Genomic DNA, 115,343 nt, shown 5'->3' with positions numbered 1-115,343 from the left:
CCTGGTTTCAAGAATGTGTAGTAGACCGCCATATTCGCCTGCGCACCAGAATGCGGCTGAACGTTCGCCCATTTCGCACCGAATAGATCTTTCGCGCGATCAATAGCTAACGTCTCTACTTCGTCAACATACTTACAACCGCCATAATACCGCTTGCCGGGTAAACCTTCCGCGTACTTGTTGGTCATAACATTGCCCATTGCTTCCATAACAGCCGGCGAGACAAAGTTCTCGGAAGCGATGAGCTCAAGACCAGTATTCTGGCGACTACGCTCGCGCTCTATAATGGACGCGACTGCGGGGTCGCTCTCTTGCAAGAAGTTCTTCAAATGTGAGTGCATGACTATTCCTACTTATCTAAAGTGCGGCGCTTGCGTTGGAACCATCGCTCGTGCATGTCCATTTGCATATAGAAGCGCACATAATTCTCGGATACATCCAAGCTCTGAGGTTCTCGACGGCCCATCTCAAGTGCAAAATGCAATTTCCCAGCTTGCTGGCTGAGCGGCAATGACGTACCAAGAGCAATTGCTGTCTCAGTAACGTCATTCTGAGAGCTTTCTAATTGCCAAGGCTGAAGTCGATGAGCGAGACCGGCGCGGAAATCCCAACGGTCGAATCCTTCGTCGGTGATACGGGTTCCACCCTTGCGTTCAATGCCCAGCATGATCGATGTTGTCTCGATTCCGCGCAAGGTGCTGGCCGCGTACATAGGACCAAATTCGGCCTTGCTCCAACTCTGCTGACGGACATCTGCAAATAGACTCCACAGACGGTGCCACTGATATCCAACACCGACGCCGTATGCGCCAGGTCGGTCGCCACTCGTTTCTTGAAGGACAGGATTCCCGCCGTGGTTGACCGCACTTTCATAAGCAAAATCTCCGCTTGCCTTTGAACGCCAAAATCCCCCAAGACTCAGCCTCTCGGTCGCTCTGATGTGCACAGAAGCTCCTCCCCAAAACCCACTGAATCGCTGAACGTCTCTGAAAGACGCGTCACGCGCTCCATTGGTTGCCTCCGGGAAATCCAGGTCACTAATGACTTCAAGGTGCTCCGTCAGAAAACCTGCTGTCGCTCCAATGGAAAGCTTCGAAGAAACTACAATCGCATGGTCCCAACGAATATCCACTCCGCTCCCTTGCCACGACATACGACTCTCGTACGGCTCGGAAATCACTTCGCCTCCCGACTCATAGAAGAGAGTGTCAATTCCAAATACACGCACGTCCGATCGCCGGATGGGATCAATGCCTAATGCAGTGCGATACCGTGGGTGAAGCCTGAGATAGAGTCGAAAAGACTGCCAGCCGAACTCGCTGTCCGTATCGCCGTTCGAGCCTTCCGTCGAGTTGTATAAACCTGTGAACATGCCGGCTCGCAGCATGGTTCCTGAGAGTGCCCCCATTTGCGCACTGTTGTCCGAGTGAATCCCAAGACTATCCCAAATAGCCAGACCCGCGCCTCCCAAGCCCACCGATCTTACACCGCCGGTATGCAACGGATCCCCGGTCGGCTGCGCGCCAAAAATTGACCCACCTGCCAACGCTTGTGAACAAGATACAAAGAGGAATACAAGAAAGATCATGGCTCGACCCACCAAATCTCGAGTCGTGGTCGAAGCGAGTCGATTTCGCTGTCGTGAGCATGGAAGTATTGGCGTGACACTACGTCACTTTCCAAAGTCGCCTGCACGGAAAATCCACCATAGGACGTCGGATTCCCCACAACTGATGCGAGTACGTTGGTCAGTTCAAAAGTTATTTGCACGTTGTCGGAGCCGAATGAACTTGAGCTGATGGCGACGAAGTTTTGACGTGCGCTATCCGGATCAGCAAACCAAAGAGTGTCAGTCAGCGACGCATCCTTGTACAGAAAATTCGAGCCACTGTAAAGAAGACTTCCCGGTACGTCAAGATCTGCAAAGAAATGAAGTCGACCTCGCACAACTGTTCGTAGCGGGTTTGAAACAACACTGTCTAACGGAAAATATAACAGCGCGCGACGATAGGCACCCTGGCTGATTCGCAGACGGCCGGGTAGCGGTTCGCTCAAATCTTCTGCGACATAACCGTCGTCAATTGCATACAACGTATCAGCCCACGAGGAAGGAGCAGAGGCTGAGTCAGTGGAGAATTCCCGACCGATGATCTCGAGAAATGTGCGAAATGCTACTGCGCCTTCGGCTGATTGAAACCCGACAATCACGCCGGGATTCGCAGCTTCAAACAGGATTCCGAAATTCATCGAGTCCTCAACGAGCCAGGACTCCCACACGCTATCAGGCAGATACCAATACAGGGAGTCTGCAGCATCAACGCCAGTGGGAACAAGGATCGTGTCTATCACGGGGTAGTTTGAGCGATCTGCAAAAACGCCCTGAACCAGAGAGTCTTCATCCCATGGTTGTGTAACCTGCTTGATCAACATGCGCAAATCGGGTGAACTTCCCCGCCCCGGGTAAATCCGGTCAACTCGCAATCGAATTCGGGCTGTGTCCAATTCAAAACTGTCAGGCAAGACATCCCTTGGCTGAAACCGTAGAGCCGAGACGACTCGAAAGCTCTCCGCTTCGCCGATTTGCAAGGTGCTGCCACGACCCGGCGAAAGGTCTAAGTCCCATTCGGCCGATCTTGTTGCGACAATAGTTGATTGTCCCTCTTGCCCTTCCGGTCGCAACGGAATAGCGCCAGTTCCAACATCTGACTCACGCTGTGCACAACCAAACACACCAAGCAGAAAGAGTGAACAAGCCAAGGCAGCGGTATTACTTAAATGTCTCAATGTCTTTTCTAGTTTTGTGTACCACAACCGGAACAGTACCGTTTAGTCAACGGTTCTCACGTTTCCCGGCCGTAGAGCAAATCGGAGGTTACGTAAGTAGATGATCATTGCCAGCAAATAGCCTGCAATAAACACCGGATCTTTGCGTACAAAAGAGTAAAAGAGTAGCACAAGCGCACCGGCAATAGAAAAGTACCAAAAGGAACGTGGAACGACAGTCCGTCGAGCTCTTTCGGTGGCAATCCATTGAATGATGAACCGTGTGAAAAACAGAACTTGACCGGCCAAACCGAGCAGCGTCCATCCATCCACCTGAACTTGACCAATCATTGGGATCTGCATCGCTTAGGACTTCGTCATAAGCTCAAAAAACTCCGCATTCGAGCGCGTGTCGCGCATTTTGTCCAAAATGAACTTCATCGATTCGAATGAATTCCCGTGATCAAGCACACTTCTCAATGCGTACATCTTCTGAAGCACCATCGGGGTCAACAACTGCTCCTCGCGGCGTGTACCTGAGCGCAAAACGTCTATTGCGGGGAAGACGCGCATCTCCGCGAGGCGACGGTCGAGCACTAATTCCAAGTTGCCCGTGCCCTTGAATTCTTCGAAAATCACTTCGTCGGCACGAGACCCCGTATCAATGAGTGCTGTGGCAAGTATTGTCAAGCTTCCGCCCTCCTCAATGTTACGTGCGGCACCAAAGAACCGCTTTGGCTCATAGAGTGCGCTCGCGTCAATACCTCCGGAGAGCACGCGTCCAGAGTGGGGCATTACTGAATTGTGTGCCCGAGCCAAGCGCGTAATGGAGTCCAATAGAATTACGACATCCTTTCCCAACTCCACCATGCGCTTTGCGCGTTCCAGAACCATGTTGGCGACCTGAACATGACGCTCTGCCTTCTCATCAAATGTTGACGATACCACTTCTCCTTTAACGGAACGCTCCATGTCCGTAACTTCTTCCGGTCGTTCGTCGATAAGCAGGACGAGCAACTCAACCTGCGGATGATTTGCCGTGATTGCATTTGCCATTTTTTGCAGGATGATCGTCTTTCCCGTCCTGGGTGGTGCAACGATCAGACCGCGTTGCCCCATTCCTACCGGGGCAAAAATATCGATCACACGCAAAGTCAAATCCTTGGCATCAAGTTCCATCTTGAACTTGTTGTCAGGATAAATTGGAGTCAAGTCATCGAAGTGAACGATCTCCTTGGTGACATCAGGGTTCGTTCCGTTTACATTATGCACCTTGAGCAGCGCGAAGAATCGCTCACCCTCTTTCGGCGGCCTTACCTGTCCGGTGATCAAATGCCCGGTTCTGAGGCCGAAACGCTTGATCTGTGATGGAGAGACATAGACGTCATCAGGGCTTGGTAGATACGATGCCTGAGCGCTTCGCAAAAATCCGTAGCCATCCGGAAGAATCTCAAGCACGCCACTTGCGGTCAAGACTTCATCTTTTGCAGATTGCCGCGCGAGGATCTTGAAGATAAGCTCGTGCTTTGGTAAACCGGACGTTTCCTGTACCTCAAGTTGTTTGCCCAAGGTGATTAAGTCCGGTACTGTCATTGCTTGCAGGGTTGAAATGTCCATGGCTTCAAACGATTTGAAAGGTGAGAGAATTGAGGGGAATGATTTGCAAACTCTTGACAGTGCAAACACAATGTCAAAAGCCGGGAAGGGACTACGCTAATACCTTACGTTTGCTTAGATCTTCAACGGAGACAGTCTCAATGGTGAGATCTGTTGAATTCAAGAAAAGTGATTCCACGACTTTGAAAAGTGCATCGGTGACATCGCTGCTGTAAATCGTGACGCTACCTTGTTGCTTTTGTGGTTCAGGCAACAGCAGCTTAAGTTCTTCAGCGGTGACTGACGGAGTGTTAACCAAATTGACATGCCTGCCCATTGCATGCTGGATGTGCTCGCGAAAGAACTCGTAGTGGGTACAGCCCAGCACAACGGTATCCACAAGTGCGGCTTTCAAGCGGTCCAAGTAGTGCTCGACGATAAGCCGAGGAATGTCACCTTGAGTCCACCCTTCTTCAACCAAAGGCACAAGCAAGGGACACCCCTGCGAAGTGATTTCAACGTTTGGGACCAACTCTTTAAGCACCGTTGCATACGTATTCCGCTTCACGGTCGCAGTCGTCGCGAGCACACCGATTCGCCTGTTTGTCGTAAGTTTCGCCGCCGCGCTGGCCGTTGGGTGGAGTACGTTGATTACTGGCGCGGAGAATATACTTTCGACATCTTTAAGCGCAACAGCAGAGACTGTGTTACAGGCGATGACGACGGCTTTTGGATCAAAGTCAGCCAGAAACGCCGCGCATTCACAGGCATATCGGCTTATCAACGCCGGACTAAGAGACGCATAAGGAACGCGCGCTCGGTCGGCAAGAAAAACAAAGTTCTCATGAGGCAGAGCTTGACACAGCGCGGCCAGTACTGTCAGACCGCCAAGTCCCGAGTCAAAAACTGCAATGGGTCTGCTATGACCAGTCACACTTTGCGACTCCATCACCTCGACGCTGATTCCATTTCTGTCTTCATTCTCAATACCGAGGCGGCAATCGCCTCTGCAATCAACTGACGTCCGCGCTCCGTCCCAAGCACGAGCATATCTTCCGGATTAGACAAATACCCGCACTCCAGCAGAATCGCCGGCATCGAAGCGCCCATTAAGACATAGAATCCAGCCTGATCAACACCCCGACTTCGCAACTTCGTTTTCACAGACAACTCTTCCAAAAGAACCTCAGACCAGCGTTCACTGTCACGCAGGTACTGGCTTGTCGCCATGCTCAAAAGAATGTGATTCTCTTCAGGTAATTCTTCGTAGCGTTCTACGCCTCGTTCCAATTCAATGACTTGATTTTCTTTAGCTGCAACCTCAATCGCGCGTTCGGTTCTTGCGGGCTTCAAGATGTAGCACTCCGCCCCTCCAATTGTCGGATCCTTGTAGCTATTGCAGTGAATGGATATGAATAAATCTCCAGATTCAGCATTAGCCATTCTCGTTCTCTGCCCGAGTGTCAAGAACTCGTCTGCACGGCGTGTCAAAACAACGGGAACGCCCATCCCGGTCAAAGCGAGCTCTGTGCGACGCGCGATATCAAGAACGATGTCCTTCTCCGTATAGCCCTGCAGCCCCTTGCCGCCCGGATCCTTCCCACCATGGCCCGCGTCCAAGATTACCTTCCCGAACTGCCATGAACGTTGAGTGCCTGACAGGGGTCCAACCTCGATCGGTATGATCACGCCGCTCGCAGAATCGGCAATGCCGAGCAGTCGAATAACTTCTCCCGTCTCGCTCAATTCAATTGTTGTCGGAAACAGTTCGTCCAGATTTGGAAGTGGAATCCAAAGTGATCCATCCCACGATTCCGCAGGTGCTATTAACTGAACAAACGCACCATTCACTTCCGCAAAGCTATTCCTGACTTCCAAAACGGTTTCGCACCCAGCTGAGTTAATCCGCTCTTTGCCACGATGATTAGTTATCTCGAAGCCTGCTGATTTCGCCAGCATTGCAAGAGGAATGAGTCGCGTATCTCCTCTGTTGAGATACGGCAGACGCGAAACCGGCGTTCCCGTCAAATCTGTTAGCAATATATTCGGAGCAGCGACACTTACCGCTCCGTTCACTATGAGCAAAGAGAACAGATATGCGATCATCAAGACAGGCATAGGATTCTTACGCATAAGGTTATCTGAGCAACTTTGCCTTAGTTGAAACTCTGTAACGTGATTCAGGCTCTTCCTGACGGTCCAAGGCCGCTAATACGAGCTACCGACTTAGGTAATTGACGTGCAGACCGATTGAGGTGGCACCAATGGAGTTATTTGAAGCAATCGACCAGCCAACTTTTGCGAAGATGCTCCAGCTGCGCGAACCGACTCCAAGCCATCCAAGCAGCCTTCGGCCGTCACCCGCGATCGTTTGCAAGGGATATGCGCCAACCACACTTGGTTCATAGACGAGAAGCGGCGCGACACCTGTGGGCACCGAATGCAGCGAAACTCTCAATCCGGCACGAATTCTTCCGTCAACTTTTGCCGCTTGAATGTGCTCGTAAGAGCCAGCAGATGGGCGTTCACCAGTTAAGTCTCTTGCTCGCCGATCATCCAGTCGCGCAGACCACTCGAGACCTCGGCGCCACTTTATCAGTAGCCGCACATCTTGATACGTGCGATCTGCAATCGTTTCGGATGAACGCTCTTCACGAATGCCCCGTGCAACTCGCAAGGCTAGGTTCAGTGAACTGTCGACACGGTAAAGCCATGACATGACGGCCCGAGACTCGGACTTCGAAGGTGAAACCGTAGGTGTCGCTGCGGGCGAATTCGAACTCTGAATTTCACCTGTCAGTGTATGCGCAGAGGTCGAATAAGAACTGCGAACTCCGATAACACGCTGATTCGTGGTCGGCTCGCCAAAGCTGACGAAACTCTGGCTGCGCGGTGCAAAGTAGTCGGGATCAGCGTAAACAGTGTAGACCGCGCCTGCAAAATGCCCCGTATACCCAGATAATACCATTTGCCAGGCTGATTTGTTTCCGGAACGTACTGCCTCTCCGGTTCCAGTTACATTTCGCCAAGAGGCAGAGGCAACGGCCGAGAGTTGATCAAGGCGATCACCGATTCCTACCAGCGGGATCGAGTACGCGCTGGACTGCGCAAATGTTCCGATTCGGAGATTCTCAGTGGTAAATTCGAGCGATCCTCCAAGGAGCTGCTCTTCCACGCGATCCCGCTGCAAATAGCCTGTCGAGCTTGCGGGTTGAAAGTTGCCAGTCAAAATGCCGTAGCCGCTAGAGACTTCAGCATTCCAAGGTCTGATACTGCCGAACAGCGTCGCCGAGAGTCTCTGGAATCGCCGACTTGCCGCTAGCCCGTAGAACCAGCTGGACTCCCGGGAAGTCGGGCGGGTAGACAGACCCGATCCAAGCGGAGCGAATGTTGAGCCTGCATAAGAGAATTTTCTGGCAGCACCAAAGCCCGCGCTGGAAACAAGACCAAATCCCCAGTCATGCTGAAATGTCCCGAGTGCAAAAGTGACATTCGTTGGATCGTGGCGGCCGGATATGGATACATGCACTTCATCAAAGGCACGTGGATCGTACTTGCGCCGTACTGCCAGCAGATCGGTACGAAATCGGCTGTCCGCTTGCACTCCGAGGCGCGACCTGACCCAAACATGAGATCCGGTAACGCGCTTTCCGCTATTGGCATCAAACACTGTAGAATTCAGCATCTGAACACGCTGCGATGATTGCGCATTCTCCGTACCGAATACAAAGGCACTGTCCTCGGGCAGATAGCCTTCTTCATCGGCGGACATCAACCCGTCTTCGATGCGCTCCTCTGCAGGTTGGCATAGTGCCACAATTGGCAAAATCAAAACGAATACCCAACTGAACACAATCACTTCAATTCGATATCCAGCCCGATGAAGTGAGTCGCACCCAAAGAGCGATGCCATTGCAGCGCGTAATTCGCATAGAGCAGTCGATGCTTCAGGGTGAGACCCAGAGCATATTGCGCGGGGTCAAACAGCACTCCACAGCGCAGAATGAGTTGCTTGAACGCTGAAACTTGGGCACCTGCACGGATTTCCAACGGAAAACCAGATTCTTGCACGGCATCCAACATCGCCGTCGTTCGAGAGTCAACATCGAAACTTCCCCCGACAGTGATCGACTCGGTCAAGCGATCCTCATAGTCGGACAACTGCGCTCGCGTCAAATTGCGCCAAACAGCACCAATTCGCAAGTCCGAGCGCAAGGTTGTCAACAGTCCGACGTCGACTGTCGCTGCGTCACCAGATGGTAAGCTCTGGATTGCCAGATCGTGCCAACTCGCGGCAAACCCCAAGGAAAGATCTTGACCAACGGCGTAGTTTGCACCACCGCGCACAGTCTGTTCACTGTAAGATGCATCACCCAGCCGGCTTACCATAATCCCGCCCGACCAGCGGGGAGCGCTATACTGAGCACACCCGAACTCGCTGCCGAGTTCTGCTAAACCAAATGGTTCTGACCAGCCAAGTGCAATCGAACTCCGGTGCGACACGGCTGGGTTCAGCCACTGGCAACCAGGCTCAACCGCAGCAATGCCTGCTCCTGCCCGACCAGCAGCTCGTGTGGAGTATGCTGTCCGCTCAAAGGCCGCCATAACGGGGTCAACCAGTTTTGAGCTGCAGAGCGCAAGCCCAAGCAACCCAATCTTGACAATCCGCCCTCCAATCCGTATACTGTCCGGCATGAAGCGGTCCATTCTCCTTTGGATTGCCGTCCTTTTTTCGGCGATCTGCGGCCAAACAGGCCGCGCACAGCTTATTTACCCCGAAGTCATGGTGGATATGCAACGACTGCCCGAAGAGGCGCAGCAGAAATTGCAGGGCATCGACTCAGTCATTGTGCATTTCCTCAAAGATACCCGGCATCCGTGGAACCGTGATGACGGCGGATATGACTTGGACATCCAGGCCAATATCTATTTCACTGAATACAATGCAAACCCGCAAGAAGACAAGTTTAAGGCCAATCTCATCATCACCAACAAGCGAGACGCTCGCTTTGAGGACAAAAGGTGGGAGTTTGGAATGCGGACTCCCTATACTCCCGGTCAAGCGTCATTCGATCCGTTCATGAGCGTGATCGAATTCTATGTTTGGCTGTTGATTGCGAATGAGGAAGACAAATATGAGAAGTTAGGAGGGGATCGCTACTTCGACAAAGCGCGAAGTGTTCAACTTTCCAGCACGTCGTCCATTTACTATTTCGGCTGGGACAAACGCAGCGATCTATTGCGGGAAGTAACCGGTGAAAGTAATAGGAATTACCGAGAATTCGTGTTCTTCTATTATACCGGACTCTACTACGATGAAAGACGGCAGTACGAGGACTCGAAAGCCTACCTGCACTATGCGTTACTCAGACTAGGCGAGGTTCCCATTGACAAACGCAGCAGCATTCTTGACGCTGAGCACGTCGCCCTCGCCACAGCCTTGAAAAACTGCAACTACGACAGAGGGATCGACGTTTTGCGGCGCATGGACCCGACCCATTCCAAGGAATACAACCAAATTTTCGGCGAAACCCAAGCACCTTGAGAATATAGACAAACCTTATTGATTTGTCAAGCCGTTCGGCTTGCTATCTTAAACAGAATCCGGCTCTTCGAGCCGGATTCTTGTGTCACAACACCTGCTTACCCGGCCCTAAAATTTCCTCATGAGTCCGACTACTTTGCCGAGAATCTGGAATCCAGGTGTCCCCGACTCCACGACGATTGGCTTGAAACGGGAATTTGCCGGCTCCAGCAGAATCCGGTCCCCCATCAGCCGATAGTACTTCACCGTTGCCTCATCGCCTATCAAGGCCACGACGATATCACCGGTATCGGCTGTCCTCTGTGGCCGTGCAAAAATGACGTCCCCCTCGCGAATTCCGGCCTCAATCATCGATTCGCCGCGAACCCTTAGTGCGAAAGTATCGTCCGTCGGTGCAATACTGCGATCCGCAGATACTCTGCCTTCAATGTTTTCAGTGGCTGTGATCGGCACACCCGCGGCAATTCGACCCAGTATTGGTACGTCGCGGGTACTTGACCGAGCAGTCTGAACCATTGAACGTTCGGTTAGCTCAATACCTCTCGAAAGCATTGGGCTGCGACCAAGATAGCCTCTTCGCACGAGCGCATCCAAAACATATCTGACCCCATTCGTGGAAGAAACACCGATCTCGCTGCCAATCTCGCGAAGCGTTGGCGGACGGCCTTTCTCATGAATCTCGGTCTGAATGAACTTCAGCGCACGCTGTTGTTTTTCTGTAAGTTGATCTGACATGACTTTTCCTCGTTGATTCCTTGAACAAATATACAAAACATTTGTTCATAAGTCAAGGGGTCAAGCCAACTACTTCTCAATTATCAAAGTCACCGGCCCATCATTGACCAAGTGGACGTCCATTTTAGCCCCAAATTGGCCAGTTTCGGTCCTAACACCTCTGCCTCGAAGCCTCTCTACAAACTTCTCGTATAATGGTATCGCCACATCCGGGCGGGCAGCCTTGATGAAACTCGGCCGTCGCCCCTTCTGCACATCGCCCAGCAGAGTGAATTGGCTTACGACCAAAGCAGCTCCCCCGACGTCCTCAAGGCTCAGATTGAATTTGCCCTCTGAATCAGTGAATATCCTAAGTTCACAAACCTTCTGCACTGCCCAACTCACGTGCTCATCTGTGTCATTCTCGGCAATTCCCAATAGAATGAGTAGACCCTGTTCGATTGCCCCGACCACTTCATTCTCGACCACAACTTTTGCCGAGGTGACACGCTGCAAAACAATTTTCACCAAGCTACTCCAAGAAGGACATGCACTGCGGAATGCGCTCTACGACCAGCGTATCCCGTACCTCTGCCGGGAATACCGAAGGATCGATGCGGAGCACCCAAGACTCCTGGGGACAGATTACGAAGAATGAGGAGCGGGAACTTGAGTAGCGAACACGGCGAGCCTCTGTCCCGCAACGAATGGTCGAGTGCTCATTATTCGACAGATCATAAACTCTCACAATGCCATTGATCGAGTCTGCGGCTGCAATGTAACGTCCGTCAGCAGAAATTGCCAAATCCACAACGCCGCTAACCAAGCTAAGTGAATCGAGTATCTCATAATCATGCGATGAGAACTTGTAGAGCTTTCCAGAGCCGGGGACTGCACAGTAGGCTACGCTACCGTCAGTCGAAAAGCAAACGTCAGTGCATGCTTCGGCAAAAGACAGTCGCGCGGTTTCCTGCAGCCCAAGCATATTGATCACACGCACCGTTCTGTCACCTGTGCACGGTATCCAAGCCTCCTGATCGCTGGGCGGTCTGAATCGCAACGTGCGAGGCGACGGACCAGTATCGGCCGTATCTGCGATAAGTGTTGAGAAAGGCACTCGAAAGTACAACCCATTATTCGTGATAACATGTGCCGAAAGGTAGGCATGATCCAACTTGACGTCTATCGGCGTTCCGGACAGCGCAATACTCTGAAGCTTCTCGAGAGTAGGCACCTGATAGACAGCAATGCCACCTGCCTCATTATCGGTCGTTACCAGTCTGCTGCTTACCGGAAGCAGCTCGCAGGCAGTCGCCCATCCTTGCTGCTTGTCTACCAAGACAAATTCAAGCGTCTCTAAGTCAAAAAAGGCCACCTCGCCACCGACGGCACTAATAACAACGCCATACGGTGGTTCGAGTTGGCCTGATGTATCACAGTCATTGCATTTGTCCCGGCAACCTGAAGCAAGGATGCACGAAATCATGCAAATCGTTAAAAGCCGGCAGCCCAGCAGTGGTCTCCCTACTTTAGCTCAATCAAGTGACCAAGCTTGTCCCGTTTTGCAGCAAGATAACTTCTATTGGAAGCTGTTGGTTCACTCATCGAAGGGACTCTCTCCACAACATCGATCCCGTAGCGCTCCAAGTCCGCCACTTTGTCAGGGTTATTTGTGATTAAGCGAACCTGTTTCACTTTCAGCAGTTTCAGTATCTGTGCACATTGAGCATATCCACGCATGTCGGCGCGATAACCAAGTCTTAGATTTGCTTCGACAGTGTCCAAACCGCTGTCCTGCAATTTGTATGCTTGGAGCTTCGCTGCCAGGCCGATCCCTCTGCCCTCCTGACGCAGATAAACCAGCACACCTGATCCCTCCGCTTCCATCTTGCGCAAAGCGGCCTCGAGCTGCGATCCGCAATCACAGCGGCCGCTGCCAAAAACGTCACCCGTCAGACACTCGGAGTGTGCTCTGACCAAAATCGGTTTGTCAAAGTCCAAAGGCTCTTTTACGAGCGCAAGATGGTCCTCATGTCTGATCTTATCCGAGAAGTGGATCAATGTGAATCGTCCGAACTTTGACGGAAACGGCACGCGCACGCGTTCCTCCATGAAAATCTCAGTCTGTGCGCGATGAGTCGCAATCTGCTCAACTGAAATGATCTTCAGTCCGTAACGATCGGCATACGCTCTTAACGCAGCTCCACGCAGCATCTTACCGTCGTCACCCATTACCTCGCAAAGAGTCCCGGAAGGATACAGTCCTGCAAGTCGTGCCAGATCAACAGAAGCCTCGGTCTGACCTGGTCTCGCAAGAACTCCGCCGGGATGCGCTCGCAACGGGTGAATATGGCCCGGTCGTCCTAAGTCGTGCGGTTTCGTCTGAGCGTTCACCAGTGCGCGAATCGTCGTTGCGCGATCGCTGGCAGAAATTCCCGTCGTCGTACCGTGAAGATAGTCAACTGATTCCGTAAAGGCTGTACCAAGCTTCGCCGTGTTCTCGGTTACCTGCTGGCGGAGACCAAGCTGAGCGCAACGTTCGGCTGTCAAACAGACACAGATCATTCCGCGGCCGTATGCGGCCATGAAGTTGACGGACTCGGGAGTCACAAACTCGCTCGCCTGAACCAGATCACCTTCATTCTCGCGATCCTCGTCGTCGACGACTATTACCATTTTCCCGCTTGCGAAATCACGCAGGCCATCAGCAAGCGAATCCAGAAAATGTGGCATTTGATCTTTGCTATTCATGAGTGAGTCCTTGGAACAAGTCACCCTTCAGCAGTCTTTCCGGAAGCAGACGCTCGATGTATTTGCCAATCAAGTCCACCTCGATGTTCACCCTGCGACCCGCGTAATAGTCCTGGAAATTCGTTACATCCCAGGTATGGGGAATAATTCCGATGACGATAGACTGCTCGTGGATTTCCGCAACGGTGAGGGAGACTCCATCGATGGCTATTGAACCGGTCAAGACGACATATCGGCGCAAATCAGCAGGAATTGTGATCTCTAACAGTCGAGTATCGCCTATCGTCTCTATAGACTTCACCTCGCCTGTCCCGTCGACATGACCTTGCACCAAATGCCCGCCCAACTCTGCACCAAGAGTCAACGGCCTTTCAAGATTCACACGGCTGCCGAGTTCGAGCAGCCCCAGCGACGTCTTCTCCAGTGTGACTTTCATCAAGTCACAGGCAAAATCGCCCTCACCAATATTCGTGGTACAACATCCGTTAATAGAAAGACTTCCGCCAGAAGGATAGTTGTTCAACCATGACGGTCCTGACAACCACATTTTTCGAAAGCCGGGCCGGTCCTCCAACTTGGTCACCGTCCCCATGGCTTCAACGATGCCGGTAAACATCTCGCTCCAAATAAAACCAATAATCGTCTGCTAATACTTTGTGACGGAAAGTCTTGAAGCGCGGCGCATCCTCAAGCGACTCAAGCTCCAACTGTCCAACGCTAGCACGACCGTCGGAACCAATCACCATAGGCGAAACTGCGACAATCATCTCGTCACACAGGCCGGAACCAAGAAGCGCGGCATGAACAGTGCCGCCTCCTTCAACCAATATTGATGAGATTTCTCGACGCGCCAGTTCGCGCATCGCGCTTCTCATATCCACTTTGCCATCAGCAGACTCACGGCAAGTAATCACCTTGACACCTAATTGGTCAAGGAATTTTGCCTTGTCCATATCTGCTCCGGCAGTTGTCAGTATCCAAGTCTTTTCCGGGTCCGGGTGTCGTAAGACGCGGGCGGATTCGGGAATGCGAAGTTTAGAGTCTGCTATCAACCGAATGGGATTGCGACCCTTCACATGCCGGACTGTCAGTTCCGGATCGTCATCTATTACAGTCAATACCCCGACAAGAACAGCATCAAGCCGCGCGCGAATCCGATGCACTTCCTTACGAGATTCGGTACCAGTTATCCATCGTGACTTCCCATTCGAGAGGGCAATCCGACCATCAAGACTCTGCGCGACCTTCAGCAGAAGCCAAGGTCGGCCCTTCTCCATGTAGGTAATGAATGGAGCATTAAGCCTTCGAGCTTCAGCCTCACATATGCCATGTGTGACTTCGATACCGGCTGCCGATAGCTGCATCATCCCTTTGCCGTCGACCAGAGGATTGGGATCCTGCAGTGCCACAACGACGCGCTTTACTCCTGCTTCGATTAGTGCGGCCGTGCAGGGTGCAGTCTTCCCAAAGTGACAACATGGTTCGAGGTTGACGTAGATCGTTGCCCCTTGCGCCCGCTCTCCCTTCAATTTGTTGAGCAACGCAACTTCCGCGTGAACATCGCCAAACTTCCGATGAAAAGCCTTCGCAAGGACTTGACCGTCTTTCACCGCAACGGCTCCGACAAGCGGATTCGGGCTCACTGCACCTGCGCCTTTTTCAGCCTCGCGCAGTGCAAGCTGCATGAATCGACGATCCTCATTACTGGCTTGCAGCTTACTTGACACCGATTTGCCCTATCAATGTCGTTGGTTTGCGGCAGTTCCGGACGGTATCCAAGCAGTCTCCAGAATACGACTGATTAATACTTCCGGACTCCAGCCGTGCGCGCGTGCTGCCTTGGGGACAAGAGAAGTTGCGGTCATCCCCGGCAGGGAATTCAGCTCCAAGCAGATGAACTTCTCGTCATCCACCAAGAAATCAATTCTTGCAAAGCCACGTGCACCGAGAGCATTGAAGACACTTACTGCCGATCGTTGAACAGATTGCGTCAAATCTGCAGAGAGTTCAGCCGGGCAAACATACTCGGTGCGACCGGACGTATATTTGTTCGCGTAATCATAGATTCCGGATTTCGGCATTATCTCTACAAGAGGAAGTGCCCTGCCATCAACTACAGCAGCAGCAATTTCCCTCCCCCTGAAATACGACTCGATTAAAGCACCGTCTCGCTGTTCGCGAATCAAACGAAGTGCATCGGGGAGTTGAGATTCAGAATTGAGCACTGTCAATCCAACCGTGGACCCGCCGCTCTGAGGTTTGACGATTGCGGGGTAGCCTATTTCATCCCGAAGACGGCTGCGAATCATCGTCTCGTCATCAAGCTCGTACGCGGCGACCTCAAAACCATTGGCGACCGCGATTCCAGCTTGCGCCATGAGAGCTTTGGCCGTAGGCTTATGCATGGAGACTGCGCAACTACGTGGTCCAGATCCTGTATAAGCAATGCCCGTCCATTCAAGCAGTGCCTGCAGGGATCCGTCCTCTCCGTATCCGCCGTGCAGGATAGGAAAAACAACGTTTATCCCATGCTCTTCAATTGCATCAAGCAGACCCCTCACGACCCCGGCATCAAACGATTGTGATGTACTCACCCTCGGAGCTTCCATACCAATCGCTTCAGGCGCGATAGGCGTTTCGGAATCGAATGTGGTGCCTGGATGCTCCGGATCATACTTCAATGTGCGATGTCCAAGCGAACTGCACCAGTTTGCCACTGCATCACCAGATGCAAGTGATACGTTTCGCTCTGAAGACGCTCCGCCGCAGAGGACTAAGATGTTCATGTATGTGAATCTTGGGAAAGTCTGCCCGCTACGGCGGCATTCAAACGATTCAGAGTTTCCTCTCTCCCCCACATGCCTATCAATCGTCCCAACTCGGGACCATGTTCACGCCCAGTTAGGGCATGTCGAAGCGTCATCCAAATCCCCTTGCCTTTGAGTCCAAGGCGAGCACCTGCTGCGCTGGCTAACTCTTTAAAGTCAATCATCAGGTGATCAAAATCGTTCCATCGCTCTGCAGGCAAACTCGACAAACCCTCAACAAGTTCCGTAACCAACTTCAGTTGATTTTCCTCCCATACTTCGCCCAAATCCGAAGCCGGAGCAAAAGACTCCACCACACGACGAGCTAAATCGTCAAAGCTCTCAGCTCCGGGCCGCAAATGCTCAACCGCATACCTGACTCGCGCGACCGACTGTTCCTGCAACGCATCAGGCAAAAGCTGCGCCACGGCGTTCCACACGATTTCGTCGTCCAGCTTCGCCAGATACTCTGCATTCATCCAGCGCAGTTTAGCTTGATCAAACACTGCCCCAGCTTTGCTCACCCTTTCCAATCTAAACTCCTGGATCAGCTCATCAATTGTGAAAAACTCTCTGTCGTCTTGAGGATGCCAGCCCAGAAGCGCTACGAAGTTTATCAATGACTCCGCAAGAATCCCCTTTTCGCGATAGGCCTCGACCGCCACGTCTCCCGATCGCTTCGACATTTTCGAGCGATCAGGGTTTAGCAATAGTGGAAGATGAGCAAACTGTGGCAATTCCCAATCAAAGAACTCATAGAGCAACACGTGCTTTGGGGTCGACGGCAACCATTCTTCGCCACGAATCACGTGAGAGATTTTCATTTCATGATCATCTACGACGTTAGCAAGATGATAGGTCGGATATCCGTCACTCTTAAGCAAAACCTGGTCGTCAATCGTCGAGGAGAGAAATACTACCTTTCCTCGGATGATGTCGTCCACTTCAACAGATCGCGCGTCCGGCACAGCCATTCGCCAAACGTGTGCTTCGCCAGCCTCCAACCTTGCACGCGCTTCTTCACGGGTCAAGGATCTGCAATGCCGATCATACATAGGTGGCACGCCCCTCGCCTGTTGATCAGCTCGTACTTGTTCCAGACGTTCTGTCGTGCAAAAACACGGGTAAGCGTGCCCGTTCTGGCGGAGAACTTCGATCGCTCTGTTGTAATGATCGAGTCGTTCCGATTGCACATATGGCGCGTGCGGCCCACCCGCGCGAGGACTTTCATCGAACGAAATTCCCAGCCAATCAAAGATATCGAGAAAGTTTTCAACCGCGCCTTCTACAAGCCGGGTGCGGTCCGTGTCTTCGACCCGAAGCAGAATTTGACCATTGTGCTGCCGCGCAAATAGGTAGTTATAAAGGGCGGTACGCAATCCGCCCACGTGCAAAAAGCCTGTCGGACTCGGTGCGTACCTTGTACGAACTTCCTTAGTCATGTTGTTTCACCAACAACACTGTTGCAACAGCCGCGATTCCTTCCTTCCGTCCAGTAAATCCCATCCCTTCCAGAGTGGTGCCCTTGACAGAAACACGAGTAGTATCGATCCCAAGTGCTGTAGCGATCGCGTCACACATTTCTTCGCGAAAAGGTCCAATTTTCGGTTCCTCACACATGACGCTGACATCGACGTTGCCTACCTCATACCCAAGCTTGATCACTTCACGCATGGCCTCGTGCAGCAGAATGGTCGAACGCACATCCTTAAATCGTGGATCAGAGGGAGGAAAGAGCTTCCCTTTGTCTCCCGCATTTGCTGCACCCAGAAGAGCATCCAACACTGCATGTGATAGTACGTCACCGTCTGAATGAGCTTCCAAGCCGAGGTCAAAAGGGATAGTAACTCCTCCAAGCACGAGCGGCCGCCCCGCAACAAATCGATGTGCGTCGATGCCAATTCCTATGCGGATAGGTGTCAAGTCGGGATACATTTAATGAGGGACGATGCAGGAAGAAATAGGTACCGTGCAACTCACGAAGAAAGTTTCTTCTGCAGCAAGGCTGCGGCACGCGTCAAATCGATAGGGTGGGTAATCTTAAAGTTGTTTGGATCGCCAGAGACAAGCTTGACGGTTCCTAATTGGAAGTGCTCTACCAACGCAACGTCATCCGTGCATTGTACTCCGGAAGACCTTGCCAGACTGTGCGCTTTTCGAAACACGTCGGCCCGAATCCCCTGCGGAGTCTGAATGGCAAATAGTCTTTCGCGCAGCAAGGTGCACTCAACGAAAGACTGGCTATTGACTTGCTTAATCGTATCAACCACTGGAAGCCCCGGAACTGCCGCTTCGGAGGCATGCAACGCATCAATCACGGCTTTGATCGTGGACTTACTTAGGATCGGTCGTGCAGCATCGTGCACCAGTATGAGTTCCACGTCCGAGTCTACAACGTCCAACGCTTTTCCGACAGAGTCTTGCCTACTCGCTCCGCCTTCAACGACCTCAAATCTTGCATGCGGCGAGCTACCATCAAACAGGTCTCGAATAGTAGACGTATCGCTTTTCGATGCCGCTATCACGATCTGCCGCAGGTTGGCGTCTTCTAAAAACGACTTGACGGCCCACCACAGAATTGGTTTGCCTGCAATTGTTACAAGCGCTTTTGACACGGCTGAAACTAACCGCTCTCCGCGTCCAGCAGCGGGAATCAGCAACGCATAGGTCAAAGAATCAACATACAATCGCCATAGCTGTAGAAGCGGTACTTCTCCTTGACGGCATGGCGATAAGCCTTCATAATGAATTCGCGGTCACTAAAGGCGGACACGAGCATAAGAAGCGTCGATCCGGGCAAATGGAAGTTAGTCAAAAGTGTGTCCACGACTTTGAAGTGATAGGGCGGATAAATGAACTTATCTGTCCAACCGCTTGCAGGCTTGATTCCACCGTTGAAATTCGCAACCGTTTCGAGCGTGCGCGTTACTGAAGTGCCGATTGCGATTATCTTGTTGCCACGTTCGATCGCTCCGTTCACCATATCCACAGTGGATTGCATGACTTCGTAGTACTCAGAGTCCATCCTATGGCGTGACAGATCTTCAACTTGAACAGGGCGAAACGTACCGAGTCCGACGTGTAAGATAATCGGAGCGATTTCCACCCCTTTGCGTTTCAGCTTGCTGACCATTTCCTTAGTGAAATGAAGTCCTGCGGTGGGAGCCGCGACTGCACCCGACTCTTGCGCAAAAATCGTCTGATAACGATCCTTGTCATCCGGTGTCGGTTCGCGCCGGATATAGGGTGGAAGTGGAGGCTTACCGTGCTTTTCGACGAGGCTTGCAAAATCCCCCTCGTAGTGAAAACGCACCACCCTTCCACCACTCGTTGTGTTGTCAATTACTTCACAAACAATTTCGTCGCCGATAATAATATTGTTGCCCGTTCGGACCTTGCGAGCGGGTTTCACCAATACTTCCCAAAGTTCGTCCGTCAATTTTCTCAATAGAAAGACTTCGATTTCTGCTTCGGTTTTCTCCTTATACCCGAACAGGCGCGCCGGAAAGACACGAGTTGCGTTCACAACAACAACGTCGCCTTTATTCACATAGTTCGTGATATCTGTGAAGAGCTCGTCCCGAACTTCTTTGGTCTCCCGATCCACCACAAGCATGCGCGACTGGTCACGGCGTTCAAGAGGAGACTGCGCAATCAGCTTCTCTGGCAAATTGTACTTGAAGTCGGACAGGCGCGGAATGGTCTGTACACCCCGGGGTTCATAGACTGCCGATGTTACTGGCATTGCGTTTGTATACTCCTAATGGTGCTTAGCAAAGCTGTTGTCAAAACTATCATAAGAACCGCGTCTGGTCCGCGGTATGACGATGGATCCCAAAGTGCTCAAATGCGCGCATTGTTGCTTGCCGCCCGCGAGCGGTACGTTCCAAGAATCCTTGCCGAATCAAGTATGGTTCGCATAGCTCTTCAAGGGTACCTTCATCCTCTCCGACCGTAACTGCGAGTGTGCCAAGACCAACCGGGCCGCCGCGAAACTTTTCAAGCAATGCGAGCATAAGTCGCTTGTCAAGGTCATCGAGGCCAAAATCATCAATTTCCAAAAGATGCAAAGCTTCCTTCGCAAGGTCAGCAGAGATACTCTTCTCTCCCCTCACCTGTGCGACATCGCGAACTCGTCTTAACAGCCGATTGGCAACTCGCGGAGTTCCTCGCGACCTCGAGGCAACTTCCCACATTCCCTCTTCTGTAGCCGCGACATTCATCAGTCGTGCTGTTCGATGAAGTATCTGAACCAACTCTTCTGGCGAGTAATAGTCCAAGCGCAGCGTAACTCCAAACCTCGAGCGCAAGGGTGACGTCAGCAAGCCTGCACGCGTCGTCGCGCCGACCAATGTGAAGCGACTTAAGTTCAGCTGCAATGTTCGCGCTGCGGCACCCTTGTCAATGAGAATATCCAAACGAAAATCTTCCAGAGCGGGATAGAGATACTCCTCGACCGTAGCGTTCAATCGGTGGATCTCGTCAATGAACAGCACATCGCCCTGCTGAAGGTTTGTGAGCAGACCTGCCAGGTCAGCTGGACGTTCCAAAACAGGCCCCGTCGTCACCCGGATATGAGTGCCCATTTCGCGGGCGATCAAGTGCGCGAGTGTCGTCTTGCCTAGTCCGGGCGGACCGTAGAGCAAGCAATGGTCAAGCGCCTCACCACGTTCTCGCGCGGCTTGCAGAAACACGCTCAATTGTTCCTTGACGCGCTGTTGTCCTACGAACTCGGCGAAACTGACGGGTCTGAGACTCTGCTCAACAACCTGGTCATCTTCCTGCAGTATGGGTTCGATGAGCCTTGGCATCAGCCTTTATGCAACACAAACTTGATCAATGATTCGGCGTCTTCAATATTCCGATTGCGGGCAGATTCAAGGCTCTTATCCACTTCGGCCTGTGTCAAGCCCAACGCGAGGAGAGCTTGTCGTGCTTGTACAACGGCAGTGTTGCCGTTAGATGAGAGACTGCTTGGTGTCCACTCTGTTGATGCTTGCGAGAACTTCTTCCCAAGCTCGAGGACTATGCGATCCGCAATCTTGGCCCCGATCCCCCTCACAGATTTCAATCGGGCAGCGTCGCCTGCAGCAATCGTCTCTCTTACCAACTCTGCCGACATACCAGAAAGCAATGTTAACGCGAGCCTTGGTCCAACCCCGCTGATTGAAATAAGCTCATCGAACACCCAGCGTTCATCGCGCGAGGAAAACCCGAATAACTCAACTTGCTCATCACGTACGAACAACTTCGTCCAGACTTTCGCTTCTTCACCAACAGCAGGCAGCTTGTCGAAGGTGCTCAGAGCAATTCGTGCCGCAAAGGCAACGCCACCGACTTCCAAAACAACCTCTGAAGGTGATTTCGCAACAAGTCGCCCCTTCAAGTACTCCATCATGTGCGCGCTGCAAGTGGTTTGATCTGCCGTGCATTCGCGGCTGCCAGAGCAACTGCGAGTGCATCTGAAATGTCCTCTTCGCCGCGGTCAAACTCAACCCCAAGAATCTGCGCAACCATGTAGCTCACCTGCTGCTTGGAACTGGCGCCGTTTCCGGTAATGGACAGTTTTACTTCACGAGGCGCAATGTCCAAAACTCTTCCTGTTTCCCGTTGTATGGCAAGAACCGCGCAAGCTCGCGCCTGACCGAGTTTCAGAGCGGACAATGCACCTGTGCCGACATACCCCGCCTCGACCGCCCCACTGGTAACCGAATGCTTGCGGCATATCGCGACAATCTCTTCGTACAAGTAGCTCAGGCGCTCGGCCATCACCGTTGATGACTTAGTACGCAGGCACCCGCTATCTACGTAGATGAGTTTGCGTGATTCTCTCTTCACTATCCCCCATCCCGTGCACGTCAATCCAGGATCAACCCCAAGAATGATTTCTACAGGGGGAAACGCGTTCATCAAGCAAGACTTTCGATCAAACTGTCGTCCATCTCGTAGTTTGAGTAGACACTCTGGACGTCATCCAGGTCCTCGAGGAGCTCAATTAGTGTCAAGACGGACTTCGCAGAACCGGCATCTTCCACCTTGATCGTATTGTTCGGAACGTAGGAAAGTTCAGCCGATTCGACTTTCATGCCGGCTGATTCAAGTGACGCTTTCACGTTGTACAGCTCACTCGTCGCGCAGTAAACTTCCCACACATCTCCATCGCCTTTAACGTCTGTCGCACCCGCGTCAAGTGCAACTTCCATCAGCTGCTCCTCGCTTGCCTGATCGCCGTTCAATGTGAGATAGCCAAGCTTCTCAAACATCCAGGATACCGCACCTGCCTCTGCCATCGACCCCCCGCGCTTGTTAAACACTGCGCGAATTTCTCCAACTGTGCGATTGCGGTTATCCGTCGCCGTGTCAATCAGAATTGCCACCCCTGCCGGGCCGTATCCCTCATAGAGGACTTCTTCCATCTGCTGCCCATCCAGCTCGCCAGCACCCTTCTTGATAGCACGTTCGAGATTCGCCGCAGGCATATTCGCTGCTTTGGCCGCGTCAATCGCGGTTCGCAGCCTGGGATTTGAATTTGGGTCCGAGCCCCCCATACGCGAGGAGATCTGAATCTCTCGGATCAGCTTGGTAAAGACTTTGCCGCGAGCGGCGTCAATCTTCTCTTTCTTGCGACGGATAGTCGCCCATTTGCTATGACCGGACATACTCTATTCGTAGGCTGTTGATGAACTATGCTTATGCGGCTCGATTCGAAGCTACCCACTCTTTGATATAGTTGATTGGCTCCGTGGTGGGCGTGCCCGGGCCAAACAGCTTTCCAACCCCAAGTTTCTCCAATTCATCCATGTCGGATTTCGGGATGATTCCGCCTCCGGTCAACAGGACATCGCCAATGCCCTTCTCCTGCATCAGCTGCAGAACCGCCGGAAAAAATGTCATGTGAGCGCCAGAGAGAATTGATAGTGCAACCACATCAACATCCTCTTGCAGAGCCGCCGTGACAATCATCTCTGGAGTTTGTCGGAGGCCTGTGTAGATGACCTCCATACCTGCATCTCGAAGGGCAGCCGCCATCACCTTAGCACCACGATCGTGGCCATCCAATCCCGGCTTTGCTACTAAGACTCTGATTTTTCTATCCATAAGGGTAGTTGGAGAAAGGGAATTAATGGAACAAATGTGCCCTCGCAAATTGCACATTTTCATCCAGCTAAACGTTCAATATACAAAAAAAAGGGCCGGAAATCAACAATTTCCAGCCCTTTCGACGCTATTTCTAACTTACGCGAATTCTGGGCGTTCCTCAGGATTCACCACCGTTATCGAAAGCTCTCCGCGTAGCTCGTCCGCCTCCACTTGGCTGCCCGGCAGCACTTGACCGGATAGAACTGCTTCTGACAAGGGGTTCAATAAGAGGGTCTGGATAGCTCGCTTCATGGGTCGCGCCCCAAAGACTGGATCGTAGCCGCTCGCCAGTATGAGTTCCTTTGCCTTCGCAGTCATTGTCAATTCTATTGATAGCTTTGCAAGACGCCTCGCTACAAACGCGATCTGGATATCGAGGATCCGAGTCAAGTTCTCCCTTGTCAACGGTCCAAACACAAGAATTTCGTCAATGCGGTTCAAGAACTCCGGGCGAATGGAATGTTTCAACAGGTCCAGCACAGCCGATCTGACTTCCTCATACCCGTCTGCGCTCTCGAGCTTTTCCGCTCTCGCACTAATCAAATCTGAGCCGATGTTTGATGTCATAATGACGATAGTGTTCTTGAAGTCGACCGTACGGCCTTTGGAATCGGTCAATCGTCCGTCATCAAGCACTTGCAGCAGAATATTCCAGACATCCGGATGCGCCTTTTCAATCTCATCGAGCAGCAGAACACTATAGGGTCGGCGGCGAATTGCCTCGGTGAGTTGTCCACCTTCGTCGTGCCCTACGTAGCCCGGAGGAGCGCCGATTAATCGTGATACAGTGTGCCGTTCCTGATACTCTGACATATCAATCCGGATCATCGCATGCTCATCGTTGAACAAGAACTCACTTAATGCTCGAGCAAGTTCCGTCTTCCCCACTCCTGTTGGACCCAGAAACATAAAGCTCCCGATCGGCTTGCTCTCTTCTGATAAACCGGCGCGCCCTCTGCGAATCGCTGCCGCGACGGCACTTACGGCAACGTCCTGTCCAACAATCCGTTCGTGAAGCCGCTCTTCGATGTGCAGCAACTTTTCGCGCTCGCCTTCAAGCATGCGCGAAACGGGAATACCAGTCCACTTTGAGACTACTTCCGCAATGTCGTCTTCAGTGACTTCCTCTTTCAATAGTGATTGCGTAGCTTGCAGCTTTGCGAGGTCCGTTTGTGCCCGCTCCATTTTGCGTTCAAGATCTCTGAGCAAACCATACCTAATCTCAGAGACTTTGCCCAGATCGCCGATTCGCTCGGCCTGCTGCTCCTCAAGCTTGGCCTGTTCGATCTGCTCTTTGATTTGACGTATCTGTTGAATGATCTTCTTCTCCTGCTCCCATTGCAGGCGAAGAGCGTGCTCGTCCGCCTTCAGCTTCAAAAGTTCCTCGTCAATTGTCTTCAGCCGTTCTTGCGAGGCGCCGTCTCTCTCCCGCGCAACCGCCACTCTTTCGATTTCGAGCTGGCGAATTCTGCGAACGAGCGTATCAATTTCGTCCGGCATCGAATCGATTTCAAGACGAAGCTTTGATGCGGCTTCGTCAATCAAATCTATCGCTTTGTCCGGCATGAATCGGTCGGTTATGTAGCGGTCAGCGAGTTGCGCAGCGGCAATCAGTGCGCCGTCTGTGATGCGGACGCCGTGATGGACCTCGTACTTCTCTTTTAATCCACGGAGGATAGATATCATGTCCTCGACCGAAGGTTCCAGCACCATTATTGGCTGGAAACGGCGTTCAAGTGCGGGGTCTTTCTCAATGTGCTTTCGATACTCGTCGATTGTCGTGGCGCCGACTGCGTGGAGCTCACCTTTCGCGAGTGCTGGCTTGAGAAGATTTGACGCATCCATTGCACCTTCCGATTTGCCTGCCCCGACCAGCTGGTGCATTTCGTCAATGAATAGTATGATCGCGCCTTCAGCACCAGTAACCTCTTTTAAGACGGCTTTCAAGCGGTCTTCAAATTCACCGCGATACTTCGCTCCAGCAACAAGGCTGCCCAGGTCGAGAGCAACCACTCTCTTGTTCTTGAGGTTTTCAGGCACATCCCCCGCCACGATGCGCTGCGCAAGTCCCTCAGCGATGGCAGTCTTGCCCACTCCGGGTTCCCCGATCAGCACGGGGTTATTCTTCGTCCGTCGTGTCAATACCTGCAAAACACGGCGGATTTCATCGTCCCGTCCGATTACGGGATCAAGCTTGCCACGGCGAGCCAGGTCAGTCAAGTCGCGCCCGTATTTGTCTAACGCGCGGTACTTATCTTCAGGGTTCTGATCCTTGACGCTCTGACCACCGCGCAAGTCCTTCATCGCTTTGAGGACATCGCCATGCGAGATGCGTGACTCTCGCAGAAGTCTCGATGCCGCGTCATCGCCCCTTGTCATTGCCAAGAGCAGATGCTCGACTGAGAGAAACTCGTCTCCGAGATCGCTCATCTCCTTTAGCGCGCTTTCAAACAGACGCGACGTCTCGGGCGCGAGATACGTGGATCCAACAGAACCTGTGACGCGCGGCATTTTGGCAATCTCAATATCCACCAGCCGACGGATATCAGCCGCCTTCAGACCGAGCTTTCCAATAATCTCCGCGACTATGCCTTCATCATCGCGCAGCATCCCCCCAAGCAAATGCAACGGCGTCAGAGCCTGATGACTCTGATCCCGCGCAATCGCCTGTGCGGATTGCAGAGCCTCCTGCGCTTTTATGGTCCATTGATCAATGTTCATAAGGTGTTCTCAAAGCAAAGTTGACTCGTGCGACAGATCTTTGAATTTTTTGTCACACTGGTCATCGTAAGAGTGGCTTCACTTCTCGGGCGGGCCTTGCGGCCCGCCCGACTTCTCAGTTACTTCTTCTTGTCTTCATCAACGACTTCGTAGTCGGCGGATTCGGTACCGGGTTCGGATGAAGTGGAACCGCCCCCTGTCGACCCTGCTGGTTGGCCCTGCCCTGCATCTTGATAGAGCGACGGCGCGATTTGCTGCCAGACGCTGTTCAGATCTTCGGTCGCGCTCTTTATTTCGCTGACACTCGAACCCTTGAGTGCTTCCTTGACTCGGCCAACGGCTGCCTCAAGTCGAGACTTATTATCACCGGTAAGCTTGGCTTCGAGTTCCTTCATCTGACGTTCCGTCTGGAAGACGAGAGCGTCCGCGCCGTTACGGATGTCCACTTCTTCGCGTCGCATTCGATCTTCGTCGGCGTGTGCTTTCGCATCGCTCTTCATGCGCTCGATTTCTTCCTTGGACAAACCGCTCGAGTGCGTGATCTTTATTGACTGCTCCTTGTTCGTTGCCTTATCTTTTGCGGAAACGGAAAGAATACCGTTCGCATCGATATCAAAGGTCACTTCTATCTGCGGCACGCCGCGCGGCGCAGGCGGAATACCATCGAGTGTGAAGCGGCCGATCGTCTTGTTATCCATCGCCATCGGGCGCTCGCCCTGCAGCACATGAATTTCGACCGATGGTTGGCTGTCGGACGCGGTGGAGAAAATCTCCGTGCGGCGCGTGGGGATTGTCGTGTTCGACTCAATCAGCTTGGTCATCACACCGCCCATCGTCTCAATTCCGAGCGAGAGCGGAGTCACATCCAGTAGAAGCACGTCCTTCACGTCTCCCGCGAGAATGCCGCCCTGAATTGCAGCGCCAATGGCCACCACTTCATCCGGATTCACTCCGCGATGCGGATCTTTGCCGAAGAATTCCTTAACCACGTCAATGATGCGCGGCATCCGCGTCGAACCACCCACGAGAATCACCTCGTCAATGTCCGAGGGACTCAATCCTGCGTCGGCCAGCGCCTTTTTGGTCGGACTTATCGTACGCTGAACAAGGTCTTCGGTCAGCTCCTGAAACTTGGCGCGCGTGACAACGATGTCCAGGTGCTTAGGGCCATCCGCTGTCGCGGTAATGAACGGAAGATTGACCTGGGTTTGAGACGAACCGGAAAGCTCGATCTTGGCTTTCTCGGCAGCTTCCTTCAGACGCTGCAGAGCCATCGGATCCTTACGTAGATCAATGCCCTCCTGCTTCTTGAACTCGTCCGCAAGAAAGTCAATTAAGCGCTGATCCCAATCATCGCCGCCCAAGTGAGTGTCGCCATTCGTGGACTTAACCTCGAATACGCCTTCACCAAGCTCGAGAATTGAAATATCGAATGTGCCGCCGCCCAAGTCGTAGACTGCAACTTTTTCATCTTTGTGCGTTTTATCGAGACCGTAGGCAAGCGCCGCTGCCGTTGGCTCATTGATGATCCGCACGACCTCAAGCCCGGCAACATCCCCTGCATCCTTGGTTGCTTGACGCTGCGCGTCGTTAAAGTAAGCAGGCACCGTAATGACTGCCTTGTGTACTTTCTCGCCCAGATAGTCTTCGGCAGTCTGCTTCATCTTCTGCAGGATCATCGCTGAAATCTCTGCAGGCGTATACTCTTTGTCCTCGATCTTGACTCTGGCCAATCCGCTGCCCCCTACAAGCTCATAGGGAACGAGCTTCATCTCGTGTTCAACTTCGTCGCGGCGACGGCCCATGAATCGCTTAATTGAGTATATGGTCTTTTTGGGATTGGTGACAGCCTGCCGCTTTGCTGACGCGCCAACAAGACGCTCGCCCGTCTTGGAAAAAGCCACGACGGAGGGCGTGGTGCGCGCACCCTCGGAATTCGGAATGACCACCGGCTCCCCGCCTTCAATAACAGAAACGCAGGAGTTAGTGGTTCCGAGGTCGATTCCAATAATCTTCGACATGTTTTTATCCTTTAGCTTGATTCAAAGTTCTAGAGTTTATTCAACTTGAATAAGGCAAGGGTCATACCAGATGCGTAAACTATTGATTTATATAAATAAATCGGCAGAGAGCGAAAAGCCTCTGCCACGAATATCTGCCATTTTGTCATGAACTACTTGTCAATTCGGCGCCACATCTGCCAAGCCGGCCGAAGGACGGATTCCCCTGCAATCTCCTGAGTTAATCTAAGAACCAAAGTAATCTTATCCACCGTGGCACCGAGATTTAAGGCACCCTTCAGGTGCGAGAATAGCTGCCGGGGAAATCCTTGAACTGCAAGAACAGCAATTTCCAACATTTCGCGCCACTGAGGTGGTAATCCCGGCCTGGACATCACTAATCCGTAGCCGATCCAAACCGTCCACCTCGACAATTCGGGACTAAGCATCTCCAGGTTTGAACGGAGCTTTTCAACGTTACCCTGATAGACCTTAGCCTGCAATTGCCAACCGCGAGCAAATGTCTCCTCGGTTGGTGCACTGATTAGCTCATCAGAATGGGACGGCAAGCCGCTACCGTACACATCATGTATCATGAACGCGGCTTCCAATGAGGATTGGAAGCCTGCCAGCAGGAAAAGCTGAAGAGCCGCTTCTCGCAGCGCTTCGATGGCGTAGCCTTGGCTCTTGTAGTGAACGACCAGCTGCCTGGCGAGTTGGTCCTGTGGCTTCAGCCAAAGAACGGACAACGCTGCGAGGAGCAACAACTGAGCATCCTCGGGATGGTCCTCCAAAAAAGTCCAAACCGGATGCCCACTCATGCGATTTCGATTTCGGCGGAGACTGCTTTCAGCAGTTCACCTGACTTGATCAAGGAATGTACGGCGTCTATGTCCGCGGCGATAAAGTGGTCCCCACTCCACGTTGATACAACCGAACGGACAACCTGATGGGCGACTCGAGAACCTCTGCCGAATCTTAGTGAGGGTTGCAAGTTCATTCGGCGATCAAGTGCCTGGGCTGAACAAAGAAACTCAATCGCAACGATGCGCTCCACATTTTCCAGGATTTGTGCCGCTTGCCTTGCGCCGTGGGTTCCCATGGAGACAATGTCTTCTTGATTCTCTGACGTGGGAATCGTATCGACACAGGAAGGATGTGCCAGAACCTTGTTCTCGCTTGCCAGCGCGGCAGCAGTGTAGCTCGTGATCATTAAACCGGAGTGTTTGCCTGCATGGTCGTCATCCAGCAGGTAAGGTCCAAGACCACAGTTGAGATTCCGGTCCATCAGGCGATTGATTCGGCGCTCGCACAGATTACCCAACTCTGCCAACAAGGTCTTCAGGTAATCCACGCGTAGACCCACGGGATCCCCGTGAAAGTTGCCACCTGATAACGATTGATTGTCGTCAGCAAAGATTAAGGGGTTATCGGTCACCGAGTTTATCTCGATTTCAAGACCTTGCCTAACGTGCTCCAGCCCGTCTCTAACTGCTCCTGCAATTTGCGGCGCGCAACGGATGCTATAAGCATCCTGAATGCGACTCGCGTCGTCGTCGACACTGGAACTCTCGGCCAACAGACTTCGAACGTTATCCGATACCAACGCGTGACCTGGGTATTTGCGAAGTTCGGCAATTCGTCTGTCAAAGGCTGCTGAAGCTCCGCGAATTGAATCCAAATGCATGGCTAATGCGACGTCCTGAAGTCTTGCCAGACGCTCGGCGCGAAGCAGTGTGAGCAACGCAAGGGAACACATGAACTGCACGCCATTATTCAGCGCAAGCCCTTCTTTGGCCTCCAGCACAAGCCGCTCTATTCCGGCTCTTTGCATCGCCTCGGAACCGGAGTATTGCTCTCCAAGATAGGTAGCGAATCCAGTATCAGTTGACTCTCCGAAGGGAGGCCGGATAAGTACCAGCGCCATGTGCGACAGCGGAGACAAGTCACCGGACGCTCCAAGAGACCCTTGCGATGGCACAACCGGAGTGACTCCGCGATTGAGCATTTTCAGCAGGGTCTCTACAACAACGGATCGCACCCCGGAGTAGCCTTGAGCAAGCGAGTTCGCTCGCAGCAGCATGGCTGCCCGCACAACTTTCTCTTCAAATGGTACTCCTGTGCCGCAGCAATGCGAAACGATCAAGCGGTAAGATACATCGCGAGCTTCATCAATTGAGAAGCGCGTGGATTTAAGACTGCCAAACCCCGTGTTGATCCCATAGACAACTGGAGCGGCACCTCCGTGCCGCTCCAGTCTTGCAATCCACTCTCGGGACTTATCCAGACGCACGCGCGCCGAGTCGTTTAGCGAAACGTGCGCACCCTGAGCCACCCTTTCGACGTCTTCCAGCGTAAGCGAGTGGCCGTCGATCAAGATTTCCAAATTGTTACCTCGTCACGCGCTTCTTGCCGACCATAATCGGCTGCCAACCCTGCTCCGTTCGAATAACGTTTGTCGTAGCGGTAAGTCCCGCAGGTTCCACAACCGAGACATTCTCAACCTGCGGTTGTGAGATGACTCCAACCAATGGAATCTTTCTGGGAATTGCTCCGCCAGTCTGCGGCACTTTCTCATTCAGCAACGCCTGCCGCCGCTGCCTCGCAGTTGCACGTTCCCGGGCACCTACCGGGTCGATTCCATGTGCCTGACGCAGTTTGTCAAGCTTGGCGCTGATCGCCTTTCGTGTTACGCCGAAACGGTCAGCGAGTTCAGCCATCGGAACTTTGCCGTAATTCTCCAGCAGGTACTTCTCTTCGGATGGGGTCCACTTTTTTGCCATGGTCACTGGGTCCTATTTGAAATGTGAAATCTTATCTCATCAGCAGCATACGCCGCGTCTGTATGTAGTCCGGTGTCGTCAATCGATAGAAATAGATGCCGCTCGGTACTGAAACGCCTGAGTTGTTCCTGCCGTTCCAACCAATCCGATGGGTGCCTGCCTCAAAGTAACCCGAGATGAGGTGAGATACGCGTCTGCCAAGCACATCGAATACCTCAAGCGTAACATCGGAACGATGCGGAACCGTAAACTCAATCATCGTTTCCGGATTAAACGGATTCGGGTAATTCTGTCTTAAGCTGAATCCTCCGGGCAACTCAGGTCGATCATGCTCCGACTCAAGAATTGTGGGAGGTGCGGTCGTCAAGCGGATCGCTCGCCCGTCTTCCAAAGGCGCAGAAGTTGGTGGACGAGAGTTCTCGAAGAAATAAGTACCGCCTTGAGACTCGTCCATGTTCTCGTACCCGATCGTGGCACCGGCCGCAGCTGAAGCGTGTAAAGTCAAATCTTGATACATGAAGAGCCACTCCGCGTCACCCGTTGGGGTAGGATAGGTCGCAGGATTCAGCAACTGAACTTGAAAAGTATTCGGCCGCGTTCCAGTGGCCCAATCCGAAATATCACGCCACTCGACAATGAAGCGATCAGCTATGTCATCATAAAAATAACTGACATCGCCTGTGTCTCCGAAGAAATACCACAGATCGTTCCAAAGTATCCCGATCATTCCGGAGACGAAGTCCGGTGCGTAGGGTAGCGGCTGATTGGCATAGCTCACGGATTGTGTGAACCCGGGAACAACCCAACCGTCGGTAGAGATTGAAAGTGACGAGTATGTCTCGCCGAAGTACGCGTAGTTGAAAGGAACCGGAACATTAAACGTCTGCTGACTTTGGGTGAAGTCAAGTTCAGTTCCGGGACCTCCCCGAGAAGGCGATATCTCGACCCAGTCATATACGGCCACGCGGTCATAAATGACATCAGTGTCGTCGTACATGTAGTAAAGTCCGTCAGAACCCAACAATGGATCACCCTGTCCGACTTGGCCGATTACGATCGTGAGTGGGAGGCTGCGTTCGAAGGTATATGTGCTCATTTCTGCCGTCACAACTGCACTCAGATTTGCCTGCACTCCCGAAGGGCTATTCCCCGCTGCCGCGACTCGAAGCGAGTTTTCCGGAAGTTGGTAGCTTTGACCAGGCGAGAGCTGCGGGAGATCCGCCGTTGCGTCCAAAACTTCAAGATACGGGCTACTCGATACCAGATTCAGGGATGAAGCGGGCAACACTTCATTTCCGGAGTTTGTCACTCTGAACGACAGGCCCGCAACTTCATAACGCTCCAAGAGGCCATTCCCTCCGTCCGCAATTGACAATGATCCAACTGAGAGATTGGGCATATGGAGTGTCAGAAAGATATCGTCCGATCGCGGTGCGACTTGATTCGCACTATATGTCAATTCCATTACAATTGTAGATGCGGCGGAAATCTCCGGTGCGACGCTAATACTGTAAGATGGACTCCCGACGCTCGATTCACCGGACCCGACCGTCCCGTAGTCTGATTCGCTCGACAAAACAGTGATCTGCTGCTGCGTAGTTTCCAGCACACCATGAACGAGAAAAGCAGCGTCGGAGCCGATGTTCATCATCGTATCAATGATCGCTATGGTTTCGCCCGGCTGAATCCTTCCGTCACCGTTCCCGGCTGCATCAGAAAAACTCAATCCCCGATGTGTCAAGTATGGTCCGCTCGGCGAAACTTGAACAGGATACTGCCTGGCGAGAACATTCGGAGCGGTCACTGTAGCAGTCACTTCCTCGCCGAAGTCGAAATCAACTGGAACGTACCACTGACCGGGCGTCGAGGGAACTCGTCCGGAGTGTACAACGCCTGTTAACGTGCTGAAGCTAACTGTTAAGCTATCCGACTCAATTGCAGGCCCTTGATTCACTGTCACAGGAACTTGATAGGGGCCGGAGGGAATCGCTGTCGGCATCGTGATCATTGCCCGCACCGGAGTATCGGTAAATAGCTGCAGCGACGGGTCACTTAACACGAGATACTGGCGAAACATCACTTCGCAAATCTCTTCGACAGGACCTTCGCCCAAGAACTCATTGAAAACAGCCCAACTGTACATCTTGCCGGCAGTAAGCGCGGGCATGAGGTTCCTGATATCGTAGTCCAGCATCGCTCTGTACAAGCAAGTATCCAAGCAGTCATTATAGACAGTGTGCGTATTCCAGCAAGGACCTATGAAGCCCGCCGCACCCTGTGGTGTAGTCACTGTTCCGTGCAGCATCCAAACTTCTCCGAAGCACTGGGCCTCGGGCGCATCAAATTTACCAACGCCGCATCCAATCCCCGTGACAATGGGGAGCTTGCCCGCGTTCGATATCTGGGGTACTGACCAGTAGTAGAAACTGATTCCCGCCCAGCCCTGCTGCCAGCCAGAACCACGATAATTTACAAACGACAACCCTTCGGTCAGCCATCCCATCAGAAGTTGAGGACCGGGGTTCTGTTCTCCCCATAACGTATCCACATGGGAGATTCCACTCGAAAGCATTATCTCCCTCGCTCTTTGCTTCGTAAGACGTTGGGTAATTTCGGTGTAGTCTGCGGCAACGGCGGCACGTTCGAAGCGAAGTGAATCGGCGGAAAATGTGTCACGCTCATGTTGAACCGTGCGCACAGCGATGGACCTCGCCTCCGCCTGACTATTGACCACCCAGCGCCCGAGAAATACATCAGGAAAAACATCATTGCCCTCAAGCTCCGAAAAGTATCCCTCGTTCGTAAACTGACCCGCGAGCGAGAAGTCGCTGAATCTTGTGACAGGATCTTCGGTATACCGGTACCGAATTGGGATGACTGTCTCGTCCCCAACCAAAGTCACGTAATCGATGCGAGGCGATGAGTTCGCAAGTTCCTGTTGAATGCGATTGCGCAGCAGATTGCCGGTGCCGTCCGAATTGATTTCTCCTGCAGGAACGATCGTCACACGGATGCCCATCTGCCGTTTCCAGAGGATGTAATCCGACATTGTGCCGAGGTAACTCTCTGGAATCACCATCAGCATATGCGAGGGTTCGGTAACCCCAATATTAGGTATACTCTCCCAATTGGCGACAAGTGACTTGAATACGTCTCTCGAGACTTCAGAAAATGCAAGTCTTGTGGATGTCAGCGGGTTCAGGCCGCTTTGGCCGTCAATATCGATCCGAATTGTGGCTTCAGACATGACCAGACAACTGCTCTGGTTGTTCACATATGTGAATGGCTTCACCGTAACCGGTACTAAGCGAACGCCCGCGAAGATGCCAACTTCTCCAAGGCGCACCGGAGAACCGGTATTCTCTGGAATGACACGCGGAATAGTTGGACGTGAGATGGTCTGCCAATCGAGCACTGTGACGGTCGGATTGCCCGTGTTTGGCAATGCAAGGTAAAAAGTAAACCTCGGCATTACCTGGTGGCCATTATAATTTAAGTCTGCCCACGTGCCCGGTAATTTCTGAAAGAAATCAATTGTTCCCGTCGGCTGCAGCCTGGTCATTGACAGCCGAAACAGAAGTGTACTCTCACTGAACTCCAGTAGTTCAAAGTCCGGTGAAAACTCAGCATTATCGTAGAAGCCAAAGGGCGCCGGCTGAGACAGAAGTGGCTGCAAATTCAGCAATACAGCAAGTAGCGCTACGTGGAGGAGCTTCTGAACCATTTGACACCTGATGAATGTGACCCTGAAGTGTGGTAAGTATGTTTTAGGGAACAATGAAATGACTCTTATGGTTCCCGGGGGACGCCAGAGGACTTGACAACTGGCTCGAGAAGTCCGTATTTTGTATAGGCTTGCTGTCTGCGCAATTGTTGGCACGTGAGTGAGAACCAGCCACACTCCTACCTTTATCTATTTCAGGAAGATAGCGGTTTGGAGAGGCTGAGTCAAGTTTAGTGGAGAGGTTTTTCAATTTGAGGTTGGAGCGGGATTTGCCGTCATCATGGTAAGTGTCGTGGCAGGCCGAGTCCTAACTGGACGTTGCCTGTATTATCATTGTTTTTTATAACCTTAGGGAACGATGTAGCTACGCCGATTGTTCTCCCGGCAATTATTTCGGGATGGCAGGCAAAGTCTTGACGTTCCCTTCTTAGAAACGAAGGAAGAAATCATGAAGCATGTCCTTAGTCTGTTGGCGGTTACAGCACTTCTCGCAGTGCACGGACTTGCTCAACAGAGCTCGTCGCAAGTAAGCCCTGAGGTTAGAGAGCTTTGGGTACTTTTCCAGCAAATTGAGGACTTCAAAGCAACGGATCGCGACGTTCCACCAGAGTTATACAACAGGTACTTCGAACTGGATCGATTGGTTCATCCGGAAAATTATGGACGAACTGAAGTAAGTTCACTCGATGAGCTGTCAGACACTTGCCCCGGTGTGATGATCACTGGCCCGGATTCCGGAGTTGTGTGGTCATATTACAACAACGGCCAGACGACGAACAAGCAGAACAACTGCAGCTTCCCTACGTGTCGGTATGGGCGCGATGCGTTCATGCGTCTGGAGGTGCTGTATCGCGACAGTATCACGATCTCAACCTGTGGATCTGGTTTTGACACATACCTCTGTATCTGGACTGGTGGCTGTTGCAACAGTCCAGACGCGGTCTTGTTTGCAACTAATGACAATAATCCGCTGCTTTGCGATGCTCCGATTACCCTACAGGCGGGTGTTGCCCGATGCTTTGATCCGGGTATCTATTACATTTGCATTGATGGTGCTACGCCAGCCGCCCACGGGAGCTTTCGCCTTACGGTTACTTTCCACGGAAACTCTTGCATTCCACCAATCACTGATCCTGAGTGCCCCGCGGACTACTCAGTGCATGAGGAGTCGTTTCCAGAGGGATGTGACGCTTTTTCCAACACGATATTCTGCGGGCAAGGCTATTGCGGTCTGATTGACCAGCAGGGCGACCTCGACGTATATGCTCTTACAGTCCAGAACGGTCCCCGTGAAGTAACCGTTTCCGTTTATGCCGATGATACTCCCGGCCGCAGCGGTTACGAGCATGGTTTGAATTCCCTGCTGAGAGTGTGGCCCGTCACCTGCGAAGCTCCGCTGTCAGTCAACAATGACTTCAACGGGGCAGGCGCGGGAGTGCCTGTGGGAACGGACAGCCGCGTCACCATGACTTTGCCATCCGGTACCTATTTCTTTGAGGTTAGCGGTGCACTGGGTACCACTGGTCCTTATGAGATCTTTGTCGGTTGCTCACCCGGCTCGGAGTAGGAATTATTTGAGAAATCAGAAGAAGACCCCGCCGATTGGCGGGGTCTTCCGTAAGCGATTTGATACCCGCTATAAGTTAAACTCCATTGGCAGCAAAGTCTGCAGGAACTCAGCCCGGTCAAAGTATCTGCTTAGGAGTCTGATCAGCGTTCGCGGGTCTTCCGGATGACGAAGGCCATCCTCCAGAAGTTCAAATTCGTCGAGTCTAACCATCAGCTTCTTGGCCACGAATTCGAAGAAATCTCTTTGCTTCGGATAGTATGAAACCCCATAGTCGTCAGGAGTGAGACCCGCCCGCCGAGCCGCGATTTCCACAGCATCCTGAACACCGCCGAGAGTATCCACCAGTCGACGCTCGAGAGCCTGACTTCCGGTCCAAATTCTGCCCTCTGCTACCGAGTCCAGTTCATCTGCCGTAAGGCCCCTTCCTTCCATGACATCTTGCTTGAACTCATCGTAGACTGAGTCAATCAGATCACGAAGCACTCGCTCTTGCTCTGCTGTCATTGACCTATCCAATCGGAAGAAATTCGCCCAGCGTCCATAGGAAATTGTTTCGACACGAGCGCCAAGCTTCTTGAACAGCTCTTCTGCCGATGGCAGGGCAGTCACAACGCCAATCGATCCTGTAAGACTGTTAGGTTCCGCGACTATCTCATCAGCCGCGGCGGAGATGTAATAACCACCCGAGGCAGCAACCCTCCCCATTGATACGACAACTGGTTTCTTCTGCTTAACACGCTTGACAGCCTCCAGAATCTGCTTTGATGCAAGCGCTGAACCGCCCGGGGAATTGACACGTAGAACAACCGCTTTCACGTCCTCATCGTCCCCCAACTCCTCCAGGTCCTTTGTGAGCCGATCTGCCGTGATGCCTTCTTCGGACAACACTCCGCCGTTCCCGAACGATATCTCGCCTTCTGCATGAAGAACGGCAACCTTGGTCTGGTTCAGTGCCATAGACTTGTGCCGCGTTTTTCGCAAGTACGATTTAGCTGAAATGGACTCAAATTCCTCATTACTACCCTTCAGCCGATTCCGCAAGACCGGCCACTCTTCGAGTGCGTCGACATAGCCGCGCGAGAGACAGTATTTACTCCCAAGGATAAGTTGCTCGCCCTCTAACAGCTCCCGTCGAAGATCAGCATATGAGAGTCCACTTCGGCTCTCGGAAGTTTCCAAAAGGTATCGTTCGAACAAGTCGCTGAACACGAACTCGTAGCTCGCGCGTAACTCCGCAGACATACTGTCCTTGGCCAATTCCTCCAGGGCTCCTTTATATCGACCCGCATGCAGGACGTGAAACTTGATACCAAGTTTCTCAAATGTACCCTTGAGATAAGTCGTGTTAAATGCGATTCCACCGAAGCTGATTCCGCTCATGCCGCCCGGCATCAGGAATATGCTGTCTGCCACGCTTGCCAGATAGTAGTCGCGATCGCTTGCCAAATCGAGATGTGCGTAGACAGGTTTTCCCGAGGACTTGAAGTCGGAAATGGCATCACGCAACTCCCGAAGTGTCGCGAATCCCACTGATCCTTGCGGCCTAATAATTACGCCAGAAATCTGGTCGTCCTGAGCGGCCGACCTTAGTGCCCTCAGCATTTCGTTCAAAGACGACCCACGATCGTCTGACCAGAAGGCAAAATCTGGCTCGATGTGGTAATCCGCTATGTCGCCTGTCGGGGCAAGGAGCAGCCATGTGTCCTTCTTGAGTAGGTTACTTTGCGAAAAACTGCCGGAAAAAGCGCCGCTCATTGCTCGGGATACTCCCCAAGCAAAGATCAATATCGTCAGGACGAAACCACCGGCAAGAATACCGAGTATCCAGCAGCAGGCCTTGTTGGAAGTCATAATATTTCTCCTAAAAGTCAATTTGGCCAAGCACTTGTTTTCGCGGCCAAACTTCTTAATTTACAGATTCTATTGAATAGATGGGAAGTCGTCCCCAGGACGTGCAAAAGCGGCATGAGCTTTGCCATTACTACTTTGCTAACTTCTTTAAGGAACTGAGCTTGAACCTGGACCGGACAATTATGGCTGTGCTTTTTGGAGGACTTGCTGTCCTCTATACGGCCGTAATTTTCGCCTTCCTGGAAGGATCTGACCCTTCAAACGAACTCTATTACCTTGCCGCATTAGGGGTTCCGTTTGCAGTCGGTTTCTTTGTTGCCCCCCGAGTTTCGCTGTACGTTCTCGGCCTGTTGGTCTATTCAATTGACTGGATTGCCGAGTTCTGGGGATTAATCCCACGTGAAGCCACTTGGCTCATCGACATTCTGCTGGTCCTGTTCGCTACCCGCTACGGACTGACATTTTTCACTGCCAAGCACAAGTTCTTCGCCGCAGAAAAGCTGATTCTGGTGGTATTGGTTTTCGCAGTTCTCTCTGCTCTCATAAATGGTCTTCCTGCAAGTACTTCAGTCCTTGGCATGCGAGTCGGCTTTCGATACCTCTTGTTGTTCTTGGCAGCGGCCGGACTGCACCCCGAGCCGAAGGGAATTCACAAGTTCATCCGATTCCTTTTCTTGATTGCGCTGGCACAAACGCCAATCATTCTCGCACAATGGCAACTCCTGAATTGGGTCTCTGAAGATGAGTTGAGCGGGTCGTTCGGCCGCAATCAGTCGCCCGCAGTTGCACTTGTCGTTCTTGTCATGTACGCCTACATGATTGCACGAATGCTGGAAGAGAAAAAACTTAGAGGCCAATTTCTTTGGGCAATGTTTCTGCTGTTGCCCGGCGTAATCCTCGGAGAGGTTAAATTCTTTTTTCTGCTTCTCCCCCTCTTTGTGGTTTTTATGGCCAGGGGGGACATGTTCAAGTCTCCAGCGCTTGCCATATTACTGGGACTCGTTGGCGTCATCATGGTTGTGCTCACAGACTATATCATCGTTCAGACCGGCTTTTGGCGTGAAGGCCGAAATCCATTGACATATGTTATGCGACTGCCCGAGGTTTTTGAGCGCGAACTTGAACCCTCTGCTGATGGCCGCACTGAACGAACTTTTCGCTTCGTCAGCGCAATCAGACTTGCCGCATCGTCGCCGCAAACTGCTCTCTTGGGCAACGGACCGGGGTCGATAACTTTGTCCTATGTATCTGATCGGAAGGATCGAAAGGCCGAGTACTTCGCAGGTTTTGGGTTGACCTCCAGTGCCGCGACGATTCCGTGGATGTTGACAGAGTATGGATACGGTGGTCTTATACTTTTCATGCTCGTACTCTGGTTCATTTATCGCCGCGGAAGGCACTTAAGGGCATCGGACGACGAACAAGACCGCGTATATGGGCGGATGCTGGAAGGAATGACCTTTCTGTATGTCAGCTGGTTATTCTACCAGAACGCATGGCAAAGTGATCAAATGAACTTTATCTTTTGGCCACTTGCAGGAATGCTTGTCCGCCGAAGCTATGATGGTGACGTGGGCATGTTGCAGAAGTTGACATTGAATCGTGCAAAAGCAATAACGGCGTCCACCACATTGGATAAACAAGAGTCCCGATTTGCGAAGGCGATTAAATCATGACTGGATTCATTAACGAACTCGACCGAAGATTAGCGGGCTGGATGGCCAAGTGGGGTATGCGGCTGCTACGCTATTCACTTGCCGTCGTGTTCATTTGGTTCGGCTTGCTGAAGCCACTTGGCGTCAGTCCTGCTGCCGACTTGGTGCGGCGAACAGTTTACTGGTTTCCACCTGATGTCTTCATCCCAATCTTGGGTTGGTGGGAAGTCGCCATTGGTGTCTGTATGCTATACCGTCCACTGGTCAGGGTTTCAATCTTTCTGCTTCTGCTTCAGATGCCCGGAACCATGTTGCCTTTGGTCTTACTCCCTGACGTGTGCTTCACGCATGTTCCGTGGGGCCTAACGATCGAGGGCCAATATATCATCAAGAACCTCACGCTTGTAAGCGCGGCGCTTGTTGTCGGCGGAACAGTTCGTTCAACTCCTGACGCCTCTCGTCATCTTTGAGTAGGCGATCATGAAAAATGTTTAATCAAAAGCCCCCGTCAATGACGGGGGCTTTTGGTGACCCCAGGGAGGATCGAACTCCCATTGCGAGAATGAAAATCTCGAGTCCTAACCATTAGACGATGGGGCCAGATTACGAAGCTACGTTCAAGAGAATCTGGGTGGCTGAGGGGATTCGAACCCCCGACCCTTGGAACCACAATCCAATGCTCTAACCAGCTGAGCTACAGCCACCAGGAACAGCCAGAGGCCGAGGCAGCCCGCAAGCCGTGCGAACCCCAATGGTATATAAACAGCAAGAAAAAGTCAAGACCATTCGCGAAACAGTCTTGACGTATTAGGTATTGTTTAATATAACTTTAATGATTTAAATCGACAGTGAGCTTACCTGCTTCGCCTCATGGTTTTGAGTGATCGAGGACTTCACGAACGGCTGTCAAGAGCTCTGATGGCCTGTAGGGCTTTTGAATGAAGGCAATGGATCCAAAGTTTATGTTCCTGTAGCGACTCTCCGATTCCGGGAGGCCGCTGGAGAGAATCACGGGGATTTCCGGTCGTTCTGCGAGCATCCGTGCGATCAACTCCTCCCCGCCCATCTTGGGTAGGCAGAGGTCGACGATGACAAGATCAATCTCACCAATTTGAGCTCTGAATTTCTCGATTGCATCAAACCCGTCAAATGCCGTGATTACACGATACCCTCGGTGCTCGAGAACTTCTCGACCAAGTTCAATGATCACGGACTCGTCATCTACTAGTAGAATCGTCTCGTTTCCGTCGGCTTGAAGTCCCTGTTTCGCAGGCACATCAATCCTGTACTGGCTCGCGATTTCGGCCCGCGGAAGATAAATCGTGAACACCGACCCTTGACCAGTTTCCGACCTTACGTCGACTTCACCTCCTAACAGACAGACAATTTCGGACACGATGGCAAGGCCAAGACCTGTGCCGTGCGGTTCAGACTTGGTTGTGAAGAAAGCATCAAAGATCCGTCCTTTGATCTGCGGTGACATCCCGCAACCGTTGTCCTCGACCGAAATTGCGATGCAATCAGCTTCGTGGCTATTCTCATGCCCTTCTCGGGCCAATCGTCTCGTTGTGTTGCATGTTCGAATCACAATCCCATAGTCTTCGCCGGCATCGGAAATTCCCGCTCTCTTCTCCTGTACTGCGTCTGCCGCATTAACGCCGAGATTCATAAGTACCTGCTCCAGCTGGTTTGGGTCAGCGTTAATCTGCCAAACGTCGGGTGATAACTCAGACCGGACCTGAATTCGTCGATCAACTGTTCGCGAAAGCATTCGAACAACAGATTCACAAACGATGTTCGGGTCAATGGCTCGCTGCCTGCTACCCGACTTTCGCGTGTAGTTCAGCAACTGTTTCACGAGACTGGACGCACGTTCAGCTGCACGCGCCGCATCGCGGATGCAACTGATATCCTCTTCTCCTCCACCATGACGGTTCTCGAACAGCTCAAGATTGCCTATGATTCCGGTCAACAAATTGTTAAAATCATGGGCGACACCGCCTGCCAATCGTCCAACTGATTCAAGCCGCTGGGCGTGCCTGAGACTGTCTTGAAGTCCGCGCAATTCAGTTAAATCATCGAGTTGGATAAGTATACGGTCATTTTCCAGAAGCCGGATGCTCCACTGCCAAGCTTGCCCCTCGCGTTGCGTCTCTTGTACTATAGAAGAGTCTTCAAAATGCAAATTTACCGCACGAGTCCACAAGTCCTGTCCAAGCAACTCGACAACTGACGATGCGCCAGATTCCGCAGTGAGCTTCTGTGCTCCTGCGGTTAGCCATTTCACTCTGCCATGTTTGTCAATGACCCAAACGACGTTCCCCAATATTTTCGCGTAGTCCTCGTTTGAAGGAGTCACATGATCATCTGCTCGCTGCGCGGATTCTTCCACTCCGCTCAGGTCGATGCCGTAAACGTGGACCTGATTGCTTTGCGTAAGGCAGTAAGTCCAATGCAAACGCCGTGCTCCGAGGTCAACTGTGTACTGTTTTCCGCTTTGATTGCTTGCAATCAACTCCGATACTATCGCGGAATGTTCCGCGGGAAGAAGTCTTTCCGGCAGACCGTCTGTTGCGGACTCTGCAAGCTTCATCACTGCAGAGTTCATATAGATGATACTGCCATCAGAGTGGCACGATAGCACTGGGTTGGGATTGTCCGTCGGGAGTTGAAGCAGGAGCCTCTGCTCCTGTTCCCAGAGCTTGGTGTCAGTAATGTCCAGTCCATAGCCAATGACGTGGTCAATGTTACCATGTTCATCTTCAACCGGACTCATCATTCGCAAGAAGTAGCGTTCCCTATCACTAGAGTCACGTACTGATTCTTCAAATTGAATGAGTTTTCGATCCGTTATTGCCTTTGCCAATGCCGACATTCTTTGTTCGCCTATGGATTCGAGCAAGCCGCGACGCGCAGCGATTTCGCCGTCATTACGGCCAATCATCCACTCCGCCAACCAGTCATCTTCGGTAGACGCCCTGTTTGCATACCGATAATTGCCGGCGCTGTCATACACGCACACTTGAGCAGGGAGGTTATCAAGCAAACTTTCGAAGAAGTGTTTCAGATCAGCCATTTCTTCTTCAGCACGATAGCGGTCTATTGCCTGTGCGAGGTAGTTTGCAATGACTTGCAGCGGCATTGCGAACTGTGCCATGTTTGGCAGTACTCTGACGTCGCCGAGCCAGATTACGCCAATAGCTTGATCGCGAACTCTGAGAGGCACACAAGCTATACTTTGAATACCCATTCGTCGCAGGTCTGCGTGCGCGAAGTCTGCACGTCTGCCCACTTGCAGATCAACAATGGCATCACCGGTTCTCGTGGCTGTGCCCGTGAAAGACATGGAAAGGGGAATTCGAAACCCCAAGGGAAGCCCTGTTCCATCTTCACCCACGAGTATCATTTCATCGGCAGCAGCATCATAGATTTCAATGGCAGCAGCACTTACTCCGAATCTCGACACGAGTATTTTGGGAAGCTGCGAGTAGACGAGATCTGGCGTTCGGGAAGACAGAAAGAGCTGTGATGCAATTGCGGCCGTCTCCTTGTCGTGCGCTGCCCGTTTGCGCTCTGAGACATCGCGCACAATCGCCATAATCATTGGCCTGTCGCCCACATCAATCGCGCCAAGGGAGACTTCGCAATCCAGTTCTGTACCATCCTTGCGCAGGTGGAGCCACTCAAAGCTCTGAGGGAAACCATCGCGAGCACTCGCTATGTATTCACTTGCGAGCTTGTCGGAACGTTCTCCATTGCGTTGGAATTTTGGCGAGAACTCAAGCGGAGAGTGGCCGACAATGTCGTCCCTTTCGCATCCAAAGGTCCGAAGCGTTGCCTCGTTGCATTCGCGAAACAGGTCATCCATCAGAATGAAACTATCCGCAGATCTGTCAAACACTGTCCGGTAAAGTTTCTCGCTCGCTCGCAGCTTGGCCTCAATTTCCGCCTGCCGATTGAGCAGACGGACTGTTTCGATTTTTCGTGCAGCAAGATCGGCGAATATTTCAAGATATTGAAATACTTCTGCATTTGGCCGTTTGCCGTTCACTGGATCATCACAGTTGATCGACCCGATCACTTTCCCAGTGCTCGAGTACATGGGGACATAAGCCAGATCAAGTGGATCCCAGTCATCTCCGGGCATAACCTCGCGGCGCCCAGGCACGATGTATTGACTCTGGATAACCTCATGAAGCCGTTCTGCCGGAACAAAATAAGAGCGACTGACTCTGAACTCATCGTAGTCCTGTGAGTACATCCGAGCACGTTCGCTTGCTGGGCGCCGATTGCGCTCTAACTCCTGGCGATCCTCGTCGCATACGCCGTTGTATGCCGCTTCAATGATCTCAAAATCCTCAAACAAGTAGACTACGGCCGAAGCCCAGCCTGCCGCCCCAACAGCATTGGCTACATTCTGGAGAATCTGATGAGTTGTCCGCGCTTCTTCGATTGCGACCCCGGCCTGCAATAGGCGGGCAAGCTTATCCCTACTCTCCTCCAGCTGTTGTGCATATTCATCCAGAACGTTGAGAGAGTCAAACCTCTCTTGTTCTTCTGTAAGGCGCTGCACCTCAAGATCTTCAAGCTCGGCAAGCCGATCTCTCAATGCTTCCACTTCAGCCAGCAGCGTGCTTTCTGCAATCACAACTTTGGGAGTGTCGGAAGGGCCAAAAGAATCGTTATTGGTTGGCGTGACTTGATCTTTCAAGTGAAACCTTGAGGTTAAAATCCTGAATTGCAGTAAACGTAATCGACCCGAGTCGTGCCTCTATTAAGTGCAAATCTGATACCCTTTGCTTTCACCCCTGATCCATGCAAAGGCAAGGATAATCTCATGGCTCATGTCTGCTGATGACTGTTCACCATGTTCCGTTTTTGAGGCTGACTTTGATTGCCAGCCCATTTTCCTTGCGTTCCGCGAAAAGAGGAACTATATTAGTCACTTGTTGAAGTGCGTAATGAATTGCACAACTTATGTATATTCGAGGGTTAAGGAGACTGTCATGAAGGTTAGGCACTCGCTAATGCCACTTTTGATTCTCATCTTTGTCGTTTCCGCGGGGGCCGCAGCTTTGAACTCAACTCGGACAACAGTGGTCCCGCTGCCTTCCATTCCGAGTCGCTATTCAGGCCCACAAGATGTTGAATCCGCTGAAGTTACTGTCCTCCAATCTGATGCACAAGTGGTCCGACTGTCATTCGTCCCGCCGGTAATTCGTTTCCAAGAAGATGAAGTTGAGGGGAATCTGTACTCCGCGATTCGTATGAACGGTGAAGGTGTTGAAGAAATTCCTGGCGCCCCGGAAGTGCCAAGAATTGTGCGGCTTGTAATGGTTAGCAATCGAGGGAATTTTGATGCTGTAGTTGTTGACTCACATTATGTGACGGGCAACCTTCCGAATCTTCCGTCGCCGCATGTACCTCTGCAAGAGGGAGAACGCGTACTGGACGGTGCTTCCGAGCTGTTCCTACCTGAGTACTACGAACGGGATGATTGGTATCCACAAGAGATCGTGCACATCAGTGATCCTGCAACTTTTCGCGATGTGCGTTTCGTCGTATTGACGGTATATCCCGTGCAAGTGAATCCTCTCACGGGCGAGGTCAGAACTTTTGACAGAGTCGATGTGGCAATTCTTAATGCCGGTGGTACAGGAGCAAACGAGATTACGCATACGCCTACATCGATTTCACCTGCATTCAAGGAACTTTACCGCACCTTCCCGAATTTCGAGGGCAGCTATCTTGATGAACTGCCTGTTATGCCCGGCAAGCACCTCTACATCTGTGATCCTAATGCAACCGTTGTCAGTTCAGTTACCAATCTTGTAAACTGGCGGCGAAAGCGGGGCATTGATGCCTACATCGCCACTACCACGCAAACGGGGACAACTGCGACAAGCATTCGCAATTACATCGTCAACGAGTACAATAGCAGCAACGGCACACTTGAGGCAGTCACTCTCGTTGGGGATCCCAATGCGACTGCTCCTTATCAGATTGCAACAGGTACCGCACTCGACAATACGTTTGCCACCATGAGCGGTGGCAATCCGGATCCCGTCCCTGATTTGTCTGTGGGCAGGATTCCGGCCACGAGTAGCGGTGACCTGGGCATCATGATCAGTTCGATTATTGACTATGAAGCAAATCCATATATGGCGCAGACAGGGTGGTATGAAAGAACTTGGTGTGCAGCGCACACCAGTCAGGTTCCTTCTAACCCATCGACGAAGCAATACATGCGACAGATAATGTTGCAACACGGCGTTCCGACAGTGCACTTTGATGTCTTTTCCGGCGCCATGAGCACGCCGATTCTCGAATCGCGTCTGAACGCTGGAGTCACATTGTTTAATGATCGATTGTCGTGGATTGGCGAGTTTAGCGACACGCAGTTAAGCGGCGTCAACGTTGGAGACCAGTTGCCTTATGTGTGGGTTGTAACCTGTGCAACGGGGTCCTTTAGTCAAGGATCTTCGTTGAATGAAGCATTTGTGCGTTCCGATAAAGCAATAGGATGTGTAGGAATGTCCGGGGCTGGCACGCATACGCGATTCAACAACATTCTTGACGGCGGGGGTATGCAGACTATCTTCGCCTACGACATCCGGGAGACCGGTATGGCAGTGGTGGGGGCCAAGCTCGAATTGTATCGAAACTACAATGCGGTCTTTCCTTCGGACGTCAGCAATTTTGCCGCATGGTGCAATCTGCAGGGCGATCCAGGAGTGCCTATCTATCTCTCCGTCCCTCGATCTCTTAGCGTTTCACATCCGATCAATGTCACGCGCGGAACAAACAACGTAAGTGTCACCGTTACGTCGGGTGGCAATCCTGTCGTAGACGCTCTGGTCGGCCTGACCAAGGGAACTGAGACCTTTTCTCGTGGCTACACGGATGCGAACGGGCAGATTAATTTGCCCGTCAGTCTTCCAACGACAGGAACATTAGACATCGTTGTCTCAGGAAAGGACTTGAAGGCATTTGTTGGCGCAATCAGCGTGATTAATGTCGCGGCCTCCTTATCTTATAGTAGCATATCGATTGATGATGACAACGTAGGTGGTACGGTTGGCGACAACAATGACATTTTGAATCCGGGCGAGATTGTTGACTTGAGCATTGTACTGCAGAACACGGGCACTTCGCAGACCGTAACCGGCATCACCGGCACTCTTGTCAGTGCCAGCCCTGGTGTCAGCGTAGTCAATGGCGTGCAGCCTTACCCGAATCTTAATGTTGGAGCGACATCCGGTCCTACAACGCCTTTCAGAGTGAATGTCGGTGCCGTGTTTGACGGCGAACCAGTGACATTCTTCTTGTCCACCACTTCTTCAGCTGGATCACAGACTGTCCGAGTTGACTTGGTTCCCTCCGCAGCAAGTGTCGCCTACGTATCCAGCGTTTTTTCGGACGGCAACAGCCAGTTTGACCCGGGAGACAGCGGAGACCTAATCGTGACCATGCAGAATGACGGTTCACGCAGCTTCGTTGCAGCGAATTCAATCTTGCGCTCATTGAACAGCTACGTCTCAGTCTTCGATTCTGTCGGCTCATTTGGAAACGTGAATCCGGGTGGCACATCGACAAATGTTGTTAATCCATTCGGCATTAGTGCGCTTGCTGCCACTCCGGGCGGCTATCAGGCAAGCATGCAGCTTGTCGTTGCGGACGGAAATGGAGTCGTAGATTCAACCAACTTCCTTCTTCCGGTAGGGACTTCCTCTGCGACCAGCCCGACTGGTCCGGATTCGTATGGCTATCTCGCGTATGAGAATTCCGACACGCAGCCGGCAGGTGCAAACCCGCAGTTTGAGTGGATCGAGATTGCGCCGAGCCTCGGTGGTTCGGGTCAGTCGCTTGGTTTTACTGACGGTGGTGAAGATCAGGACGACATTACGGTTAGAGTCCTCCCCTTCACATTCCAGTTTTATGGTCAGCAGTATGATACCGTCACGATTTGCTCAAACGGCTGGATATCTTTCGGCAGCTCAAATCAGATTGATTATCGAAACTTCCACATGGGCTCGCCGCTTGGACCTCCATCTATGGTTGCGGCTTATTGGGACGACTTGATCGTTACCGGTGTGGCCAATGGTGGCGTCTATGTCCAAAACGATGCCACGAATGGCAGATTTATCATTGAGTGGATTACGCGTTGCACGTGGGTCGCGGCAAATCAAACCTTTCAGATTATCTTGTACGACCCGCTCGCGTACCCCAGTCCCACTGGTGACGGCAAAATCCTTGTTCAGTATTTGGACGTCAATCCGAGTCCGAATTCAATTTCTTTTGATAATGACTGGGCAACCGTAGGCATTCAGAACCATAATCATACTGTGGGACTGGAAATCACTTACTGGAATGTCGCAACGCCCGGCTCCACACCGCTTGCTGATGGGCGCGCCATAATGTTCACAACGGACCTGACTGGCGCGATAGACCCACGTTTCGCGCTGCTTTCGCCCAATGGCGGCGAGATGTGGCTTCAGGACTCCTCTGTGACGGTTGTCTGGTCGCCTGGCTCAGTGATTGGAAACGTAAATATTGAGCTTTCGCGTGGTGGATTGGGAGGTCCGTGGTCACCGATCGCCCTGAACACGCTTAACGACGGCCAGCACACATATGTGGTCACTGGTCCCTCCTCTTCAACCTGCAGAATTCGTGTAACTTCTGTTAACACCCCGGACTCCTCTGCAACGAGCGCGGGAGATTTCACCATTGCCTCAATTGTAGTTGTATTGCATGAGGCTTTTGACACAGGTGCGCCGGGATGGATCCATTCGTCTCCAGCAGGATGGCTTGATCAATGGCACATTAGCACTGAACGTTCCTTAAGTGGCGCAAACTCATACAAGTGCGGTGCTACTGGAACTGGAACCTATTCAAACTTGCTTGATGCGCAATTGACGTCGCCACTAATAACCAATCTGCCAGCGAATGCCGTCCTCGAGTTCTGGCATCAGATTGAGGGCGAGTTGTCTAACCAGTACCCCGACTCTGCATACGACGGAGGCTGGCTGGAGATTTCCGCGGATGGGGGTCCTTTCGCAACCATACAACCGAACGAAGGCTATCCGAAAACAACGCGCTACACGGCGGGCAGCGGCAATCCATATTCTGGACCCGTGGCAGGACAAGACTGCTATTCAGGCACGATTGACGCCTGGACTCGCGAACAGTTTGATCTGTCTGCCTATGCGGAAAGTGACATCAGACTTCGTTGGCGGTTTGCGTCGGATGCGGGAACCACACGTGAAGGTTGGTATCTGGATGACGTATCGATCTATGGTATCGGAAGTGCAAGTGGTCAGTTCGTGCCGGCCGGTTTGACCATTGCAATTAGTGGCCAGGATGTCGTTCTACGGTGGGCAGATGACGAAAACACAGCCTACCGCATCTTCAGCAGCAACACGCCAACTCAACCGTTTATGACTCTTGAAGGTGAGACAACGGACACTTCTTTCACGATTCCGGGCGGTGCAACCGCACCACAGATGTTCTATTACGTGGTGGGGTGGTCTGGTCCGTAGTATTGGGTTTCAAATCCCGCAATAGGGCTGGCGACTCTCGCGAGCCCTGTTTTTTTGCCCGCTTCCCTTGGCGTGCAAATTGTTACATAATCCGAGGTGTGTGCGTAAAGAACTTCACACTATTCGCGCATTCTGTTTAAATATCTTGTTTTTACTACACTTCTATTCAAGTGCGAAATAGGATTCGCGGTGCAACATCGTTGCACTAGCGGCAAGATTGTGTTAAATTTAATGTTCGTCGTAATTATGTTGAATCAAGTGAGAGAAAGAGCGGTCAGATGTTTATGAACATTCGCCCCGGTATTTTCTTCGTGCTCTGCATCTGCGGGATGCTTTCGATGTTTTCAATGTCCCAAGCCTCCCAATCCAGCGGCAATGGGGCCGGCTTGCCCCAAACACCGGCCAATTTCTGGGAGTTTTCGGGACCGGCTGCTGTAACGCAGATGCCATTTGAGCTGATAAGCCCGAATCCGGCTTCAGTTCACGTCCGGTTCTTCGACCCTGCACTCTTGTACCAACAAGTGGAATTCGACGGGCAGCCATTTACCCACGTGACTATGGCTGGTGAAGGCACAACTGTCGAACAAGGAGAGCCCGAGCTTCCCCGGGTTAGCAAGCTTCTTATGATTAGTCCTACTGGCAATGTCAGAGTGAACGTGTCATCGAGTTCATTCACTCTTGTTCCAAATGTGGACGTGTCGCCGAAGCAGCCGTACGAAGGTGAAGAATTGGCTATCCACCTTGACGACATGGCTTTTGCCTACGATGCGGCGATATATAGTCAGGATGCCTGGTACCCGGAGCAGATTGCGGTGGTTTCGACGCCAGCGACGCTTCGGGATGTTCGATTTGTTGCTCTTACGGTTGCACCGGTGCAGTACAACCCCGTTAGACGAGAGCTACGAGTCTATGATAACATCGAAGTAGTGGTCGAGGATATCGGTGGTATCGGAGAGAATGAGATTGTGGTTACTCCCGAGTACATCTCTCCCAGTTTCAAAAAGCTCTATTCTCGGTTCGAGAACTTCCCGGGAAGCAGTCTGGACGAATTGCCTGTTTTGCCCGGAAAGTATCTGGTCATCTGCCCCAATAACGCGACGAACACGACTGAGGCACAACGCTTGGTCGATTGGCATCGCCGCAAGGGACTTGATGCCTCCTACGTCACACTTGGAACAACAGGGACGACGGCGACTAATGTACGCGACTACATCAGCAGTCAGTATACAGCGTCAAACGGGAGGCTTGAATTCGTGTGCATGATCGGTGATCCGGGCGCCTCTTCAACATTCTCCACACCTACGGGCAGCAGCACGCAGGGATACGACAACTATCTTGGTGTATTGAACCCATCAGGCGGCCAGAACCCCGACCCAGTTCCGGATATTGCAGTTGGACGCTTGCCTTCAGAGGATGCTCCGACGCTGGTTGCCCTCGTTACCAAGACTATCAACTACGAGTCAAACCCGTACACCGGGGACACTGGTTGGTTCACACGAGCGCATTGTGCCGCGCACACAAGCTTCGTCTTTTCAAATCCCTCCACCAAGGAGTATACACGGCAGATCATGCTTCAGCGGGGGCAATCCTGTCCTCCTGTCCAAGTGTTTCCGTCAGGCATTTCATCAGCGCAGACCAATGACATCCTCGATAACTTGATTAGCGTTTTCAATCATCGCATGTCATGGATCAGCGAAATGACCAACGATGACTTGGCAAGTGCTCCCGCCGTCGGAGGTAGCGGAACAGTCGGTGGTGCAATGCCGTTTGTATACTCCATGACTTGTGGCACAGGAAATTTCAATACTGCCGGGCAAGGGCTCTCAGAAGAGTGGCTGATTCCTCCGACACAAACAAACACTTCGCCTCGTGGCGCAATTGGTTGCGTCGGGTTGCTCGGATCGGGAACGCACGTTCCCTACAACAATATCGTGGACGCCGGCGCCATGTACGGAATTTATGCGCTGGATATTCACGAAATGGGAATCATCAATATCGCCGGCAAGATCGAGCTGTACAAGAATTATCAAAACTTTAGGCCGTCTTCTGTCACCGACTTCTGTTACTGGGCCAATCTTATGGGAGATCCAGCCACCAAGATCTGGACGAAGACACCCAACTCGACAAGTGTTTCCCATCCGGTCAACATAGCCCGCGGAACGAACAATATGACGGTTACCGTCACGAATCCGTTAGCTGCGAATGTCGAAGGCGCATTGGTTTGTCTTCTGAAAGGAACGGAGACGTTCGCGCGCGGGTACACTGATTCAAATGGACAGGTCAATCTCCCCATTGCAACTCCGACCGTCGGAACATTGCTGATCACTGTGACCAAAGAAGATCAGTTGCCTTATCTGGGTTCAGTTACTGTTAATACCGTGGCTGCTAATCTCGCTTTCTCATCCGTTGCCATTGATGACGACAACGTCGGGGGTACCTTCGGGAATAACGACGATGTTCTGAATCCGGGCGAGACCGTTGACCTGAACATTGTCCTCACCAATACCGGAACAAACACGGTATCGGGGATTTCAGGCATTCTAACGAGTTCTGCACCAGGCGTTACCATTGTTGATGGATCGAAATCCTATCCCAATATCTCGTCGGGTGGAACGGGCGGACCAATTTCGTCTTTCCGTGTTCAGGTTTCATCCGTCTTCAATGGGGAACCGGTCGCCCTCTATTTGAATCTAACCTCCGCACAAGGAAATTTCCAAGTTCGAATTGATCTTACTCCTGCTGCACCGGATGTTACTTATTCTTCATTCATTTTCGGTGGACCGGGTGGCAACCTCGATCCCAACGAGTCTGGAACATTCACACCCACAATCACGAACTCTGGCGCGCGCGCGCTTGTCGGTGCAGATGGAATTCTGCGATCGTTTGATCCGCGCGTAAGCGTCACGGACTCGATTGGGGTTTTTGGAAACATCAGTGCAGGTGCTAATGGCAGTAGCGCAGGTAACACTTTCTCGATTTTGATCAGCAGCGCAATGTTTAACGGGCATATTGCCCCGATGCAATTGGTTGTCTTTGATGACAATGGATTCCGCGACAGTACGGACTTCAATCTAACCATTGGCGCCTTCACCACAACGAGTCCTTCTGGACCGGATGCGTACGGGTACTATGCTTTTGATAACACGGAAGCTCAGCCTGGTGTCGCCTCCATGTATTCGTGGGTTGAGATTGCGCCGGCATTCGGAGGGTCCGGTACTTCCCTCAATATGTCGGACGTTGCTGAGGATGATGATGACACGCAAGTGAGACGGATTCCCTTCAGTTTCACTTTCTATGGCCAGTCATTCGACACCGTAACAATCTGTTCAAACGGGTGGATTGCCTTTGGAAACTATCCAACGATGATAGACTTCCGGAATTATCGAATGGGAACGCCGATCGGCCCGCCATATATGGTGGCTGCCTATTGGGATGACTTGAAGGTCTCCGGCGCAAATGAGAACGTCTATGTATACCATAACACCGTCGAGCACTTCTACGTCGTTGAATGGCGCGCACGGACGCTCTGGACCAGTGTCGTTGAGACGTTCCAGATCATTTTGTATGACCCTGCTTTCTATCCGTCTGCGACGGGTGACGGCAAGATAAAGGTGCAGTATAATACTGTGAACCTTAGCCCGAACAGCGCAACAAATGACAACGACTATGCGTCAGTCGGCATTCAGAATAGCGACCATTCGACGGGCATCGACTATTACTACTGGAACACATATGGCCCCGGCGCAGCTTCGCTGATTGCAGGACGCTCTGTGATGTACACGACTGACCCGTCAGGTCAACTTAATGCTTCCGTCACGGTTAACAACCCCAATGGTGGAGAAACCTACTACATTGGGCAAAGCTACAACATTCTCTGGCAGACCTCGGCAATCTCAGGCAATGTGAATATTCACTTGAATCGCAGTTACCCTGCAGGCGCATGGGAAGATGTCGCACTGAATACTTTAAACGATGGTGTCTACACTTGGCAGGCACTTGGGACAGCGACGAGTGCTGCTCGAATACGTGTGACGAGTGTCACTCAGCCGCAGTTCGGGGATACATCTGATGCCAACTTCACGATTGCCGTTCCAATTGTGCAGCTGCAAGCTCCAAATGGCGGAGAGTTGTTGGTTCCCGGTGAAGAATTTGAGATTTTCTGGAGTTCCACGGGGCTGGGACCTGCTATGGTGGAGTTGAATAGAAACTACCCGGCTGGAGCCTGGGAACTGCTTGCCCCCACCGCTTCGGAGGCCTTTGTTTGGACGGTTTCCGGCCCCGCAACGGCCAACGCTCGCGTCCGAGTCAAAGGAATCGCCAATTCCCTCGTTTCGGATGTGTCAGACGCTTCATTCGCGATTGGTCAGAGACCGGTTGTCTCTCATAAGCAGCAAGCTGATCAGGCGGCAGGTTCAGTTACTTTTGTTGCCTTCTTAGTGGATGACGATCCCGGTCTTAATACGTTCCGCGCTTACTATAGATTCGTCGGTGGCGGAGCTTATGATTCTGTGAGCTTCATTCCAACCGGCAACCCGGATGAGTTTTCGGCGATAATTCCTGCAGCAGTTTCGGGCCATTACGAGTACTTTGTCTTAGCCGTCGACCCCCAAGGACTGAGCGATCGCGTACCTGACGCAGGTCATCTGACCTTTGATATTGGTGATGTATGTGTTCCATGGATATCGTATGATGACGGATCTGCGGAGAACTACAATTGGGTTAACGGACCGGGTTTCAAATGGGCCGTATATTATGATCCGGGCAATTATCCGTTTAACCTGTGTGCTGCTCAGTATGCAATTAATCCTGCCGCACCGACGCACTTGAAGGGTCCCGTAGTAGTGCGTGTTCAGCTCGCTGACGGCCCGGCCGGAACGCCTGGAACGACAGTTACTACTGACACGACTGGTAGTGTCAACTCGATCGGTGGTTTGCCTGCCGGAGCTGCGTGGACAGATATTGTGTTTGGCAACGTCCCGGTAGCTGGTCCCTTCTATCTTGTCTTGGAGAATCTCGAACCGCGTGATTGCCCAGTAGCCTTTGCGCTGGACACGCAGGCGCCTGCCGGAAATTCGTACTACTACGATGAATGCGACGAGGCTTGGTACAACGAGAGTTCTGCTACTGAGAATGCACGACTTGGCAATCGCATGATTAGAGTAAGCGGCTTCAACTTCGAAGCTCCTGTCATAACAATTCAGAGCAGTGGAAGTGATGTGATCTTGCGCTGGACTTCGACTGGCGCGCCGTATTACAAGATCTTCTCGGCCACGAATTCAAATGGACCTTACGATACGTTCGTAGCCTCAACGTCCGGCACGTCGTACACTCATACTGGTATCGTGCCAACGGCCGCACAGAACTTCTACATTGTGGTCTCCTCAAGCACACCATAATCTCTTGGATGCTGAACCTAAATGGAAACGGCGCATACCTGACAAGTACGCGCCGTTTCCATTACTGTTTACGTGAACAGCCGCAGACTACGCTGCGGCTGTTCGTTTTGTAGCGGGGGTAGGATTCGAACCTACGACCTTTGGGTTATGAGCCCAACGAGCTACCAGGCTGCTCCACCCCGCAAGGAACCATTAATATAGGGATTTGGCTGCCAATGTCAAGCACTACACTTTTCCGCCAGACTTCGCATCGAGATCATCGAGTTTCAAGAGGCAACTCTCGACTCTACGGTCTGTCGATCTCAAGATCCGAATCGTAACATCATCAATTACAAGCTCTTCACCAGGATGCCCAATGTGCCCGAGATACTCAGAGAGGAGACCTGAAAGCGTGGCATAGTCCCCATCCGGCGGGCGCCATCCTGTGACTTCTGCTATGTCCGAGAGGTCTGCAAGCGCGGACACCAGATATCGACCGCGCGCCACACGCTTAATCGTCTGTGCTCGTACTGCGTCGGTTTCGCTCAGCGGACCAACAAGTTCACGGAAAATATCCTTACGTGTGATGATCCCGTCCGTACCTCCATGCTCATCCACGACAATGGCGGCAGGCGTGCGTTCGCGCTTGAATTGTTCCAGCAGCTCCGTCAGTAACTTCGATTCAGGCACAAAAACCGCAGGTCTTATAACTTCAGAGGTGCTGGTGCGAGGTGTGAGCAGGTCGCGTGAGTGAACGACGCCCACAATGTCATCGATCGATTGGTCATAAATCGGTATGACGCTATGCCTACTATCACTCAGTGCCTCCACGATTTCAGCAATCGTTGCCGTTTGCGGCAGCGCCACCAGAAGTGGTCTTGGAGTCATAATGTCACGTGCTCGGACTTCACGTGCGTGAAGGTACCTTTCGAGTATCTCGGATTCTTTGGGTGTTACGGTACCCTCGCGGCTCGCACGGCTTAACACTGCATCAATTTCCCGGCGGAATAACACGTCGTACGCGTGGGCAGCCCTCTCGCTGCTAGCTGCTCCACGTCTCAGAATTCTTTCAAGCGGAGCAATGAGAGACCTGAAAGGTAGAAACGCGAAGTAAAATACATACAGTGACGCCGAAGAAAAACGAACGATGAGGTTTGCGAACGCAAGCCCAAGCGTTTTCGGGATGACTTCGCCAAATATGATAACCGCAAAGGGTGATACGATTAGGATCATGCCTTGCGAAATCCCATTCTGCTCCGCCCAGATTACTATAAGCGAGGAATACGCGACGTTCGCCAGATTGTTGCCGACAAGGGTTGTGAAGAGAAACCGCTCCGGCACGTTGACAAAGAACTCCACGATGCGACTGCCGAATCTGCCTGACTTCTTCCAGCCGCCAACGATAATCGCATCAAAAGTCGTATATGAAATCTCAAGCGCCGAAAAGTAACTGCTCATCGCCAACGCGAATAAAGCCAGAATCAGGATATCCATATTCCCTCTTCCTCAACCAGCAATCGTCCCGCGCTCTCTTCGAGAAGGTCAGCGGCAAATTGCTCAATCTGACTGCGGCGGAGCTTCACCCGCATGCGTACACTTTGCTCTGATGCGGCTTGTTCAACCGCTGCTCCGTATCGTCCCGCGATGTGATAGACTTGTGATTGAAGCTCATAGGGCGTAGCAATCGAGACAACGACCCCCGTCCTTCGAAGCACGCGTGTGGCATCATGAATCGCTCGAGCCGCGGTTTCCCCGTACGCACGTGCCAATCCGCCGGTTCCAAGTTTCGTCCCGCCGAACCAGCGTGTAACGATAATTGCGCAGTTCTCCAGCTTGCTGTTAACAATTTCGTTGAGAATTGGTTTGCCCGCCGTCCCTTTTGGTTCGCCGGCATCACTTGATCGCTGAAGAATCTCCTGATCCATTCGAATCCGCATTGCCCAACAATGATGAGTTGCATCGTAATGTTCTCGCATAGCATTTTCAAGCGTTGCATGCAGCTCATCTTCGGTGTCAATCGGAAATGCCGTGGCCGAAAAACGGGAGCCCAGCACTCGCAATTGCGCCATGCCGGGCCCCGCTATGGTCCAAAAATCGTCGCTAAGCATTCGAGCGGTTACTACTGTCCCTTGCGATGCTGAAGAGTCGCTTGTGCTGCCGCAAGCCGCGCGATCGGTACGCGAAATGGGCTGCAGGACACGTAGTCTAATCCCGCACCGTCGAAGAAGATTACGGAGGAGGGTTCACCACCGTGCTCTCCGCAGATTCCAACCTTCAGCTTTGGCTTCGTCTGCCGCCCGCGAGAAGTCCCCATTTCAACCAACTGCCCCACACCGGTTTGATCGAGTGCTTCAAAAGGATCTGCCTGCAGCAATTGTGACTGCACATAGTAAGGCAGGAAACGTCCTGAATCATCGCGCGATAGTCCCATACATGTTTGCGTGAGATCGTTTGTGCCAAAGCTGAAGAACTCCGCGACTTCAGCGATTTGATCAGCAACCAGTGCGGCGCGAGGTAGTTCAATCATCGTGCCTACAAGATAATCCACCTTTACACCTGCAGATCTGAAAACTTCTTCTGCGGCATGATTGATAACCTCTGCTTGTGCCTTAAGTTCTCCCGGAGTCATGACCAAGGGCACCATGACTTCAGGGTGAACATCCACTCCTTCTTTCTTGACGGCGCAGGCCGCAGTAAAAATTGCTCGCGCTTGCATCTCGGTAATTTCTGGATACAAGATTCCGAGACGGCAACCGCGATGACCCAGCATCGGATTCATCTCATGCAACTGCTCTATCTTGTCAGATATCTTTTTCGCACTGACACCCATCTTCTTTGCCAAGTCCGCTATGGCCGCTTCTCCATGGGGAAGGAATTCATGCAGCGGCGGGTCGAGAAGACGAATGGTGACAGGAAGTCCGTTCATTGCACGAAAGATTCCTATGAAGTCTTCACGCTGATACGGCTCCAAGATTGCTAAAGCTTTCTTCCGGCCTTCCAGATCAGGAGCAAGGATCATCTGACGAACTGCATCGATGCGGTCACCTTCGAAGAACATGTGCTCCGTTCGCGTCAATCCAATACCTTCTGCCCCAAAGGCAAGCGCATTCAAGCACTGATCGGGTTGATCGGCGTTGGTCCTGACCCGCATTCTCCGGAACTTGTCCGCCCAAGACATCAGCTTTGCATAGAGCTGGTAAGTCGGAGCGTCCTTGGGATCCAGTGATTTGTCAAGCAGGACTTGAATAACTTCAGACGGCTTGGTTGCTATTGCACCGGTATAGATCTCGCCTGTCGTGCCGTTCAGAGAAATCCAGTCACCTTCCTTTACAATACTGCTTCCAACTGTGAATTGACCTTTTGTATAGTCAATATGGATGGACTCACACCCCGCAACGCAGACTTTGCCCATTTGGCGCGCGACGAGCGCGGCGTGCGAAGTCATTCCACCGCGCTGCGTCAGGATTCCTTGTGCCGCATCCATTCCACGAATATCTTCAGGACTAGTTTCAATTCGTGCAAGGATAACCTTCTCCCCTTTTGCCGCCCACGACTCTGCGTCACTCGCATGAAAGACAACTCGTCCGGCAGCCGCACCCGGTCCGGCATTGAGTCCGCGCGCAATCGGTGCAACACTCTTTAGCTTCTCTGCGTCAAACACCGGACGCAGCAATTGGTTCAGCGCATTCGGATCCACTCTAAGAACAGCTTCTTCAGGCGACAACAGTCCTTCCTCAACCATTTCCACTGCAATACGAACGGCAGCCATGCCTGTGCGCTTGCCGGCTCGGCACTGAAGCATCCATAGCTTGCGATCCTGAATGGTGAACTCGATATCGTTCATATCCTTAAAGTGTTTTTCGAGCGAGTCGGAAATCGCCAACAGTTGCTTGTAGGCATCAGGCATCGCTTCCTCGAGCGACGGATACTTCACTTTACGGTCGGATTCGGAGATATTATGATTTGTCGCCCACACCTGAGATGCCTTCAATGCAACTTGCTGCGGTGTCCGAGTCCCCGCGACGACGTCTTCACCCTGAGCGTTCACCAGAAACTCTCCGTAAAACACCTTCTCACCTGTAGCCGGGTCCCTTGTGAACGCAACACCCGTCGCGCAGTCATTCCCCAGATTTCCGAACACCATTGCCTGTACATTGACCGCCGTTCCCCAGCTTTCCGGAATCTTATTCAATCGCCGATAAACTATCGCCCGCTCGTTCATCCATGAATTGAATACTGCACCTATGGCACCCCACAACTGGTCCTGCGGGTCTTCGGGAAAGTCAACTCCCTTACGTTTACGAATAATATCCTTGAACTCAGCGACCAGTTCTTTCAGTTGATCAGCATTGAGCTCGGAATCGTACTTGACACCGGCATTCTTCTTCTTGGCTTCAAGTAGATCTTCAAACGGGTCGTGCTCCTCCTTTGTCTGCGGCTTCAAATCAAGCACAACGTCTCCATACATCGCGACAAAGCGCCGATAGGAATCGTATGCGAATCGTGCGTCTCCGGAACGAGCAATCAATCCTTCCACTGTCTTGTCATTCAATCCCAGGTTCAGGATTGTATCCATCATGCCGGGCATTGACGCTCTTGCGCCGCTTCTCACCGAGACTAGCAATGGATTCTTCACGTCGCCAAACTTGGTACCGGTCAACTGCTCGATGTACTTTATACCATCCGCAACCTGTGCTTTGAGTTCGGACGGATAGCTACGACCATTGGCATAGTAATACGTGCAAACTTCTGTAGATATTGTGTATCCTGGGGGAACTGGAAGACCAAGGTGGTTCATTTCCGCAAGGTTTGCGCCTTTGCCACCAAGCAGATTCTTCATGTCAGCGCGGCCTTCTGCCTGACCGTTTCCGAACGTGTAAACATACTTACTCAAGGGGTGCTTCTCCAGGTGTGAAAACAAGTTGGGACGGATGAGCCGTCCCGCAATAACAAATGGACTATCTTAACAACACGGCTTTGACCGTTTGTGATTCTGTGCTTGTAAAGAGTTTGATCAAGTAGATGCCCGATGATTGCGCCGACGCGTTCCACAAAACTTGATTTGTTCCTGGAACCGCAACGCCGTCATGCGCGTAGACTAATTGTCCACCAATGTTGAAGGCTCGCATTCCGATAGGTTGGACGATGGGAGATTCAAACGATACGGTGATCGTCGGATTGAAGGGATTGGGGTATGCTGACGTCAATGTGAAATCGATCGGCGATTGATCAGGTGAACTGGATGGCAGATTGATGCCGTATTGAACAGTCTTCAACAGCCAGCCATTGGGATCTAAGACCACAGAATCGGGGAGCCCCGGCAACGCTTCGATCAAGAGTTCCCCATCAACATCTATGGTGTCCATATAAAGCAATGTGCCCTGACGGTAATAGGCGACTTCCATGGGCATTGAGAATTGAAAGGCGCTTTCATCAACAATGTGCAAGTGATGACCGAAAGGACTGTTATCACCCCAAAGACTCACTCTGTACTGCGGATACCCAGTTCCTTCAAACACCCATTCATCGAAAAACCACTGCAGTGTCGAGTCATGGTGTGCTTCGCAAATCGCTTGAAAGTCCGCTGTCGTGGCATTCGCAAACGCAAACTGCTGCCCATAGGCCCGCAGGGCCGTGAAAAACAGTGTGTCTCCCATGACCCAACGCAACATGTGCAGGACACAGGCACCTTTTTCATACACAATGCTCCCCCAATAGTAGCTCGGGTCGTATATTGTGGAACCTGAACCTGCGTTGCGAGCTGCGGGCTGCAAGTCATTGCGAACGTAACTTCTGAAGTCATTCTCGCCGCGCACCCATTCCATTCCGAGCGCTTCGCAATAAGTTGCGAACCCCTCGTTCAGCCATAAGTCGCGCCAATCGGCAATCGTCACCCAGTTACCCCACCACTGGTGCGCCAATTCGTGAAAGAGAAGCCAATCATAGTTTCGCCCGTTTACGACGGCGGCATCGTAGTGCGAAACACATGTGGCGTGTTCCATGTCCCCATTTCTGGTCATGTTGTATCCGAATCTGTCAAACACATATGGCCCAAAGGCACTCGAAAATGCGTCGACGCACTGCGGAACGGGTTCAAAGTGCACTTGGGCCTGATCCCAGCGAAGCGGATAGACAAAATTCTCTATTACAGGACCGCTCTCTCGCTGAGTCATAATGAGGTAGTCAGATACCGAGATAAAAAGCAGATAAGTTGATACAGGTTGGTCAAGGCGATAGTGCCAAGTCACTGTTCCGTCACCATGATGCATCGTGTCGAGCCGAGCTCCGGCGCTCACTCCAACTTTGTCTTCCGGAACTCTCAACAAGATTTCCCATTGGACTTTGTCATTGAGATCCGCATAGCTGGGAAGCCAGGCATAGTTCGCTGGTGGAGGCTCCAAATCGAGTCCGTCGCCAAGCGTGTAGCAGATTTGAGGTCGCCAACTGTTCGTCTGAGCGAATCGCATCCCACCCCAAGCATCGATGATTGACGGTCTGCCGCGATAGTAGATTGTCACATCAGCTGTATCACCAACACTTAGTGCAGGCATGAGGAAAATCTGGAGCGAATCTGTCCCTACGCGTGTGAACGACGTCACCTTGTGTGTCGAGCTCACAATCGAATCTATCGCAAGACTTTCAACTAATCGAAGATCAATCGTGCTCAGTCCATTCGCAGTCGAAGTCAACGCGATCCGTGCTGAGCCCTCAATTTTGCTGCTGTCCAAATTGACAGATAGTTCCGACCAAATCTTCTGTACGTCATAGAAGTGCAGCGAATCATCCAGCGCACGGAACCGAGGCAATCTACAGTTGCGTCGGAGTAAGTCTCGACTTAGATCAGGGTCTACAAAGCGGTCATGCCACTCTTCAGCACCCGCTGTGATGGCTAAGATAAGAATTATAAATACTTTATAAATCATTGAATCAAAGCAATATTAAGCAAAATCTACGACTCTTACAGAAGAAATTCAAGGAGCTTCTGTTGGTGACAAACGCACAGAGGCCCCGAGGGGCCTCTGCATCGCGAATTCTGTTCTGCTCTATCGTCGTCGTTCAAACGACCGAGCGACCTTTCCTGCAGTGGAAAAGCGCGCGGGAAGACAACCGCCAGTCTCCGAAGACCTCTTCCCAGACTCAACCCGGTAGAATCTCTGGTCAAAATCACGCCAGTTCTTGTCCTCAAATGTTGTATCTCCGGTCGTCGCTATCAGTGCATAGGGACCACCGGCAGTACTTGATGCATACACTTTGTACTCGACAGAGTCGTACTTCGCTGGTTGCCACATTAGCGTGATGTTCTCACCCGGCACAACCACAAGTTGACTGACGGGAGAACTTTCAAAGGCTGCTTCCTTGAACTCAATCCGAGATAATTCCCAGAAGCGGTCGCCATAGTACAGGAACTTCAGAACAACGTTTGCTTGGCCCGATAATGCTGTGAGGTTCGATTCTCGAATGTTCTCAAGCTCTGATCCATTAACCGGACCTTGCCGCCAAATCAAATGCGGGAAAGTCAGCCCGCCGTCTGTGCTCGCCAGTATCCGTGCAATTACGGCCTCACGCGAGTTCTCCCCCGCGATACGACTGCACAGTGAAATCTCCGGCATGGAAAACGCCGTCAGGTCAAGGGACTCTGTCACGTAGGACGAGACGTTGCCACGACGGTTGTTCATCAGGACTACCGACGTATTCTGTTCTTCATTTGGAACAAGTGTGATGAGTCCGGTTGAGCCGCGCCTTCGCATTGCTGGAAGAGTTTCGTATTCTGAAACAACGAACCGAACGCGATCCGACCAATTGCTGACCAACAATTCATACTCGTCTGTAACGACCGTGTTCTGCGGTTCTGACTGATCCGCTGCACGCAGTCGATATCTCACTCTCGTGCCATGGGTCTGCGCGGGAAGCTCGACGAAATACCCCTCCTGAATCCTCTGGAGCACGATACTCACTGGGCTGCCGCCATTCACTCGATAGTCACACGCCACGAAGTCGATTTCGCTTTCGTCCTGAACATCGGCCAGAATTGGAATAGGCGTGCGCGGGTTGCGCCATTCCGTTACTGGTACGTGAGTGATGACCGGAGGGTGAATATCATGCAGAACTGAAATGCCCAACCACAGCAGAATTTCTCGCACCAAATGGACACGCGTCGACGGCGCTTCAAGATCATTCAATGCGCCCAATTCTACAGAACACCCAACCGTCCGATAGTTTGCACTTGAGTTAGCAACGCATACTGTGTAATTCGCGTTGTCTCTGCTGTTGCGCAGAACTTCGATTGCGGAGCCTATGGGTTCAATTCGATCAATGTAGCTATTCTCGCCTGAGTACGTGAATGACATGCCTTCCGTGAAGCGACCTCTAACGCCGCTTAACGGACCGGCATCACCCACACCGTCGGAAAGTCCATTTATTCCGAAATAGGGATGCAGCACAGTCGGACTGTCGAAGGCCCAAACATCGCCACCCTCCCAATAACAGCTTCCACCGTCATCGAGATAGCTTGCGAGGCGTTGCGCCGCTTGATTTGAGAGCGACTGTTCGTTGGGATGCACGCCGCAGAAGATCCATATCGATTTGTACTTGCTCAAATCGGGTGGAAGTTGCTGGCAAGTCTCGTACTCGATGCGCAGTACGTTTAGTGCAGCAATTAATCCCGGAAGTTGCTGGGGATAGCTATCCAAAACGTACAGTAAGACGGGCACCTGTCCGATGCGATGCCTGCCCCAGAATAAAGTTGTGTCACCGTTCAAGCTGGTCAACGTGGCGTTGTACTCGAAAGGATATCCACGCGGCGTTAACGAGTCGCACCGGAACAAAAATGTCACCGTGTCTGTTTCAGACTCCATCAGCGAGTCTCGTGACCAGCGCGTTTCTTCGATATGAAGATAATCGTGTGAAGGAAAACAATCTACTGCTATGCCGCGCAGTGACTCTCCCCCGCGATTCCTGATTATCAGTTCCAGACCAAGCATCTCGCCGCCCTCCGGCTCCCTGTCGCCGTCTCCCTCCACTTCCACTAAAGCTTGACTGACAAGCTCGACGGCCGGTGCCTGAAGCACGATCGTTCGGCTTCCTGCAAACTGTGACTCCCCATCTCGCTCAAACCACGCCTGAATGCTGACCACGCTTCGATCCGGCACTAAAGAACCTATCGAGTAAGTTGCTGTTGCATCCAACCAATCTTCGCTTTGGGATGGCATTGAGGGGACTTGTAGTGTCTGCGGAGTGATAGCCAACCCGGTTCCCGATATCTGCAAGCGGAGCACTCCGCTCCCTGCCGTCATTGTGCCTGCGTTGCGCAACATGATCCGCAGTACCCCGCTTTCGCCACGATCTGCGTGACCGTCCTGGTCCCCCCTTGTTTCTGTCAGCTCAACATCCAGAATCTGGATCAGCGGGCCCGCAATCGGAGCGACAGTAACTTGACGTCTAACGGGAATCGAGTTTTGCCCGCGAATGCGAATCGTCCACTCGTGGGAGGTCGAGAAAGGCAGCGAGACCAAAGCGAAACCAGAAGCGTCAGTTTCGGTAACTCGCGGGAACGTCACATCACTAGTTAAGATAACCTCCGCTCCGGACAGTGGTGAACCGTCTCGTGTGACATTGATCGGGATGTGAGTAGATCCGATGGGCAGTAGTTCCGGCATGTTCACGGCGATGGTGCGCGGCTGCGATGTGTAGGGACGCAGCGATGGGTCGCCCAGCAGAACAAATTGCTGGATGGTCTCTTCTGTCAAACCGCCTGCAGCTTGTGGAAATGACGTTGCACAACGCAGCTTCCCGTAGTCTAATGCTGCACCAAGGTACTCAATGCCCTGATTGAAAACGGCTTGCAAAGTCCCCAGTCCGATTGTGTCACTGTAGAAGAAGGCAGTGCTTTCCGTGGCCCCAACATAGCATAGCGCTCCTCCTGTAACTTGATTCAGGCTCCAGTGCTCGGCGATGCTCGACTGCTGCTCGTCAAAGTCCGCCGTCGCGCAGGCCACCGACACAACAATGCTTGCGTGCGAATCACCGATCTGCTGGATCCCTTGAGTGGTGAAGTGCGGCGAAACCGATGACCAAGATGACACGCTCCCATGTCCAATATAAAATGTCCAAAGCGGACTGGTGTTCAGAGCATTCAGCAGTAGCGGCAGTGCGCCCGTTTGCGGCTGCTGCAACTGAGTCACAGAGAGGCCAGCACTTCCAAAAATTCCCCCGGCCTGCTGCCCGTGCTGCGGGTCGAGCGCAACGGAACTCGAAAACACTGTAGCTGTCCCGGATGACAGGATTTCGCCATCGCGTTCATAGGCAAGCGCGCGCGCCAACCATCCCGTCAATTGTGACGACGTATTGCAAGGAATTCTGCCGACCGAGACATCAGGCAGATAGTCCTGGCCTGACAGCATACTATACGGGTGGTCGGTTAGGCTCGAATGCACTCCATAGAAGGCAGGGATAATGTTGTAGTCACCCACGATGAGCAGAAACTCTGCAGGTTCCGCGGCTCCCTCATACCGTTGAAGTAAATAGCTTCGCAGAGTCTGCGCGTCTGTCGCGACTTCACTGAAGAGTATAACCTCCGACGGGATTCCACATGATTGCTTAAAGTCTCGCCACTCATCCAATTGAGAATCAAAGGGAGAGTCCGTGACGATCCAAAGCCGAGGCTGCGTAATCTCCTCCGGAATCGTCTCAGATCGCGGGATCGGACAGAACTCCTGCCAGAACTGAAAGTCGCGACGATTCTGCACGTTGAGTTGGTCGAGACTGCGTCCGGCTGGGACGCTCAAGCGCAGGGTTAGCCGCTCGGTCACGGTAAGCGTGCTGGTAAGAAAGTTGTAACTTACTGGTGAAATGCTAAGAAGTGATGCCTCTATCCCTCCCAGATAGCCGTGATTGATGACCGTAAGCATTTCGTCAGGGTATTGCGACTCACGCTCGTAGATCGCCGGACTTGGCACGTAGGTTAGATTGGGAGACAGCGCGCGGTCCATTGGCTCGGGAGCCGGAAGCGGTGGTGCGCAAACAATTTCACTCGATGTCTGTTCAACAATTTCAATATCGCTGACTTCGATCCGTGCTGGGATCCACTCTGCAAAAATCGGCAGGGCAGGTTCACCCGGAACCGCAAGACGGGTCAGTCCTGTTGTCGTAATCGTAGACCATTGTGCTCCTGCTCTCTCCACGCTATCAAGTCGAAATTCCGGCAAGGTAAATTCGATCAGCCACTCCGATCGGCCGATCTGACTCCACCTGAGCGGACTCGACTCTGACCTGCCAGCCGCAAGACTGCAGTGACTTGCGGCAATTGTGGACAACAGGAATATGGCAACGCTGCGTTTCATTTTCACAACCTTTGTGGTCATAAAAGGGCTATCACAGCGACAAAGAGCAAACCGCAAGCCCACAAAAAAGGCTCCCGGTCGCTGCCGGAAGCCCGCTCGCGATTCCCCTTCATACGGAATCAGGACAACACTTCAACATGGAATGCTTGATCGCCTTTCGGTCCCGGCACCTTTTCGAAAGTCACACGATCCCCCGGCTCGAGAACGCGATAGCCACGTCCTCGGATTGATGAGTAGTGCACAAAAATCTCTTCGCCAGCCTCCGATTCAATGAACCCAAAGCCTTTCTTTTGCGAGAACCATTTCACCACTCCACGGTCAGTTATTCCGTTTGGAGGAGTCGGAGATTTTGGACGGACAGTAGAAAACATCAGAAAACCTTACACTTTCGGCAGCAAGTCCGGAGAAATTTCCCCCCACTGCCCTTGATAACTCAATCGATATTGTACGTAACGTTCTGCCGTGTCGAGCAGACTTCTTCTTTCTTCGCTGCTAAGATCCCGCTTCTTCCTTGCCGGCACTCCCGCCCACAACTCGCCGGATGGAATGATCGTCTCCTCCAAGACCACTGAACCGGCTGCGACCAGTGATTGCTCACCCACCACCGCGAGATCAAGCACCCGAGCACCAATTCCAATTAAGCAACCCCGTTTGAGGGTGCATCCGTGAACCACAGCTGCGTGTCCGACCGAGACAAGCTCTTCGATTGTCAAAGGCGCTTTCGCAATGGTGACGTGGCAAATCACGCCGTCCTGCAAGTTCGTCCTGGCTCCGATGCGAATCCAGTTCACATCACCACGAACGACTGTGCCAAACCATAAAGAGCACTCCGGTCCAATCTCTGTATCCCCAGTTACGACAGCAGTTGGCGCGAGCCAAGCCGACTCGTCGATGCGCGGTGCTTTACCCTCATACGGCAAGATCAAGGCCATCTTTGCCCCAGAACTCTGCCTGCAAAATTGTCGAGTCCGGCCCATTTCACGAACGGGCCGGACTCATTAGGAGGTGTCCCCCACCTGATCTGCTTACCTATTCTTACGCAGTAACCCGTACAGAAGTTTCCGCGAAATGGGCGAAGTGTGTCGAATCTCGGCAACATGCTTTGCAAATCCAAATCCAGTTCCCTATATTTTGTTTTTTATCGCTTTGTTGTTCCAATGGCACGGGGAAGCGCGAGAATTCTGGTGTAAATCAGCAAGAATGGTTGATTTAGACTGAAAATTCCGTTTCTTTTAGTGCCTCAGCAGTTCCGATTTCCACTCAAGACAGGACGTATGAATCGCTATATAAAATTCTGGATTGCCTCTACTATTGTGCTCTTTCTGCTGGCATTATGGCCGGTTGGCGTCATCTCGGGGAGAACTACATCCCATGTAAGTCAGGGAGGATTACTGGTGCGCGAGGCGCAGCTCGTCGATGAATTCTGCCTGTCAAAGGCACCGAATTCGGGTAGAGCGAGCAACCCGCGGTCCTGGGAGTCAGTGCTTGGCGCAAATATCCGAATCCGTGAAGCGGCTGGTGAAGCTGCCGCCGATGTCGGGATGCCGCGCGACAGGGCCGGTGAAGTCTCAGCCCTTAAGCCCGGACAAGGCATTACGCTCGTCAATGAGAAAGGCACGCACTATATCCTAAAGTCCGCGCAGGGGCGTGACTGGTACGTGGTCTTATCCAAACATGACGCGGGAGACGATGTTTTCATCGGGGGAAATGCGGGTCTATCTCCAAGTCCGATTGCGATGGCCCTCGCTTTAGCACTGCTTGGGGGAGGACTGATGACATTGCTGGCCAGAGTCGCATTTGGAGTCCCCAAATCAAACGAATAGCGCGATTGCCGGACTGACTTTTGGGCCGCGTCAATCGACGCGGCCTTTTCACTTCTATGACCGGCCAAAAGCCGCGGAATAGGCCCTGAGTAGTTCCTGTGTGCTATGCTCCCACGACAGCTCTTCGCGCAACCTCTTGCTGCCAAAGTTGCCCATCTCCTCGCGCCGAGCGATATCTTCAAGCAAGTTCACGATCTGACGGGCAAAGTCCTCGATGTCATTATCCTTCGCATAGACCGCTGCAGATTGAGCTGAAAACTCGGACTCTGTCAGCCGGTACGAAACGATGGGACGAGACATGGCCATATACTCAAGAATTTTGTTCATCGTGCAGTGTGTATTGAGCGGATTGATCGGATCCGGCGCAAGACAGACATCCGCAGTAGACAGGACCTCCCTGACTTGCTCATTCGAGACGCGTCCCGTGAACTCGACGAAATCCTGCAGCTCGAGCTCTTCGGCCATCTTCTTCAGAACGGACAGGTTTTCGCCTCCGCCCATCAGAAGAAAATGAATGTCGTTCCTTCCCCACTCTTGCACAATCACCTTGGCACTTTGAAGAAGGTAATCGAGGCCATCCTGCGCGCCCATCGTCCCAAGATAGGCTGCAAGATACTTCTTGCCGCGTTTCCATTCAGGATTTGCGGGGAGAGGACTGAATTTTTGCAGGTCCGGAGCGCTTCTAACGACAAAAACAAGATCAGGATTCAGCTTGCCGCGCTCAATGGCGATTCTTCGATACGATTGATTTGTCGAGATGACAACATCCGCAGTTCGGTAGGTCCAGTGCTCAAGCAGGCGCAATGCCTTAAGGATCAAACCTCCCTTGTTGGGATACTTCGACTCAAACGTCTCAGGACTGAGGTCGTGCTGATCAAAGACAAATTTGACTCCGAACAGCTTGAATGGCAAGGTCACTAAGAAGAACAAGTCCGGCGGATTGCACGCATGGACTACTTTAAATCCACGCCGAAAGAAGACATATGCTGCGTAGAGAAACGTCCAGACCATCGCCCAGGAGTATTCCCATAAATAGCCAATCGCGCGATTGGCGGTATAGGGCATCGGATAGCGATAGATGGCAACTCCGTCAATCATCTCAAACGGCTTTTTGTCCACCATCCGAGGACAAATCACGCTGACCTGATAGCCCGCTCGGGTCAGCGCAAGCGATTCCTGCCAGACGCGGCGATCAAACGGGACAGAGAGGTTCTCGACCAGAACGAGGACCTTACCAGCAGACGCCATGATACTCCGCGTGAATATCGCTCTCATTGGGCACCCGAGCCAAGTCGTAGACAACCTGCTCGCGCGTCAATTTCTTCAGCACCGGATAGAATTCTTCATCACGATAGGTGACCAGCACAATTTCCGAATGCGTTGCGATTTCATCTGCTGACTTCACCAGCAACTCCGCCAGGTGCGGAATAGCTGTTTCGATAAACCGCTTGTTTGCGCCGAGCAGGCGAGCAAGCGACACATTCCGGTCGTATATCTTGATGTCAAAGCCCTTGCCTAAGAGTGTCTCGACGAGTTCCACCACCGGGCTTTCACGCATATCATCTGTACCGGCTTTGAATGCCAGTCCGAGCACGCCGAGCTTTTTCTTTCCAAAGGCCATGATAGCTTTAGCCGCACGCCTGACGTGCTCTTCATTTGACTCCATTAACGAGAACAGCATGGGCGTTTTCAAGTTCTGCTGTCTCGCGCACGCCATCAGAGCGCGCACGTCCTTCGGCAGGCATGATCCGCCAAATGCGAAACCCGGCTTCAAGTAGTACGGTGACAGGTTCAACTTTGTGTCTGTGCAAAAGATCTCCATGACGCGATGACTGTCCACTCCGACAGACTTGGCGACCGCGCCAATCTCGTTGCCAAAGACAACCTTGACCGCGTGAAAGACGTTGTCCGCGTATTTCACCAGCTCCGCTTCTTCGATTTTGGTCAGGTGGAAGGCTCCGGGCAACCCCTTGTAAAGGTCTGCGGCAAGCCTTGCAGTGCCCTCGTGATCCGCGCCGACGACCGTCTTGGGCGGTGCAAAGAAGTCGGCAACTGCTGTGCCTTCCCGCAGGAACTCCGGATTATAGGCGAGCCTGAAGCCGTTGCCTTCAGTCTTGCCCGAGTGTTTCTCAAGATTAGGCAGAAGCTCCTTGCGGGTTGTTCCGGGGAGGAGCGTACTGCGCACAACCACCGTGAATGGGCGATCCAACGGTTTCATCGCTGCGCCGATTTGTTCGCATACGCGTCGCGCATACTCCGTGTTCAAAGCACCTGACGGCAGGGACGGCGTGCCAACACAGATTAGGGCAAGTTCGGTATTGCGCACCGCTTCTTCGATCGAAGTTGTGGCGTTCAGCCTGCCGGAAGAACGATGCTTTGCTATAAGTTCAGGGAGTTCAGTCTCAACGATTGGACTTTTGCCCTCGCGGAGAAAGTTGACTTTGCTTTCGTCAACGTCGATTCCCCAGACCTCGTGACCGAATTCGCACAAGCAGGCTGCTGAAACGCACCCTACATATCCAAGGCCAAATATGCTGATCTTCATCTAAATCTAATTCAGTAAGTGATTTGAGTAGACTTAAGTGTAACGATTCCCAACGAATTCCGCAAACTCCCTATTCTGGCGCAAAGCGTGCGCCACGAGTCAGCGGGAAGTCAGTGAAGTGTTCGTATGTTCAATTACTGTTCGCTTGATAATTCAGGAGTTTAGCTGTAACTTGACTGAAGGAGGTTACGAAATGAACGTCAAGAAAAGATTACAGAACATCCAAGGTCGGATGAAATTGGCCGGCATCGACGCGTTGTTAGTACCTAACGCTGATCCGCACGGAAGTGAATACGTCCCCGATCACTGGAAACGCAGAGAATTCGTCTCGGGATTCACCGGCTCGATGGGTGAGGCTTGCATCACGTCTTCCGCGACTGCACTCTGGGTGGATTCGCGCTATTTCTTGCAGGCCGAACGAGAACTCGCCGGAACTGGCATAAAGATTCAGAAGATCGGATTACGCGGCACTCCGACCCTTACCGGCTGGCTTCACGCACAGCTTTCGAAAGGTGCGCGGATAGGTGTAGACTCGCAAGTGATCACGCATGAGCGTTTCAATCAGTTGCGTGAAGAGTTTACTGCGTTGGGGCTGACGCTCGTGGCGATGTCGCGAAACATCGTGGATGAGGTTTGGCAAGGCCGCCCGGAGATTCCGCACAGAGCTCTTGCCGTTCATGAGCTTGCCTACGCGGGGGAAAGCGTTTCCGCAAAGTTGTTGCGGGTAAGAAAAGAGATGAAGCTACGCGGGGCAAGTTCGCACATCATCACGGAGCTTGACGCGATTGCCTGGCTGTTCAATCTGCGGGGAACGGACGTTGACTACAATCCCGTGTTTGTCTCCTACGCGATTGTCAAAGAAGACACGGCGCATCTTTATGTGGACTTGCGAAAAGTGACTCCCAAGGTCCGTAAACATCTTGGGAAGTTTGTCCGCGTGCATCGCTATGACGCATTCGGCGAAGCGGTCAAGAAGCTCAGCAAATCGCGCGGCAAGGTTTGGGTACATTCAGGCACGGCCAGTCAATGGATTTTTTCATTGGTCGGAAAGGCCAGATTGCTGACCGAACGGTCGCCGATTACTCTGCTGAAAGCCTGCAAGACTCCGCATCAGATTCGCGGCATGCAGTCCGCCCACGTGCGCGACGGCGTGGCGATGGTCAAATTCCTGAGTTGGCTTGACGAGAACATGGGCAAGATTCCGATGAGCGAGTTGTCATTGGAAGTAGAACTCGAACGGGCGCGGACAGCATCCAAACTCTATCGCGGGCCAAGTTTTTCGCCGATCATCGGCTATGCGGGCAACGGCGCGGTTATCCACTACCGTGCGGTGACTGAGACGAACCGGCAAGTGAAGCCGCGCGGGCTGATGGTGATTGATTCCGGCGGACAATATCCCGATGGAACGACCGACATTACGCGCACAGTATGCTGCGGCAGTCCGACGCGTAAGCAGAAAGAACACTTCACACGAGTGCTGAAAGGTCACATTGCGATTGCAACGACTGCGTTTCCCGCTGGAGTTCGCGGTCCGCAACTTGAAGTGCTGGCGAAGAGATCGCTGTGGCAGGCCGGATTGGATTACATTCACGGCACGGGGCACGGCGTCGGCCACTACCTGTGCGTGCATGAGGGTCCCGCATCCATCGCGCCGCGATTCCCCAATGAGCCTCTGCAACCCGGCATGGTGTTGTCGAATGAACCGGGATACTATCTTGCGGGTGAGTACGGAATCCGGATTGAAAATCTCGTTTTCGTGTATGAGGATCCGGAGCTTCCAGGGTTCTACCGGTTCGGCAATCTGACTTTGTGTCCGATTGACCGGAGGCTGATTGATACGAAGCTGCTGACGGAACAGGAGCGCGCGTATCTTAACAGCTATCACGCTACAGTCAGGCGGGTGCTGCTGCCAAAAGTAAAGGGGAAAGCTGCAACCTGGTTGAAGAAAATGACGGCGGCGATTTAGATACTGCCGTATGCCGGTTTCAGAACGGGACTCAATTGAGTCCCGTTTGCTTTTTTAAGATGCCGTGGCGTGCGTCTGTAGACACTAATCGCAATCCAAACCGATTGGCGGTCCAAGCCAGTGTGCGCTCCGAATAGAAACAAACGTGCGTCGGATCGCGGACATACCACCAGTTCTCAATGTCGGTGGAGTCGTCATGGAAGAGAGTTTTGACTATCAGAAACCCATCCCGTCGCGTGGCATCACACATGGTTTGCCACTCTGAAGCCGGCGTCCTGAAGTGTTCGGCAGTCTCGCAACAAACTACTGCGTCATATTGCTCGCCCAACACACTTTCGTGTGGTGCGAAGAGCGGATCGAACAGCGCTGCGTCGTAGCCGCGTGCTCGCAGCAGTTCCGCCAAGACGGGTTCGGGTCCGCTTCCGAAGTCGAGAATTGCGGCAGGAGGAGTCACGTGTTCTGCGACTGCGGTAACGAGCGTATTCAGAAATGCGATGTAGTCGGCGTTCTCTCGTGAATTCCGGTGAAGCAGGTAACGTTCACGCTCCTGCTCAGGGGTAAGCCAGTCTGATTCGTGGACCGAGATGAGATCGCATTGGCGGCAGCGCGCGGTGCGGCGACCGTTTAATGACAAATGCGGAGCGGGCAATGGGAGTGCGCAGAGAGGGCAAGGCTTCGGGGTCATCACGTCCTACTGTTCAAGACAAGAAAACAACAGCACGGGCTGTTGTTTTTATTTGAGCGGATGACGGGACTCGAACCCGCAACCTCCAGCTTGGGAAGCTGACATAATCAAATATAAATCAACTATCTACCTAAGCCACGTAACACAGCAGTAACATAAGACCCCGGCGACTGCACAGGGCCTCCTCCTCGCATGATCGCCGAAATATCCTCCAATGAAAACCCGGCGTAATTCCTCATTGTCGTGGAAATATCCCCGTGCCGCAGCAACCTGCTCACCACGGCCAGCGGCATCCCCTCAAGCAAATGATTTACGGCAAACGAATCCCGACAGTTATGGAGCTTCAACCATCTAACCCCCGCGGTCCGCACCGCCCGCGCCCAACAAACATCAATATGGCCTGACCACATCGACATCTCCCACAACTGACCACGCCTAACCCCTCCTCCTATCCGATCCAGCACAACCCCCACCTCTTCGAGTATTGGAAACATTTCCGCACGTCCAGATTTTGTACGAGAAAGCAAGATCATCTTGCTTGACTTGCTGATGTGCTCCCAGCGTAACGCCAACGCCTCGCGCTTACGCAACCCAGTCAACAAGAGAAACGCAACATAAGACCCAAAACAACTCCCGTTTACTTTGATTCCCGTCGCCGCGTATACCAACCTCTCGGATTCTTCCGGGTCAAAAAAATCCCTATGAGAAGACTGTCCTACATGGTATTCAGAAATGACCGGAATTTTCCAACCATCCAGTCCATATCTCGTCTTCGCCCAACGCAAAAACGCACGCAAGTTCCGGATGTCGATGTTTAACGTATGAACGGACACCCCGCGCCGAAATCCAGTCTCAATCAATTTCCAATGCGCATCAGTCAGCGCTGCTATCGACACTTCCCCCACAGCCGCACAAACCATCCGCAATGTATTCTCATGCAACGGCAGGGTCCGCTGACCCCAAAACATCGACCGCTCCCGCAAGTACTCTTCCGCCGCACTCCTCACCTCTATGCCATCGCCTGTCTCCGCAAACGGATCAATCCCTGCATCGATCAACCCCTGAATCTTCAGCAGATCTTTCCGCGCCTTCTGATCATTAATCAATTCCCCAGTCGCACTTCGTGACGGAATCCCCGAATTCCAAGCATACCACCGCCCAGTCGGAAGCTTAACCCGCAAATACCAGACACTCCCCCCCGCTTTGAATTGTCGCTCATAAAGTGAAGCCATAAACCGGAGCCATAAGTCTAAGTTGGTACAAGACAACACTAATGGTTACACCAAACTCGTTCGCAAGCTCACCCACTGTCCATTGATTCATCCAAAGCTCATAAAGCACTGGTGGAGGCGCCACCAAATGACCGGCGAACTCGTTATAGAAGCGACCGTGGTATCCATTCAACGACGGGTACAAAATCTCAGACAACTCATGCGCAAATAAGAACCGCTCCTCAGAAGCATCAATATCCTTCGACAACAAGATGATCCGATATGTTCTATCCGCTGCCGCCCGAATCACCTCCGGAAGATCGGCATACCATAGCCGCACACCCCAGTATTCTTCCCACCTGAAAATATCTATCGCTCCACAAGGCTGACCCACCTCTGCGCGCATTCTTATTGCCAAATTCATTGTCCCGATGTCAAGCGTCCGACTCTTCAGAAATCAGTCCTTTCGCAACTTCCCGCAATATGCGCTCGATCTGCAACCGCTTCGCCTGAGACAACTTCCGGCCCGGCCGCAATGAGAATTTCACAGTCAAGGGAACGAGTGATCCTTCTGGAACATCTTCCCAGAAAGAAGCAAGGTCAACCCGCAGATAAGCGGCAATAGCTTGGAGTTTGTCAATTCCGGGAGATTCAATCTTATTCGTCTCAACCTTCGCCACCCATTGCTCATCAACTCCAGACCCCCGCGCCAACTCTGCCCGGCTCAAACCCGCCGCTTCTCGCAATGCCCGCAAACGCAATCCAATCACAATTTGACCTAACTATTCATTCCGTGCTTGACTTTTATCTTTTAAGATAGTATCTTCCAGCGCAAAAGAGTTACTAAAGGATATAACATTAGCCCCCAATCCTAATGCAAATCCAATAGAACTCTTGAGATACGCGCGGCGGCCCCGAGGCAGCCAACCATGAGGGCCGCCAGCGCGTTGCTTTCGACAAACCTCACCCAGTATGAATATCTGGGCAAACCTTGCCGTTTATGCAAAATAATACCAATCCTCCAAAAAAGCAACGCCTCAGTATTCACGACTTCCCGCCGGGGACTTATCTGTCCGCGGACGAAGTGGCGGAAATCTGGGGCATTTCTGTTCGGTGGGTCTATCGGAACAAGGACGCCATAGGCTACGAGACGATTGGTGGAATCATCCGTTTTCGGCAGGACGACATCCTCCGCTTCCCCCAACGAGCGGACGCTCCCCCAAAACCCCGAACTTACACTAAACGTAAAACACTGGCCGAGAAAATCTGCAACGAGGCATAGCCAGTGTCCTTGCACGACGTATGGGGCAAACTCGCCGACCATTGGGCGCATTGCCTGCAACAAGAGTTTGATTCTGTTTTGATTGACGGACAAACCATTCAGCAAAAGTATGGAATCACGGCGGAATCATGCAAACGGTTCAAAGTGGGCTATGTCCCAGCAACCGAAAACACGTTCAATATCATCCAACAACTGACAGGACTGCGCACGGATGAAATCATCGCGGCCGACTATTTCGGACTATGCTCAGCGGGATCTGTCGGAATCTATTCGTTCTTTTCTGGACGAGTCGTGTTCCCCTACCTGATCAACAACTCCGTGCGCTACTGGTCAGGACGGAAAACCGATGCCGTCGCAAATACCAGCGCGCCGAAATTCCTGCACATGAAAATGGACGTCGCTAAAATCGACGAACGTCCGTTCTATCTTGAGCCGGAGTACAATAACCTCTGCTTTGTCGTGGAAGGGCATACCCACGCACTGCTCCTCCAGCAGCACGGCTTCCCGGCCATTGCCATCGGAGCAAAACTCTGGAACACGTATCAGCGAGGGATCCTGCGTAAACTATCTTCGCCGATCTGGATTCCGGACGCCGATGTATTGAAACCGTCACAAGGCGGCCTAACCACCCTTGCCGACGGAACCCAGAAATTTATCCCCGGGAAATCCGCGGCGGATAAAATCTTTGAACTGCTGCCGCACATGGCTCAGTTGTCAAACCTGAAAATCTTGGTCTACCCGCAAGACTTTCTTGCCACGTATGGCAAAGGCGACATCTGCGACTGGTTCAAAACCCATGAACCCAAACACCTTATCGAATGGATCGACCGCGCCCTCGACTTTAATGATCTCGCCGAACGTGCCTTCGAGGAAGTCCCCTCAGCCACCGAGCTGACCAACCGCATTGATGACCTCGCCCGCATCGTCAGCCACCGCAGCGAACTGGTCAACCGCAACCTGATTGACAGGATCCGTAAAAAAACGGGGCAAGGCGCCGTCATCAGCAACGAGTTTACTCGCATCGCAAAACAAGCGAGCAAATCCAGCCGCGGAGAAGCCTCTGAAACCGATCAGCTTAACGCTGCCCTATTTACTACCATCCGACCCGGGCAATCATTTCAAAATGGCATGCTCTATTATACCGTTTGGCGAAGCACCACTCGCACGCGTGTCGAAAATGGACAAAAACTCAGCGTGATTGTCGACACCCCCTATTTAGTCACCTCAAAACAGGACTACTTCGCCGCGGAATCCACGGAAATGCACACTCGCTCCCTGCGCTTCCCAAACAACACAGAACCCAGCATGATCGGATTCCGCTGGAGTACTGAACCGCGGGATAAATTCTCTGTTAGCCAATGGCTCGAACATGGAGTCGATGACGCCCCGGACGGTTTTAGTCTCTTTGCTGACACACAAAACTTCATTAAGCGGTTTGTGTTCTTTGCTGATAAAGAGATCTACTCCTTCCTCTCCCTGTATTCCATCTACACCTACTGCTACAGCGTCTTCCCGGCTACCGGATACATCGGCATCACCGGAACACCCGGATCCGGGAAAAGCACCGTACTGCAAATCCTCACCAGCCTCTGCTTTAACACCCAACCCGTTGCCAGCACCAGCCTCTCCTCCCTGTTTCACGTCACCGACGAAGCCGGCGTCACACTCGCCTTCGATGAAGCTGAGAAATATCACTCTCAGGCCGTCGTCAACGACACAGTGGACGAGCAAATCCTCGCCGTCTATTCCGGATACAAAGAAGGAACCCCTATCCTGCGGCAAGTCCCGATAGACGGAAAACGCATGATTACCAAAGCCTTTGAGGTCTACGGACCTAAAATCTTCAGCAACACCAAAGGCTACAATACCACTCTGCTCTCCCGCATGATCCTGCTCTATGCGCAAATGTGCCCCTCCGACGTCATCATCGAAAACTTTCAAGAAAAGCAGGAAGCTCAGTCCACACGCGAACTCCGTAATCGAATGTATTATTGGGCCATCGCACACGCTCCCCAAGTCCGCTCGATTTACGAAAAACTTCACGAAGACCGATCCATTCTTAAGTCGCTTGGGTTGAACAACCGAGAAGCAGAAATCTGGGGAAACTTCCTCGCCGTCGCCATTGCCCTCGACTTCAGCAGCGGAAACACCTACCCGCTGAAAACAGACGACGAGGACGAACTGAACATTCCTACATCAGTCCTCAAGTTCACCATTGACGCCTGCAAAAAACTGACGCGGGCGAAAATTCGCAGCATGGTCGAAAAAGACACCTTCGGCATTTTTCTCGCCGGACTTCGCCAAATGGTTAAAACTGGAGATGTCCAACCCATCTCCTTCGACGACAGACCGGACGAACTCCGCTACAATTGGTACCCGGTCAAACTCGTGCATAAATATCTGCACCGATTGGCCGGACTGAAGTATTTCCCGCGCACCCGCGGCGACAACTCATTGGAAAAATGCCTCACCACTAAAACCAGCATCTGCACAGAACAGGAATACGGAGTCCGTGCCAAAAATGAACACGGAAACCTGACTTATGTCAGATTGGACATTGGGAAAATCGAAAAAGCCATGATCGATAAACGCTTCCCCCTCGATTACGAAGTGCCCTTCGATGATGAGTCCGAAGAAGGGAAATCGGATGAGTGACCTCGAACGGGACATCCTGAATAAATCGGGATCTGCCGATCAAATCGCCGATCGCCATCATGTCTCGCCTTCCCATGTTCGGACGATCGCCAATATGCTCGGCGTGGCCCTGCCCAGAGCCAATACTCCTAAACTGGATATTGTGCGCAATCTATTCGGTGCTGACCCGATCGGCGTCATTCAAATCCTCGAACAAAAACTCGGATCCAAGAAAACCGCCAAACTCCTGACCCGCTCCACAGAGGGAGAAGTCGTCTTCCATCAACAATGGGTCTTCTACCACACCAGACGAAATCATTCGCATACGGTTACAGGAGAGCAAGTCAAAATAACATTGCTTGCTCTGAGTAATCCAAGACTCTCCGAGTTCATTGAAAAACTATGAAATACGACAACTGGAAAATCATCGGATTCGATGAATCAAAATCCAAACTCGTCGGCGTCGAACCAGCCTTCTTTGTTGAAGTGCTGCATGCCAGACATCGTAAACTCACTACCGAGTTTGTTCATCGCTGGCAGCACCTTTTATCCGGAAAAAATCCGCTCTTCCGACAATTTTGCCTTGCCTATTGTCTGGCCGCGACCGGAGGGGATGTGTCATGGAAAAAGTTCAGACCGGAATTATCCCTGAATTCCGCACCGCCGCCACCCGCGGGCATAAACCGTCATGACTGGTTCGCAGAGCATGGCATCGCTGCCCTCCCCCTCTGCCAACTGGCTCCGCAATACGTCACCAATTATAGCGACCTGCTCAACGTCCAGAACAGCTTCGAGATCTTGGAAGCCCTCTGCATGGACGCTTTTGAAGGGCATCGCGACGTCTGCCACGCGGCTCTCATTGTCCACCGGCAGGGCATCACCAGAAATCCGGAAAAACTCTTCGATGTGTCGTACCGCGGAACCTTCCTCCCTGACTTCATCAACTACTTCAATATGATCGGGATCATTCTAACAGAAAGGAACTCAGCACATGAACGCCAGATTTAAGACAACCACTCTCGAACCAAACCCAGAACATCCCGAACAGGAAATTACGCCGAATCTAACGGATCAACCCGGCGCGGAACAGCCCGAACAGAAAATCGCATATGGCGTGCCCGAAAAAGCCGTCTTTGTCGCCCGCGCCATCAAACTCCTCGGCCGCAACGCCAATGCCTCGCACACCGAAATCGCTGAACTCTTTTACGACTTCGTGACCAAACACTGCGAACTCTCTGAGTAATGCACACACTCCTCTACACCGAACCGGCGGCCGGCGTACACGCCATGACCAGCGACATCCTCCAAAGAGTGCCCCGCTCCGCGGCTCTGCGCGCTGTATCGCCTATCCGCCGCGCGCTCCTGCCGGTCTGCTCTCAGATCGCCGCCGCCGGTTCGGTCCGCAGAGGAGTATCCCAAATCAAGTCCGTCGAACTCGTCTGCGTCGAACTTGCTGCGGGAACCATTCGAAGCACACTCTTCGAGTATTGCTTTCAGAACAAAATTAACCCATCCGAATTCTTTGGCCGCTTCAAACACGGCACCAAACTGATTGACTGCAACTGCCTGACTGATGACGGGAAATCTTTCAAACTCGAACTCTATCTCACCCAACCCAGACAATTCGGCTGGATTCATTTCATCCGTACCGGCCCGCGCGACTGGAACATGGCCGCTATGATCCAACTGAATAGGACAGGACACGTCCTTCGCGACGGACTCGTTATCCACAACAACACTCTGATCGATTGCTCTCTCGAGCAGAACATCTTTGACCGGCTTCGCATCCCGTTCATTAAACCGCAATTCAGAAACCCCAAAACCCTGCATGCGACGCTGCTCGCCGCCGGCGCCAACCCCCACTTCAAACCATGACTTGGACCCAAACCCATTCCGGCAAGCGCTTCGACATCTTCAATCCGCGCGACGAAGACGTCTGCATCGAAGATATTGCTCACGCCCTTGCCCATATCTGCCGCTTCAACGGACACACGAAGAAATTCTATTCCGTTGCTGAACACAGCCTCCACACCGCCCGCATCGCCGCGGCCCTTTCGACGGATCCCCGCGTCGCATGGGCCGCCCTCATGCACGATGCTCACGAAGCCTATACCTGCGACATCCCCAAACCGTGGCGGGCACAGCTCTGGGCCAAAACCGGCCAGAACTTCATGGCCTCCTTCGACATCATTTGCGCTCAAATCGAAAAAACCATCTTCCGCAAACTCAGCGGCGGACTGGTGGACTTTCGCCATTCCGATTCCCGCGCCATCGTGACCTACGCCGACGAAGCCATGCTCGTCAATGAGAAACGCCTCGCACTCTTTCATCAGATCGACTGGGGAACCAACGGGAAACTCCCGATCCATGTCGATCATGTCTTCACGAAACTCGATTTTCTAAAACCGCCCGAAGCCGCCTTCCAATTTCTCAAAGCATATCAGGAGATTGAACAATGTCTGCACTCAGCCTCACCCTGCTCCTCGTGGCCGCTCCTCTCGCTGCGGCCCTATGTCACTGGACACTCTGCCGCGTCAGCCGAAGATACTGGATCCGCCGCTGCCGAGTAAAACACTGGCTCGCGCGCAACGTCTGGACAGAATCACCGGAAATCCGGATTGACCCGGAGTTTAAGGCACGAAAACGCTGGCTTCAGGTCGCTCTGACCTTCGTGATCGGAACCGTCTGGGGCATGTTACTCGCCTGTTCCCTGATTGACTGGCAATTCCAACTGACCAACAACCATGACCAACACCTCCGCACGCGCACCTCATACCAGATTGGACGTTGAGCGCATCAAACGGGAATCCGACGTCGTGCGCGTCCTGCGCGCCCTCGGCTTCACCCATGCGCGCTACGGGCCGAACTTCAAATGCGTCTTCGGCACGCACGACGACAAACATCCGTCCTGCCATGCCTATCCGCGCACAAATACCGTAAAGTGCTTCTCCTGTGGCGAAAGTGCGGACGTCTTCGCCCTGGTTCAACGTGTCGAGGGAGCAGACTTCCCCACAGCCGTCCGCCGCGTCGCCGAAATCTGCAACATTGTTCTCTAAAATAACGCCGTCCGCACAGCGGGGCAGGTGCTCGTTCCGTCACATAGACGAGAACCGGGAGGTCGCACTCACGACAGGCAACGGCTATATTTATAGCCAACTAATTTACTCAAACTCGCCGAGTGGAATAAGAAATGAAAAAAATCTTGCATACTTTCGTTGATGCAGGAACCCAAGAAGTATTCTGTGAAATCTGCGGGAAAAAAGAAAAGCTAAAACTCCCCCTGTCCATAGAAGCTCTCGTAAAATTCATCGAATACTTTAACGAACAACACCGCCACTGCAAGAAGAAAGACTAACGCCGTCCGCACAGCGGGGCAGGTGCTCGTTCCGTCACATAGACGAGTCCGGGAGGTCGCACTCACGCACCTGCCCCGCACCATTTTAAGGATCAAAATATGAATATCATCCTCTGTCCGCTCCAACGCTGGACCAGCACGCACGCTAAAATTCCCGACGCCGCGGCCCACCTCCGCAGCCAGATAGACATGGCCGCCGAAATCGGATGCTCGGCGATCAACATCCCCACCAGCGAAAAACTCGAATACCTCGTGGACCAATCAGCGAAGGCACAGGCGATTATGGAGACGACCCGTAATCTGCATGACTACGCCCGCTCCCGCGGCCTCGGCACCACCCAGTCCGGACCGTCCCTCCTCAAACACTGGGGACTTGCTCAACGCATGACCCTGCCGGTCGAATATCACGAGGTCGCCGGTTTCGAGACGCTCAACATCACCAAGTCCACCACGGAAGGTCGGATCTTCTTCCCGGAAGTCGGGGAAGCGCTCGGCAGCGAACCGAATTACCGACTCTGCCGCATCAAGATCGTCAGCAATCAGCCCGGCACCGTCTACCTCAGACATCCCGACGAAACCGTGCTCAACAAGCGGACGATCGCCGCCGGAGCGCAGAATTCTCTCTCCCACATGAACCTGCCCGGCGTGAAACCGCGCGATCTCGTCTTCGTCTCCAGCGGCGCAAAAGTCGCGCAGCTGCGCATCCGCGGCTATTCAACCCACGAATACCCGGAAGGAGCGCTCAACAGCAACGGACACTGGATCGGCACGTCCGAGGACGGATTCCTGCATTGCCGCATGCCCGACCCGCGCGACGCGCTCGGCATCGCCCGCACCTTCAACATGGCTCAACGCTATCTCGAGGACGTCCCGCAGATCTGCTGCTGCGACGAACTCAACAGCCCGTTCGGGCATTCGCTTGATCAGGAACTCTATCCGGGCGGCTGGCCGCAATGGTTAGGCGAATATCTCGCCGGCTATGCGGCGCTCTGTGAAGCACAGACGTATCAGGAACCCCTCTTCTTCCTGACCGACCCCCGCACGCGTGTCTCTGATCTGATCCATAACCGCTACTGCGCGCCCGTGCCAGAGGGCTACACTCCAGATTACCTCTGGTGGCTCGCCAAGCGTACCACCAGACCTACCATCTGTATCTGGGGAGAGGACGCGCCGTTTGCCTTCTGGCAGAACAATTTCCAGCGCGTCTCCGGCTTCGGCTTCGATCCCGCGATCGGCATTTATGCAGGACGGCAATCCGTCTCCGCCGTTGCCGAAGGCATCGGCATCCAAACGCTCCGTAACCTCCCGATCCTCGTCTTCTACTGGGAACCCACTCGCGCCGACGTCCTCCACACTATCCGCGAACTCAAACGGATCCTCGCATGAATACCTTATGTTTTTTGCCGTTTTAATTTCCACGCGCTGGCAGACCGCAAATAGTCTAATCACCACGTGGCGCAGTCTCCGCCAATTGCGGCGGCATGTGAAGAACGCCGCCCCCTTGACGCGAATCGGCGTGAACCAATTTAACTCGATTAGGGCAACGGGAGGTTACCAACCATCTCACTCTCTGCCCAAACCGCCCACACCGCCAATAACAAAACCGTTTAACAGTGATTGACCACACGGACTCATTCTACGGTAACACCGTCCGCCTAATCTACGGTATCAACGTCTTGGACGGCTTGCGTATGCTCCCCACCGAATCCGTGCAGTGCATCGTCACCAGTCCGCCCTATTGGGGATTGCGCAACTACAACACCGCGCCGCAACTGTGGGGTGGCGACCCGACCTGCGAACATGAATGGCAACAGACTGCCCCGCGCCGAAAACGCAGCGTGAACGATGTTGTAGACCAAAGATCAAAACAAGCGACCAGTCGCGGCACACAGCACGATTTAATTCCTGCCAACGTCTGCACCAAATGCAACGGCTGGATCGGAGAACTCGGTCAAGAGCCAACTCCAGAACTGTTCATCGAACACCTCGTCATGGTCTTCAGAGAATGCAAACGTGTTCTACGCGATGACGGCACTCTCTGGTTAAACATGGGGGATAGCTATCATGGTTCATGGGGAGCGGTATCACATAATGATAAGAAATCCAAGCGCACCGGTTCAACAGAACGTCCGCCAACATCAAGAACAATCGCAGGACTAAAACCCAAAGACCTCTGCATGATTCCAGCTCAAACAGCAATCGCGCTCAGGGATGACGGTTGGTATCTCCGCGCTGAGAATGTTTGGGCCAAACCCAACCCGATGCCCGAATCCGTCACCGACCGCACTACACGCAGTCACGAAATGGTCTATCTGCTGACCAAATCCAAAGACTACTTCTACGATTCGGATGCCGTCAAAACGCCCGCCAAAGAAGAGTCATTCGCGCGATACGAAAGAGGTTCATCATATGACGGCACAAAACAGTATGCTATGAAACAAGGCCCGCGTGGTCCAAGAGCAGACAAACAGCGCGGACATAGTCGCCGCCACGCCGGATTCAACGCACGCTGGGATAACACGAGCAAAGAAGAACAGCAACAAGGCGGCGCAAATCTTCGATCCGTTTGGTGGATAGCTACGCAACCCTATTCCGGAAGTCACTACGCCACATTCCCCGAAGCACTACCGGAGTTGTGTATCAGAGCGGGAAGCAGGGAAGGCGATACGGTTCTCGACCCATTCATGGGGTCTGGAACCACCGCAGTAGTTGCGCTGCGTCTGAATCGCAACGTCATTGGCATTGACCTCGATACCAAGAATCTGAAACTTGCGCAAGACCGCATCACTAAATCCGTTTCCCGCGCCGAACGCACCATCACTCTAATCTAAAATAATGGCTCGACCAAATAACCCCATCCGCAAATGGACCCCGGAGGAAATCGAATACCTCTGGCTCGCCTGCGTCGTCGCCGTCCGCGCCGGCGTCTTTGTCCCCGTCACAGAAATCGCCGCGAAACTCAACCGCTCGCGACACTCCGTCGCCGGGCGCCTCCAATGGCTGCGCCGCGAACGCTGGAAGTTTAACGCGTGGCCCACCGACTACGACTACATGGCCCTCCATCAGCAAATCAAACACCGCGCCCGCGCCGAAAACGATAACCTCATCCTCGGCCTCGAGCAGGATCCCGTCGTCGTCCCCACACCATTTGAAAAACACTTCAAGAAATAATGGACGAACACGATCTGCTCAGTGACTACTTCGCCGAAAACTTTCCACGTCTCCACGAGTCCGACATCACGGACCCTGAAATGCGCAGCATCTGGATCGCCAAAGCCACGACGTGGAAAAAAAACCAAACGGCAACCGGTTTCCGTAAAGCCTTAGTCGAATTCAAACGACTACAAGGCCTGCGGCACCATTCTCGATCTACAACGCTTAAACACGCTATCCAAGCTCTGAAACACGCAGGACTCCTATGAACTACAACCACGTCACCCTCATCGGACGCGCCGGGCAGGATCCCACTCTCAAGTATCTCCCGGACGGGAAAGCCTTCGCCCACTTCAGCCTCGTAATATCAACCCCCTTCAAAACAACCAGCGGAGAATGGCAGGACAGAACCGATTGGTTTCTTCTCAAACTCTGGGATAAACAAGCCGAACGCGCCGCCGAACATATCCGTAAAGGAAACCTCATCCTGATAGACGGACGACTCAAACATGACCAATGGACAGACTCCCAATCCGGCGAAAAAAAAGACCTCGTATACGTCGCGGTCAACCATTGGAAACATCTCGAATCCAAAGACAACCGCGCAACCACCCCGCAAGATCAACCCGCGCAACCCGCCGAACCGGAGTCTCCACCCCCACCCGACGACGACATCCCCTTCTAAAAAACCAGCGGCCCAGTCAATCTGACTGGGCCGCTTCCTGTTTATCCTGAATCCATCACTACCGGCAGACCACCCGCGTTTCGCTCCCCCCAATCCCCTCGGACACCACAACCTCCGATATTCTCTTCAAACTTCGATCCCCGCCCGAGTCCGTCACCCATGCCACATCACCCGGCCGCACAAACCACGACAACGGGCCGGCCGCCGATAACTCCCGACCTGTCCCCCACCGCACCAGTCCTGCCGACAAACGCTCCGCCCGCTCCTGATTCGGCACAAAATCGTTCTCCACCGTCGTCACCTGCTCCCCATAAATCCGCACTCCTGAAACATCTTTAGACACCGCCGATACCATCGCTACCTGAGCAACTGGATAACCCACAATCTCTACGCCTAACCGCAACTCCTGCCACGCCAACGATTCAACCCCAACCCGAATCCCCTCCGGCAAAACCTCAAATCCCGTCACCGCGCACTGCGTATTTGCCGTCCGGTCCACAAACGCTTGATCGGCCGGATACTCCCGCAATAATGCAACCCCGTCCACTGTTTCCGGACGCAGCCGGATCAAGATCTCCTTGCCGTCATACGCCGTCCGCACACGCCTCCCCGCCGCTGCCGAGCGCACCAACCGCCCGAATTCATCCAACTCATACTCCACCCACATCCCTTCCCACGCCTGCATATCCGATGCGCTGTTCAGCGCATTCATACGCTTCACGTAACACTGCGTTCGCGTTTTCACCTCCGCCGCGCTCGCCGGCAAATTCCCCGAGCCGCCCACCATGTTGCTCGCAGTCATATCCCCAAAATCATCCGCCGTGCAGACCCGAAACGTCTCCCGCGGACCTACCCACACCGCATAACTCTCGTCCCGCGCCCCGCCAATCGAAAACTTCCGGTATCGCTGATTCGCCGTCCACGAGTTATTCAAATTGCTCGCCAACAACGGCAATACCCCCTCAAACACGATCACCCGCGCGCGACCCAGCAACAACGGATCGTCAAACCGGATCTGCACAGACGAGGCTGGAGTATCCTCAACCGCCCGCTCAAAAACCTTCTCCCGCACTCGCCATTCTAACACATCCGCACTCGCCGGCAATACCCGCCCAAACTGCATCTCCAGCGTCTGCCTCCGCGCAAAATCCCCGTATTTAGACGTGGCAGACTGACTCCGACGCCCAATCCCCGGAGCTATCCGCAAGTAATCTTCCATCCGTTGCGGCAACTCCGACGGCCGCCGCAAGCTCCCCCGAACAACCCCCTTCGTCACGCGCCGCGACGATTCCCGACTATACCCGCGCTCCCAAGCCGCCATCCCCAATTCCGCGACGGACTCCTGAACACTGTACCGAATCCGCACCGCGTTCCCCGCAAATCCACCGGAACTCATGCGCAACTCAAACCGCGCTTCCCCGCGACCCCCAGCAATCACATCCACCTGAACCACCGAAACCTGCGGAAGCCCGTCCTCAAACGGCGTCGCCTCCATCACCTCAATCGACTCCCCAACAATGCCCCCAATCCCACCCTCCGCAAACATGCTCCCCAATCGGTAACTCCCCGAACTCCCACTCTGCACCCAAATCTCTTCCACCTCCCGCGGACCAAACACGAACCGGCCAACCTCGTCCACCCGCGCACTCATCCCATGCGCAAATAGACAATCCGATAACACCCGCCACCGTTCCTGCTCCGTCACCGCCACCAAATCCACCGTCGGCAGATAATCATAATCCGCCCGAATCTCAAAACCATCCCCAAATGGCCGCAGCATGACCGCTGTGCCACGATCTCTGTCCAACTCGACCTCGGATGCGTCCCGCATCTCCCCGTCCACCCACAGCCGCGGCTCACGGTAATTTACCGTCCTGTCACCGGCCTCCGCCGACAGCAACCCCCCGTTCTCCAGCGCAAACCCGAACTGAGCCACCCGCGCCAACGCCTGACCCCCTTCGGGACCAATTCCCATCGCCAACAGGTCATTCCCCGCCCGACTCAAACCCAAGTATAAATACTCCGACGAAACATCTCCCCGAACCACCGCCGACCAACCACTCGCCTCCCGCCAACACTCAACCCACGTCACTCCCGGCAAACTTTCTTCACTATTCCCCGACCACCCATACGCATCTAACTGTCGGGACGCCGATACTCCACCTGTTACGGCCAACCAGAACCGTTCATCCGTCCCGCACGCCACAGTCGCCACGCGCATTCGTCCCAATCCGGAAACTTCTGCTGTCGTTTCTAATGTCCCGTCAGCAGTATAAAATTTGAGATACCCTTGAGCCGTTCCAATGTTCAACACGAGCAGAATATACCCACCATCTGGGCGAACAACAATTCCGCCCGCCAACGACAACCCAAGCCCGACTGGCGTTACGCCTACGAACTCAACCCCATCCGCCAACCCCAAGTTCGTTAATCCACCTATTCCTGCCCAATTCGACGAGGGGACAGTCAGATACCCCAACCGAAACGCCTGAGTATATCCCCCCTCCCTCGGGGCATTCCTCTGTGTTTCCCTGCGATTTACTGTAACATATAACCGATCTCCAACCTGCTCAATATCCATAGGCAACCATCGGTGAGATGCAGTATCCCCACTATAATATCGCAAGCATAGCGCTATTCTCTCGATCTCCCGACCCGCCGCATCCCAACGAACCAAACCCCACACAGAATTGTCTTCGTCTGACTCCACGTCCTCTTTCAAGACAACTCCCACAAAATGCTCACCCGTCCAGCAAATCCCGTATACCCGCTCCTGATTCGCATCAACACTCAATAACTGCTCAAACCAATTACCGCCAAACTCCCGTGTCCTCCCCACATACTCCCCGCGAACCGTCCCGATTCCAACCCCCAACTCCTCCCGAACCCCCATCAACCGCTCGCCCGTCAAGCCATCCATCAACAGCCAGTCCCGCACATACTCACCCACCGGAACCCGCTCCACCAGCGGAACCGTGCATACGCTATCTAACTCCCGTCTTCCGGATAGCGCTATGACCTGAACCTCCGTGCCCGCCTCAACATCCTCCCGCACACTCGCCCGCCGGATATAACCCGTAAACCGCGGCCAATAGCCGCTTCCCTCAAATCCCGCCGGCTGCTCCCAAAAATCCCCCCGAAACCCCACCTCATACGTCACCCGCCGATAGTCCGCAAAGATCCCATCCACATCCATCCCCGCATCAGGATATACCGTAAAACTCAACTCCGGACGGGACAACTCCCCGAACGCGCCACGGTCCGACAACCGCGGACCTTGCTCGCCAGACAAATACTCCGTCACATCCACATAACTGTCCAACCCCACCGTCCACCGCGTCACCGACTCGTCCCCGTCCAGCACCACCGCCAACCACCGCCCAAACAGCGACGGCTGCTCATGATAAGCCGGAGTATCATCCTCCCTTGCCCCAGATAATCCGATGCTCCCGCCGCACAACCGCCACACACCCGTCGCGCGGCCAACCCCAAACCGTGTCCATCCCGCCTCGCCAGAAACATCCCCAACCGGAAAACCCTGACCCTCCAAGTCACACAGGTAATACAACTCGTAATTCCCCGGAGCGCCCGAAAATTCCATCCACACCCGCACAAACCACTCGTGACGGCCCATGTCAATAACCACCTGATACCGGCCATCCGCCCGCACTGCATTCGCCGCATCTACCCCCCCCAGCCGACGCTTCGCCGACTCCTCGCCCGTCCACACCCGTAAACGCGAAAACGGCTTCTGAGTCCCCCCCAAAGCCGCCTCAAATCGCTGCATCTCCGCAAGCTCCGCCGCCCGCGCAAGCCCGTATGTCTTCCGGTTCATCTCACTCCATCCAGACCGTCGGCAAATGCACACTCAAACTGTCCGCCGTGTTCCCCACCCAAATCAACATGTTCCCCTCGTAAACTTCATCATCCGTCAGCCCCAGCAAACTCACCGTCACCGTATACATCTTCGTCGTTGTGTCCTGTGCCGTGCTCAACCCGCCAACCGTTACGATCGACTGATTCCCCCCCATGTCCAACTGCACATACCCCTTCTCCCCAATCGACTGCATACGCCCCTTGACCGACAGCGTTGCCCGCGTGTAGCCCGGGTGTTTCACAAATCCAAACCGAATCGGATACTTCGGTCCCTCCCCTGAATCCGCACTGCTCCGGTGAATCCCGTACACCGCCGCATCCTGATCGTATCCCGCTGCCGCCGTCGAATTCCAATTATACACCAAGATCTTCGGCTTCGACACCGCCGATGATACCGCCGATACCGTCGCCAACTCGTTCCCCATCACCGTCAACACGTCCGCCAGATTCTGGCCCTGTGCATAAAACGGATTCCCCGCCAAATCCGACGAAAATCCCGGACTCACCATCCCGCTCCGCCCAACCTTCCAACCAGAACTTACCATGTTCCCCGCATAGTCCGTCGCCACAATCACCACATACACCGAATCCGGCCAATTCACAAAGTACGTCTGCGCCAGCCGCCCGGGACTGCTGATCCGCGCCACGCGGTTCATCCCAGTCTGCAACGTCGCATACGACAAACTGTCCATCGCGCCCGCTGCATGCAGATACGGAATCTCCCCCGCAAACACGTCGTAGTAATTCACCGCGTCGTAATTCGCCGCCGAATTCATATACCAGAATGCGCGCACCCCCACCGCCGATCCCGTCACCGTCAAACTGCACGCCGCGCTCGAAAACGACGTCCCGATCAACCCCTTCACAATTGAGTCTATCGCTCCCAAATGATAATCCGTCCCCGAATTCCAATTCCCCTTCATCCCCGTCAAATCCGTCTGCATCTCCCCTAAATCATACGTCGTATCCGCCGAACCCTTCACCGTCGTATGCAGCTTCAGCCAATACAAACTCGTGTTCGCTATGTCCGCCGAATTCAAACTCCCGTCCGAAACCTTCGCCCCACTCACCGAATTCCCCGCCAACTTCGACTCCGTTACCGACACCCCCGCCAACCGGTCACTCGTCACCCAGTTGTTACTGTCCACCGCCGCCAGCTTCACATGAGCGCTGTCCGATATGACATACGTCTTCGCTTTCCACGTCGAACTCTGAAATACATGATACATCCCCTCCGGAATATCCTTCCAATAGGCCCCTCCCCCCATGTCCGACAGCGTATGCCCCACCACCCCCCCATTGATCGTCACCGACGGAGGTGTTCCCGTGCAGGAATCCGCGGACACAAACTTGATCGTTAAGCCCGTTACCGCTCCGTCCGCGTAATACATCGCCGGGCCGTTCCGACTAAACAATACCGACGGAATAAACACCGTCAAAAAAATCAACCCGACTGTCAACCGATTCATCATACCTCCTGAAATGTCATCCGAACCGCCCGCTCTTCGCCGCGGCCTACCGCTCGCTCCAAATCATCCCAGCCTATCCCCCCGGAACCCTCTATGTAACCTGACCGCAAATGCCCGTGATGATCCACAATGCAAATCTCCGCCCGCTGCCCAAGATCCTTCAACAACTCCACCTGATCCGAGTGCATTACCCCCCACGATACATTCATCCTGTCCGCCGGAGATGATACAGACTGCACATGCCGCCCACCGCTCAACAACCTCCGACGAACCAGACCAGTATCATGCTCCCCGGACACCGCCGACGGATTCGTCGGCCACGTCCCAAACTGCAAAGACAAGTCCCCCACGCACTCAAATAAAAACTCATGCAGCCCCAATCCCGACAACTGAAAGACATCCCGACCCGCGCTCCCCCGCAACCGCAACCGAACCCGAACATACCTGCCCCCCAAGTAATTCTCCGAAATCCGCCGTGCTGATGTGGTATACCCTACCGGATTGTGCGGAAACGGCTTCGTCAAATACCAATAATTCGGACTCGACGCGCTCGCTACAATCTGCCGCTCAACCCCAACATTCGGACCTGTCGTCTGATAGGCCGTCCAACCCGCCAACTCGTTCCCCGTCCACGCCGCAGACACAAATTCCAACCGCAACCCCTCCACAGCGGACACCGCGGAAAAAGACCCAAACTCCGTCACACTCCCCCGCCACGGCAAGAGCCACACCGCGCCCGTCATCCCACGGCTCACTGCCGTCAAGCTCCCCGTCGGAGTCGCCCACGGACCGCTCGCGTCGTTCGCAAACTCCACCAGCGTCGGCTCGATCTCCCTGCCGTACGGATACCGCAACGACAAAAACTCCTTCCGTCCAGACAACCCCGTATCCAGCGTCAACTCCACGTAATAACTCCGCGCATCCACCTCGCAGTACGTCTGCGCATGCCCGTCTAAACAATGCACCGCCGGATGCGCCAACGACGGAGATACATCCAACTCCGTCAACCCAGAATTCAACACTCTCACCCCCGCCAAACTCCTCCCGCTCAGACTCCGGTCTAACACCGCGTTCGCACTCAGAAAAATCCACCGCATCACAGAACGGTCAGACAATACTCCGACTCCGCCCCGCGGTGCAAATCCCATCACTGCTTGATAGACCGGCATCTATGCCATCCCCACATGCGCTACTTCCCCATCCCCCCAATACCGAACCCACAATGGAACCACCTGCTGCCCCGTCCGCTGCCGCCATTCCCCTAACGTCAGCACCGCCTCGTTCCAATAAATATCCCGCCCGCGTACCTGTTCGACAGGCACAATACAACCGCTCGACCCGATGACGTTCCGGTCCATGTGAAACCCGAATCCATTCCGCTCAACCTCCTTCGACACCCGCACCGAATTCGGCGAAATACGGTAAAACGGCCCCTCTATCCCCTTGTCGTTCGGACGTTGCTCCGCCACCAGACTCAATAAATACGGCCGCCCCGCACCCAACACGCACGACGGCGGAATCGGTCCCTTCCCCTTCAACATCCAATGACCAGCCTCCTGCCAGCCCGGCAATCCCGCCGAGGCTGGAATGCTCACGCCGTTCCCCTCTGACGTCCAAAACATCAACCGGCCAACCCGCATCTGCGAACTGACCCCCAACTCCATCTCAAACTCCACACACGGATACTCTTTACTCATGACCATCCTCTTCTACCTTCAGCCGCGCCACCCGCACCGCCCCGTTCACCAGCGAACATCTGAGCGGAGCCTGCGAAAAACTGCTCAAATCCAAATACTCCCCGCGCGCACCCACCCGCACAAAACAATATCCGTAACCGTGCAAAACCGCTTCGTCGTCCAACATCGGCTCCTCCTCCACCTGCGCATCTATCACCTCCCGCCGGCCGCCCGCAGCATGCACCCGCGGATCTCCATGATACTTCCCCATTAGATCCGCGCCCCCAAATTCCGCAACTCCTCCAAAATCTCCGGACCCAATTCCTCAACCAAAATCTGCTGCTCCCGCGCGTTCGGCGCCGTCAAACTCCGATACTGCGCGTTCACCTCTATCCGCGCATTTATCACCTGCGCCCGACCAAAATCCGCCGACACCGAACGCCCATCCCCTGACCGGAATTCTTCCGCCAACCGCCGAATATCCTCCTGCTCCGACCGTCTGGAACCCATAAACCCCGCCACCAACGACGAGACAATCCCCACTACCCCCAACCCAAACCCCAATCCACTGATCGTCTGAGACGCCAACTTGTCATACAACGTCAACACCGAGCCAACACCGTCCGCGATCCGCCCGAAGTTCTGCAGCGCCGCCGCCGTCGTGGACTCTCCTAAACTATTCTGCAATTGAGCTAATCCTGTGAACGCGTCCGATAACAACGCCACCTCGCCCAACCGCAACGATGTCACATACTCGGATTCCGTCGTCTCCAATCGCTTCTTGTTCCGAATATACTCGTCCGTTGCCGCCATCAACCGAGCATAATACCCCCGCGTCCCAAACTCCTCCTCAGAACGAATCTTCTGCTCTTCCGCCGTCAACCACTTATTCCAATAGTCCTTCTCCAACACCAGCGTCTCGTGCGCGCCCGCCTGAGACGCTAAAAACCTCGCCTCCGCCAACACCCGCTCTGAATTGATCTGATTCAGCTTCGCAGCTTCCTTCCGCGCCAAATCCGCCCGCTTCTCCTCTGAAATCGCAAACCGCAACCGCTCGATCCGCAGCAAATCGTCCGCAACGACTCGCTCTTCCTTCTCTAAATCCACCTTCTTCCGCAAAAACTCCTCAAACTCGGAAATGCTCTCAAGCTCCCTCGCCCGCTGCTTCGCCGCAAATTCCAACGGCGCAAGACGCTCCCGCTCTAAGTCTATCTCCAAATCCCCGATCCGACTCCGTAAATCATATTCCCGCTGCAACCGCGATAAACTCAAATCCGCCCGCGACCCGCGCGCCTCCTCACGCTTCGCATCCGCCTGAATCGCCGCAATCGCATTCAACTTCCGTAACTTCTCGTCCAACAACTTCGCATTCGCCTCGTCGCCCGTCGCTCGTGACGCCGCTATCTCTTCCTTCAATGCCGCCGCCTGCTTCGCCCGCACACTCTCGATCGCCGCCAACTTCAACGACAACCCCCGTGATATCGCCGCCGCCCGTGCCTCATAATCCCGCTCGCCTGTCTGCTTTAACAACTCGAGACGAGCCTTCGCTAAATCCGTCTCCATCCCAATCAAATCATCCTTCAACTGACGGGTCAAATCCCCCCGCGCAGCATCCGTATCATCCCCCAACCGACCCAACGCCGCGCTGATCTTCTGTAACTGTAAAAAATCCTCAGCAAAATTCGAGTCCCGCGTCAACGGACCCATGAAATTCCCCAAGCTCTCCAACAGTAACCGATACTCATTCTCCACAAACTTCCGCTGCTCCTCAACCGTCCCCCGCAATAAATCCGATGCCTCCCGAGCTGTCACCGCCATCCGCGGCATGAATCCAAACGCCGTCTCCAACTGCTGCGCACCAGACCGCAAATCCTCAATCCGCTCAAGCTCTAACCGCCACTCCCGCATCCCCGCAACCAGCCTGTCCAATGCCGCCAGTGTCTCAGGATCGTCAAACATCTGAGGACGCGTATCCACCGCCTCCACCAACTCCCGTAATTCCTCCGGAAGGCTTGCCGATATTTTCTGCAACCCCGCCGCATAGACCAACGCCCACTGCGACCCCCGATCCATGGCCGACGTCAGCTTCTCGATCTCGTATTGCGCCCCCGCCGCAGATGCCGTCAATGTCTCTAACGTCCGCAACCCCTTCCGACCCGTGAACGCATCGAAAAATGCCTGCAAGCCACGCGCGATCCCCATCGTCCCCGTCGCGAAATCCACCAACTGGTTCTTCGCCACCCGCCACGATTCAGCCAGCGTATCCGCGCCGCGCTCGCTCTTCTCAAACAACGACGTCTGAGAATTCTCCAACTCCTGCAACATCCTCGGCAAGATCGTCACATCCGTGATCAACCGCTGCACTGCCCGCGCGCCACGAATATCAAATAACTCCGTCAATAACTTCTGCTCCCCCGCCGATATATCCTGACCAAACACCCGCTGAAACTCCGCCAATACCTCCGTGAACGGACGCAACTGCCCCTCTACGTCCTCCACTACGATCCCCAACTCCCGCAACCTGTCCTTCTTCGCGGCAATCTGAGACAACGCCTGATTCAAACTGGTTCCCGCAATCGACCCACGCAATCCCAACGTCCCCAGCGTCCCCAACAAGGCCAACGTCTCCCGAAACGTCAGATTCGACGCCTCTGCGGTTCCCGAAACATACCGCATTGCATTCCCCAACTCCGCCACCGTCACCTGAGACTCGTCTGCCGTCTCCTGTATTAGGTTCGCAATATCGATCGCCGACAACCCCTCCTGCTTGAACACCTGAAACTGCGTCGAAACAATCTCCGCCGATTCCGCCAATGATATGAATCCGGCCGCCGCCAGCAACGCCGTCCCCGGCAACGCCCGCAAGATCTCCTCGGACCGCAATCCCGCCGCTGCCAACGAATACTGTGACTCCAATATCTCCGCCGCGCTCTGACCAAACGCCCGCGACCACTGCCGGGATCGATACTCCAACTGCTTCAAATCATCTTCTATCCGACCAAATGTCGGCTCTAATACCACCGACAACTTCGCCGTCGCGCTCATTAATTCCGACTGAGCCGACACCATCCCCCGAATCGAACCCGTCACCAACTCCATCGCCAAATTGAACGCATACAACGTCCCGATCTGACCCGCAAATAAACTCGTGAACCGACCGGCAACCCCCTCTAACGTCGTAAAACTCCCCAATAAATCCCCCATGTCCGTCACCCCGCCCCCCCGAGCACCTCCCAACCGCTTCCCCAGAGGATCCCGCACTCCCTTCCCACCCGTCCCTGCCAACTGCAACGCCGCCCGCTGCGCCAGCAACGTCTTCAAAATCGTCTGCTCCGCCGCCGCAATCTTCTGAGCCGATAACAAATACCGGTCCCGCTCGCTCGTCAACTGAGCCACGATTGGACGCTGCGTTCGCAACGCCCGAACCTGCTCGCCATACAATCGCGAAAAGGCGGAACGTGCTTCCGCCTCCGACGTGTCCGCCAGCTTCAACCGGTACAGTATGCTCAGATCTGACATCGCAACCCTATTTCCGGACAACCTTCGTCTTCGTCGCGTTTAGCTTCGCCGTTGAGGTGCCCCGCTCCTGAAAACACAACCGGTACCAGTGACCCGATCGCACCGGGATCTCCCACTGCGTGTATCCGCTGTCGTTCAATGTCGCTTCCGGTGAAATTACCCACAACGTATCACCCGTCGCTAATCGCTGAACCCCCATCGCCGACGTGTCAAATCCAACCTCCGCATAACACACTAACGATTCCGGAGCCGACACGCTGACCCACAAATGCAGGTCGAACAAGCCTAATACCGAATTCCCCGTCACTATCGGCTGCGGCAAAGACCGTATCCAATTCCCCGCCGACAACGACGTATCTGCCGCGAAAATCGTCCGCGGCGTCTCCTTGTACGTCTGCGCCGACACCGCCCCCGTCAACAATATCCCCAACACAATTACCGTCACCATCTTTCGCAACATCGAGTAGATCTCCTGAAATAGTTTCCCGCCACCGCTCGAAACAAGCCCCTGACTGCTCCGGTAGACGTTCTTTCGACCCTTCATAAACCGCGAAGCAGATGACCCGTCCACCACATTCCCCAACACCTGCCGCAACGCCTTCCCCAACGGCTGCCACCCCGCCCGCGGATTCACACCCAATGAAAACATCATCGCATAGTTCACCGGCTCCGTGTCATCCCCCCAACCACCATCTCGCCCACTCCCACATCCAAACGGTCCGTGAACATGCCGCTCCATGTCGCGGTGCGGCTCGTTGATATGACCGCCCTGCTCTATGTCCACCTCATGCTGATTCCCTGTCCGACGAGTCCCTACCGCTATCTCAAACTCGCCAGATCCCAGACTCCGCGATTCCACCGTCAAACTCCGCCGAAAAACCCCCCGCGCAACCGGAGCTATGTCCGATGCCGCCTGACGAACCTCCACAAACCTCCGACGCAAAACCTGCCGCGCCGATCCGTTCGCACGAACCACCCGCCGACGCAGCTCCACCCGTGCCCGACGAACAGAACTCCGGTCAATGATGATCTCAAAACTCATAACTCAATCCTCACCCGCCACTTGAAACCGATCACCCAGTACCGGCCGCTCTCGTGCAGATAAAACCCGTCCGCGTTCGCCGCGTTCAATACCTTCTCCTTCTTCGCAACCTTCGCGCTCATCTCGATCTGACGCTGCTCCTCCAACATCAACTGATACGTCAACCGCTCCTCAAGCACCGTCGTATAGCCCGGACGAACCCCGTATAATACCTCTATCCAGTGCCGCGTGCCGCCCGACGCCCGCGCGATCTGCCATGCCCGAAACACCTGAGTCGTCCGGGCTATGATTTTCCCACCGCCTCCTCCACCTCCGCCGGAACTACTTTGTCGAACAATGACGATCCTTGCAAGGATTGCTCGACCCGAAACAACAACTCCTTCCGCAATTCGCTCGTCATCTCCTCAAAGGGATCCCCCGATCGGTCCTGATACACATACTCATTCCCACTGGGAGGACCCCACTCCCACAACTCGGACAATTCAGCCGGCGGACGTATCAACCGCCGAATCTTGAAACTCCCGATCGCGTATTCCGCATCCGCAAACTCGTGAAACACCCGAACCCGACGATCCGGAGGAAGACCTCCCTTCTCTTTCTGCATCTCCTGCTCTTCCACCTCTGTAATCGTCGTCAACGGTCGCTCACTCGTATACTGCCGAATCGCCATCTGATCCGCCGCACTCACCGGTTTCACCCGAAACACCAACTCCATCCCCGCACGCGAAACACTCTCCGGAACAAACTCCCGCTCGCCGGAACTCGCAATCCGACGCAATACCGCACTAATCGTTTCCTTCATCTAATCCCCGCCTCCTTGTTTAACTCGAAAGCGTCAACAACGAACGCTCCCAAACAGACGTGAACTGAAACTGCACCGGCTGCTCGATGTTATCCGTCGAATCCCCTTCCATGTTCGCCAATGAATCGTGTGACGTGATCGATCCGCCATAGTGAAGCGTCAGCTTCGCCCACACTTGACCCGCCGCCGCCGCCGATGCCGTAAACTCCGGATATTCATTGTTCAACTCCACCACACACAAACACAACGACCGGTCCGAAGCCAGATACCCCTTCCGGTTCTTACCGCCCGGCGTCCAGTTCGACCCGTAAATCGCACGCATGAAATCGTCGCCCGGATCATTCACGATCTCCGCCGCGGCGCCCGTCGCGCCGTTCGCCACGCGAATCCGGCCTATATTCCGCAACGCCGTCAACGTCACCGACGAAGACTCCCCGTCATTCGTCTTCCGCTTCAATATCGTCCCCGATACAGACAATATCTTCGACGACACCTCAGACACCGGCAAATCCACCGCGCCCGGACTCATCCCCGCCAATGGCAACGGCATCGGGATAAATGTCACCCGGTAATTCGCATCATCCGTATGCGGATAATCCCCGTTTGTGTTGTCCAAAATAATCACGCGATCCGATGCCGTGTAGCCGTCCCCCAAGTGAGAAATATCGTCCCACGGAACCGGCTCGCCATTGTATTCCACGATCGGCAAAAACTTCCGAACCGATGCCGAACCCTCCCACGCTGCCGCCATCACAATCACCGTGTCCGTCGCCAACGACGTATACCCCGTCCCCGTCGGATACTTCGTGCCGTCACCAACCACCACATCCGTAATCCCCCCCGTCGCCTCCGTCTCGCGAACACCCCCGTTGAACGCCTGCCACGTCGCGTTCAAACCCAAAAACCGCGTCAATAACTCCGCGTCCGCGTTCGCTATGTCCGTCTCCTCGCTCGTCGAATTCTGATACGGAAACAGTATGGCGTACGTCGTCTCCGGAAGCGTCGCCACGATCCGCATGGGATCTCTCGTAAACATCTCTTACCGCCCTTCTATCTGAGTGACTTCTTGTTGACCTGACTTCCCTGAAACTACTCGCCCTTCGGCTTCGCAGACTCCTGCGGCCCAAGCTCCTTGAATCCCGCCGACAACAAGGCCGACCGATAAGCCTCCGCATGCTCCTCCAAAAGCTCCAGCGTCGGACCCTTCTTCTCGAACAACAACCGCCCAACCTGAACCTCGCCAAGCTTCTCCGGCCAACTAAACTTCACAACCTTCATCGCCTGCTCCTGTCCTTTATCTCGGTTAAAATATCTCCAAGTTCACAACCATTGCATAATCCCGAGCGCCCTCCTCGCCATCCACCCGCTCCACTCCCACCCCCTTCACCCGAAAATCATACGCCGGAACACGCCGCGGAGAGGATAAATCATGATAGTCCCAATACTCAATCCAGACACCTGACAACAACTCCTTCCCCGCCGTATCCACAAACCGATCCACTTCCTCCACCGGATTCACAAAATCGTCCGAATCCTCCGCCCAAAAATTCGGAAAATAGATCAGCCGCAAGTTCCGCTGCCGTAAACTCCGACCTAATACCAACCCCCGAGGCTGAACCAACACCTGATCACACACAAACCCCGGCTTCGTCAACGTCGGACCCAAATCCATGTCTATCTGGAAATTCACCAACTCCGACGTCCCCGCTGTCTCCGGACTGAACAAGTATCCCGTCTGATAGTGACGGTAATACAACCACCGCAGCAAAGACCATCGCTGCGAACGACCATGATACTCGTGCAGCTTCATTCAGACCCGGACAATATCTCGTCCCGATACGGATTGTGATAACCAGCAACCTGAACCGGTCCAGTCGCCTGACCAGCCCCGGAAGATTGCTGTGTATCCCCCAATAACTTCCCCAATGCGTCCTTCCGGTACATGTCAGACAACATCCGCAACTCCTGCATCTGCTCCACCGATAACCGGTTCTTGTTCCCCGAACTTAATCGCCTACGGTGAAATATCGAACATCCCATCCATGCTATGGGAAATATCAAACTGTCGTCCGTCAAAAACCCCCCAAACAACACGCGGCACTTCACCGATCCCAACTTCTGATTCCCTGTCACAGAAATCCGAATCACCAAATGATCCGCCGGATACGCGTCCACATAAATCTCCGTATCCCACGTCAATGATCCACCCGTCCCGGCACTCCACAAACTCCCCGCCTCCGGATAATCCGGATGCGCATCCAAATAAAAATCAAACTCGCCGGGACCATCCTGAGACTCCGACTCCAAATCACGTGAAAACCTCAACAACAACGGACGGCCGGACAGCGGGATCGGCAATGTCTCTACCACCGCCGCTCCCGCTCCGCTATCCGCCACCTTCAAACTGTCGTCCAACACGGCATTCTCTACCAATCGAAAATTCCCGCGGTCCATCGCCCGAAAATTGATGTCAATCTCCAGCGGAACCAACCGGCCCCCACTGATTGACCCGCCAAACGCCGTCAAAGCCGCCTGAATCAACGACACCTGACCGTCCGTGTCCAAGTCAAATCCGTTTAACTCGTCACGAATCACTTCCCGCAACCGCAGAAACCTCGACTCAAGGGCCATGCTGTCCTCTTCCAAGTCAAACTCTACCTTACCAGTTTACCAACTCGACCGTCGCGTTTGCCTTCGAGGTGGTCCCCTCGTACGCAATCACCCGAACCCAAATCTTATACGGCTTCTCGCCCAACGCCGACCAATCCCACTTATGGGACCAATAATTACGAAATGCCGTAAACTGTGCAGCCGTCCGCATAAACTGTCTCGCATAGCCCGCCCGGGCATGCTTCGGACTCAACTGATAATCCACAAACAACGTCACAGAATCCGGAGGTGCCGAACTCGCCACCGAGTCGTATTCCAACCGAAATCCGAAATTCCCAAGCAAATGCTCCACCACGATCCCCGCCGACGTCAACGTATCCCCGTTCACCAACGTGTCGAAAATCGAAATCGTCGTCGGATAAATCACCTTCGCCGAAAAATACGCGCGGCTCACCGCCGGCTGCTGCGGAGATCCCCATACCTGCGCCAATGACGGAATCTGAAGCATCAGCACCAACAAGACTATCCACCACATCCGCTTCACGGATCACTCTCCTTTCTGACTGTTTCACCTTCTTATCAAGGACGGGAGTCCGGACGCAGCCATGATACGGCCGGACCCCCTGAGTGCCCCTGATGACTCCTATGCGCCCGGCGCTCCGTCCATCACCTGAATCATCGCCACCGACTCCAAGTCAAACGGCTCAATGCAACGCAAATTGTACAACGTCGCCACATTCCGGCCCGTCGGACGCGTCACGTCGCTCGCATTCAGCTTGTACTCCTTCTCAACCGTCAACGTCGGCGCCCATACCGTCTTGTGAACCATCGCCCGACCCACCGATCCACCAATCACCAACCCCTGCGGATACAATGCCGACGTATCGGCCGTCCCGATCGATGCCAACGGAACAGAACCCGCCGCCTGCTTTATAATCGCTACACGCTCGCCGCTCCCCGGCAAACGGATCGTTCCCACATAGCCCGGATCTCCCGTGAACCGAACATCGTCGCCCGTCTCGTACAGCTTGTTCTGATGCTTCTCGTCCGCCCCCAATTGCATCAACAAGTCACGCGGGAAGGATGCCGCCTCAAGCGGCTGATTCCGGTCGTCCAGCAAGGCCGCCAACGCGTACAACACCTTGAAGATCGGATGCGGAACCGGGGACGTTCCGAAAAATCCGCTCGTCACCGCCGACGCGTTCGCATACTTCAGATAGTTAGCACCTGCGTGCGGTGTGTAAAACTGTCCGCCAGTCTGGTCAAACCACCACCAGTACTTCAGCGCATTCGTCGTAATATAGCGCGCCTTGCCGCGAGCAACCTCGCGCGTCGCAACGTCCCATGCGGCCGACTGACGATAGCGAACGTATCCCTTCGTCAATGCCGTGAACAACCCTAAAATCGTGTCGTGGTCGTCCACCAAATCCATCAACTCCATCATGTGCTCGTTGCCCATGTTCTCCAGACGCAGCATCCGCCCGCCGCGTGACGCCATCAACTCCCAAGACGTCGGACAATGAAACATGTAGCCGCACGACATGAAATCGAAAAAGTCCACATCCACCCCGACTTCGTATCCAATCCCGCCTTCCGCTCGCGGAACAATCCCCGACTTCAGCGTGGACAACTTCCCGCGCGCGTCCGCGTCAAATCCCTTCGACTCCGCCGACGATGTCACCAATGGCAGTCGAAATGTCAAATCCGGAGCCGGTCCGGGCTGGGACAACCACGTATGCGAACGCTTCCGTCCGCGTAAACGCAAAATCTCCGCAAGTAGCGCAATCGGCATCACCGCCGACGCCCGACCCAGCAAACCATCATCCACCGGAGCCGTCACCACCGCACGGTCCCCCGCCGTATTCCCCTGATTCACACCCAACGGCGTCGACAGTGAAACATCCCTCCCGCGATACAACGGATCCCGCGGACCAGACGTCCTGATGTCCGACAGCATCACCGAGTCCAGTCGCACTCGCTCCCCCGTCTCCGCATTCACAACTTCAGGAGTCGTCGGGTCAAACCCGTTCTCAACCTCGAATTGAATCCGGCTGTAAGCCTGATACTCCTCCCAGTGCGACATCGGACGCTTGTGCGCAAGCTGAAACTCCTCCCGAGCAAACTCCATCGCCTGCTCCACAATATCGACCTTCAAGCCGCCATTGTCCGCATTCAAAAATCGCGGCGGCAACTCCACTGTCCGCAACGGAACTTGCGCTGCAGCACGTCGCTCGCGGTGACCCATCCGCAAACCGCTATTCCCTGCATTCTTTCCCATCTCTCTATCCCCTTATATCTGTTGTTTTCCCTTCGTTCGCTTCCCGACTTATCCCCTAACGGCCAAGCACCGCCGACGCCGCGCGGCTCACCACAGACCGCCGAACCGACTCGCCATCCTGATGCTCCGGGCGCTCGCTCTCGCCCTGCGACCCGCCCGAACACTTCAGACCACACGCACTCAACGCCGCGTCAATCTTCGCGATCCCCTGCTCCTTCGTCAAACTGCTCAGATCCGCCGTCGCGATCGCCGCGTTCAATGCCATCTCAGGCAACTTGTGCTGAACCCCATGCGCTCGCATCGCCGACAACACCTCCGCCTTGCGATCCTCCAGATGCTTCTGAGCCGACAAAGCCTGTTCCATGACCTCCGGCCTCGACGACAATAACTGCTCGACCTGTTCCGGCGAAATCTTTTCCACAATCTCGTCAACCTTCACATACCCGATCAACCCCCTGTGCTTCAGCACCACCTCCGCCGGCGCCGACAACACAATCTCCTCCACCTTCTCAGGCTTCGAGAGCGCCGCGGACACCCCCTTCGTCGTTTCCTCCGCGATCACCCGCTGAACATCCTTGTCCGCAAGCATCGCCTCAATCGTTTCAAACTGGTACCGCATCGCCTGTTCTCCTGTCTCTATGTTTTGACCTGCGCTTAATGCCATCATCTTCTCAGCTGCCGCCTCCTCCGTCCCCTGATTCCGCACAAAATCCAACGACGTCCGCTTCGGATGTCGAACCTTCAAAATCCGCTGCGTCTGCTCATCAAACTCCAGACCCGTCGGATGACGCAAGCTCATCGGAAAATCCCGCTCCATCGTTCCCATAATCATCGCATGACGCAAACTGCTCCGCAGTTTCGTCTCGTCCGCCTTCGGATAAAATATCACCGCCGGCTCGTCAACCCCACCAAAACCTCCACCCAAACCCGACAACTCGCTCCGCATCCCAGCCCAGACTATCGAACACGGCGGCTCATGCCATTCCTCGTGCCCAATATGACCACGATACATCGGAGCGCCGACTAAACTCTTCGTGTAGAAACCGCTGTAATCCCCCGTCGTCATCCACAGACCGTACCACCCAAACACCCACGTCTGCTCCCCGTTCACCAACTTCCCGCGGTCCAAAAATCCCGACGCTAAAACCAACATAGGATCAGAACCCAACCGCTGCTCCTCCCCCAATATCCGATCTAACTTCGACCCGAAAATAAACTCCAACAATGCGTCCCGTCGATCCGATACAGACAAACTCAACTCCTCGCACCGAGCCGCCGGAAGCGTCAATACTAACTCGTTCCCTATCTTCTTCATGTCTTTCTCCTCTTAAGGGTGCGGGCGGGCGGCAGCTTATCTGTGCAAGCAGACCAAGTTCTGCCGCCCGCACCGAGCCGCCGGAAGCGTCAATACTAACTCGTTCCCTATCTTCTTCATGTCTTTCTCCTCTTAAGGGTGCGGGCGGGCGGCAGCTTATCTGTGCAAGCAGACCAAGTTCTGCCGCCCGCTCCCGCGGCGGGGGAACCCTATTGACCTTCCAACTCCAACGCGCCCTTCACGAACGCAAAATAACTCTTCCCCGTCCGCACTCCCCCTGAAAACCAGATCTTCCCGTGCAACGAGTTCAACTTCCCGACAGCGTAATCCACCAGCTTCCCGAACAACCACCCCTCCGCCACCTCCGGGATCCACGGAATGTCAAACGTCTCGTTCAAAAATTCCACCACCGCCTTCCGCTTCTCTGCTCCGCTCGCACCACCCAATTCCTGCGCAATCTCTTCCACCGCGCGCACCAAACCCGTTGCCGCTTCGTAAAGCAACACTGCCGCCTGAGCAAACTTGAACGCCTTCAGTTTCGCCCATGCGGCCCGCAACTCGGCCATCGCCTCGCCGAATTCCTCCGTCAGTCTCGCCTTGATCTGCTCAACAATGTTCATCTTCCGCTCCTGCTTTCTCCCGCCAAACAGACGGGCTATCTTCTTCAACAACTTCATCGTCTCGATAACTCCAAAATCCTACGGTCCAATTCCCCGCTCCGAATCAATCCGTAGTTCACTTCCGTCCGCAATACCTCCGCAGACGCCGCGTCGATCTTCTGCATGTATTCCGAAATCGTTATCTGTAGTCGCATGTTCGACTGCTCCAACGCCCGATATTGCATCTCCACTGCGCTCTTCAACGAATTCAAATCCTTTCGCAATGAATCCGCCTCTGCACGATGTACATAAGTCCCTGACTTCCCCGGAGATACCCACTCCACCGCCTGCAATCCCCCCAACACAGAAACACCCACAAACACCAACGTCACGATAAATTTCCCCGTGCCGTCCAGCCCGCGGAACATCGATAACAACACCTGCCGATTAGAGTGCTCTTCGTTCCGCACCTCTCGATCTTCTCCGTTCATGGACGAGATGCTTCTCCCTTTCGATAAACTGTATCCCTAAGCATCACCGAACTGTCTAACAAAGCAGACATCGGCAACCACAAATGCAAATCCATCTCCCCGCCATCCGCACGCACAACCCCCACTGTCGCTATTGCCAACACCCCCAATAAACTGTCATACCCTACTGAATCTATCCGCACCCACACCTCGCGAGTGTCCGACGCCACGCGCGCCTCATCCACATACGCCCGCAATGCCTTTGCGTCCGCATTCGGCTGATCCTGCTGCCACGGACGAACAGCCTGACACATCCCCACAGACATGCTCACCAAACAAAACCATGTCACGATATGCCGGTACACCTATCCTCCAAACCCTTTCCGACCACCCCAACCCGCGCGCCCGTACGACATCCGCGAAGAAACCCGACCATACGCCCCACGCCTACCAACTAAATCCACCCCAAAAGTCGGCGCAACATACAAACTATCAAACCGCTCTGACTGCTTTGACACAAACGCAATCAACCGCTGAACCTCTTCCGCCCGCAAGCTATCCGTGTCCGTGTAAAACGTCTCATACGCCCATGACTCGCTCGCCCCATGCTCCTTGTACCATCCAAACGCGTAGCCGCCAGAGTCGCTGTATGCCGTATTGAACCGCACGAACGGGCCAAGTCCGTTCTCCTGCAAATACGTGTTCGCATACGACATGTTCCCCGCGTTGCCTGTCATACCGATCACTTGGTCACTCGCCCCGTGAATATCCAACACAAACTCCGGACTATACGTCAAAAACACGTCCCGAAGCGCCCGCGTTTCCGGCTCACTAAACGCCGAATCCCCGCCCCATTCGTAGTGCCCCTCCGCATAGGGATTCAGATCCCAGTTCCAATCCCAGTTTCGGTTGAGGTTTACCCCGTTCGCATTCATCCGCTGACCCAAAACAATTCCATCCGGGTTCATTTGAGGAACAATAACCCACCTAATCTGATGTCCCGGATTTTGCGCGATATACTTGCACATACCCAGTGCAATCGTAGACGTGTAATTCTCACTCGACCCGTCATTGTCCCCATGCAGAGCCGCCTCTAAAAGAATCGTCCGCCCAAACTGCGCCGGCGAAATCACCATTGCTCCGATGTCCCGCCCTTCTACCGACTGCCCGATCACCACGTAGTCATGGGAATAAGCCGTGCAGATAGCCTGCAACGAATCATTGACAAAATCATAAAGCAGCGTGTCGTGCGGAACCGCACCGCTCCACGGCTCGAACTCCGTGTAGAGCGGAAAGTCGCTCTGCGCAGAGTCCCCTGCCAATCCGTAGGTATAGAGACTCAGCACTTCCGTTGCTGACAGAGCACGGCTGAATAATCCCACCTCGTCAATCAGCGCATTGGTCATGACCCCGACGCCGAGGTGCTGCGAACCGATTGTGAAGTATGCGGCCTTGCTCGCAATGCCGGACGTGTGAGCCGTAGGTGTGCTGGCAAGCACGCCATCCACGTAGAGACGAATGTCCGTATCGTCGTAGACCATTGCTACGTGATACCACGTGGAATCATTGTAGAGCGTGTCAGTTGAGAAAACATCTACCTGAGCGGCTCCATCATTCGACAGCGTGCCGCCGAATTTGATTTTGCCCGCACCGGTCCCGGTAATAGTCAGCCGCCATTGCCGGTTACCGCCTCCGCCCGCCTGATACTTTCCAGTAATCGTTTCCAGAGTTCCAGCACTCGGCACAGTCATGACCTTCACCCATGCCGCCGTCGTCATCGTCTGATTCGCGCCGTTCAGATTCAGCGCGGTCGAATTAGTCATACTCAGGTAATACGTGCCCAGCGTTCGACTCGCACCGAAATAGTCAACCGGAGTGTCATCACTCCGGCGGAGATATCCGTTTGCCACAGACGGAGGACGTAGCGTGTCCGCCGTGCCCGCAGAGCGGTCAAGTTCCCACCCGCAACTCGGCCCGTTCATGAACCACGCACCGACGCAGTTTGCGTCCTGCGTAAAATCCACAGCCGCAACCGCGCTCGTGTCGGTCAGGTAAACCATGACATACGGCTTTGAACCGGAGTTTTCCGTTGTCAGAAAACGACACGTCTCCGTATTCCCCGGCGAGTTGTGCGTCGGTTCTTTCAGCACAAACGAAAAATTCTCTTTGCCCGCATTAAAAGAGTCCGCGGCGGAGAGAAACCGCCATGAGTAATACTGATTGACCGAACTCATGGTGTTGGTCTGTTCGGCATTGGAGATATTCCAATCTCCGCCCGCCGTGGACCAGTTCGAGTCAGCCTGTGCAATTGTGGTGGAGTCTACAGCCAATCCGTGACCGCGCACGTTCCAGTTACATGAACCGAACTGATACGCGCTTGACCCTGTGCCCTCAACCCACTTTGTGTTAGTGGGGATTCCTGACACCGTGACGTTTGTGCCCGTCACGGCTGTGCAGTAGATGCAAAATATCAGGGAGTCCAGTCTGTGACCGGGATTAGCGAGTTTCGCCGCACCGAGGTCTATGTTGAAATTGCCCACACCGAGTTGCGCATTGGACGTGTGGTGCCCAATGTCCATAAAATCTCTACCGCCGTAATTATTCAGGACCGCCGCCGCAACCTGAATTATCTGCGCATCCCACATCTGGGACGCACCCACAGAGTCCACCACGTCGCTGGCCTGCACCGACCCCGACCCACACACCAGACACACAATCAGCAACAACGCACGCCAGCAGCGCGGCCATGTCAGCCTCGCCTTCCTGCGACGAAACAACGACCGAAACAACTCCATATCGCGCTGATCTTGTCTCATGGATTATTCCGCGATGTCCTGCTCTGAACTGTCCTTCGTCGTCACGCCCTGCTTCCCCTTCTCTAAGGACTCTCCGGGCGACTGATACCTCTGAATCGGACCCAACTCCCGAAGCTCCTTCTGAATCTGCGCATACTCCTGCTCCCAATCCTCCTCAGACGCCTGACGCGACTCAATGTATTCCGTCCGCCGCGACAAACTCCCCGCACTGATCTTCGACAAATCCCGCTTCGTCTTCAAATTCAAATCTTCAATCGACACTTCCGGAAATACCACATCCCACCGCACGCCCGCCTTCCCGTGATACAATAACTCCAAATTACCAACCGGACGGATAAACTGGTACTCCTCCAAAAGATTGTAATGCCCGATCTGGGCCTTATGCCGGCGAATAATCTGGTCCAATATCTCGCCGGTGACATTCTCTAATCCCAACCCGAGCATCACCATCGGATATACCGTCAACCCCAACAGCATAATGTGCAGATAGATGTCGTCTATCCGCATCAACTGGTGGTTCTTGCCGTCCAGCAAATACATCTTCCCCCCGTGGATCGTATACCCCTGAGCCGCTGACGGCTGATGATTCTCCATCAATCTCCGATGCTCCGCTACCGACTTCCCGTCCACATCCTCATTAAATTCCGATACCATCCGCGCAAACGACGACAAGGTGCGGCCTATCCCCAAATCCTGAATCGCCATCTGTACCCGATTGTAATCCGACCGAGCCGATGACAAAACACCCCCACATCCATACCCCGTCGCCATCCGCTGCATCATCGGCTTCAACCGCGAATGAACCACCTCGTGAACCCCGAAATACACCGGACTCTGCTCCCTGTCCCGCGGAACCCGATATCCTATCCCTGAACCTGACCCTAATAGTCCCGCGTAAATCCTCCCCCCGGACTGATCTGCTATCACAACACCCTTCGTTCCATGCCGGGACTTCTTCTCAAGCTCCAACCACGGCGTCTGCGCAAAGGCCCGCTCCGGATTCTCAAAAAACCCCTGACTATTCGTTAGCCGAAACATCTGATATTCCGGCAATAACCGAATCCCCGAAATCTCCGCCACCGCACGCTTTCGCCGCGGACGTGCGTTCAAATCAATCACTCGAAACACGTCGCCCGTCAACAAAAACCTCGTCAATAACTCCGCCCGACTCGCCTGATAATTCGTCCGCGCAAAACACTCCAATAGTATCTCCCGCGCAACCCGATCGTCGCATCGTATGTCAAACGGCTTTTGAGTACAGTCCACCCCCATAGCATCCAATCCCGCCGACACAATCGATGACCCCTCGTACGCACCCCACGCGTCCTTGTACCGGCCCCGACGATGCTCCTCAAACTCGAACACCTTCCAGCGCGTCTCAAGCTCCCGATCCGACCAAAACCATGAGTAACCCCGCGCACCCTCCTGCTGATCGCGTAGACTCCCCATGATCTGCCGCTGCGCTTCCGCTAATGGATCCGCAGACAATCGCAGTCGAAGCTCACGTCCCAGAGTCTGAAACCGATGCCTTAGAGACATCTGTGTCCACCCTCCGACGCTGTGCCACCGGACGAAATCGCTGACCATCGTATTCGTACTCCATCCCGCAACTGCATCGAATCCGCTCCCCGCTCATGTATGCTGTTAAATCCAACAGATGCCCACGGCGACACTTCTTATTGTAACATCTCAACGTCCTGTATCTCGGCGACGCCATCTCCCCTCCTTTCCATCCCCTCTTATCCCCCGACTACCAACTCCCCCAAATTCACCCGCCGGGACAATAAATTCTCTCCGTCGGACACTTCGTTCTCTTCCCCCATCATCGGCAACCAATTATCAAAACTGATTGAAGCCTGCTTCAATACCTTCTCTGTTCCCCGCATCGCATACGCCCAACTAAACACACCATCCACCTGAGCGTCCAGCACCCCCCAGCCCCGCGACTTCTTCACCTTCAGCCGATCCTCCTCCAGTGAATCCTCTTCAACCTCTAAGTACTGAATCTCCCGACGCAAAAACTCGATCTCGGGACTCTGACACAACCCCCGGTCTATCATCTGACGCAAATGAAGCAAGCTGCGCATTTTTTGTTGAGCCGAATTCGGGATATACTCGATCAACTTCTCCCCGAACATCTGCGTCAACGGAACGTAATACTGCTGACCGAATCCTTGATCGATATATACCCGCTTCACATCAAACGTCCGCACCAAATACGACACAAAATCTATGATGAACACCGTCACATCTTTCGGGCTATACCGGCTGTCCAAAAATCGCTCAGGGACTCCACCCTTCTTCCGCGGCATCAAACTCTTGCCAGACCGAAACCGCTCCATCAACCGCAACGGACAATAACCAGACGGCTCCTCCTCCACCAAACTCACAACTGCATAGTCCGCACGGCTCGACTCAACTCCCGCATTCCCGTCTATCGATAGATAAAATCTGCCCCGAACATCCGTATACGATAACGGCTCGTCGTAAAACCCCTCGTCCCGCGAATCCATAATCCGCTCCGATAACCGGATCTTCCGCAACTCCCCATCCTCATCAAGACGTATCTGAGGCAAACTGTCGTTGAACATCCGCCGCTGATGAGTCTCGTTGAAAAACAACCCCCGCGTCGATTCCGGTATCCCTAAAAACTCCTGCCGCCATACATGCTCCCGACCCGTGTCATACAACTCCCGCTTCGTCGAAAGCAGGTAATCCACATCCGCATACGGATTCTCTACCGACGGAAAATTGTGAACCACGCACTTGTACTGAAGCATACAACCGCGGCACTTCCCCAAATCAAACTTCACCCTCCCGCCTGAACCACGCAACACCTCCGGAACCGGCTGCTGATTCCCAAACAAAACCGGACGACGCAAGTCATCCTCAAACTCGTAAACCTTAAACCCCTCCTCGTCAAACGAATACCACTGCTGACACCGCCCCGTTGACGCTGACGAATACCGGGTCCATACATCTCCCGTCTTCCCGTACGGAGTCGTTAATAACTCCAACGACTTCCCGCTCCCTGCTATCAATAGCATCGGCTCTAACACTTCCGTCACATAGTCATCGCGCGGCAAAAACGCCGCCTCGTCAACCTTGATCCGGATAATCCCCCGAAACACCTTCCCGTCAACCGTCAACGTCTTCGCGTGCTGGCCGCGCGCCGCGGCCGTCGCCGGACGTATCAGCAGTCTCGCCCCATTCGTCAGCACTATGTTGGTCTTGGTCGTCAATGGAGATAACCGCGTCTCGAAAAATGGATCCGCCATAAACCCCTGACGAACCTCGTTCACCAATTCCCAAGACTGCTCCTTCGTCGGAGCCAAAAATAACCCCACAAACCGGATCGGACTCGAAACATTGTTCACATATCCCTTCGCATGCGGCATCGCTATCGCCGCACGCGTCATGTCGTCCGCCTCTAAAACTGTAGACTTCCCAACACCGCGACCGCAAATCGCCACCTTGTCCTGATGCGGACACAACATATACACCATCTGGGCAGGATAAGGAATCCTGCCCAACCGCTTGCCAATGAACATCGGATGCAGCAACTTCCGGAATAACTCCCGCGGCGCATCCTTCTCCCGTATACTCATCCCCTACTCCCGCAACGCCATCCGCTGCTCCTTGCTTACAGCCGGTCGTCGCTGCCCTTCCTCCACGAACACATCGCCTTGATCTTCAGAACCTCCCTTTGAAACAGATACCGCCGACTCGCGCAACATCTCCTCAATCGCAAGCTCTGCGTCAATCCCCGAATCCTCTTCATCAAGAGCATCCTGTATCCATGTCTCTATATTGAACCCCAACACACTCCCCAACTCCCGCCGTGCCTTCTGTGAAAAAGCCGACGACTCCTCGATCTCGACTACCGTCTTGTGAAACTTCATATTCCCCGACGCAATCCAGTCGTAAATCTTCGCGTCAGACGGCGTGAATAAACTCTCCGAACTCTGCAATTTCGTCAATTGCTTCATCCCCACATCAGAACCCTTCAACGCCAATAAGTGGTTCACGATCGCCCGCAACGCGTTCAACGCGTCAGTCTCGCTCTGAATCAATCCATCCACATACATCCGCCCCAGATTCCGCCGGCAGATTGACAACTCCTCAACACTGAAACTCTTCAACGTCTCCGTCATCACCGACTTCACCAGTCCAAACTTCTCCAATAACTCCGCGACAATCTTCGGAACAGCCGCCTCCATATCCACCAACGGCACAGCCCCGCCAACCTGCGGCAAAGCAAGCGGCGGGGCCATGTCCGTCTGTGCAGACGGCGGGTCTGGGGAGAAACCTTCTGCCATCACACCCCAATCCAAAACAAAAACAACGCATAAACAAACGCACAAAAGAAAACCCTGCGCCTCGCAGGGGAAATTTGTTCAAATGTTCTACAAACCACTATCGTTTTATATTGACAATGTCTATTATTTTGTGTATCTTCTCCTCGTCAACAATTCTATCCAACCAACACAAGCCATGCTAATCTTTGATATTAAGGCGTTTGACAAATACCTAAAAATCCTGTCTGCCAATAAATACGGAGGAAACTCCAACCTCCGCCGGCTGATCCTCGAGACACTCCCACTCCAGTACGGACCACAGCAGTACTTCAACATCCGCCGGGACATGACACAACATCCTACCATCCAGATCCCTAAACTCATCGCGGAACTCATCCGCGCGCTGGACATCCCTAAGTATAAATTCATGGAATTCATCACAGAAAACCCACAGGAAACCCCATGAGCAACTTCGTCCTACTCTACCTTCTTGTCCTCCTCGGCTGCTCTGTCAGCTGCTACTACGTCGCCGAATCCCGTGGAAGATCTGGCTTTCTACATGCCATCATCGCCGCCAGCCTCGGGCTTTTAACCCTTAGCCCTTTCTTCCTCTTCGGTCTGGGCGCGCCGGCATACCTCCTCTTCGTCGCGCTGCTTCCCCATGCCAAATCCCCCTGCCCAAAGTGCGGCAATCTGCTGGTCCACACCGCCACCATCTGCCCGCACTGTCAAGCTACACTCCTCAAACCCTGATCCAACCAGCCAGACAAATCGGCTGCGGAACACCAACGGAACACCAACTTTTGTCAAGGTGTTCCGTTTTTCTTTATGTTTTTATTATATTTAACAATAAATGTAACGCCAACTCACCAACTTTTCTCCAAGTCCACCACCTTAACATCCATAAAAATCCTACGACGAGAACACTTCAAAAACTAAGTCTATATATATTATATATTTATATTATAATATACTCTTAGAAAACTCTGTGTCGCGTTCCTGCCTGTGTCCCCGGAAACGTGCAAACCCCTTATATTATCCAGCCAGATCGTGAGTTGGCGTTCCAACCATCCGCAACTCCATTAAAATCTTCGGACTGCTTCACCACACAGCATCCAAAGTTCGCGTTCCAAAGCTTGAGTTGGCGTTCCAAGTGGAACACCAACGGAACACCAACTTAAAAAGCGGCCCAAATGTTCAACCCACACCCGCGCGAACAGGGCTTTTAGAGGTCGCTTCCGCCTAAATTCCCACTGGTCACACATAAGATACTATATTTTAGAGCCTTGCGTCCTCTCAACCCAAACAACCCAAGTCAAGAAAACTTGCCTACGCAAGGTGTCGGTAATATATAATTACCAACACTTCACACGGTTGGCAAGTTTCCACCAAGTCTGACCCCGAAAAACAATAGTATTCCAAATTCTCTCCTCGCTGACCACCGTCACCGTCACCCGGCTGACCGCGGCTGGACCGTCACCGTCACCGTCACCCGGCTGCACCGCGGCTGGACCGTCACCGTCACCGTCACCCGGCTGCACCGCGGCTGGACCGTCACCGTCACCGTCACCCGGCTGACCGCGGCTGGACGCGGGGTCGAAAAAACACTAATTAAAGGCAACTGACCCCCGGCGAAACAACGGAGAGGTGTTACCACGTAAAAAAAAATAAATAAAACAACATAAAACCATAAAAAACAGTGCTAACAAATTATACCAATACACTATTTCCTATTGACAAAATTAATAATACAATGTATATTAGTCCGTCGGTAGTTGGTCAACCACTAAACAAAAAAGACACAAGAGGCAGCCATGAAACTCTCCACCACGCGCGAAAACCTACTCTCAGCAATTCAAACCCTAACCTCACCGCCCAAAAAATCAGCGCTCCCGATCATCCAGTCAATACTCGTGACTATCGATTGCGACAACAATGTAACCCTACATGGAACAGACTTAGAAAATCATCAGGAAACTCCGCTTGGTTGCTGGTCCATAACGGCCGGCGCCGGGCGCGCAATGATCGACCCTAAGCAGACAACCCCGATCCTAAAGGCGTTGCCCAAAGACACACAGATTGACCTCTCTTGGGAGAAAAAACTACAACGAAACAAAATTGACAATTTTCTCTCTTACACCAAACAACAAGACAGCCCAAGTCAGCATATCCATGACCGACGGACCAGAGGTTTATCCGTTTATCCCAGCGCTCAAATATCCGACGCAATCAACAAAACTCCAGCTTGCGCCGATCATCGAAAAACTCAAGATCTGTCTGTCTTATGTGTCTCATGATGAACTCCGGCCTCAGATCAGCGGCGTATTGTTTGAGGTTGAAACCGATAAAATTTCATTGACGGCAAGCAACGGTCACATTCTGCACCACACAGAAACTCCAGCAATCACAAGATTTAATGACACAAAAACCTCTTACTCGTTTATTGCGTCGAGACACACTCTACAGCAACTCATATCCGCAATCGGAAAGATCAGCAAGAAAAACCGTTCAGAAACTCTCGAGATCTGGTCTTCCTTTAGTGATGAACAGAACTGCGCCGTCAATCTGGTCGAGTTTTCTTGCGGAGGCTTTCGTCATATTGCAGAACCCGTCGAGGGTAGATATCCAGATTACAAGGCGGTAGTCCCGTCAACCCCTGACACAGGAATTCTCTATGCCGATCCAGAGGAGGTTGATATTTCTATATCGAGCGCATTGCCTATTTGTTGCGAGGTAAATCCGTCTATCAGACTTTCCCTGAATGGATCTGTGGTTATGAAAGTTGAAAATATTGGTGACGGGAAATTCTCCGATTGCGAATTGTCCTCCTGTCATTGGGCGCGCCACAATCCGGATAATGTTCTCTGCTCGGACCAATTTGATATTTGGTTCAATCCTCATTACATCAGAACAATCCTCAATTCGTTTAGCTGCAACCGCATTCTCCTCGAATTGAGAACTCCTCGATCGGCTGTAATTGCGTACACTCCGGAAAATTCGGACAGATTTTCACTGCTAATGCCGGTCGATCTTTCCCAATAGTCGAAACCCGGCCGCGGCCGGGTCTGCATGAGGTTGCTCCTCATGCACTGACGAGACAAGCAATCCAACAGAGAGGAAAATCATGGAAATTTGTCTGTATTGCGGCGCCGGTCAGCCGGGTGCAGGTAGATCCTGTCCACCGCGGCGCCGGTCAGCTGGGTGCAGGTAGATCCCGTCCACCGCGGCGCCGGTCAGCCGGGTGCAGGTAGATCCCGTCCACCGCGGCGCCGGTCAGCCGGCTGCAGGTAGATCCCGTCCACCGCGGCGCCGGTCAGCCGGGTGCAGGTAGATCCCGTCCACCGCGGCGCCGGTCAGCCGG

Annotated in this window: 92 protein-coding genes, 3 tRNA genes and 1 other RNA gene (1 of these 96 running past the window's edge); 22 read left to right on the top strand and 74 right to left on the bottom strand. The window is 53.4% G+C overall.

Annotation, left to right across the window (positions count from 1 at the left end):
* The 9 genes from KJZ99_00480 to KJZ99_00440 form a co-directional block, all read right to left on the bottom strand.
* On the bottom strand, window positions 1-341 hold the 5' end (the start) of the coding sequence (locus tag KJZ99_00480; protein MCL4304374.1) for a serine hydroxymethyltransferase. 973 nt of this gene lie to the left of the window's left edge; the window shows 341 of its 1,314 coding nt (coding positions 1-341); it begins with the start codon at window positions 339-341; its stop codon lies beyond the left edge, outside the window.
* 8 nt (window positions 342-349) lie between these two features.
* Window positions 350-1,588 (bottom strand): hypothetical protein, encoded by a 1,239-nt coding sequence (locus tag KJZ99_00475; protein MCL4304373.1) that lies wholly within the window; start codon window positions 1,586-1,588, stop codon window positions 350-352.
* Window positions 1,585-2,784: a hypothetical protein gene (locus KJZ99_00470; GenBank protein MCL4304372.1), complete on the bottom strand. Its 1,200-nt coding sequence runs from the start codon at window positions 2,782-2,784 to the stop codon at window positions 1,585-1,587. Before KJZ99_00470 ends, KJZ99_00475 begins: the two co-directional genes overlap by 4 nt.
* Window positions 2,785-2,826: 42 nt before the next feature.
* The gene (locus tag KJZ99_00465; protein MCL4304371.1) at window positions 2,827-3,114 is read right to left on the bottom strand and encodes a lipid-A-disaccharide synthase N-terminal domain-containing protein; all 288 of its coding nucleotides are present in this window, start codon (window positions 3,112-3,114) and stop codon (window positions 2,827-2,829) included.
* Window positions 3,115-3,129: 15 nt separating this feature from the next.
* Complete coding sequence (rho, locus tag KJZ99_00460; GenBank protein ID MCL4304370.1) at window positions 3,130-4,380, bottom strand: transcription termination factor Rho; 1,251 nt, start codon at window positions 4,378-4,380, stop codon at window positions 3,130-3,132.
* Window positions 4,381-4,471: 91 nt separating this feature from the next.
* Window positions 4,472-5,308: a glutamate racemase gene (gene murI, locus KJZ99_00455; GenBank protein MCL4304369.1), complete on the bottom strand. Its 837-nt coding sequence runs from the start codon at window positions 5,306-5,308 to the stop codon at window positions 4,472-4,474.
* A complete protein-coding gene (locus tag KJZ99_00450; GenBank protein MCL4304368.1) occupies window positions 5,308-6,492 on the bottom strand; it encodes an N-acetylmuramoyl-L-alanine amidase in 1,185 nt (394 codons plus the stop codon). The genes murI and KJZ99_00450 overlap by 1 nt, the downstream gene beginning before the upstream one ends.
* A gap of 85 nt (window positions 6,493-6,577) precedes the next feature.
* The gene (locus KJZ99_00445) at window positions 6,578-8,212 is read right to left on the bottom strand and encodes a hypothetical protein (GenBank protein ID MCL4304367.1); all 1,635 of its coding nucleotides are present in this window, start codon (window positions 8,210-8,212) and stop codon (window positions 6,578-6,580) included.
* A gap of 2 nt (window positions 8,213-8,214) precedes the next feature.
* Window positions 8,215-9,054: a hypothetical protein gene (locus tag KJZ99_00440; GenBank protein MCL4304366.1), complete on the bottom strand. Its 840-nt coding sequence runs from the start codon at window positions 9,052-9,054 to the stop codon at window positions 8,215-8,217.
* Between KJZ99_00440 and KJZ99_00435 the strand changes: the two genes are divergently transcribed.
* On the top strand, window positions 9,053-9,904 hold the full coding sequence (locus KJZ99_00435) for a DUF4835 family protein (GenBank protein MCL4304365.1): 852 nt from the start codon (window positions 9,053-9,055) through the stop codon (window positions 9,902-9,904). The genes KJZ99_00440 and KJZ99_00435 overlap by 2 nt on opposite strands.
* Before the next feature lie 108 nt (window positions 9,905-10,012).
* On the opposite strand, the gene lexA is transcribed toward KJZ99_00435, so the two are convergent.
* From lexA to KJZ99_00325, 22 genes are all read right to left on the bottom strand, one after another.
* Window positions 10,013-10,639, bottom strand: coding sequence for a transcriptional repressor LexA (lexA, locus tag KJZ99_00430; protein MCL4304364.1), 627 nt, complete (start codon window positions 10,637-10,639; stop codon window positions 10,013-10,015).
* Window positions 10,640-10,708: 69 nt separating this feature from the next.
* The gene (gene dtd / locus KJZ99_00425; protein ID MCL4304363.1) at window positions 10,709-11,146 is read right to left on the bottom strand and encodes a D-tyrosyl-tRNA(Tyr) deacylase; all 438 of its coding nucleotides are present in this window, start codon (window positions 11,144-11,146) and stop codon (window positions 10,709-10,711) included.
* A gap of 4 nt (window positions 11,147-11,150) precedes the next feature.
* The gene (locus KJZ99_00420) at window positions 11,151-12,104 is read right to left on the bottom strand and encodes a WD40 repeat domain-containing protein (GenBank protein ID MCL4304362.1); all 954 of its coding nucleotides are present in this window, start codon (window positions 12,102-12,104) and stop codon (window positions 11,151-11,153) included.
* A gap of 38 nt (window positions 12,105-12,142) precedes the next feature.
* Window positions 12,143-13,351 carry a GTP cyclohydrolase II gene (gene ribA, locus KJZ99_00415; GenBank protein ID MCL4304361.1) on the bottom strand — a complete coding sequence of 403 codons (1,209 nt, stop codon included), beginning with the start codon at window positions 13,349-13,351 and terminating at the stop codon, window positions 12,143-12,145.
* Between the two features lie 10 nt (window positions 13,352-13,361).
* Window positions 13,362-13,985 (bottom strand): riboflavin synthase, encoded by a 624-nt coding sequence (locus KJZ99_00410; GenBank protein ID MCL4304360.1) that lies wholly within the window; start codon window positions 13,983-13,985, stop codon window positions 13,362-13,364.
* Entirely contained in the window at window positions 13,966-15,096 is a 1,131-nt protein-coding gene (gene ribD, locus KJZ99_00405) for a bifunctional diaminohydroxyphosphoribosylaminopyrimidine deaminase/5-amino-6-(5-phosphoribosylamino)uracil reductase RibD (GenBank protein ID MCL4304359.1), read from the bottom strand. The genes KJZ99_00410 and ribD overlap by 20 nt, the downstream gene beginning before the upstream one ends.
* Before the next feature lie 12 nt (window positions 15,097-15,108).
* Window positions 15,109-16,155, bottom strand: a complete 1,047-nt coding sequence (locus tag KJZ99_00400) for a D-alanine--D-alanine ligase (protein ID MCL4304358.1) — start codon at window positions 16,153-16,155, stop codon at window positions 15,109-15,111.
* Window positions 16,152-17,618 (bottom strand): glutamate--tRNA ligase, encoded by a 1,467-nt coding sequence (locus tag KJZ99_00395; GenBank protein ID MCL4304357.1) that lies wholly within the window; start codon window positions 17,616-17,618, stop codon window positions 16,152-16,154. The genes KJZ99_00400 and KJZ99_00395 overlap by 4 nt, the downstream gene beginning before the upstream one ends.
* A complete protein-coding gene (gene ispF / locus KJZ99_00390) occupies window positions 17,611-18,111 on the bottom strand; it encodes a 2-C-methyl-D-erythritol 2,4-cyclodiphosphate synthase (GenBank protein MCL4304356.1) in 501 nt (166 codons plus the stop codon). Before ispF ends, KJZ99_00395 begins: the two co-directional genes overlap by 8 nt.
* A gap of 41 nt (window positions 18,112-18,152) precedes the next feature.
* Window positions 18,153-18,836, bottom strand: coding sequence for a 2-C-methyl-D-erythritol 4-phosphate cytidylyltransferase (ispD, locus tag KJZ99_00385; GenBank protein MCL4304355.1), 684 nt, complete (start codon window positions 18,834-18,836; stop codon window positions 18,153-18,155).
* Window positions 18,837-18,844: 8 nt separating this feature from the next.
* Window positions 18,845-19,921, bottom strand: coding sequence for a tRNA preQ1(34) S-adenosylmethionine ribosyltransferase-isomerase QueA (gene queA, locus KJZ99_00380; GenBank protein MCL4304354.1), 1,077 nt, complete (start codon window positions 19,919-19,921; stop codon window positions 18,845-18,847).
* 49 nt (window positions 19,922-19,970) lie between these two features.
* Window positions 19,971-20,987: a Holliday junction branch migration DNA helicase RuvB gene (gene ruvB / locus KJZ99_00375; protein ID MCL4304353.1), complete on the bottom strand. Its 1,017-nt coding sequence runs from the start codon at window positions 20,985-20,987 to the stop codon at window positions 19,971-19,973.
* Window positions 20,987-21,574: a Holliday junction branch migration protein RuvA gene (ruvA, locus tag KJZ99_00370; GenBank protein MCL4304352.1), complete on the bottom strand. Its 588-nt coding sequence runs from the start codon at window positions 21,572-21,574 to the stop codon at window positions 20,987-20,989. Before ruvA ends, ruvB begins: the two co-directional genes overlap by 1 nt.
* Entirely contained in the window at window positions 21,571-22,086 is a 516-nt protein-coding gene (ruvC, locus tag KJZ99_00365) for a crossover junction endodeoxyribonuclease RuvC (protein MCL4304351.1), read from the bottom strand. Before ruvC ends, ruvA begins: the two co-directional genes overlap by 4 nt.
* Window positions 22,086-22,835: a YebC/PmpR family DNA-binding transcriptional regulator gene (locus KJZ99_00360; protein MCL4304350.1), complete on the bottom strand. Its 750-nt coding sequence runs from the start codon at window positions 22,833-22,835 to the stop codon at window positions 22,086-22,088. The genes ruvC and KJZ99_00360 overlap by 1 nt, the downstream gene beginning before the upstream one ends.
* 31 nt (window positions 22,836-22,866) lie before the next feature.
* Window positions 22,867-23,274, bottom strand: coding sequence for a cobalamin B12-binding domain-containing protein (locus KJZ99_00355; protein MCL4304349.1), 408 nt, complete (start codon window positions 23,272-23,274; stop codon window positions 22,867-22,869).
* Window positions 23,275-23,412: 138 nt separating this feature from the next.
* Window positions 23,413-26,037, bottom strand: coding sequence for an ATP-dependent chaperone ClpB (gene clpB, locus KJZ99_00350; GenBank protein MCL4304348.1), 2,625 nt, complete (start codon window positions 26,035-26,037; stop codon window positions 23,413-23,415).
* Window positions 26,038-26,156: 119 nt separating this feature from the next.
* Complete coding sequence (gene dnaK / locus KJZ99_00345; GenBank protein ID MCL4304347.1) at window positions 26,157-28,058, bottom strand: molecular chaperone DnaK; 1,902 nt, start codon at window positions 28,056-28,058, stop codon at window positions 26,157-26,159.
* 152 nt (window positions 28,059-28,210) lie between these two features.
* Window positions 28,211-28,858, bottom strand: coding sequence for a carboxymuconolactone decarboxylase family protein (locus KJZ99_00340; GenBank protein ID MCL4304346.1), 648 nt, complete (start codon window positions 28,856-28,858; stop codon window positions 28,211-28,213).
* Window positions 28,855-30,423, bottom strand: coding sequence for a histidine ammonia-lyase (gene hutH / locus KJZ99_00335; protein ID MCL4304345.1), 1,569 nt, complete (start codon window positions 30,421-30,423; stop codon window positions 28,855-28,857). The genes KJZ99_00340 and hutH overlap by 4 nt, the downstream gene beginning before the upstream one ends.
* Window positions 30,424-30,427: 4 nt before the next feature.
* A complete protein-coding gene (locus tag KJZ99_00330) occupies window positions 30,428-30,820 on the bottom strand; it encodes an HTH domain-containing protein (protein MCL4304344.1) in 393 nt (130 codons plus the stop codon).
* Window positions 30,821-30,851: 31 nt separating this feature from the next.
* Window positions 30,852-34,544: a T9SS type A sorting domain-containing protein gene (locus KJZ99_00325; GenBank protein ID MCL4304343.1), complete on the bottom strand. Its 3,693-nt coding sequence runs from the start codon at window positions 34,542-34,544 to the stop codon at window positions 30,852-30,854.
* Window positions 34,545-34,992: 448 nt separating this feature from the next.
* Between KJZ99_00325 and KJZ99_00320 the strand changes: the two genes are divergently transcribed.
* Window positions 34,993-36,111 (top strand): hypothetical protein, encoded by a 1,119-nt coding sequence (locus KJZ99_00320; GenBank protein MCL4304342.1) that lies wholly within the window; start codon window positions 34,993-34,995, stop codon window positions 36,109-36,111.
* A 69-nt stretch (window positions 36,112-36,180) separates the two neighbouring features.
* On the opposite strand, the gene sppA is transcribed toward KJZ99_00320, so the two are convergent.
* Window positions 36,181-37,965: a signal peptide peptidase SppA gene (gene sppA / locus KJZ99_00315; protein MCL4304341.1), complete on the bottom strand. Its 1,785-nt coding sequence runs from the start codon at window positions 37,963-37,965 to the stop codon at window positions 36,181-36,183.
* An 80-nt stretch (window positions 37,966-38,045) separates the two neighbouring features.
* On the opposite strand from sppA, the gene KJZ99_00310 reads away from it, so the two are divergent.
* Together KJZ99_00310 and KJZ99_00305 are read left to right on the top strand one after the other, a co-directional pair.
* Complete coding sequence (locus tag KJZ99_00310; protein ID MCL4304340.1) at window positions 38,046-39,641, top strand: hypothetical protein; 1,596 nt, start codon at window positions 38,046-38,048, stop codon at window positions 39,639-39,641.
* Window positions 39,638-40,090: a hypothetical protein gene (locus KJZ99_00305; protein ID MCL4304339.1), complete on the top strand. Its 453-nt coding sequence runs from the start codon at window positions 39,638-39,640 to the stop codon at window positions 40,088-40,090. The genes KJZ99_00310 and KJZ99_00305 overlap by 4 nt, the downstream gene beginning before the upstream one ends.
* 55 nt (window positions 40,091-40,145) lie before the next feature.
* Here KJZ99_00305 and KJZ99_00300 read toward each other — a convergent pair.
* The 3 genes from KJZ99_00300 to KJZ99_00290 all read right to left on the bottom strand — a co-directional run bounded on the left by KJZ99_00300 (window position 40,146) and on the right by KJZ99_00290 (window position 44,331).
* Window positions 40,146-40,220 (bottom strand) — tRNA-Glu (locus KJZ99_00300).
* A gap of 30 nt (window positions 40,221-40,250) precedes the next feature.
* Window positions 40,251-40,324, bottom strand: a tRNA-His gene (locus KJZ99_00295).
* A 164-nt stretch (window positions 40,325-40,488) separates the two neighbouring features.
* A complete protein-coding gene (locus tag KJZ99_00290) occupies window positions 40,489-44,331 on the bottom strand; it encodes a PAS domain-containing protein (GenBank protein MCL4304338.1) in 3,843 nt (1,280 codons plus the stop codon).
* 295 nt (window positions 44,332-44,626) lie between these two features.
* On the opposite strand from KJZ99_00290, the gene KJZ99_00285 reads away from it, so the two are divergent.
* Window positions 44,627-49,159 (top strand): immune inhibitor A, encoded by a 4,533-nt coding sequence (locus KJZ99_00285; GenBank protein MCL4304337.1) that lies wholly within the window; start codon window positions 44,627-44,629, stop codon window positions 49,157-49,159.
* Window positions 49,160-49,437: 278 nt separating this feature from the next.
* Entirely contained in the window at window positions 49,438-54,555 is a 5,118-nt protein-coding gene (locus tag KJZ99_00280; protein ID MCL4304336.1) for a hypothetical protein, read from the top strand.
* Window positions 54,556-54,665: 110 nt separating this feature from the next.
* On the opposite strand, the gene KJZ99_00275 is transcribed toward KJZ99_00280, so the two are convergent.
* The 8 genes from KJZ99_00275 to KJZ99_00240 all read right to left on the bottom strand — a co-directional run bounded on the left by KJZ99_00275 (window position 54,666) and on the right by KJZ99_00240 (window position 66,805).
* Window positions 54,666-54,739 (bottom strand) — tRNA-Met (locus KJZ99_00275).
* A 41-nt stretch (window positions 54,740-54,780) separates the two neighbouring features.
* The gene (locus tag KJZ99_00270; protein MCL4304335.1) at window positions 54,781-56,028 is read right to left on the bottom strand and encodes a hemolysin family protein; all 1,248 of its coding nucleotides are present in this window, start codon (window positions 56,026-56,028) and stop codon (window positions 54,781-54,783) included.
* Complete coding sequence (locus tag KJZ99_00265) at window positions 56,016-56,603, bottom strand: YigZ family protein (protein MCL4304334.1); 588 nt, start codon at window positions 56,601-56,603, stop codon at window positions 56,016-56,018. Before KJZ99_00265 ends, KJZ99_00270 begins: the two co-directional genes overlap by 13 nt.
* Before the next feature lie 50 nt (window positions 56,604-56,653).
* On the bottom strand, window positions 56,654-59,455 hold the full coding sequence (gene ppdK / locus KJZ99_00260; protein MCL4304333.1) for a pyruvate, phosphate dikinase: 2,802 nt from the start codon (window positions 59,453-59,455) through the stop codon (window positions 56,654-56,656).
* Between the two features lie 37 nt (window positions 59,456-59,492).
* Window positions 59,493-61,340, bottom strand: coding sequence for a T9SS type A sorting domain-containing protein (locus KJZ99_00255; GenBank protein MCL4304332.1), 1,848 nt, complete (start codon window positions 61,338-61,340; stop codon window positions 59,493-59,495).
* A gap of 237 nt (window positions 61,341-61,577) precedes the next feature.
* Entirely contained in the window at window positions 61,578-65,873 is a 4,296-nt protein-coding gene (locus tag KJZ99_00250; protein ID MCL4304331.1) for a hypothetical protein, read from the bottom strand.
* A 119-nt stretch (window positions 65,874-65,992) separates the two neighbouring features.
* Window positions 65,993-66,244, bottom strand: coding sequence for a cold shock domain-containing protein (locus KJZ99_00245; GenBank protein ID MCL4304330.1), 252 nt, complete (start codon window positions 66,242-66,244; stop codon window positions 65,993-65,995).
* Between the two features lie 9 nt (window positions 66,245-66,253).
* Entirely contained in the window at window positions 66,254-66,805 is a 552-nt protein-coding gene (locus KJZ99_00240; protein ID MCL4304329.1) for a gamma carbonic anhydrase family protein, read from the bottom strand.
* A gap of 342 nt (window positions 66,806-67,147) precedes the next feature.
* Here KJZ99_00240 and KJZ99_00235 point away from each other — a divergent pair, with 342 nt between their 5' ends.
* Complete coding sequence (locus tag KJZ99_00235; GenBank protein MCL4304328.1) at window positions 67,148-67,696, top strand: hypothetical protein; 549 nt, start codon at window positions 67,148-67,150, stop codon at window positions 67,694-67,696.
* 54 nt (window positions 67,697-67,750) lie between these two features.
* Here KJZ99_00235 and KJZ99_00230 read toward each other — a convergent pair whose 3' ends face one another.
* Together KJZ99_00230 and KJZ99_00225 are read right to left on the bottom strand one after the other, a co-directional pair.
* Window positions 67,751-68,944, bottom strand: coding sequence for a glycosyltransferase family 4 protein (locus tag KJZ99_00230; protein MCL4304327.1), 1,194 nt, complete (start codon window positions 68,942-68,944; stop codon window positions 67,751-67,753).
* Window positions 68,928-70,241 (bottom strand): nucleotide sugar dehydrogenase, encoded by a 1,314-nt coding sequence (locus tag KJZ99_00225; GenBank protein MCL4304326.1) that lies wholly within the window; start codon window positions 70,239-70,241, stop codon window positions 68,928-68,930. Before KJZ99_00225 ends, KJZ99_00230 begins: the two co-directional genes overlap by 17 nt.
* A gap of 193 nt (window positions 70,242-70,434) precedes the next feature.
* Here KJZ99_00225 and KJZ99_00220 point away from each other — a divergent pair, with 193 nt between their 5' ends.
* Window positions 70,435-72,207, top strand: a complete 1,773-nt coding sequence (locus KJZ99_00220; protein MCL4304325.1) for an aminopeptidase P family N-terminal domain-containing protein — start codon at window positions 70,435-70,437, stop codon at window positions 72,205-72,207.
* 31 nt (window positions 72,208-72,238) lie between these two features.
* Here KJZ99_00220 and KJZ99_00215 read toward each other — a convergent pair whose 3' ends face one another.
* The 4 genes from KJZ99_00215 to KJZ99_00200 all read right to left on the bottom strand — a co-directional run bounded on the left by KJZ99_00215 (window position 72,239) and on the right by KJZ99_00200 (window position 74,873).
* Entirely contained in the window at window positions 72,239-72,892 is a 654-nt protein-coding gene (locus tag KJZ99_00215) for a methyltransferase domain-containing protein (GenBank protein MCL4304324.1), read from the bottom strand.
* Window positions 72,893-73,014: 122 nt separating this feature from the next.
* On the bottom strand, window positions 73,015-74,124 hold the full coding sequence (locus tag KJZ99_00210; GenBank protein ID MCL4304323.1) for a tyrosine-type recombinase/integrase: 1,110 nt from the start codon (window positions 74,122-74,124) through the stop codon (window positions 73,015-73,017).
* Window positions 74,108-74,521 (bottom strand): ImmA/IrrE family metallo-endopeptidase, encoded by a 414-nt coding sequence (locus KJZ99_00205; GenBank protein MCL4304322.1) that lies wholly within the window; start codon window positions 74,519-74,521, stop codon window positions 74,108-74,110. Before KJZ99_00205 ends, KJZ99_00210 begins: the two co-directional genes overlap by 17 nt.
* A 16-nt stretch (window positions 74,522-74,537) precedes the next feature.
* Window positions 74,538-74,873: a helix-turn-helix domain-containing protein gene (locus KJZ99_00200; GenBank protein MCL4304321.1), complete on the bottom strand. Its 336-nt coding sequence runs from the start codon at window positions 74,871-74,873 to the stop codon at window positions 74,538-74,540.
* Between the two features lie 521 nt (window positions 74,874-75,394).
* On the opposite strand from KJZ99_00200, the gene KJZ99_00195 reads away from it, so the two are divergent.
* From KJZ99_00195 to ssb, 11 genes are all read left to right on the top strand, one after another.
* Window positions 75,395-78,040 carry a hypothetical protein gene (locus tag KJZ99_00195; protein MCL4304320.1) on the top strand — a complete coding sequence of 882 codons (2,646 nt, stop codon included), beginning with the start codon at window positions 75,395-75,397 and terminating at the stop codon, window positions 78,038-78,040.
* On the top strand, window positions 78,033-78,425 hold the full coding sequence (locus KJZ99_00190) for a hypothetical protein (protein ID MCL4304319.1): 393 nt from the start codon (window positions 78,033-78,035) through the stop codon (window positions 78,423-78,425). Before KJZ99_00195 ends, KJZ99_00190 begins: the two co-directional genes overlap by 8 nt.
* Window positions 78,422-79,027: a hypothetical protein gene (locus KJZ99_00185; protein ID MCL4304318.1), complete on the top strand. Its 606-nt coding sequence runs from the start codon at window positions 78,422-78,424 to the stop codon at window positions 79,025-79,027. The genes KJZ99_00190 and KJZ99_00185 overlap by 4 nt, the downstream gene beginning before the upstream one ends.
* Window positions 79,011-79,262 (top strand): hypothetical protein, encoded by a 252-nt coding sequence (locus tag KJZ99_00180; protein ID MCL4304317.1) that lies wholly within the window; start codon window positions 79,011-79,013, stop codon window positions 79,260-79,262. Before KJZ99_00185 ends, KJZ99_00180 begins: the two co-directional genes overlap by 17 nt.
* Window positions 79,262-79,894: a hypothetical protein gene (locus KJZ99_00175; GenBank protein MCL4304316.1), complete on the top strand. Its 633-nt coding sequence runs from the start codon at window positions 79,262-79,264 to the stop codon at window positions 79,892-79,894. Before KJZ99_00180 ends, KJZ99_00175 begins: the two co-directional genes overlap by 1 nt.
* Window positions 79,891-80,589 carry an HD domain-containing protein gene (locus KJZ99_00170; protein ID MCL4304315.1) on the top strand — a complete coding sequence of 233 codons (699 nt, stop codon included), beginning with the start codon at window positions 79,891-79,893 and terminating at the stop codon, window positions 80,587-80,589. Before KJZ99_00175 ends, KJZ99_00170 begins: the two co-directional genes overlap by 4 nt.
* Before the next feature lie 174 nt (window positions 80,590-80,763).
* Entirely contained in the window at window positions 80,764-81,075 is a 312-nt protein-coding gene (locus KJZ99_00165) for a hypothetical protein (protein ID MCL4304314.1), read from the top strand.
* 398 nt (window positions 81,076-81,473) lie between these two features.
* The gene (locus tag KJZ99_00160) at window positions 81,474-82,760 is read left to right on the top strand and encodes a hypothetical protein (GenBank protein ID MCL4304313.1); all 1,287 of its coding nucleotides are present in this window, start codon (window positions 81,474-81,476) and stop codon (window positions 82,758-82,760) included.
* Window positions 82,761-82,987: 227 nt separating this feature from the next.
* Complete coding sequence (locus tag KJZ99_00155) at window positions 82,988-84,205, top strand: site-specific DNA-methyltransferase (GenBank protein ID MCL4304312.1); 1,218 nt, start codon at window positions 82,988-82,990, stop codon at window positions 84,203-84,205.
* A 4-nt stretch (window positions 84,206-84,209) separates the two neighbouring features.
* A complete protein-coding gene (locus KJZ99_00150) occupies window positions 84,210-84,545 on the top strand; it encodes a hypothetical protein (protein MCL4304311.1) in 336 nt (111 codons plus the stop codon).
* 247 nt (window positions 84,546-84,792) lie between these two features.
* On the top strand, window positions 84,793-85,212 hold the full coding sequence (ssb, locus tag KJZ99_00145) for a single-stranded DNA-binding protein (GenBank protein MCL4304310.1): 420 nt from the start codon (window positions 84,793-84,795) through the stop codon (window positions 85,210-85,212).
* Between the two features lie 58 nt (window positions 85,213-85,270).
* Here ssb and KJZ99_00140 read toward each other — a convergent pair whose 3' ends face one another.
* From KJZ99_00140 to KJZ99_00030, 23 genes are all read right to left on the bottom strand, one after another.
* Complete coding sequence (locus KJZ99_00140; protein MCL4304309.1) at window positions 85,271-89,047, bottom strand: hypothetical protein; 3,777 nt, start codon at window positions 89,045-89,047, stop codon at window positions 85,271-85,273.
* A 1-nt stretch (window position 89,048) separates the two neighbouring features.
* Window positions 89,049-90,557: a hypothetical protein gene (locus KJZ99_00135; protein MCL4304308.1), complete on the bottom strand. Its 1,509-nt coding sequence runs from the start codon at window positions 90,555-90,557 to the stop codon at window positions 89,049-89,051.
* The gene (locus tag KJZ99_00130) at window positions 90,557-91,726 is read right to left on the bottom strand and encodes a hypothetical protein (GenBank protein MCL4304307.1); all 1,170 of its coding nucleotides are present in this window, start codon (window positions 91,724-91,726) and stop codon (window positions 90,557-90,559) included. The genes KJZ99_00135 and KJZ99_00130 overlap by 1 nt, the downstream gene beginning before the upstream one ends.
* On the bottom strand, window positions 91,727-92,254 hold the full coding sequence (locus KJZ99_00125) for a hypothetical protein (GenBank protein MCL4304306.1): 528 nt from the start codon (window positions 92,252-92,254) through the stop codon (window positions 91,727-91,729). It abuts the gene before it with no gap.
* Window positions 92,247-92,504 carry a hypothetical protein gene (locus KJZ99_00120; protein MCL4304305.1) on the bottom strand — a complete coding sequence of 86 codons (258 nt, stop codon included), beginning with the start codon at window positions 92,502-92,504 and terminating at the stop codon, window positions 92,247-92,249. Before KJZ99_00120 ends, KJZ99_00125 begins: the two co-directional genes overlap by 8 nt.
* Window positions 92,504-95,752 (bottom strand): phage tail tape measure protein, encoded by a 3,249-nt coding sequence (locus KJZ99_00115; GenBank protein ID MCL4304304.1) that lies wholly within the window; start codon window positions 95,750-95,752, stop codon window positions 92,504-92,506. Before KJZ99_00115 ends, KJZ99_00120 begins: the two co-directional genes overlap by 1 nt.
* Window positions 95,753-95,759: 7 nt before the next feature.
* Window positions 95,760-96,794, bottom strand: a complete 1,035-nt coding sequence (locus KJZ99_00110) for a hypothetical protein (GenBank protein ID MCL4304303.1) — start codon at window positions 96,792-96,794, stop codon at window positions 95,760-95,762.
* A complete protein-coding gene (locus tag KJZ99_00105; protein ID MCL4304302.1) occupies window positions 96,791-97,063 on the bottom strand; it encodes a hypothetical protein in 273 nt (90 codons plus the stop codon). The genes KJZ99_00110 and KJZ99_00105 overlap by 4 nt, the downstream gene beginning before the upstream one ends.
* Window positions 97,064-97,077: 14 nt before the next feature.
* Window positions 97,078-97,596, bottom strand: a complete 519-nt coding sequence (locus KJZ99_00100; GenBank protein MCL4304301.1) for a hypothetical protein — start codon at window positions 97,594-97,596, stop codon at window positions 97,078-97,080.
* Window positions 97,597-97,615: 19 nt separating this feature from the next.
* Window positions 97,616-98,614 (bottom strand): hypothetical protein, encoded by a 999-nt coding sequence (locus KJZ99_00095; GenBank protein ID MCL4304300.1) that lies wholly within the window; start codon window positions 98,612-98,614, stop codon window positions 97,616-97,618.
* Window positions 98,615-98,685: 71 nt separating this feature from the next.
* Window positions 98,686-98,874 (bottom strand): hypothetical protein, encoded by a 189-nt coding sequence (locus KJZ99_00090; GenBank protein MCL4304299.1) that lies wholly within the window; start codon window positions 98,872-98,874, stop codon window positions 98,686-98,688.
* Window positions 98,875-98,899: 25 nt separating this feature from the next.
* Complete coding sequence (locus tag KJZ99_00085; GenBank protein MCL4304298.1) at window positions 98,900-99,406, bottom strand: hypothetical protein; 507 nt, start codon at window positions 99,404-99,406, stop codon at window positions 98,900-98,902.
* On the bottom strand, window positions 99,403-100,227 hold the full coding sequence (locus KJZ99_00080) for a hypothetical protein (GenBank protein ID MCL4304297.1): 825 nt from the start codon (window positions 100,225-100,227) through the stop codon (window positions 99,403-99,405). Before KJZ99_00080 ends, KJZ99_00085 begins: the two co-directional genes overlap by 4 nt.
* Window positions 100,228-100,255: 28 nt before the next feature.
* Window positions 100,256-100,750, bottom strand: a complete 495-nt coding sequence (locus tag KJZ99_00075; protein MCL4304296.1) for a hypothetical protein — start codon at window positions 100,748-100,750, stop codon at window positions 100,256-100,258.
* Window positions 100,751-100,849: 99 nt separating this feature from the next.
* Complete coding sequence (locus KJZ99_00070) at window positions 100,850-102,484, bottom strand: hypothetical protein (protein MCL4304295.1); 1,635 nt, start codon at window positions 102,482-102,484, stop codon at window positions 100,850-100,852.
* Window positions 102,485-102,539: 55 nt separating this feature from the next.
* Complete coding sequence (locus tag KJZ99_00065; GenBank protein ID MCL4304294.1) at window positions 102,540-103,799, bottom strand: hypothetical protein; 1,260 nt, start codon at window positions 103,797-103,799, stop codon at window positions 102,540-102,542.
* Window positions 103,800-104,008: 209 nt separating this feature from the next.
* Window positions 104,009-104,476, bottom strand: coding sequence for a hypothetical protein (locus KJZ99_00060; protein ID MCL4304293.1), 468 nt, complete (start codon window positions 104,474-104,476; stop codon window positions 104,009-104,011).
* Window positions 104,473-104,889, bottom strand: a complete 417-nt coding sequence (locus tag KJZ99_00055; GenBank protein MCL4304292.1) for a hypothetical protein — start codon at window positions 104,887-104,889, stop codon at window positions 104,473-104,475. The genes KJZ99_00060 and KJZ99_00055 overlap by 4 nt, the downstream gene beginning before the upstream one ends.
* Entirely contained in the window at window positions 104,886-105,233 is a 348-nt protein-coding gene (locus tag KJZ99_00050; protein ID MCL4304291.1) for a hypothetical protein, read from the bottom strand. The genes KJZ99_00055 and KJZ99_00050 overlap by 4 nt, the downstream gene beginning before the upstream one ends.
* Window positions 105,234-107,684 (bottom strand): hypothetical protein, encoded by a 2,451-nt coding sequence (locus KJZ99_00045; GenBank protein MCL4304290.1) that lies wholly within the window; start codon window positions 107,682-107,684, stop codon window positions 105,234-105,236.
* A gap of 3 nt (window positions 107,685-107,687) precedes the next feature.
* Window positions 107,688-109,223: a hypothetical protein gene (locus KJZ99_00040; GenBank protein MCL4304289.1), complete on the bottom strand. Its 1,536-nt coding sequence runs from the start codon at window positions 109,221-109,223 to the stop codon at window positions 107,688-107,690.
* Window positions 109,224-109,423: 200 nt separating this feature from the next.
* Window positions 109,424-111,292, bottom strand: a complete 1,869-nt coding sequence (locus KJZ99_00035; protein ID MCL4304288.1) for a hypothetical protein — start codon at window positions 111,290-111,292, stop codon at window positions 109,424-109,426.
* A 3-nt stretch (window positions 111,293-111,295) separates the two neighbouring features.
* On the bottom strand, window positions 111,296-111,958 hold the full coding sequence (locus KJZ99_00030) for a hypothetical protein (protein MCL4304287.1): 663 nt from the start codon (window positions 111,956-111,958) through the stop codon (window positions 111,296-111,298).
* Here KJZ99_00030 and KJZ99_00025 point away from each other — a divergent pair.
* Window positions 111,957-112,448 (top strand): hypothetical protein, encoded by a 492-nt coding sequence (locus tag KJZ99_00025; GenBank protein MCL4304286.1) that lies wholly within the window; start codon window positions 111,957-111,959, stop codon window positions 112,446-112,448. The two genes, KJZ99_00030 and KJZ99_00025, sit on opposite strands and share 2 nt — an antisense overlap.
* Window positions 112,449-112,570: 122 nt before the next feature.
* Here KJZ99_00025 and KJZ99_00020 read toward each other — a convergent pair whose 3' ends face one another.
* Entirely contained in the window at window positions 112,571-112,792 is a 222-nt protein-coding gene (locus KJZ99_00020) for a hypothetical protein (protein ID MCL4304285.1), read from the bottom strand.
* Window positions 112,793-113,337: 545 nt separating this feature from the next.
* Window positions 113,338-113,523, bottom strand: a complete 186-nt coding sequence (locus KJZ99_00015; protein ID MCL4304284.1) for a hypothetical protein — start codon at window positions 113,521-113,523, stop codon at window positions 113,338-113,340.
* A 631-nt stretch (window positions 113,524-114,154) separates the two neighbouring features.
* On the opposite strand from KJZ99_00015, the gene KJZ99_00010 reads away from it, so the two are divergent.
* Complete coding sequence (locus tag KJZ99_00010; protein MCL4304283.1) at window positions 114,155-115,024, top strand: DNA polymerase III subunit beta; 870 nt, start codon at window positions 114,155-114,157, stop codon at window positions 115,022-115,024.
* Window positions 115,023-115,089: hammerhead ribozyme type II (locus tag KJZ99_00005), an RNA gene on the top strand. Before KJZ99_00010 ends, KJZ99_00005 begins: the two co-directional genes overlap by 2 nt.
* Window positions 115,090-115,343: the final 254 nt, after the last annotated feature.

Source organism: bacterium, assembly GCA_023382385.1.
Lineage (GTDB): Bacteria > Electryoneota > RPQS01 > RPQS01 > RPQS01 > JABWCQ01.
Note: the sequence above shows the minus strand (reverse complement) of the source record. Positions and strands in the feature narration are given on the sequence as shown.

Excerpts from the sequence above, each read along its gene's own strand:
- KJZ99_00475 (MCL4304373.1), bottom strand. The coding sequence starts at position 1,588 with ATGATCTTTCTTGTATTCCTCTTTGTATCTTGTTCACAAGCGTTGGCA.
- KJZ99_00465 (MCL4304371.1), bottom strand. The coding sequence starts at position 3,114 with ATGATTGGTCAAGTTCAGGTGGATGGATGGACGCTGCTCGGTTTGGCC.
- rho (MCL4304370.1), bottom strand. The coding sequence starts at position 4,380 with ATGGACATTTCAACCCTGCAAGCAATGACAGTACCGGACTTAATCACC.
- murI (MCL4304369.1), bottom strand. The coding sequence starts at position 5,308 with ATGGAGTCGCAAAGTGTGACTGGTCATAGCAGACCCATTGCAGTTTTT.
- KJZ99_00450 (MCL4304368.1), bottom strand. The coding sequence starts at position 6,492 with ATGCGTAAGAATCCTATGCCTGTCTTGATGATCGCATATCTGTTCTCT.
- KJZ99_00435 (MCL4304365.1), top strand. The coding sequence starts at position 9,053 with ATGAAGCGGTCCATTCTCCTTTGGATTGCCGTCCTTTTTTCGGCGATC.
- KJZ99_00440 (MCL4304366.1), bottom strand. The coding sequence starts at position 9,054 with ATGCCGGACAGTATACGGATTGGAGGGCGGATTGTCAAGATTGGGTTG.
- lexA (MCL4304364.1), bottom strand. The coding sequence starts at position 10,639 with ATGTCAGATCAACTTACAGAAAAACAACAGCGTGCGCTGAAGTTCATT.
- KJZ99_00420 (MCL4304362.1), bottom strand. The coding sequence starts at position 12,104 with ATGATTTCGTGCATCCTTGCTTCAGGTTGCCGGGACAAATGCAATGAC.
- ribA (MCL4304361.1), bottom strand. The coding sequence starts at position 13,351 with ATGCCACATTTTCTGGATTCGCTTGCTGATGGCCTGCGTGATTTCGCA.
- KJZ99_00410 (MCL4304360.1), bottom strand. The coding sequence starts at position 13,985 with ATGTTTACCGGCATCGTTGAAGCCATGGGGACGGTGACCAAGTTGGAG.
- KJZ99_00400 (MCL4304358.1), bottom strand. The coding sequence starts at position 16,155 with ATGAACATCTTAGTCCTCTGCGGCGGAGCGTCTTCAGAGCGAAACGTA.
- KJZ99_00395 (MCL4304357.1), bottom strand. The coding sequence starts at position 17,618 with ATGACTAAGGAAGTTCGTACAAGGTACGCACCGAGTCCGACAGGCTTT.
- ispF (MCL4304356.1), bottom strand. The coding sequence starts at position 18,111 with ATGTATCCCGACTTGACACCTATCCGCATAGGAATTGGCATCGACGCA.
- queA (MCL4304354.1), bottom strand. The coding sequence starts at position 19,921 with ATGCCAGTAACATCGGCAGTCTATGAACCCCGGGGTGTACAGACCATT.
- ruvB (MCL4304353.1), bottom strand. The coding sequence starts at position 20,987 with ATGCCAAGGCTCATCGAACCCATACTGCAGGAAGATGACCAGGTTGTT.
- ruvA (MCL4304352.1), bottom strand. The coding sequence starts at position 21,574 with ATGATGGAGTACTTGAAGGGGCGACTTGTTGCGAAATCACCTTCAGAG.
- ruvC (MCL4304351.1), bottom strand. The coding sequence starts at position 22,086 with ATGAACGCGTTTCCCCCTGTAGAAATCATTCTTGGGGTTGATCCTGGA.
- KJZ99_00360 (MCL4304350.1), bottom strand. The coding sequence starts at position 22,835 with ATGTCCGGTCATAGCAAATGGGCGACTATCCGTCGCAAGAAAGAGAAG.
- KJZ99_00355 (MCL4304349.1), bottom strand. The coding sequence starts at position 23,274 with ATGGATAGAAAAATCAGAGTCTTAGTAGCAAAGCCGGGATTGGATGGC.
- clpB (MCL4304348.1), bottom strand. The coding sequence starts at position 26,037 with ATGAACATTGATCAATGGACCATAAAAGCGCAGGAGGCTCTGCAATCC.
- dnaK (MCL4304347.1), bottom strand. The coding sequence starts at position 28,058 with ATGTCGAAGATTATTGGAATCGACCTCGGAACCACTAACTCCTGCGTT.
- KJZ99_00340 (MCL4304346.1), bottom strand. The coding sequence starts at position 28,858 with ATGAGTGGGCATCCGGTTTGGACTTTTTTGGAGGACCATCCCGAGGAT.
- KJZ99_00330 (MCL4304344.1), bottom strand. The coding sequence starts at position 30,820 with ATGGCAAAAAAGTGGACCCCATCCGAAGAGAAGTACCTGCTGGAGAAT.
- KJZ99_00325 (MCL4304343.1), bottom strand. The coding sequence starts at position 34,544 with ATGGTTCAGAAGCTCCTCCACGTAGCGCTACTTGCTGTATTGCTGAAT.
- KJZ99_00320 (MCL4304342.1), top strand. The coding sequence starts at position 34,993 with ATGAAGCATGTCCTTAGTCTGTTGGCGGTTACAGCACTTCTCGCAGTG.
- sppA (MCL4304341.1), bottom strand. The coding sequence starts at position 37,965 with ATGACTTCCAACAAGGCCTGCTGCTGGATACTCGGTATTCTTGCCGGT.
- KJZ99_00310 (MCL4304340.1), top strand. The coding sequence starts at position 38,046 with ATGGGAAGTCGTCCCCAGGACGTGCAAAAGCGGCATGAGCTTTGCCAT.
- KJZ99_00305 (MCL4304339.1), top strand. The coding sequence starts at position 39,638 with ATGACTGGATTCATTAACGAACTCGACCGAAGATTAGCGGGCTGGATG.
- KJZ99_00285 (MCL4304337.1), top strand. The coding sequence starts at position 44,627 with ATGAAGGTTAGGCACTCGCTAATGCCACTTTTGATTCTCATCTTTGTC.
- KJZ99_00280 (MCL4304336.1), top strand. The coding sequence starts at position 49,438 with ATGTTTATGAACATTCGCCCCGGTATTTTCTTCGTGCTCTGCATCTGC.
- KJZ99_00270 (MCL4304335.1), bottom strand. The coding sequence starts at position 56,028 with ATGGATATCCTGATTCTGGCTTTATTCGCGTTGGCGATGAGCAGTTAC.
- KJZ99_00265 (MCL4304334.1), bottom strand. The coding sequence starts at position 56,603 with ATGGCGCAATTGCGAGTGCTGGGCTCCCGTTTTTCGGCCACGGCATTT.
- KJZ99_00250 (MCL4304331.1), bottom strand. The coding sequence starts at position 65,873 with ATGAAACGCAGCGTTGCCATATTCCTGTTGTCCACAATTGCCGCAAGT.
- KJZ99_00245 (MCL4304330.1), bottom strand. The coding sequence starts at position 66,244 with ATGTTTTCTACTGTCCGTCCAAAATCTCCGACTCCTCCAAACGGAATA.
- KJZ99_00240 (MCL4304329.1), bottom strand. The coding sequence starts at position 66,805 with ATGGCCTTGATCTTGCCGTATGAGGGTAAAGCACCGCGCATCGACGAG.
- KJZ99_00235 (MCL4304328.1), top strand. The coding sequence starts at position 67,148 with ATGAATCGCTATATAAAATTCTGGATTGCCTCTACTATTGTGCTCTTT.
- KJZ99_00230 (MCL4304327.1), bottom strand. The coding sequence starts at position 68,944 with ATGGCGTCTGCTGGTAAGGTCCTCGTTCTGGTCGAGAACCTCTCTGTC.
- KJZ99_00225 (MCL4304326.1), bottom strand. The coding sequence starts at position 70,241 with ATGAAGATCAGCATATTTGGCCTTGGATATGTAGGGTGCGTTTCAGCA.
- KJZ99_00220 (MCL4304325.1), top strand. The coding sequence starts at position 70,435 with ATGAACGTCAAGAAAAGATTACAGAACATCCAAGGTCGGATGAAATTG.
- KJZ99_00215 (MCL4304324.1), bottom strand. The coding sequence starts at position 72,892 with ATGACCCCGAAGCCTTGCCCTCTCTGCGCACTCCCATTGCCCGCTCCG.
- KJZ99_00210 (MCL4304323.1), bottom strand. The coding sequence starts at position 74,124 with ATGGCTTCACTTTATGAGCGACAATTCAAAGCGGGGGGGAGTGTCTGG.
- KJZ99_00190 (MCL4304319.1), top strand. The coding sequence starts at position 78,033 with ATGAGTGACCTCGAACGGGACATCCTGAATAAATCGGGATCTGCCGAT.
- KJZ99_00185 (MCL4304318.1), top strand. The coding sequence starts at position 78,422 with ATGAAATACGACAACTGGAAAATCATCGGATTCGATGAATCAAAATCC.
- KJZ99_00180 (MCL4304317.1), top strand. The coding sequence starts at position 79,011 with ATGAACGCCAGATTTAAGACAACCACTCTCGAACCAAACCCAGAACAT.
- KJZ99_00175 (MCL4304316.1), top strand. The coding sequence starts at position 79,262 with ATGCACACACTCCTCTACACCGAACCGGCGGCCGGCGTACACGCCATG.
- KJZ99_00170 (MCL4304315.1), top strand. The coding sequence starts at position 79,891 with ATGACTTGGACCCAAACCCATTCCGGCAAGCGCTTCGACATCTTCAAT.
- KJZ99_00165 (MCL4304314.1), top strand. The coding sequence starts at position 80,764 with ATGACCAACACCTCCGCACGCGCACCTCATACCAGATTGGACGTTGAG.
- KJZ99_00160 (MCL4304313.1), top strand. The coding sequence starts at position 81,474 with ATGAATATCATCCTCTGTCCGCTCCAACGCTGGACCAGCACGCACGCT.
- KJZ99_00150 (MCL4304311.1), top strand. The coding sequence starts at position 84,210 with ATGGCTCGACCAAATAACCCCATCCGCAAATGGACCCCGGAGGAAATC.
- ssb (MCL4304310.1), top strand. The coding sequence starts at position 84,793 with ATGAACTACAACCACGTCACCCTCATCGGACGCGCCGGGCAGGATCCC.
- KJZ99_00140 (MCL4304309.1), bottom strand. The coding sequence starts at position 89,047 with ATGAACCGGAAGACATACGGGCTTGCGCGGGCGGCGGAGCTTGCGGAG.
- KJZ99_00135 (MCL4304308.1), bottom strand. The coding sequence starts at position 90,557 with ATGAATCGGTTGACAGTCGGGTTGATTTTTTTGACGGTGTTTATTCCG.
- KJZ99_00130 (MCL4304307.1), bottom strand. The coding sequence starts at position 91,726 with ATGCCGGTCTATCAAGCAGTGATGGGATTTGCACCGCGGGGCGGAGTC.
- KJZ99_00125 (MCL4304306.1), bottom strand. The coding sequence starts at position 92,254 with ATGAGTAAAGAGTATCCGTGTGTGGAGTTTGAGATGGAGTTGGGGGTC.
- KJZ99_00120 (MCL4304305.1), bottom strand. The coding sequence starts at position 92,504 with ATGGGGAAGTATCATGGAGATCCGCGGGTGCATGCTGCGGGCGGCCGG.
- KJZ99_00115 (MCL4304304.1), bottom strand. The coding sequence starts at position 95,752 with ATGTCAGATCTGAGCATACTGTACCGGTTGAAGCTGGCGGACACGTCG.
- KJZ99_00110 (MCL4304303.1), bottom strand. The coding sequence starts at position 96,794 with ATGAGTTTTGAGATCATCATTGACCGGAGTTCTGTTCGTCGGGCACGG.
- KJZ99_00100 (MCL4304301.1), bottom strand. The coding sequence starts at position 97,596 with ATGAAGGAAACGATTAGTGCGGTATTGCGTCGGATTGCGAGTTCCGGC.
- KJZ99_00095 (MCL4304300.1), bottom strand. The coding sequence starts at position 98,614 with ATGCGGATCGTGGCGACGCTTCCGGAGACGACGTACGCCATACTGTTT.
- KJZ99_00090 (MCL4304299.1), bottom strand. The coding sequence starts at position 98,874 with ATGAAGGTTGTGAAGTTTAGTTGGCCGGAGAAGCTTGGCGAGGTTCAG.
- KJZ99_00085 (MCL4304298.1), bottom strand. The coding sequence starts at position 99,406 with ATGAAGCTGCACGAGTATCATGGTCGTTCGCAGCGATGGTCTTTGCTG.
- KJZ99_00080 (MCL4304297.1), bottom strand. The coding sequence starts at position 100,227 with ATGGCCCTTGAGTCGAGGTTTCTGCGGTTGCGGGAAGTGATTCGTGAC.
- KJZ99_00070 (MCL4304295.1), bottom strand. The coding sequence starts at position 102,484 with ATGGGAAAGAATGCAGGGAATAGCGGTTTGCGGATGGGTCACCGCGAG.
- KJZ99_00065 (MCL4304294.1), bottom strand. The coding sequence starts at position 103,799 with ATGAAGAAGATAGGGAACGAGTTAGTATTGACGCTTCCGGCGGCTCGG.
- KJZ99_00060 (MCL4304293.1), bottom strand. The coding sequence starts at position 104,476 with ATGAAGTTGTTGAAGAAGATAGCCCGTCTGTTTGGCGGGAGAAAGCAG.
- KJZ99_00055 (MCL4304292.1), bottom strand. The coding sequence starts at position 104,889 with ATGAACGGAGAAGATCGAGAGGTGCGGAACGAAGAGCACTCTAATCGG.
- KJZ99_00045 (MCL4304290.1), bottom strand. The coding sequence starts at position 107,684 with ATGAGACAAGATCAGCGCGATATGGAGTTGTTTCGGTCGTTGTTTCGT.
- KJZ99_00040 (MCL4304289.1), bottom strand. The coding sequence starts at position 109,223 with ATGTCTCTAAGGCATCGGTTTCAGACTCTGGGACGTGAGCTTCGACTG.
- KJZ99_00035 (MCL4304288.1), bottom strand. The coding sequence starts at position 111,292 with ATGAGTATACGGGAGAAGGATGCGCCGCGGGAGTTATTCCGGAAGTTG.
- KJZ99_00025 (MCL4304286.1), top strand. The coding sequence starts at position 111,957 with ATGTCCGTCTGTGCAGACGGCGGGTCTGGGGAGAAACCTTCTGCCATC.
- KJZ99_00030 (MCL4304287.1), bottom strand. The coding sequence starts at position 111,958 with ATGGCCCCGCCGCTTGCTTTGCCGCAGGTTGGCGGGGCTGTGCCGTTG.
- KJZ99_00010 (MCL4304283.1), top strand. The coding sequence starts at position 114,155 with ATGACCGACGGACCAGAGGTTTATCCGTTTATCCCAGCGCTCAAATAT.